The 115,343-nt window shown below is 60.0% G+C and carries 96 protein-coding genes, 4 tRNA genes and 1 riboswitch (2 of these 101 only partly in view); of the genes, 75 read left to right on the forward strand and 25 right to left on the reverse strand.

The window, feature by feature from the left end:
* Positions 1–234, forward strand: the 3' portion of a protein-coding gene (locus SJY21_RS14185) for an MATE family efflux transporter (RefSeq protein WP_377512050.1). 1,083 nt of this gene lie to the left of the window's left edge; 234 of the gene's 1,317 nt are visible here — the last part of the coding sequence; its start codon lies off the left edge, out of view; it ends in the stop codon at positions 232–234.
* On the opposite strand, the gene arsC is transcribed toward SJY21_RS14185, so the two are convergent.
* From arsC to SJY21_RS14200, 3 genes are read right to left on the reverse strand one after another with little or no spacing between them, the layout of a single operon-like run.
* The gene (gene arsC / locus SJY21_RS14190; RefSeq protein ID WP_377512053.1) at positions 231–557 is read right to left on the reverse strand and encodes an arsenate reductase (glutaredoxin); all 327 of its coding nucleotides are present in this window, start codon (positions 555–557) and stop codon (positions 231–233) included. The genes SJY21_RS14185 and arsC overlap by 4 nt on opposite strands.
* Entirely contained in the window at positions 554–1,597 is a 1,044-nt protein-coding gene (locus tag SJY21_RS14195; protein WP_377512056.1) for a quinone-dependent dihydroorotate dehydrogenase, read from the reverse strand. The genes arsC and SJY21_RS14195 overlap by 4 nt, the downstream gene beginning before the upstream one ends.
* Positions 1,594–1,926: a DUF952 domain-containing protein gene (locus SJY21_RS14200; protein WP_377512059.1), complete on the reverse strand. Its 333-nt coding sequence runs from the start codon at positions 1,924–1,926 to the stop codon at positions 1,594–1,596. Before SJY21_RS14200 ends, SJY21_RS14195 begins: the two co-directional genes overlap by 4 nt.
* 143 nt (positions 1,927–2,069) lie before the next feature.
* On the opposite strand from SJY21_RS14200, the gene SJY21_RS14205 reads away from it, so the two are divergent.
* Positions 2,070–3,626, forward strand: coding sequence for a bifunctional metallophosphatase/5'-nucleotidase (locus SJY21_RS14205; protein ID WP_377512062.1), 1,557 nt, complete (start codon positions 2,070–2,072; stop codon positions 3,624–3,626).
* 72 nt (positions 3,627–3,698) lie between these two features.
* Here SJY21_RS14205 and SJY21_RS14210 read toward each other — a convergent pair whose 3' ends face one another.
* The gene (locus tag SJY21_RS14210) at positions 3,699–4,055 is read right to left on the reverse strand and encodes a hypothetical protein (protein WP_377512065.1); all 357 of its coding nucleotides are present in this window, start codon (positions 4,053–4,055) and stop codon (positions 3,699–3,701) included.
* A gap of 72 nt (positions 4,056–4,127) precedes the next feature.
* Between SJY21_RS14210 and SJY21_RS14215 the strand changes: the two genes are divergently transcribed.
* From SJY21_RS14215 to SJY21_RS14250, 8 genes are all read left to right on the forward strand, one after another.
* Positions 4,128–4,793: an SOS response-associated peptidase gene (locus SJY21_RS14215; RefSeq protein ID WP_377512067.1), complete on the forward strand. Its 666-nt coding sequence runs from the start codon at positions 4,128–4,130 to the stop codon at positions 4,791–4,793.
* Positions 4,794–4,917: 124 nt separating this feature from the next.
* Positions 4,918–6,009, forward strand: a complete 1,092-nt coding sequence (locus SJY21_RS14220; protein ID WP_377512070.1) for a LacI family DNA-binding transcriptional regulator — start codon at positions 4,918–4,920, stop codon at positions 6,007–6,009.
* The gene (locus SJY21_RS14225; RefSeq protein ID WP_377512073.1) at positions 6,006–7,271 is read left to right on the forward strand and encodes an extracellular solute-binding protein; all 1,266 of its coding nucleotides are present in this window, start codon (positions 6,006–6,008) and stop codon (positions 7,269–7,271) included. The genes SJY21_RS14220 and SJY21_RS14225 overlap by 4 nt, the downstream gene beginning before the upstream one ends.
* Positions 7,272–7,369: 98 nt before the next feature.
* The gene (locus SJY21_RS14230) at positions 7,370–8,440 is read left to right on the forward strand and encodes a carbohydrate ABC transporter permease (protein ID WP_377512076.1); all 1,071 of its coding nucleotides are present in this window, start codon (positions 7,370–7,372) and stop codon (positions 8,438–8,440) included.
* A gap of 1 nt (position 8,441) precedes the next feature.
* Positions 8,442–9,320 carry a carbohydrate ABC transporter permease gene (locus tag SJY21_RS14235; protein WP_377512079.1) on the forward strand — a complete coding sequence of 293 codons (879 nt, stop codon included), beginning with the start codon at positions 8,442–8,444 and terminating at the stop codon, positions 9,318–9,320.
* Between the two features lie 3 nt (positions 9,321–9,323).
* Positions 9,324–10,316: a levansucrase gene (locus SJY21_RS14240; protein WP_377512082.1), complete on the forward strand. Its 993-nt coding sequence runs from the start codon at positions 9,324–9,326 to the stop codon at positions 10,314–10,316.
* A gap of 6 nt (positions 10,317–10,322) precedes the next feature.
* Entirely contained in the window at positions 10,323–11,393 is a 1,071-nt protein-coding gene (locus SJY21_RS14245; RefSeq protein WP_377512085.1) for an ABC transporter ATP-binding protein, read from the forward strand.
* A complete protein-coding gene (locus SJY21_RS14250; RefSeq protein ID WP_377512088.1) occupies positions 11,390–12,442 on the forward strand; it encodes an NAD(P)-dependent oxidoreductase in 1,053 nt (350 codons plus the stop codon). Before SJY21_RS14245 ends, SJY21_RS14250 begins: the two co-directional genes overlap by 4 nt.
* Before the next feature lie 3 nt (positions 12,443–12,445).
* On the opposite strand, the gene SJY21_RS14255 is transcribed toward SJY21_RS14250, so the two are convergent.
* Positions 12,446–14,530 carry a DEAD/DEAH box helicase gene (locus tag SJY21_RS14255; RefSeq protein ID WP_377512091.1) on the reverse strand — a complete coding sequence of 695 codons (2,085 nt, stop codon included), beginning with the start codon at positions 14,528–14,530 and terminating at the stop codon, positions 12,446–12,448.
* 92 nt (positions 14,531–14,622) lie between these two features.
* Entirely contained in the window at positions 14,623–17,058 is a 2,436-nt protein-coding gene (locus SJY21_RS14260; protein WP_377512094.1) for an FAD-dependent oxidoreductase, read from the reverse strand.
* A gap of 179 nt (positions 17,059–17,237) precedes the next feature.
* Between SJY21_RS14260 and SJY21_RS14265 the strand changes: the two genes are divergently transcribed.
* A complete protein-coding gene (locus SJY21_RS14265; RefSeq protein WP_377512097.1) occupies positions 17,238–18,761 on the forward strand; it encodes a trimethylamine methyltransferase family protein in 1,524 nt (507 codons plus the stop codon).
* Here SJY21_RS14265 and SJY21_RS14270 read toward each other — a convergent pair.
* Positions 18,758–19,723, reverse strand: coding sequence for a LysR family transcriptional regulator (locus tag SJY21_RS14270; protein ID WP_377512100.1), 966 nt, complete (start codon positions 19,721–19,723; stop codon positions 18,758–18,760). The two genes, SJY21_RS14265 and SJY21_RS14270, sit on opposite strands and share 4 nt — an antisense overlap.
* Positions 19,724–19,883: 160 nt before the next feature.
* Between SJY21_RS14270 and SJY21_RS14275 the strand changes: the two genes are divergently transcribed.
* Positions 19,884–21,212, forward strand: coding sequence for an NAD(P)-dependent oxidoreductase (locus SJY21_RS14275; protein ID WP_377513256.1), 1,329 nt, complete (start codon positions 19,884–19,886; stop codon positions 21,210–21,212).
* 84 nt (positions 21,213–21,296) lie between these two features.
* Positions 21,297–22,601, forward strand: a complete 1,305-nt coding sequence (gene preA, locus SJY21_RS14280; protein ID WP_377512102.1) for an NAD-dependent dihydropyrimidine dehydrogenase subunit PreA — start codon at positions 21,297–21,299, stop codon at positions 22,599–22,601.
* On the opposite strand, the gene SJY21_RS14285 is transcribed toward preA, so the two are convergent.
* Positions 22,602–23,204: a TetR family transcriptional regulator C-terminal domain-containing protein gene (locus SJY21_RS14285; protein WP_377512104.1), complete on the reverse strand. Its 603-nt coding sequence runs from the start codon at positions 23,202–23,204 to the stop codon at positions 22,602–22,604.
* 159 nt (positions 23,205–23,363) lie between these two features.
* Here SJY21_RS14285 and SJY21_RS14290 point away from each other — a divergent pair, with 159 nt between their 5' ends.
* The 6 genes from SJY21_RS14290 (at position 23,364) to SJY21_RS14315 (ending at position 30,277) form a co-directional block, all read left to right on the forward strand.
* Positions 23,364–24,614 carry a Zn-dependent hydrolase gene (locus SJY21_RS14290; protein ID WP_377512107.1) on the forward strand — a complete coding sequence of 417 codons (1,251 nt, stop codon included), beginning with the start codon at positions 23,364–23,366 and terminating at the stop codon, positions 24,612–24,614.
* Positions 24,615–25,143: 529 nt separating this feature from the next.
* Entirely contained in the window at positions 25,144–26,598 is a 1,455-nt protein-coding gene (gene hydA, locus SJY21_RS14295) for a dihydropyrimidinase (RefSeq protein ID WP_377512110.1), read from the forward strand.
* Between the two features lie 102 nt (positions 26,599–26,700).
* Positions 26,701–27,474, forward strand: a complete 774-nt coding sequence (locus SJY21_RS14300) for an ABC transporter ATP-binding protein (RefSeq protein ID WP_377512113.1) — start codon at positions 26,701–26,703, stop codon at positions 27,472–27,474.
* Positions 27,461–28,396, forward strand: a complete 936-nt coding sequence (locus SJY21_RS14305; RefSeq protein WP_377512116.1) for an ABC transporter permease — start codon at positions 27,461–27,463, stop codon at positions 28,394–28,396. Before SJY21_RS14300 ends, SJY21_RS14305 begins: the two co-directional genes overlap by 14 nt.
* Positions 28,396–29,235, forward strand: coding sequence for an ABC transporter permease (locus SJY21_RS14310; protein ID WP_377512119.1), 840 nt, complete (start codon positions 28,396–28,398; stop codon positions 29,233–29,235). The genes SJY21_RS14305 and SJY21_RS14310 overlap by 1 nt, the downstream gene beginning before the upstream one ends.
* A 46-nt stretch (positions 29,236–29,281) precedes the next feature.
* The gene (locus SJY21_RS14315; RefSeq protein WP_377512122.1) at positions 29,282–30,277 is read left to right on the forward strand and encodes an ABC transporter substrate-binding protein; all 996 of its coding nucleotides are present in this window, start codon (positions 29,282–29,284) and stop codon (positions 30,275–30,277) included.
* A gap of 82 nt (positions 30,278–30,359) precedes the next feature.
* Here the strand turns inward: SJY21_RS14315 and SJY21_RS14320 are convergent, their stop codons facing one another.
* Positions 30,360–31,055 (reverse strand): helix-turn-helix domain-containing protein, encoded by a 696-nt coding sequence (locus SJY21_RS14320; RefSeq protein ID WP_377512125.1) that lies wholly within the window; start codon positions 31,053–31,055, stop codon positions 30,360–30,362.
* Positions 31,056–31,286: 231 nt separating this feature from the next.
* Here SJY21_RS14320 and SJY21_RS14325 point away from each other — a divergent pair, with 231 nt between their 5' ends.
* From SJY21_RS14325 to SJY21_RS14400, 16 genes are all read left to right on the forward strand, one after another.
* Positions 31,287–32,723 (forward strand): MFS transporter, encoded by a 1,437-nt coding sequence (locus SJY21_RS14325; protein ID WP_377512127.1) that lies wholly within the window; start codon positions 31,287–31,289, stop codon positions 32,721–32,723.
* A 58-nt stretch (positions 32,724–32,781) separates the two neighbouring features.
* Positions 32,782–34,398, forward strand: a complete 1,617-nt coding sequence (locus SJY21_RS14330; RefSeq protein ID WP_377512130.1) for an MFS transporter — start codon at positions 32,782–32,784, stop codon at positions 34,396–34,398.
* 63 nt (positions 34,399–34,461) lie between these two features.
* Positions 34,462–38,193: a nitrate reductase subunit alpha gene (locus SJY21_RS14335; RefSeq protein ID WP_377512133.1), complete on the forward strand. Its 3,732-nt coding sequence runs from the start codon at positions 34,462–34,464 to the stop codon at positions 38,191–38,193.
* Positions 38,190–39,713, forward strand: coding sequence for a nitrate reductase subunit beta (narH, locus tag SJY21_RS14340; RefSeq protein WP_377512136.1), 1,524 nt, complete (start codon positions 38,190–38,192; stop codon positions 39,711–39,713). Before SJY21_RS14335 ends, narH begins: the two co-directional genes overlap by 4 nt.
* Positions 39,713–40,417: a nitrate reductase molybdenum cofactor assembly chaperone gene (gene narJ / locus SJY21_RS14345; RefSeq protein ID WP_377512139.1), complete on the forward strand. Its 705-nt coding sequence runs from the start codon at positions 39,713–39,715 to the stop codon at positions 40,415–40,417. The genes narH and narJ overlap by 1 nt, the downstream gene beginning before the upstream one ends.
* Before the next feature lie 12 nt (positions 40,418–40,429).
* Positions 40,430–41,173 carry a respiratory nitrate reductase subunit gamma gene (gene narI, locus SJY21_RS14350; protein ID WP_377512142.1) on the forward strand — a complete coding sequence of 248 codons (744 nt, stop codon included), beginning with the start codon at positions 40,430–40,432 and terminating at the stop codon, positions 41,171–41,173.
* Positions 41,174–41,178: 5 nt separating this feature from the next.
* Positions 41,179–41,991 carry a peptidylprolyl isomerase gene (locus SJY21_RS14355; protein ID WP_377512145.1) on the forward strand — a complete coding sequence of 271 codons (813 nt, stop codon included), beginning with the start codon at positions 41,179–41,181 and terminating at the stop codon, positions 41,989–41,991.
* Between the two features lie 5 nt (positions 41,992–41,996).
* Entirely contained in the window at positions 41,997–42,548 is a 552-nt protein-coding gene (locus tag SJY21_RS14360) for a hemerythrin domain-containing protein (RefSeq protein ID WP_377512148.1), read from the forward strand.
* Entirely contained in the window at positions 42,542–43,174 is a 633-nt protein-coding gene (locus tag SJY21_RS14365; protein WP_377512150.1) for a carbonic anhydrase, read from the forward strand. Before SJY21_RS14360 ends, SJY21_RS14365 begins: the two co-directional genes overlap by 7 nt.
* Positions 43,171–43,689 (forward strand): DUF2478 domain-containing protein, encoded by a 519-nt coding sequence (locus tag SJY21_RS14370; RefSeq protein ID WP_377512152.1) that lies wholly within the window; start codon positions 43,171–43,173, stop codon positions 43,687–43,689. The genes SJY21_RS14365 and SJY21_RS14370 overlap by 4 nt, the downstream gene beginning before the upstream one ends.
* 145 nt (positions 43,690–43,834) lie before the next feature.
* A complete protein-coding gene (locus SJY21_RS14375) occupies positions 43,835–45,037 on the forward strand; it encodes an aromatic ring-hydroxylating dioxygenase subunit alpha (protein WP_377512155.1) in 1,203 nt (400 codons plus the stop codon).
* Position 45,038: 1 nt separating this feature from the next.
* Positions 45,039–45,908, forward strand: coding sequence for an ABC transporter permease (locus SJY21_RS14380; RefSeq protein ID WP_377512157.1), 870 nt, complete (start codon positions 45,039–45,041; stop codon positions 45,906–45,908).
* Positions 45,905–46,729, forward strand: a complete 825-nt coding sequence (locus tag SJY21_RS14385) for an ABC transporter permease (RefSeq protein ID WP_377512160.1) — start codon at positions 45,905–45,907, stop codon at positions 46,727–46,729. The genes SJY21_RS14380 and SJY21_RS14385 overlap by 4 nt, the downstream gene beginning before the upstream one ends.
* A gap of 2 nt (positions 46,730–46,731) precedes the next feature.
* The gene (locus SJY21_RS14390; protein ID WP_377512163.1) at positions 46,732–47,829 is read left to right on the forward strand and encodes an ABC transporter ATP-binding protein; all 1,098 of its coding nucleotides are present in this window, start codon (positions 46,732–46,734) and stop codon (positions 47,827–47,829) included.
* Positions 47,830–47,845: 16 nt separating this feature from the next.
* Positions 47,846–49,063, forward strand: coding sequence for an aromatic ring-hydroxylating dioxygenase subunit alpha (locus tag SJY21_RS14395; protein WP_377512166.1), 1,218 nt, complete (start codon positions 47,846–47,848; stop codon positions 49,061–49,063).
* 9 nt (positions 49,064–49,072) lie between these two features.
* Positions 49,073–49,855, forward strand: a complete 783-nt coding sequence (locus SJY21_RS14400; RefSeq protein WP_377512169.1) for a methyltransferase domain-containing protein — start codon at positions 49,073–49,075, stop codon at positions 49,853–49,855.
* 54 nt (positions 49,856–49,909) lie between these two features.
* Here SJY21_RS14400 and SJY21_RS14405 read toward each other — a convergent pair whose 3' ends face one another.
* Positions 49,910–50,974 (reverse strand): extracellular solute-binding protein, encoded by a 1,065-nt coding sequence (locus SJY21_RS14405; RefSeq protein ID WP_377512171.1) that lies wholly within the window; start codon positions 50,972–50,974, stop codon positions 49,910–49,912.
* Between the two features lie 148 nt (positions 50,975–51,122).
* On the opposite strand from SJY21_RS14405, the gene SJY21_RS14410 reads away from it, so the two are divergent.
* Positions 51,123–53,159, forward strand: coding sequence for an FAD-dependent oxidoreductase (locus tag SJY21_RS14410; protein WP_377512174.1), 2,037 nt, complete (start codon positions 51,123–51,125; stop codon positions 53,157–53,159).
* Here the strand turns inward: SJY21_RS14410 and SJY21_RS14415 are convergent.
* Genes SJY21_RS14415 through SJY21_RS14430 form a run of 4 tightly spaced genes read right to left on the reverse strand, consistent with a single transcriptional unit; the run spans position 53,156 to position 58,968 of the window.
* Positions 53,156–54,550: an aminotransferase gene (locus SJY21_RS14415; RefSeq protein WP_377512177.1), complete on the reverse strand. Its 1,395-nt coding sequence runs from the start codon at positions 54,548–54,550 to the stop codon at positions 53,156–53,158. The two genes, SJY21_RS14410 and SJY21_RS14415, sit on opposite strands and share 4 nt — an antisense overlap.
* A 13-nt stretch (positions 54,551–54,563) precedes the next feature.
* A complete protein-coding gene (locus SJY21_RS14420) occupies positions 54,564–55,763 on the reverse strand; it encodes an aminomethyltransferase family protein (RefSeq protein ID WP_377512180.1) in 1,200 nt (399 codons plus the stop codon).
* A complete protein-coding gene (locus SJY21_RS14425; protein WP_377512183.1) occupies positions 55,763–57,319 on the reverse strand; it encodes a phytoene desaturase family protein in 1,557 nt (518 codons plus the stop codon). The genes SJY21_RS14420 and SJY21_RS14425 overlap by 1 nt, the downstream gene beginning before the upstream one ends.
* Before the next feature lie 11 nt (positions 57,320–57,330).
* A complete protein-coding gene (locus tag SJY21_RS14430; protein ID WP_377512186.1) occupies positions 57,331–58,968 on the reverse strand; it encodes a phytoene desaturase family protein in 1,638 nt (545 codons plus the stop codon).
* Between the two features lie 142 nt (positions 58,969–59,110).
* Between SJY21_RS14430 and SJY21_RS14435 the strand changes: the two genes are divergently transcribed.
* The 7 genes from SJY21_RS14435 to SJY21_RS14465 all read left to right on the forward strand — a co-directional run bounded on the left by SJY21_RS14435 (position 59,111) and on the right by SJY21_RS14465 (position 66,897).
* Positions 59,111–59,767, forward strand: a complete 657-nt coding sequence (locus tag SJY21_RS14435) for a TetR family transcriptional regulator C-terminal domain-containing protein (RefSeq protein WP_377512189.1) — start codon at positions 59,111–59,113, stop codon at positions 59,765–59,767.
* Positions 59,768–59,869: 102 nt separating this feature from the next.
* Positions 59,870–59,943: transfer RNA gene (locus SJY21_RS14440), tRNA-Gly, on the forward strand.
* A gap of 98 nt (positions 59,944–60,041) precedes the next feature.
* Positions 60,042–61,835, forward strand: a complete 1,794-nt coding sequence (locus SJY21_RS14445; protein WP_377512192.1) for an ABC transporter transmembrane domain-containing protein — start codon at positions 60,042–60,044, stop codon at positions 61,833–61,835.
* A 104-nt stretch (positions 61,836–61,939) separates the two neighbouring features.
* Positions 61,940–63,832, forward strand: a complete 1,893-nt coding sequence (locus tag SJY21_RS14450; RefSeq protein WP_377512195.1) for an acyl-CoA synthetase — start codon at positions 61,940–61,942, stop codon at positions 63,830–63,832.
* A gap of 51 nt (positions 63,833–63,883) precedes the next feature.
* A complete protein-coding gene (locus tag SJY21_RS14455) occupies positions 63,884–64,303 on the forward strand; it encodes a thiol-disulfide oxidoreductase DCC family protein (protein ID WP_377512198.1) in 420 nt (139 codons plus the stop codon).
* A complete protein-coding gene (locus SJY21_RS14460; protein WP_377512201.1) occupies positions 64,300–65,910 on the forward strand; it encodes a DUF4166 domain-containing protein in 1,611 nt (536 codons plus the stop codon). The genes SJY21_RS14455 and SJY21_RS14460 overlap by 4 nt, the downstream gene beginning before the upstream one ends.
* 57 nt (positions 65,911–65,967) lie before the next feature.
* A complete protein-coding gene (locus tag SJY21_RS14465; RefSeq protein WP_377512204.1) occupies positions 65,968–66,897 on the forward strand; it encodes an endonuclease/exonuclease/phosphatase family protein in 930 nt (309 codons plus the stop codon).
* An 8-nt stretch (positions 66,898–66,905) separates the two neighbouring features.
* Here the strand turns inward: SJY21_RS14465 and aroQ are convergent, their stop codons facing one another.
* From aroQ to SJY21_RS14490, 5 genes are all read right to left on the reverse strand, one after another.
* The gene (aroQ, locus tag SJY21_RS14470) at positions 66,906–67,352 is read right to left on the reverse strand and encodes a type II 3-dehydroquinate dehydratase (RefSeq protein ID WP_377512207.1); all 447 of its coding nucleotides are present in this window, start codon (positions 67,350–67,352) and stop codon (positions 66,906–66,908) included.
* Between the two features lie 203 nt (positions 67,353–67,555).
* On the reverse strand, positions 67,556–68,587 hold the full coding sequence (locus SJY21_RS14475) for an XcyI family restriction endonuclease (RefSeq protein ID WP_377512210.1): 1,032 nt from the start codon (positions 68,585–68,587) through the stop codon (positions 67,556–67,558).
* Positions 68,580–68,984, reverse strand: coding sequence for a DNA cytosine methyltransferase (locus SJY21_RS14480; RefSeq protein ID WP_377512213.1), 405 nt, complete (start codon positions 68,982–68,984; stop codon positions 68,580–68,582). Before SJY21_RS14480 ends, SJY21_RS14475 begins: the two co-directional genes overlap by 8 nt.
* Positions 68,974–69,714 carry a DNA cytosine methyltransferase gene (locus tag SJY21_RS14485; protein ID WP_377512216.1) on the reverse strand — a complete coding sequence of 247 codons (741 nt, stop codon included), beginning with the start codon at positions 69,712–69,714 and terminating at the stop codon, positions 68,974–68,976. The genes SJY21_RS14480 and SJY21_RS14485 overlap by 11 nt, the downstream gene beginning before the upstream one ends.
* A 142-nt stretch (positions 69,715–69,856) precedes the next feature.
* Positions 69,857–69,931 (reverse strand) — tRNA-Thr (locus SJY21_RS14490).
* An 86-nt stretch (positions 69,932–70,017) separates the two neighbouring features.
* Between SJY21_RS14490 and SJY21_RS14495 the strand changes: the two genes are divergently transcribed.
* The 23 genes from SJY21_RS14495 to SJY21_RS14605 all read left to right on the forward strand — a co-directional run bounded on the left by SJY21_RS14495 (position 70,018) and on the right by SJY21_RS14605 (position 95,135).
* On the forward strand, positions 70,018–70,170 hold the full coding sequence (locus SJY21_RS14495; protein ID WP_377512218.1) for a hypothetical protein: 153 nt from the start codon (positions 70,018–70,020) through the stop codon (positions 70,168–70,170).
* 6 nt (positions 70,171–70,176) lie between these two features.
* Positions 70,177–71,448 (forward strand): UDP-N-acetylglucosamine 1-carboxyvinyltransferase, encoded by a 1,272-nt coding sequence (gene murA, locus SJY21_RS14500; RefSeq protein ID WP_377512221.1) that lies wholly within the window; start codon positions 70,177–70,179, stop codon positions 71,446–71,448.
* Complete coding sequence (locus SJY21_RS14505; protein ID WP_377512224.1) at positions 71,445–71,921, forward strand: DUF2948 family protein; 477 nt, start codon at positions 71,445–71,447, stop codon at positions 71,919–71,921. Before murA ends, SJY21_RS14505 begins: the two co-directional genes overlap by 4 nt.
* Positions 71,922–71,934: 13 nt before the next feature.
* Entirely contained in the window at positions 71,935–72,711 is a 777-nt protein-coding gene (locus SJY21_RS14510; RefSeq protein WP_377512226.1) for a hypothetical protein, read from the forward strand.
* Between the two features lie 56 nt (positions 72,712–72,767).
* On the forward strand, positions 72,768–74,072 hold the full coding sequence (gene hisD / locus SJY21_RS14515; RefSeq protein ID WP_377512228.1) for a histidinol dehydrogenase: 1,305 nt from the start codon (positions 72,768–72,770) through the stop codon (positions 74,070–74,072).
* Between the two features lie 3 nt (positions 74,073–74,075).
* Positions 74,076–74,555: a UPF0262 family protein gene (locus tag SJY21_RS14520; RefSeq protein ID WP_377512231.1), complete on the forward strand. Its 480-nt coding sequence runs from the start codon at positions 74,076–74,078 to the stop codon at positions 74,553–74,555.
* Between the two features lie 4 nt (positions 74,556–74,559).
* A complete protein-coding gene (locus SJY21_RS14525; protein ID WP_377512234.1) occupies positions 74,560–75,039 on the forward strand; it encodes a low molecular weight phosphatase family protein in 480 nt (159 codons plus the stop codon).
* A complete protein-coding gene (locus tag SJY21_RS14530) occupies positions 75,036–75,911 on the forward strand; it encodes a carbon-nitrogen hydrolase family protein (RefSeq protein ID WP_377512237.1) in 876 nt (291 codons plus the stop codon). Before SJY21_RS14525 ends, SJY21_RS14530 begins: the two co-directional genes overlap by 4 nt.
* 82 nt (positions 75,912–75,993) lie before the next feature.
* Complete coding sequence (gene infA, locus SJY21_RS14535; RefSeq protein WP_008186030.1) at positions 75,994–76,212, forward strand: translation initiation factor IF-1; 219 nt, start codon at positions 75,994–75,996, stop codon at positions 76,210–76,212.
* Between the two features lie 27 nt (positions 76,213–76,239).
* Positions 76,240–76,818, forward strand: coding sequence for a Maf family protein (locus SJY21_RS14540; RefSeq protein ID WP_377512240.1), 579 nt, complete (start codon positions 76,240–76,242; stop codon positions 76,816–76,818).
* Positions 76,815–77,852 carry a ribonuclease E/G gene (locus tag SJY21_RS14545; protein WP_377512243.1) on the forward strand — a complete coding sequence of 346 codons (1,038 nt, stop codon included), beginning with the start codon at positions 76,815–76,817 and terminating at the stop codon, positions 77,850–77,852. The genes SJY21_RS14540 and SJY21_RS14545 overlap by 4 nt, the downstream gene beginning before the upstream one ends.
* Positions 77,853–77,865: 13 nt before the next feature.
* Positions 77,866–79,062 (forward strand): cytochrome P450, encoded by a 1,197-nt coding sequence (locus SJY21_RS14550; protein WP_377512246.1) that lies wholly within the window; start codon positions 77,866–77,868, stop codon positions 79,060–79,062.
* Positions 79,063–79,076: 14 nt separating this feature from the next.
* On the forward strand, positions 79,077–79,271 hold the full coding sequence (locus SJY21_RS14555; RefSeq protein ID WP_377512249.1) for a DNA gyrase inhibitor YacG: 195 nt from the start codon (positions 79,077–79,079) through the stop codon (positions 79,269–79,271).
* A gap of 80 nt (positions 79,272–79,351) precedes the next feature.
* A tRNA-Phe gene (locus tag SJY21_RS14560) sits at positions 79,352–79,426 on the forward strand.
* A gap of 125 nt (positions 79,427–79,551) precedes the next feature.
* Entirely contained in the window at positions 79,552–83,121 is a 3,570-nt protein-coding gene (locus SJY21_RS14565) for a hydantoinase B/oxoprolinase family protein (protein ID WP_377512252.1), read from the forward strand.
* Between the two features lie 10 nt (positions 83,122–83,131).
* Entirely contained in the window at positions 83,132–84,583 is a 1,452-nt protein-coding gene (gene xylB, locus SJY21_RS14570; protein WP_377512255.1) for a xylulokinase, read from the forward strand.
* Between the two features lie 79 nt (positions 84,584–84,662).
* Positions 84,663–85,886, forward strand: coding sequence for a 5-aminolevulinate synthase (hemA, locus tag SJY21_RS14575; RefSeq protein ID WP_377512258.1), 1,224 nt, complete (start codon positions 84,663–84,665; stop codon positions 85,884–85,886).
* Positions 85,887–85,930: 44 nt separating this feature from the next.
* A riboswitch (glycine riboswitch) is annotated at positions 85,931–86,016 on the forward strand.
* Positions 86,017–86,155: 139 nt separating this feature from the next.
* Positions 86,156–87,286 (forward strand): glycine cleavage system aminomethyltransferase GcvT, encoded by a 1,131-nt coding sequence (gcvT, locus tag SJY21_RS14580; protein ID WP_377512261.1) that lies wholly within the window; start codon positions 86,156–86,158, stop codon positions 87,284–87,286.
* A 15-nt stretch (positions 87,287–87,301) separates the two neighbouring features.
* Positions 87,302–87,661 carry a glycine cleavage system protein GcvH gene (gene gcvH, locus SJY21_RS14585; RefSeq protein ID WP_377512264.1) on the forward strand — a complete coding sequence of 120 codons (360 nt, stop codon included), beginning with the start codon at positions 87,302–87,304 and terminating at the stop codon, positions 87,659–87,661.
* A gap of 85 nt (positions 87,662–87,746) precedes the next feature.
* Positions 87,747–90,596, forward strand: a complete 2,850-nt coding sequence (gcvP, locus tag SJY21_RS14590; RefSeq protein ID WP_377512267.1) for an aminomethyl-transferring glycine dehydrogenase — start codon at positions 87,747–87,749, stop codon at positions 90,594–90,596.
* A 112-nt stretch (positions 90,597–90,708) separates the two neighbouring features.
* On the forward strand, positions 90,709–93,435 hold the full coding sequence (locus SJY21_RS14595) for a calcium-binding protein (protein WP_377512270.1): 2,727 nt from the start codon (positions 90,709–90,711) through the stop codon (positions 93,433–93,435).
* Positions 93,436–93,502: 67 nt separating this feature from the next.
* On the forward strand, positions 93,503–94,363 hold the full coding sequence (locus SJY21_RS14600; RefSeq protein WP_377512273.1) for a hydroxymethylglutaryl-CoA lyase: 861 nt from the start codon (positions 93,503–93,505) through the stop codon (positions 94,361–94,363).
* Positions 94,353–95,135 carry a crotonase/enoyl-CoA hydratase family protein gene (locus SJY21_RS14605; protein ID WP_377512276.1) on the forward strand — a complete coding sequence of 261 codons (783 nt, stop codon included), beginning with the start codon at positions 94,353–94,355 and terminating at the stop codon, positions 95,133–95,135. The genes SJY21_RS14600 and SJY21_RS14605 overlap by 11 nt, the downstream gene beginning before the upstream one ends.
* Before the next feature lie 11 nt (positions 95,136–95,146).
* Here the strand turns inward: SJY21_RS14605 and SJY21_RS14610 are convergent, their stop codons facing one another.
* From SJY21_RS14610 to SJY21_RS14620, 3 genes are read right to left on the reverse strand one after another with little or no spacing between them, the layout of a single operon-like run.
* Positions 95,147–98,398 carry an error-prone DNA polymerase gene (locus tag SJY21_RS14610; protein ID WP_377512278.1) on the reverse strand — a complete coding sequence of 1,084 codons (3,252 nt, stop codon included), beginning with the start codon at positions 98,396–98,398 and terminating at the stop codon, positions 95,147–95,149.
* Entirely contained in the window at positions 98,395–99,852 is a 1,458-nt protein-coding gene (locus SJY21_RS14615; protein WP_377512281.1) for a Y-family DNA polymerase, read from the reverse strand. The genes SJY21_RS14610 and SJY21_RS14615 overlap by 4 nt, the downstream gene beginning before the upstream one ends.
* Positions 99,803–100,381: an ImuA family protein gene (locus SJY21_RS14620; RefSeq protein ID WP_377512284.1), complete on the reverse strand. Its 579-nt coding sequence runs from the start codon at positions 100,379–100,381 to the stop codon at positions 99,803–99,805. Before SJY21_RS14620 ends, SJY21_RS14615 begins: the two co-directional genes overlap by 50 nt.
* A gap of 71 nt (positions 100,382–100,452) precedes the next feature.
* Here SJY21_RS14620 and SJY21_RS14625 point away from each other — a divergent pair, with 71 nt between their 5' ends.
* The 8 genes from SJY21_RS14625 (at position 100,453) to SJY21_RS14660 (ending at position 111,015) form a co-directional block, all read left to right on the forward strand.
* Positions 100,453–101,976: a LuxR C-terminal-related transcriptional regulator gene (locus SJY21_RS14625; protein ID WP_377512287.1), complete on the forward strand. Its 1,524-nt coding sequence runs from the start codon at positions 100,453–100,455 to the stop codon at positions 101,974–101,976.
* A gap of 103 nt (positions 101,977–102,079) precedes the next feature.
* Complete coding sequence (locus SJY21_RS14630; RefSeq protein ID WP_377512290.1) at positions 102,080–103,102, forward strand: ABC transporter permease; 1,023 nt, start codon at positions 102,080–102,082, stop codon at positions 103,100–103,102.
* On the forward strand, positions 103,099–103,977 hold the full coding sequence (locus SJY21_RS14635; RefSeq protein ID WP_377512293.1) for an ABC transporter permease: 879 nt from the start codon (positions 103,099–103,101) through the stop codon (positions 103,975–103,977). Before SJY21_RS14630 ends, SJY21_RS14635 begins: the two co-directional genes overlap by 4 nt.
* Positions 103,974–105,683, forward strand: coding sequence for a dipeptide ABC transporter ATP-binding protein (locus tag SJY21_RS14640; RefSeq protein ID WP_377512296.1), 1,710 nt, complete (start codon positions 103,974–103,976; stop codon positions 105,681–105,683). The genes SJY21_RS14635 and SJY21_RS14640 overlap by 4 nt, the downstream gene beginning before the upstream one ends.
* Before the next feature lie 3 nt (positions 105,684–105,686).
* The gene (locus SJY21_RS14645) at positions 105,687–107,231 is read left to right on the forward strand and encodes a hydantoinase/oxoprolinase N-terminal domain-containing protein (protein WP_377512299.1); all 1,545 of its coding nucleotides are present in this window, start codon (positions 105,687–105,689) and stop codon (positions 107,229–107,231) included.
* A complete protein-coding gene (locus tag SJY21_RS14650) occupies positions 107,224–108,327 on the forward strand; it encodes a DUF917 domain-containing protein (RefSeq protein ID WP_377512302.1) in 1,104 nt (367 codons plus the stop codon). Before SJY21_RS14645 ends, SJY21_RS14650 begins: the two co-directional genes overlap by 8 nt.
* Positions 108,324–109,409 carry a DUF917 domain-containing protein gene (locus SJY21_RS14655; RefSeq protein ID WP_377512305.1) on the forward strand — a complete coding sequence of 362 codons (1,086 nt, stop codon included), beginning with the start codon at positions 108,324–108,326 and terminating at the stop codon, positions 109,407–109,409. Before SJY21_RS14650 ends, SJY21_RS14655 begins: the two co-directional genes overlap by 4 nt.
* Positions 109,410–109,446: 37 nt before the next feature.
* Positions 109,447–111,015, forward strand: a complete 1,569-nt coding sequence (locus SJY21_RS14660; protein WP_377512308.1) for an ABC transporter substrate-binding protein — start codon at positions 109,447–109,449, stop codon at positions 111,013–111,015.
* A 48-nt stretch (positions 111,016–111,063) separates the two neighbouring features.
* Here SJY21_RS14660 and SJY21_RS14665 read toward each other — a convergent pair whose 3' ends face one another.
* The gene (locus tag SJY21_RS14665; protein ID WP_377512311.1) at positions 111,064–112,491 is read right to left on the reverse strand and encodes a S1C family serine protease; all 1,428 of its coding nucleotides are present in this window, start codon (positions 112,489–112,491) and stop codon (positions 111,064–111,066) included.
* A gap of 99 nt (positions 112,492–112,590) precedes the next feature.
* Between SJY21_RS14665 and SJY21_RS14670 the strand changes: the two genes are divergently transcribed.
* Positions 112,591–113,445 (forward strand): fumarylacetoacetate hydrolase family protein, encoded by an 855-nt coding sequence (locus tag SJY21_RS14670; RefSeq protein ID WP_377512314.1) that lies wholly within the window; start codon positions 112,591–112,593, stop codon positions 113,443–113,445.
* 36 nt (positions 113,446–113,481) lie between these two features.
* On the opposite strand, the gene SJY21_RS14675 is transcribed toward SJY21_RS14670, so the two are convergent.
* Positions 113,482–113,556, reverse strand: a tRNA-Glu gene (locus SJY21_RS14675).
* Between the two features lie 97 nt (positions 113,557–113,653).
* Positions 113,654–115,343: the 3' portion of a single-stranded-DNA-specific exonuclease RecJ gene (gene recJ / locus SJY21_RS14680; protein ID WP_377512317.1), read on the reverse strand. 74 nt of this gene lie beyond the right edge of the window; 1,690 of the gene's 1,764 nt are visible here — the last part of the coding sequence; its start codon lies off the right edge, out of view; the stop codon is at positions 113,654–113,656.

Consider the following 115,343-nt stretch of genomic DNA (forward strand, 5'->3'; position numbering starts at 1 on the left):
ATCCTTGGGGCGGCGGCGTGGATGCTCGACGGGATATTCATCGGCGCGACCCGCACGGCCGACATGCGCAACATGATGGCCGTATCGGCGGCGATCTATTTCGCCGCTGTTCTGGTGTTGATGCCCGTCATGGGCAATCACGGGCTTTGGGTCGGGTTTCTGGTCAGTTTCGTCGCGCGGGGGCTGACGCTGGGCTGGCGCTATCGGGCGCTTGAAGCATCTGTCGGGCGCTAAAGGATCGTCAGCACGTTTTCCGGCGGACGGCCCAAAGCAGCCCTTCCGTTGGCCAGCAGAATCGGGCGCTCGATCAGGATCGGATGCGCCGCCATCGCGGCCAGAAGGGCGGCATCATCTGCGTCTTTCAGCCCCAGTTCCTTATACACCGCTTCGCCCTTGCGGATCATCGCGCGTGGGCCGCCCAAAAGGGTGGCAACCTGTGTCAGTTCCGACAAGGTGGGCGCATCCTGCAAATATAGCCGCACATCGGGGTCTTGCGCGGCCAGCAGTGCCAAAGTCTGGCGCGATTTGCTGCACCGCGGGTTGTGCCAGAGGATCATAGCCATGCTCCCTTGTCCGTCCCCACTGCATCTGCGACATTTGCAAACCCGTCGCGCGCCAACAGGTCATCCAATCCCTGCGCGATATCATTGGCAAGGCTGATGCCACCATAAACCAGCGCCGTATAAAGCTGCACCGCAGATGCACCCGCACGGATTTTCGCATAGGCCTGCGCGGCGCTGCCAACCCCGCCAACCCCGATCAGGGGCAGGGTGGTCAGTGTCGAAAGCTGCGCCAGCACCTGCGTGGATTTTACAAACAACGGCTGGCCCGACAGCCCGCCCGCCTGATCGCGATGTGCGCTGGCAAGGCCGTCCCGCGACAAGGTGGTGTTGGTGGCAATGATGGCCGACAGGCCCGATGCGTTCGCCACTTCGGCAACTTCGGCCAGTTCATCGCCGTTCAGATCCGGCGCGATTTTCAGGAAGACCGGCACGCCCGCCGCATTGGCCGCCATCACCCCGTCCAGCAGGGCGGCGAGCGCGGCCTTGCCCTGCAAATCACGCAGCTTTTCGGTGTTGGGGCTGGATACATTCACAGTTGCGAAATCAACATGCGGGCCACAATGGGCCAGCACACGGGCGAAATCCGCCGCGCGGTCGGCGCTGTCCTTGTTCGCCCCGAGGTTCAGGCCGATCACGGCAGTGGCAGGGCGTTGCGCCAATCGCTGCGCAATCGGTTCCATCCCCGCGTTGTTGAACCCGAAACGGTTGATCGCCGCGCGGTCCTCGGTCAGGCGAAACAGGCGCGGTTTCGGGTTGCCTTCCTGCGGGCGCGGGGTGGCGGCACCGACCTCGAGGAACCCGAAACCGGTGCGGGCAAGGGCGTGCAGGGCAGTGGCGTTCTTGTCGAAACCGGCGGCAAGGCCCACGGGATTGGGCAGGGTCAGCCCGGCCAGTTCGGTGGCAAGGCGCTTTGACGTCACAGGCCCGCCGCGCGGTCCCAATCCGGAGTTCAGCGCGCGCAGCGCCAGCCCATGCGCGCGTTCGGGATCAAAGCTGCGCAGGGCGCGCAGCCCGATGTTTTCCAGAACCCTCATCCGAAATCTAACTGATGCTTGCCATCCACCAATGGCATCGGGCGCGCCCAGACCACTTCGGCCAGAGCAATGGGCCGAAAGATATGCGGGAACAGGGCGCCGCCGCGCGACACCTCCCATTTCAAGGCATCACCGAAATGATCTGCGTCCAATGCGGCCAGCACCAATCCATCCTGCCCCGCGAAATGCTTGTCCGCGGTTTCCTGCGCCTGTTGCGCGGTCGAGGTGTGAATATAGCCATCGGCCAGATCAATCGGCGCGCCGGTAAAGGTGCCCGACGCCTGCCATGCGGCCCATTGATCGGCCGTCAGAATTTTATAAATCAACATGGCAATCACATGCCGCCAACGCGCGCGCGGGTCAAGGTTGCAAAGCTGTAACAAAGCGACGTTACGCCATCCTCGTGCGAAGGCTTTGACTCTGCCCTGCGTTCTGGCCAAGCTACCGACATATCAATAAGGGGGTTCCACCTATGCTTGCTCGTATTTTCACATCCACCTGTGCTTTGGCGCTCACGGCGGGGGCGGCATCTGCCGACTACTCGCTGACGATTCTGCACACCAACGACTTTCACGCGCGCTTCGAGCCGATCAGCAAATACGATTCCGGCTGTTCCGCCGAGGACAATGAAGCCGGCGAATGTTTCGGCGGCACGGCGCGTCTGGTCACGGCCGTGGCCGAGGCCCGCGCGCGCACAAACAACGCGATTCTTGTGGATGGCGGCGACCAGTTTCAGGGCACGCTGTTCTATACCTATTACAAGGGCGCGATGGCGGCCGAATTCATGAACCAGCTTGGCTATGACGCGATGACCGTGGGCAACCACGAATTCGACGATGGCCCCGAAGTGCTGCGCGGCTTCATTGATACGGTCGATTTTCCGGTGCTGATGTCCAACGCCGACTTTTCCGGCGAGGAACTGCTGGCTGACACGCTGCTGAAATCCACCGTCATCGAACGGGGCGGTGAACAGATCGGGCTGATCGGCCTGACACCGCAAAACACCGATGAACTGGCCAGCCCCGGCCCCAACGTGATCTTTACCGATCCCAGCGGGGCCGTGCAGGCCGAGGTCGACAAACTGACCGAGGCAGGCGTGAACAAGATCATCGTGCTGTCCCACTCGGGCTATGGAGTTGACCAAACGGTTGCGGCCAACACCACTGGAGTTGACGTTATTGTCGGCGGGCATACCAACACCCTGCTGGGCGATATGGACGGCGCGGCTGGTGCCTATCCCACGATGGTCGGTGATACCGCGATCGTGCAGGCCTATGCCTACGGCAAGTTCCTTGGCGAGTTGAACGTCACTTTTGACGATGATGGTGTCATCACCGAAGCCAGCGGCCAGCCGCTGCTGATCGACGGCACCGTTGCCGAGGACGAGGCGGCAGTTGCACGCATCGCCGAACTGGCCGTGCCGCTGGACGAAATCCGCAACAAGGTTGTGGCGCAGGCCGGCGAAGCCATCGAAGGTGACCGCTCTGTGTGCCGCGCAATGGAATGCCCGATGGGCAACCTTGTGGCCGATGCCATGCTGGCCCGTGTGGCAGATCAGGGCATTCAGATCGCTTTTGCCAACTCGGGCGGTTTGCGCGCCAGCATCGACGCAGGCGAGGTGACGATGGGCGAAGTGCTGACCGTGCTGCCGTTCCAGAACACCCTGTCCACGTTCTTTATCAGCGGGCAGGACTTGCTGGATGCATTGGAAAACGGCGCCAGCCAGCACGAAGAAGGGTCGGGCCGCTTTCCGCAGGTGGCGGGCATGACCTTTGCGGTTGACCTGTCGATGGATCCGGGCAGCCGGATCAGCGATGTCATGGTTGGCGGTGCGCCGGTTGACCCTGCAGCGACTTATGGCGTTGTGTCCAACAACTTTGTGCGCAACGGCGGTGACGGCTATTCCATGTTCGTGGATGCCGACAACGTCTATGACTTTGGCCCTGATGTGGCGGACGTCGTTGCCGAATACATGGCCGCGCAGGGCGACTACATGCCTTATACCGATGGCCGTATCACGATGAAATAAAGGTCACAGTGACCGGTGAAAGGGCGTGCCAATGGCGCGCCCTTTTTCGTTGCGACTATGGTTTTGCAGCGCTTAGCGGTCTGTGCACCGCTGCAATTGGGTCACGCCCGTTGCGGTGCTGTCATACGTCAACCCGCCCTCGGTCAGTGTCAGCGTGACGCGGCGGTCCTCGGCGGGTTCGCCCTCGGCATTGCAGGAGGCAAGATCAAGGATGATCCCGACACCGTCTGTCAGCACCCCGGATATCGCGCATTTCGTTTCGCCGATCCCGATTTTGTCCGCCATCAGATCAACCTGCAATTCCTGACCCGCACAGGTGGTTCCAAGGGCATATGCCCCAAGAAAACTGGCGTCATAGATGTCTTGCGCGCCCTGGGCATGGGCAACACTGGCGCTAAGGCTAAGGGCGGCAATCAGGGGTGCTTTCATTGCGTTCTCCGGCGGTTTGGCTTTTGATACTAAGGGCCGCAATCGGGCGCAAATGCAAGTGGGAGGGCGAACATGTGCGGAAGAATGGCGACGACGCTGCCTCATGATGCGATGGCACAGATGTTCGCGGCAACCCCCGCCAACGATCTGCCGCCGGTGCCCAATTACAATGTCTGCCCCACGGTGCAGGTCGCAACCGTCACCGCCGACGAGGGGCTGCGCAGGTTGCGCCCCATGCGCTGGGGGTTCATCCCCCATTGGTATAAGAAACCCAATGACGGTCCGCTGTTGATCAACGCACGCGCCGAAACCATTGCCGAAAAGCCGGCCTTTCGCAGCGCTGCGCGCGAACGGCGCTGCCTGATCCCCGTCAGCGGCTTTTATGAATGGACCAAGACGCCCGATGACGCGCGCCTGCCGTGGTATATCACCCGCGCGGATGGTGCGCCGCTGGTCTTTGCGGGTGTCTGGCAGGACTGGGACAAGGGCGATGAACCGCTGACGACCTGCGCGATCGTGACAACGGGCGCGAATGAAACTATGGGGCAGGTGCATCACCGTATGCCGGTGATCCTGTCGCCTGATGACTGGCCTTTGTGGCTGGGCGAGGCAGGCAAGGGCGCGGCCAGGCTGATGGTGGCGGCGCCAGAAAATGCGCTTGTTTTTCATCGGGTTGATCCAGCGGTGAACTCCAACCGCGCCACCGGCCCCGACCTGATCGCGCCGATTTCCCACTAAGATGCTGCAATGCAGCGGAAAATCAGGTTTGACGATTCGGGAATGGCGAGATATGACACCGATGTCATGACACCGATGTCACAACCCCGCTACAAGGGGCAACCGGGGTCATAAGGGGGGATCGATGGCCACGATATATGATGTTGCCAAGGTGGCGAATGTGTCGCCCAAAACTGTCAGCCGCGTGCTGAATGGCGATGCCCCTGTCGGGGAAAAAACCCGCAAGGCCGTGCAGGCCGCGATCAAGCAACTTGGCTACGTGCCCTCGATTGCCGCGCGTGCGATGCGATCCAACAAATCGGGTCTTGTGGGGCTGATCACGGGTGCGATTTCGCTGTCACCGCAACAGACGGATACGGCGGGCTTGCCCGACTTGTTCATCGTTCAGGGTATCCAGAAGGCGCTTGAGGCAAGTGGCAAAACCTTGTTGATTTCCGATACAGGCGGGCGGATGGACCGGGTGCCGGGCCTGATGCGCACCTTCGAGGAACACCGCGTAGAGGGCATCATCTACGTGGCCGAGCACCACAAGAAGGTCGCGCTGCCACCGATGATGACCGACACAAAGCTGGTGCTGGCCAACTGCTATGATGACCGCGGCACGCCTGCCGTTTTGCCCAATGACTACGAAGGTCAAAAGATGCTGGTGCAGGCGCTGATCGCCAAGGGGCACCACCGTATCGCCTATATCAGCCTGAACGAAACCCTTGATGCAACGCGTTTGCGCACCGCCGGATATTGCGATGCCTTGCAAGATGCCGGGCTTGGGGTTGATCCGGCGCTGATCATTCCCGCCGATCTTGACAGCAGCGACATCGACGCCGAAGTGCAGTTGCTGTGGGACGCGATTGACCGGGTTTTGAAACTGGCCGATCGCCCCACGGTAATTTGTTTTGGCAATGACCGGATGGCGATGCGCGCCTACGGTATCTTGCGTTCGCGCGGGATATCCCTGCCCGACGAGCTTTCGGTGGCAGGCTATGACAACCATCGCCTGATCACGGAATCCCTTTATCCAACACTTACCTCTGTCGAGCTGCCCTATGCAGCCATGGGGGTGCGCGCGGCGCAGATTCTTGCGGCGCTTATCCGGGGCGAGGATGCCCCGTCAAACGAACCGCTGCTTGTCAGTGGTCCGCTGCACTGGGGCAACTCGGTGCTGACACGACCAACTCCAATTACGCAACTTTCATCACTCGGGAGGAATACGAGATGAAATATAATCCAATGATCGCAGCCGCAGTCGCGGCAACACTTGGCTGGGCAGGCGCTGCCGCAGCCCAGACCGAACTGACCATGTGGTACCATGGCGGTGGCAACCAGGTTGAAAGCGATATTATCAACCAGATCGTCGCTGATTTTAACGAAGCCAACGCTGATTATAACGTCACGCTCGAGTCCTTTCCACAGGGCAGCTACAACGATTCCATCGTTGCCGCCGCGCTCGCCGGAAACCTGCCTGACATCATCGACGTTGATGGCCCCGTCATGCCCAATTGGGCGTGGGCCGGATACATGCAGCCACTCAACATCGACGAAAGCGTGATTGCCGACTTCCTGCCCGGCACGATTGGCCGCTGGGACGGAGAGCTGTATTCGGTTGGTCTTTGGGATGCGGCTGTGTCGCTTTATGCACGCCAGTCCACGCTGGACGAACTTGGCCTGCGCACACCGACCCTTGATAATCCATGGTCGGGCGATGAATTCATGGCAGCCCTTGAAGCTGCCAAGGCATCGGGTCTTTGCGAATACGCATTCGACCCCGGCATGGCGTGGACAGGCGAATGGTATCCTTATGCCTTCAGCCCGTTCCTGCAGTCCTTTGGCGGCGACATCGTTGACCGTTCGACATACATGACAGCCGAAGGCGCCCTGAACGGCGATGAAGCCATCGCATTCGGCGAATGGTGGCAAAGCCTGTTCACCGAAGGTTACGCACCCGGCACGAGCCAGGACCCTGCCGACCGTGATACCGGTTTCATCGATGGCAAATATTGCTTCCAGTGGAACGGTAACTGGGCGGCTGTCGCAACCATGGACGGTGGCGTCGATGACGTTCTGTTCCTGCCCGCACCCGACTTTGGCAACGGATCCACAATCGGTGCCGGTTCCTGGCAGTTCGGTGTGTCCGGCACATCCGAAAACGCCGAAGGTGCAAATGCGTTTATCGAATTCGCGTTGCAGGACAAGTATCTGGCGGCCTTCTCGGATGGCATTGGCCTGATCCCGTCCACAACAGGCGCAGCTGCGATGACAACCAACTACGCCGAAGGTGGCCCGCTGAACGTCTACTTCGCGCTGAGCGCGGAACAGGCGCTCGTGCGGCCGGTTTCGCCCGGTTACGTGGTTGCGGCCAAGGTGTTTGAAAAGGCACTGGCCGATATCGCCAATGGCGCAGACGTAGCTGACACGCTGGACGCGGCCGTCGATGAAATCGACACCGACATCGAACGCAACAGCGGTTACGGCCACAACTAGGCCTCTCCCACGGCGTCCCGGTTCATGGCCGGGGCGCCGACTTCTTGACCAAGACCAAACCTGGTTTCACGGAATTCGCTGGCGAAGGGCTGCACCCGATGGCTTCCAAACTCACCACATCGAACAAGGCAGGCTGGGCCTTTGCGTTACCGGGGTTCGCCCTGATCGCGACCTTTATCGTCATGCCGTTCTTCTTTGCCTTTGGGTTGTCGCTGACCAACCAGCGCCTGATTTCGCCCAACCCGACTGAATATGTCGGCCTTGCCAATTACCGGAACCTGCTGTCGATCACGGTGATCACCATTGAACCAGAACGCGACGGCGCGGGCACGATCCTGCGCGATAGCGATGGCCAGATTGAATACCCGCGCGTGCGCACAATCACCCGCAACAACCCCGAAGCGCCGCAGTATCAAGGGATGCGCGAATGGTTCCGCTGGCACAGCGGTGACAACGCCAAAGTGGTGATCGCCAAGGACGTGGTGTTCTGGATCGCCCTGACGAATACGCTGATGTTTGTGCTGGTGGTGGCACCGGTGCAGGGCGGCCTTGCACTGGGCCTTGCCCTGCTGATCAACCAGCGCCTGCGCGGCATCAACATCTACCGCGCGATCTATTTCATGCCCGTTGTGGTTTCCATCGTCGTTGTCTCACTGCTGTGGCGGTTCATTTACGATGGCAACGACGGCTTGTTGAACAATCTTTTAAGCGGGATCACCTTTGGCGCTTTTGAAGGGCGCGACTGGCTGGGTTCACCCGATACCGCACTTGGTGCGATCATGGCGATGTCGATCTGGCAGGCCGTCGGGTTTCACATGGTGATCTGGCTGTCAGGGCTGCAGACTATCAGCCCGACCCTTTACGAGGCCGCCGAGATTGAAGGGTCAAGCAAATGGCAGACCTTCCGCTATGTCACTTGGCCCGGGCTGCGCAACACCGCCGTGCTGGTGCTGATCGTGATCACCATGCAGGCCTTTGCCCTGTTCGCGCAGATCGACGTGATGACCAACGGTGGACCGCTTGATAGCACGCAAACGGTCGTCTTTCAGGCCGTCGAACGCGGCTATGGCAAGCAGGACATTTCCGGCGGGTCCACCATTAGCGTGATCCTGTTCCTGATCGTTCTGACAATTTCGCTGATCCAGCGATACCTCACGAGGGAGCGGTAAAATGGCGACCGTCAATGCAGACAATCGCGGCTTGCGACTGGCCGTGCGCTATGGGGTTCTGACCCTGATCGCGCTGATCTTTATCTTCCCGCTGGTGTTCATGGTGGTGTCGAGCCTCAAGCCCGATTTCCAGCTATTGTCCGACACCGGCAGCCTGCGCGCTTTCCTGCCCGTGGGGGATGTCAGTTTTAACAACTACGCGGCGGCCTTTGATCGCGCGCCGGTGGCCTTGTTCGTGTTCAACTCGGTTTTCGTGACGGGGGCAACGGTGCTGCTGTCGCTGTTCTTGTGTTCGCTCTGTGCGTTTTCATTCGTGTTTCTGGAGTGGAAAGGGCGCGGCGTGCTGCTGTCGATCATCCTTGCTACGCTGATCATCCCGTTTGAAACCATCGCCATTCCGCTGTTGCTGATCGTGTCCAAACTGCCCTGGATCGGGCTTGAGGGGTTCGAGATCGGCTGGCTTAACTCTTACCGCGTGCAGATCATTCCGTGGATCGCCGACGGGCTGACGATCTTTTTGTTCGTGCAATATTTCCGCGATCTGCCAAACGAATTGATCGAGGCAAGCCGCGTCGAAGGTGCAAGCTGGTGGCAGATTTATCGCCGCGTTGTCATGCCCCTTGCCGGCCCTGTGCTGGCGACGGCGGCGATCCTCAAGTTTCTGGTGATGTATAACCAATACCTCTGGCCCCTGATCGTGGTGCAACAAGAAGAGTTCCGCCCGGTCATGGTTGGCCTCGGCTACTACTTCCAACTTAACCCTGCTTGGGGTGAAATCATGGCCTATCTGACCGTCATCACGGTGCCGGTTCTGGCCTTCTATCTGATACTGCAACGCGCGTTTATCGCGTCGATTGCCTCAACCGGCGTGAAAGGCTGAACGATGGTCCTCGCACTTGATAAACACTTTGTCTGGGACAGCTGGTATGTCCGCGATGACGACCTGTGGCATGGATATTTCCTCAAGGCGCCGCGCGCGATTGGCGATCCAGACCTGCGCCACTTCAACGTCAGCTATGGTCATGCGACCAGCACCGACCTGACAAACTGGACCCATCTGGGTGAATGCTTCCGCCCGTCAGAAGGACCCGCGTGGGATGATTATACCACTTGGACCGGATCGGTTGTGCGTGGCGATGATGACCAGTGGCACCTTTATTATACAGGCGCATGCAAGGCCGAAGATGGCATGTATCAGCGCATCGGCCACGCGGTGTCCCACGATCTGCACAACTGGAAGCGGGTCGGCAATGGCCTGATCCTCGATCTTGAGGGGCCGAACGCACACCATTACGAAGTGCGCATGGAAGACAGCCTGTGGCACGACCGTGCCATGCGCGACCCTTGGGTCATGCGCGACCCTGACGGCGATGGCTGGCTGATGTTTTTCACTGCCCGCACTGCCGGGATCGAAGAACCCAACGCAGGTGGTAATATCGGCTTTGCGACCTCGCCCGACGGTTTCGAGTGGACGCTGCGACCCCCTGTTTTCACTGGTGGATATGGCCAGCTTGAAGTGCCTCAGGTGTTCGAAGTGGATGGCCAATGGTATTGCCTGTTCTGCACCGCAGCCGAGCATTTCTCGAAAGATCAGGCCGCTGCGACCACGGGCGGACCTGTTACTGGTAACCACTACCTGATCGGCGACAGCCCGCGCGGCCCTTGGCGGATCGCACCTGAATTCCTTGACGGGGCATTGCCGCCACGCCGCTATGCCGCGCGGATCGTGGATACGGGCGATGGCCTTGTGATCCTTGGATTTGCGGACCGCCCCGACGGCGGTGACTTTGTCGGCCACGTGATGGACCCCGAACCAATCATCATCGATGACAATGGCTTGCTGCACGTGCAGGCCCTTTCCAAAGCAGCGGAGTAGCGAATAATGGCAACGGTAAAACTACGTGACCTTCGCAAAAGCTATGGCAAGGTCGAAGTCATCAAAGGCGTCGATATTGATGTGGCTGACGGTGAATTTGTCGTCTTTGTCGGCCCCTCGGGCTGCGGCAAATCCACGCTTTTGCGGATGATCGCCGGGCTTGAGGATATCACCAGCGGCACGCTGGAAATTGATGGCAAGGTCGTCAACGATATTGAACCCAAAGATCGCGGCATCGCCATGGTGTTCCAGACCTATGCGATTTTCCCGCATATGACCGTGCGCGAAAACGTGGCCTTTGGCCTGACAGTCAACAAGATCGACAAGGAAACCAAAGACGCCAAAGTCGCCGAAGCCGCACGCATTTTGCAGATGGAACATCTGATGGACCGCCGCCCTTCGGAACTGTCAGGCGGGCAGCGCCAGCGCGTCGCCATTGGCCGCGCAATTGTGCGTGATCCGTCGGTGTTCCTGTTTGACGAACCCCTGTCCAACCTTGATGCGGCCCTGCGCATGGACATGCGGATGGAGATCGGCAAGCTGCACCAGGACCTTGGTGCATCCATGATTTACGTCACCCACGATCAGGTTGAAGCCATGACACTGGCCGACAAGATCGTCGTGCTGAAGGACGGATTGGTGATGCAGGTCGGCGCGCCGATGGAGCTTTATCACGAGCCGGCGAACCTGTTTGTTGCGGGCTTCCTTGGCGCGCCGTCGATGAATTTCATGGTCGTTGATGTCTTGGACGTCGATGCGCAGACGGTCACGATTTCCAGCCCGTCGTTGGAAACGATTTCCGTGCCGCGGCGGGGGCGTGATTTTACCAAGGGCGACAAGGCGACACTGGGCATTCGCCCGCAGTATCTGGTGCCAGTGAACGGTGATACGGGGATGTTGCACGGGCAGGTTGCCATTACCGAACGTCTGGGCGCAGAAACTGTTGTCGACATTACTCTGCGCGAAGGGTCCAAGATCATTGCGGCCATCGGCGAGGACCGGGTGATGGAAAACGGCGCCGAAATCAGCCTGAATTTTGATCCCGCGCAGGCGCATCTTTTCAACGAAATGGAATGACCCGCCCCGTTGTGATCCTTGATGCCCATTGGCGTCAGGTTGGCGAGCTGTTCAGCGACAGCGATCTGCGCCGTCTGCATGATATGGCCGAGGTAATCTGGGGCAGGGACGAACCCATTCCTGCGGATGTCCTGCGCGATGGTCTGGCGCGCGCGCATGTGCTGATCGCGGCAAGCCCCTGCGTTGATCAGGCGACACTTGATGCGGCGCCCCACCTGCGCATGGTGATCGAGGTGTCGGGCGCGTTTCCCGACACAATCGACTATGCCGCCTGTGCCGCGCGCGGGGTCGAGGTGCTGTCCTGTGCCCCCGGTTTCCGCCAGTCGGTCGCGGAAATGACCTTGGCGATGGTGCTGGCGGGTGCGCGCGGCTTGGTTGCCGAACACGAAGGGTTTCGCACTGGCCGCGAAAGCTGGCTGGCGGACAATGACGCGACCGATTTCACCCTGTTTGGCGCAAGTGTCGGCTTTGTCGGGTACGGGTCAATCGCCCGTCTTACCCATGATCTGATGCGCCCATTCGCGCCCCAAGTGACCGCATGCGATCCGTGGTTGCCGGCAGATATTGCCAATGCGGCGGGGGTCGACCTTGTGTCGCTGGATGATTTGATGGCGCACAGCCGCTGCGTGATCGTTGCCGCGGCACCCAGCCATGAAAACAAAGGGCTGATCGGCGCGTCCGAAATCGCCCGGATGCCCAAGGGTGCGCTGTTGGTTCTGATCAGTCGCGCGCATCTGGTGGATTTCGACGCGGTGCTGGCGGCCACGCAGGGGGGGCATATCCGTGCCGCGATTGATGTCTTTCCAAGCGAACCTGTGGCGGCTGACCACCCGATGCGCGACAACCCCAACCTGATCCTGTCGCCCCATCGGGCAGCGGCGGTGGCGGGTGGGCGCCAGTTGATCGGGCAGTTGATCCTGTCAGACCTTGCGGCGTTGATTGATGGCAAGCCCCCCGCCGCATTGCAGCGCGCGAAGGGCAGCAATGTCACCGCCCTTGCAGGCGTTGGTGACGCAACCCAAGTCGCCGATATGGCCAGCCAGCGCTAGGCGTTATTTCCCGCGTTTGGGGTAGGCACCGCCGCCTTTGGGCGCACCCTTGCCCTTTGCAGCGCGCGGCTTGCCGGGTTTTCCGCCCTTGGGCTTGCTGCCCGGCGGCGTAAAGCGCTTGGATGGATCGCTTGCGCCTTCAAAGCTGCGTTTGGCGGGGGCAGCATCAGCACGCGGCGCGCCCTTCGCGGCTGGTTTGCCACCGAATTTCCCCTCGGATTTACTGCCGAACTTACCCTTAGGCTTGCCCTCGTAGCTCCCCTTTGGCTTGCCCGAAGGCTTTCCGGATTTCCCGTCATAGTCGCGCTTGGGTTTATCACCGGGTTTGCCACGCGGTTTATCGGCAGGCTTGCCCGCACCCGCAGGCTTGTCACCTTTGGGTTTCCAATCGGCCAAGGCATCGCCGTGGTCTTTCTTGGGCGCGCGCGCGGGCTTGGCGCGCGGTGCGGCGTCCGTATCACGCGGCTTGTAGGCTGGCTTGCCGCCACCCTTGCGCGGTGGTGGGCCGGACAGCACCGGTGCTTTGTCAAGCTGCGTGATCAACGTGCCCGCCTCAAGCTCCATACCGTTGCCGACACGGGCCAGAAACCCGTCAACGCTGGTTTTCAAGATTTCAACGTAGGACTGGTCTTGCTGGATGCGGATCGCGCCGATGTCGTCCTTGCTGATCCCGCCGGCCTTGCACAGCAGCGGCAACAGCCAGCGCGCTTCGGCGTTCTTGTCGCGGCCCACATTGACCGAGAACCAGACCGAGGGGCCAAATTCCGAACGCGGGCGCGGCTTGGCGGCGTCTTCGACATTGCCCAGTTCTTCGGGGGCGGATTGGCGTTCACGGTGCAGGCGCAGGAAGGCGGCGGCCAGCTGGGACGCGCTGAACTCGGAGGCCAGTTTGGCCACAAATTCCTGATCGTCCTCGCCCACGGGCTCATCCCATGGTGTGTTGACCAACAGGCGTTCTTCGTCGCGTGCCAGCACTTCGGCAGCCGAAGGCGGTGCACCCCATTCGGCCGTGAGTTTCGCGAACCGTAGCAGGCGTTCAGCCTTGCCGCGCATTTTGACGGGCACAATCAGCGCCGAGGTGCCTTTGGCTCCCGCGCGCCCCGTGCGGCCCGACCGGTGCAACAAGGTGTCGGAATTGTTGGGCAGTTCGGCATGGACCACCAGTTCCAGACCCGGCAGGTCAATCCCGCGCGCCGCAACATCAGTGGCCACACACACCCGCGCGCGCCCGTCGCGCATGGCTTGCAGGGCGTGGGTGCGTTCATTCTGGGTCAACTCGCCCGACAGGGCCACAACGCTGAACCCGCGATTTGAAAAGCGGCTGGTCAGACGGGCGACCATGGCGCGGGTATTGCAAAAGACGATGGCGTTGCGCGCATCGTAATAGCGCAACACGTTGATGATGGCGTTTTCAGCATCACGCGGGGCCACGGGCATGGCCTTGTATTCGATATCGGCGTGCTGGCTGGTTTCGCTGACGGTCGTGACACGCACAGCGTCGCGCTGGAAACTTTTTGCCAGTTTGGCGATGGCGGCAGGCACTGTGGCGGAAAACATCAGGGTGCGGCGGGTCTCGGGCAATTCGCTGAGGATAAACTCAAGGTCCTCGCGGAATCCCAGATCAAGCATTTCATCCGCTTCGTCCAGGACCACCGCGCGCAGTGACCCCATGTCGATCGAGCCGCGCTTGATATGGTCGACCAAACGGCCCGGCGTGGCGACAACAACATGCGCGCCGCGTTCAAGGGCGCGCCGTTCGTCGCGCATATCCATGCCACCAACACACGAGGCAATCACAGCGCCCGCTGCGCGATAAAGCCACTGGAATTCCCGTTTTACCTGCAAGGCCAGTTCGCGCGTGGGGGCGATGACCAGCGCAAGCGGTGCGCCCGCGGCGTCAAATGTATCGCCATCCCCAAGCAGCGTTGGTGCAATCGCAAGGCCAAAGCCCACGGTTTTACCCGATCCGGTTTGGGCGGACACCAGCAAATCGGCCGCACCCAGTTCGGGCGCAGTCACCGCCTCTTGGACGGGGGTCAGGGTGTGGTAGCCTTGGGTCTCGAGGGCGGCGGCGATGGTCTGTTTCACGGGCGGCTTCTTTCAGGATCAAAGGCCTGCCAATAAGGGCCGCGCGCGCGAATGTATATGGGCAATTGCGCATAACTGCCCTGCATTTCGGGTTAACCGCGCACGCGGGCCATGTGCGGATCATATTGTGCCGGATCGACAATCACCGCCGGCACCATCTGCCCCAGACGGTCAATGTCAAAGGTAGCGCCGACCTGCGCAAGGCCGGCATCGACAAAGGCGTAGGCAAGGTTCTTTTGCACCCGATGGCCATAGCCACCCGATGTCACCGTGCCAATAACCCCCTCCCCATGCATGACCGACGCGCCACCATGCGCAGGGGCGCTGTCATCAGTAAGGTGCAGCGTGACAAGCTGTTTGGTAGGCTCGGCGGCGACACGTTTTTCCAATGCGGCCTTGCCGATAAAATCAGGTTTGACCATATCAACGAAGCGTGACAGGCCCGTTTCAAACGGATCAAATTCGGTCAGGATGTCCGCTTTCCAGTGCAAATAGCCTTTTTCAAGCCGCATTGATTCCACTGCATGCGCCCCGAACAGGCGCAGCCCTTGGGCCAGCCCCGCGTCGCGCAATGCAAGATAGGCCGCATAAAGCGATGCATTGGGAACGTGGATTTCATAGGCAAGTTCACCCGAAAAGCTGACCGACATGACGGTTGCAGGGGCGTATCCGATGAAACATTCGCGCACCGACAGCCACGGGAAACCGGCCGCCGACCAATCAGCGCGGCTGACCGCCTGCATCACTGCACGCGCCTTTGGTCCTGCCAGCACAAGGATTGTTTGATCATTGGTCAGCGAGGCGATCTGCACGTCCTCATCCGCGCCAACATGGCTTTGCAACCAGTCCATATCGTGGAACTCTGACGCTGCGGCAGAACCATACCAAATCCGTTCGGGACCACGATCCGAGGCGGGGAGATTGGCCACGGTCGCCTCGCCCTTCAGCATACCGTGGTGGTTCAAAAGATACCCAAGCCCCACACGGCCCGGTTTGGCGGTGACGCGGCCACAGAACATCCGGTCAAGGAAAGTGCGCGCATCCGAACCCGTGATTTCAAACCGGTTGAACCCGTTCACTTCGCACAGGCCAACGGCGTCTTGCACGGCGGCGACCTCGGCGGCGACCACCGGAAAGCTTTCATCAAAATGGAAGCCGTGGGTGACGTGAAAATCAGGGGTCGGTTTGAAAAACTCGGCCCGCTCCCAACCGTTCACGACCGTGAATTCGGCGCCTTCAGCGGCCAGAACAGGGGTCAGCGCGGTTGTCTTGGCCATCCGGCCTGCGGGGCGGTGCTCATTCGGGAAATGGAAGCGGAACTCGTTCTGGTAGTCCTCGATCGCCTTGAGCGCGGTCAGCTCGACATTCGTGTGGCCGGTAAAGCGGCGCGGATCAATGCACCACGTGTCATAGCAGGCCTCGCCATGCACGATCTGCTGGGCCAGCATCCAGCCATGCCCACCGCCTTCGCCAAGTCCGGCGCGCAAGCCGATGATACAGAACGCATTGCGTTTGCCGGGGACAGGGCCGACCAGCGGCGCACCGTCAATCGTATAGGTGATCGGGCCGTTGACGATGGTCTTGATCCCGACCTCGGTCAGGGCGGGCATGCGTTCAAACGCCCCTTCCAGAACATCTGTGATCCGGTCCAGATCATCGGGGCACAAGGCGTTGACGAAATGCGGGTCGATCCCGTCCATGCCCCATGTTTTGCAGTCTTGTTCATAAAAGCCGACCAACAGGCCGTTCTTTTCCTGACGGCAGTAGTAATCGCTGATCGGGCAGCGCAGCAACGGCATCCGGTGGCCTGCCTCGGCAATTGCCGGAATGTCCTCGGTCACGAAATACTGATGTTCCATCGACGTGACAGGGTGATGCACACCCATCATCGCGCCAACCTCGTTCACGCGGTAGCCGCAGGCGTTCACGACGATTTCGCAGGTGATATCGCCCTGATCGGTGTGGACGGTCCAGCTGTCGTCCTTGTGCTGCGTCAGGCCCGTCACGGGGGTGTTGCGGTAAACTTCGGCCCCGGCCTTGCGTGCGCGGCGTGCCAGCGCCTGACACAAGGACGCCGGATCAATATCGCCGTCATTGCCATCCCACAGGCCGCCGACCAGATTATCGGTCGAAATCAGCGGATGGCGGCGGGCGCATTCCTTGGCGTCGATCACTTCAAATGCGACACCCATGCCGCGCGCCATCGAGGCAAAGTGGCGATAGCCGTCCATCTGCGCCTGCGTATTGGCAAGGCGAATGCCGCCATCACCGTGGTTATATTGCACAGGATAATCCGCATCGTCGCGCAACTCTTTGTAAAGGTTTATGGAATGGGTTTTCAGGCCAACCATCGTCTGGTTCATGCCAAAGTTCGTCACCTGCGCCGCCGAATGCCATGTTGTGCCTGATGTGAGTTCGTTGCGTTCAAGCAAGACCACATCGCTCCACCCCTCTTGGGTGAGGTGATAAAGCGTGGAACATCCGGCGATGCCCCCACCAATAACAACGACGCGGGTGTGCGATTTCATGATGTTCCCTTTCAATCCTGCGCGATACTGCCTGAAAAAGCGGCCCTGTGGTCAATGACAACTGCATTATCCGGCCAATTGAAATACAACTTCCATGAAATCGGGAATTGTATGAAAGGCATTGCAATGGAAACAACCGCGCCGTTCCCATTGTGGCAGGACGAAAACAGGGGCCAGGGATGCAAACGCAGGACAAGCCGCGCCGCAAGGGCCGTAAGGCCAAAGTGACGGCACGCGCCGCCCCGCCCACCACCAACCCCGCGCCGCCCGGCCAGATTGGTGGTGCCTATCGCCCGCTTGGCGACGCCGACCTGCAACAGATTTTTGCCACCGCCCTGCGCCTGCTGGCCGAACTGGGGATGGGCGAAGTGCCCGACAGGCTTTGGGCCGATCTGACCGCAGCCGGGGCAGTTGATCTGGGCAACGCGCGCCTTGGCTTTCCCGAAATGCTGGTCAAACGGGCCATCAGCCACGCGGCCAAGACATTCACCCTGCACGGGCGCGATCCGGCCCGCGACATTCACGTTGGCGGCGACCGCGTCTATTTCGGAACGGGCGGCGCGGCGGTCAACACGCTTGATCTGGAAAGCGGCCTATACCGCCCCTCGACCTTGCAGGACCTGCACGATTTCACGCGCCTTCAGGACACGCTTGATAATGTGGCGTGGTTCACGCGCTGCTGCATCGCCACCGATGTCCCTGATACCTATGATCTAGACGTCAACACGGCCTACGCCCTGATGCGCAACACGACCAAACCTGTGGCCACGGCCTTTACGCTGGCGCAACATGTTGCACCGATCGTAAAGATGTTTGATATCGCGGGCGGCGGAGCAGGGAGTTTTGCCAAACGCCCCTTTGTGAAGGCACACATCAGCCCCGTGATTTCGCCCATGCGATTTGGCGAGGACGCGGTAGATGTGGTTTATGAATGCATCGCCCACAACATCCCGATGTCCTGCATCACGGCCGCGCAGGCGGGCGCGACGGCCCCGGCGACCTTGGCAGGTTTTCTTGCGCAGTCCTTGGCCGAAACGCTGGCCAGCCTTGTGATGGTCAACGTGATTTCACCGGGATTTCCGATGGTGTTTTCCAACTGGCCGCTGGTGATTGACCTGCGCAGCGGGGCATTTGCGGGCGGGGGCGGTGAAACGACCCTGCTCAACGCCGCCTCGGCGCAGCTGTCCAACTGGTTGGGGCTGCCTTCGGGTGTGGCCTGTTCAATGACCGACGCCAAGGCGATTGACGCGCAATACGGCGTCGAAAAGGGCATGACCAGCCTTGCCGCCGCCCTTGCGGGGGGCAATCTGATCTATGAAAGCTCGGGGATGACGGCGGCCCTTTTGGGCGCAAGTTTCGAGGCCTTCATTCTGGAAGACGAGATGCACGCCATGACGTACCGCGCCCTGCGCGGGGTCGAGGTAACGACTGAAAACCTTGGCTTTGACACGATCTGTGCGGCGGTGCTGGGCGAAGGGCATTTTCTGGGGTCAAACGCGACATATCAGGCGATGGAGCGCGATTATCACTACCCCAAACTCGCCGACCGTGCGCAGCCGCGCGCCTGGGCCGAGGACGGCGCTTTGGATGCTTGGGTGCGTGCGAAGAAACGTGCGCGTGCGGTGCTGGCAACCCACCACCCGATCTATCTGACACCCGCGCAAGATGGCGAAATCCGCGCGGCGTTCAACATTATCGGCTAGTCCGTGATCAACCGATACCCGTCAACCAGCCAAGGATGCGCCTCGGTCACGGGACCGATGGATTGGGTGGCCAACTGGCTGCGCAGGGCCGTGCCGATGGTCTGGGCGATATCGGTCAGATGCGGCGCAGCGACGAACATCGAAATTGTGCGCGCAAAGCCCTTGCGTGGAAATGCGATCAACCGCACGCGCCCGTGAAACTGCTTGCTGCGGGCAAAGTTGCTGGGGGTCGTGATTGCCCAGCCGCTGTTTTGCGCAACCAGCGCCAGAATCGACGCGGTGCTGTCAAACTCGAACTGGTTGGGCAGTTTGATGCCAAGGCGGGTCAGTTGTGCCTCGATCTGCCCGCCCATGATCTGCCCACGCATATACCGCAGGAAGGGCAGGCCGGAACGTCCCGTGATCAGATCCTCGCCGTTGCCTGCAAAAGCGGCCGGCACAGCCAGAACGAACGGATCGCGCAATACAGGGTACTCGGCCACATCCGGCAGGGGGGATTGGGGCTGCGTTGCGACCGCGATATCAAGCTCGCGATTGCGCAACAGGCTAAGGATGTCATGGCTTGTGCGGGTGTAATGGGTGAACCGGCAGTTGGGTAGCGTTTGCGTCAGCAGCCGCGTCACCGCGGGCCCCACATCATCTTCAAAGTCGTCGATCATCGCGAAACGCAAGTGCCGCAGCGCATCGGGAACGATCGACTCCAGATCGCCCCTGGCCTGATCAAGCAGCTTCAACACCTCCTCGACGTGACGCAAATAGATCGCGCCCTGCGGGGTCAAAACCATCGGGCGGCAGGTGTGATCCATCAATCCCGCGCCAAGGTGCTTTTCCAGCGATTGCAACTGATGTGACACGGTGCTGACCGATTGCTGTGTTTGTGCCGCCGCCGCCTGCACCGATCCCGATTGCGCAATCGCACGAAACGTCGAAAGCCACTTGAGGGAGGGATGCGCGCCGGTCATGGACCAACTTATGAACGGGGCGTGCCACTTGAACAGCGAAAACCGCTGGCGCACGCCAGCAATCCCGAAAACTGTCTATTTTGCGCCGCACAAAATTTTACCTTTTGATAAAATTTCGTTCTGTGGCACCATCAAGGTGAATCTGATGGACGGAGCTGACATGAACAGTGCATTTACCCCCGGCGTCGTGCCCGCGCGTTTGAACGCAGAGGAACTGGCACAGAACTTTGACGATCTTCACGCGCCGCTGCGCGCCCACGAGGCCGCGGTCGCTGCAGATCGCTGCTATTTTTGCCATGATGCGCCCTGCGTCACGGCCTGTCCGACCGATATTGATATCCCGCTGTTCATTCGACAGATCAGCACCGGCACCCCCGAAGCGGCGGCCAAGACGATCTTTGACATGAACATTCTGGGCGGCATGTGCGCGCGGGTGTGCCCGACCGAAGACCTGTGCGAGCAGGCCTGCGTGCGTGAAATGGCCGAAGGAAAACCGGTTGAAATCGGGCGGCTCCAGCGGTTCGCAACCGATACGTTGATGGACAGGAACAGCCACCCTTATGCCCGCGCCAAGGCGACGGGCAAACGTGTCGCCGTGGTCGGTGCCGGGCCCGCCGGTCTTGCGAATGCGCACCGTCTGGCGATGCTTGGCCACGAGGTCGTGATTTATGACGCACGACCCAAGGCGGGCGGTCTGAATGAATACGGGATCGCTGCATATAAATCGACGGATGATTTCGCGGCCAGGGAAGTTGACTGGCTGATGTCCATCGGCGGTATCACACTGGAAACGGGTCAGGCGCTTGGTGACGGGTTGAGCCTTGACGGGCTGGCAGACGAATTTGACGCCGTGTTCCTTGCGGTCGGTCTGGGTGGCGTCAATGCCTTGGGGATCACAGGGGATGACAAAGACGGTGTTGCGGATGCCGTCAGTTTCATCGCCGACCTGCGACAGGCCAGCGATCTGGCCAAACTGCCCGTCGGGCGCAATGTGGTCGTCATTGGTGGCGGGATGACAGCCGTTGATGCGGCCGTGCAGTCGAAACTGCTGGGTGCGGACAACGTGACGATCGCCTATCGCCGTGGCCGCGACGCCATGAGTGCCAGCCGCTACGAGCAAGACCTTGCAGCGTCCCACGGCGTGAAACTGCTGTTCAATGTGCAGCCCAAGGTGGTTCACGGCAACGGTGCAGTTGCCGAGATCGAGCTGGAATACACGGCGACCGACAAAGGTAAATTGACGGGCACCGGAGAGGTGATCCGCCTGCCCGCCGATCAGGTTTACCGCGCGATCGGGCAGACACTTGTTACTGACGCGGGCCTGAAACTGGACGGGCGCAAGATTGCCGTCACAGGCGCGGGCCGCACCAGCCGCGCAGGCGTTTGGGCTGGCGGCGATTGCGCCGCGGGCGGGGATGACCTGACCGTTACTGCGGTCGCCCAAGGCCGCGACGCGGCGATGGATATTCATGACGTGCTGATGCGCTGAACCTCACGCTCCGGACACGATCCGGGGCCTCGTCTTTCACGAGATCCCGGTCAGGCCCGGGATACGGACAAAAGGAAATCGACAATGGCTGATCTGACAACTGATTTTCTGGGTATAAAAAGCCCCAACCCGTTCTGGCTGGCCTCGGCCCCGCCGACGGACAAGGAATACAACGTGCGCCGCGCCTTCGAGGCAGGCTGGGGCGGCGTTGTCTGGAAAACCCTGGGCGCCGAAGGACCGCCGGTCGTTAATGTCAACGGCCCGCGCTATGGTGTAGTTTATGGCGCAGACCGGCGGGTGCTGGGCCTGAACAACATCGAACTGATCACGGATCGCGACCTTTTCACCAACCTTGAGGAAATAAAGCGGGTCAAGGCCGACTACCCCGATCGCGCCATTGTGGTGTCGATCATGGTGCCCTGCGAAGAACAGGCGTGGAAAGATATCCTGCCGCTGGTCGAAGACACTGGCGCAGACGGGATCGAGCTGAACTTTGGCTGCCCGCATGGGATGTCCGAACGGGGCATGGGCGCGGCTGTCGGACAGGTGCCCGAATACATCGAAATGGTCACCCGCTGGTGCAAGCAGTATTACTCCAAGCCCGTGATCGTGAAACTGACGCCCAACATCACCGACGTGCGTAAACCAGCGGCGGCGGCGAAACGGGGTGGGGCCGATGCGGTCAGCCTGATCAACACGATCAATTCGATCACATCCGTGAACCTTGATACGATGTCACCCGAACCCAGCATCGACGGCAAGGGCACGCACGGCGGCTATTGCGGCCCGGCCGTGAAACCCATCGCCATGTCCATGGTCAGCGAAATCGCCCGTGCCGAAGAAACCGCCGGCCTGCCGATATCGGGCATTGGCGGCATCACCACTTGGCGCGATGCGGCAGAGTATATCACCCTTGGCTGCGGCAATGTGCAGGTCTGCACGGCGGCGATGACCTATGGCTTCAAGATCGTGCAGGAAATGATCAGCGGCCTGTCACAGTGGATGGATGAAAAGGGCCACACAAGCATCGCCGATTTCATGGGCGCGGCTGTCCCCAACACCACCGATTGGCAATACCTGAACCTGAATTATGTCGCCAAGGCCAGGATTGATCAGGACGCCTGCATTGCTTGCGGGCGCTGCTATGCAGCCTGCGAGGATACATCCCACCAAGCCATTTCGATGTCGCCCGACCGTGTGTTCGAGGTGATCGACGCGGAATGCGTGGCTTGCAACCTTTGCGTCGATGTCTGCCCCGTCGAAGACTGCATCACCCTTGAACCGCTGGCCCCCGGCACGGTCGATCCGCGCACGGGCAAGGTCGTGGAAAAGGACTATGCCAACTGGACAACACACCCGAATAATCCGGGCGCTGTGGCGGCCGAATAGCTAGACCGACAGCAGACGGCGCAGGGTGTCTTCGATGTGATGCTCTGCGCCGATCAACGGATCGGTGTCGCCCATGATCGCACGCACCTGCACGTCAAAGTCGGCGTAATGCTGGGTCATTGACCAGATCGAAAACACCAGATGATAGGGATCGACCGGGCGGATGCGCCCCATGTCTATCCAGCCCTCTATGACATGCGCCAGTTCGGTGACGGCGCGGCGCAATTCGCCGTGCAACACATCGCTGATCTGCGGCGCGCCCTGCAGGATTTCGTTGGCAAATAGACGACTTTCGCGCGGGAAGTTCTGGCTCATCTTCAGCTTGAGCTTTGCGTAGTTCAGAATTTCCCCGACCGGATCACCAGCCGGATCAATTGCGTAAACTGGCTCCATCCAGTTCTCAAGAAGCTGGGCCAAAAGTGTCTTGTAGATCGCGTCTTTGGACGAAAAATAGTAAAGCAGGTTCGGCTTGGACAGGCCTGCGACCTCGGCGATCATATCCAGCGTTGATCCGCGAAATCCGTATTGCGAAAACACCTGTAACCCGGCCGCAAGAATCGTGGCCTGGTTCTTTTTCTGGATGCGTGTTTCGGACTTCGACATCTTAGGCATCCACTTTGCTGGCTACATCAAGGCACGCTGCCCAATCATTTGGCGTGTCTAGCGACACAAAGTCCAATGGTTAAGCACAAACCTTGACTCGTCCTAGACCTCTGTTAGCGTTCCTTTGACCAGTTGGTCAAATATACGGGGGCAAATCAAATGGCGGTGATCGGTGCAAATCTGAAAATCAACAGTGACCGGTTGTGGGACAGTCTGATGGAGATGGCCAAGATCGGCCCCGGCGTCGCAGGTGGCAACAACCGCCAGACCGTGACGGATGAAGACAGCGAAGGGCGCCACCTGTTTCAGGATTGGTGCAAGGCTGCGGGCTGCACGATGGGCCTTGACCAGATGGGCAATATGTTCGCGCGCCGCGAAGGGACCGACCCTGACGCCCTGCCGGTCTATGTCGGTTCGCACCTTGATACGCAGCCCACGGGCGGGAAATACGATGGCGTGCTGGGGGTGCTTGGTGGCCTCGAAATCATTCGCACGCTGAATGATCTGGGGATCAAAACAAAGCACCCGATCGTCGTGACAAACTGGACCAACGAGGAAGGCACGCGCTTTGCCCCTGCGATGCTGGCGTCCGGTGTGTTCGCGGGCATGCACACGCAGGATTGGGCTTATGGGCGCACCGATGCCGAAGGCAAAACATTCGGCGATGAACTGGCCCGCATTGGTTGGCGCGGTGACGAAGACGTCGGCGCGCGCACGATGCATGCCTTCTTTGAGCTGCACATCGAACAGGGGCCAATTCTGGAGGCCGAGGGCAAGGATATCGGCGTTGTCACCCACGGGCAGGGGCTATCGTGGACGCAAGTCACCGTCACGGGCAAGGAAAGCCACACCGGATCAACGCCGATGCCGATGCGCAAAAACGCAGGGCTGGCGATGGCGCGTATCCTTGAAAAGGTCGAGGAAATCGCCCTGTCCCACGCCCCCCACGCGGTTGGCGCGGCAGGCCACATCGACGTCTATCCCAATTCGCGCAACGTGATCCCCGGCAAGGTGGTGTTCACCGTCGATCTGCGCTCGCCCGACCTCGCGGTGATCGAAGACATGGAAGCACGGTTGCATTCCGAGGCGCAAAAAATCGTCGATGATATGGGGATGACGGTAGAATTTGAAAAGGTCGGCGGGTTTGACCCTGTGACGTTTGACGCAGGCTGCGTGACGGCGGTGCGCAACGCCGCCGAACGGCTGGGATATTCGCACCGCGATCTGATATCCGGCGCGGGCCACGACGCCTGCTGGATCAACCGCACCGCCCCCACCGCGATGGTGATGTGCCCCTGCGTGGACGGGTTGTCGCACAACGAGGCCGAGGAGATTTCCCGCGAATGGGCGGCCGCGGGGGCGGACGTGCTACTGCACGCGGTTGTTGAAACGGCGGGGATCGTGGAGTGAATCAAGGCCTTCATCATACGGTCTTGAATAGACTTAGCGGTCTTTTCGACAACGACTTGATCCAGAATAATCTACGTGGATTGTACGTGGAAACGATGGTTGCGGAATTACTTGGTGAAGGTTGGAAACTGGCCGGATACGATTGGGCGGCTTGGGATATCGTACATGATGACGGAACGCGGCTTGAAGTAAAACAGTCTGCAGCAAAGCAGACTTGGGCATCACCCGCCAATTCAAAGGGGTCCGCCTCGTTTAGCATCAAGAAGCCAAAGCAGATGTTGCACGGGGCGGAAGTTACGAATGTGACGGAGCGGCTAGCAAATATATATGTCTTTGGTTGGCACGGAGTGACGACCGAAGACGCGAACCAAAGGGACGCAGACCAATGGTCATTCTTCGTTCTCCCGACGAGCGCGTTGCCTGATCAAGGGTCCATTGGCCTGAACCCTCTAAGGAAACTGGCAATGCCCGTGAGCGCGGATGCTCTTCGTGCAAGCGTTGAGCAGATAAGATTGCAAGGAGACCTAACATGACCACAGTTATCAAAAACGGCACGATCGTCACCGCTGATCTGACTTACAAGGCCGATGTCCTGATCGACCACGGCAAGATCATCGAGATCGGGCCGAACCTGAAAGGTGACGACCAGCTGGACGCCACGGAGTGCTATGTCATGCCCGGCGGGATTGATCCGCATACCCATCTGGAAATGCCATTCATGGGCACCTATTCCACCGATGATTTCGAGAGCGGCACCCGCGCCGCTTTGGCCGGTGGCACGACGATGGTTGTCGACTTTGCGCTGCCCAATCAGGGCGAGGGGCTGCACGAGGCCCTGAAGCGCTGGGACAACAAATCATCCCGCGCCAATTGCGATTACAGCTTCCACATGGCGGTGACGTGGTGGGGTGAAAAGGTCTTTGAGGACATGGAAACCGTCATCAAGGACCGCGGCATCAACACCTTCAAGCACTTCATGGCCTATAAGGGCGCTTTGATGGTGAATGACGACGAAATGTATGCGTCTTTCCAACGGCTTGCCGAACTTGGTGGGATCGCGATGGTGCACGCGGAAAACGGTGATGTGGTGGCCGAACTGTCCGCCAAACTGCTGGCCGAGGGCAACACCGGACCCGAGGCGCACGCCTATTCCCGCCCGCCGCAGGTCGAGGGTGAGGCGACAAACCGCGCGATCATGATTGCCGATATGGCGGGCGTGCCGCTTTATGTGGTGCACACGTCTTGCGAGGATTCCCACGAGGCGATCCGCCGTGCCCGCCAACAAGGTAAACGCGTTTGGGGCGAGCCGTTGATCCAGCACCTGACGCTGGACGAAAGCGAATACTTCAACAAGGATTGGGACCACGCCGCACGGCGCGTTATGTCCCCGCCGTTCCGCAATAAGAAACATCAGGACAGCCTTTGGGCGGGTATCCAGTCGGGGTCGTTGTCCGTGGTCGCGACGGATCACTGCGCCTTCACGACCGATCAGAAACGCCACGGCGTGGGTGATTTCACGAAAATCCCCAACGGCACCGGCGGGCTGGAGGACCGTATGCCGATGCTTTGGACCCACGGCGTTGAAACGGGGCGGCTGACGCCGAATGAATTTGTCGCGCTGACCTCCACCAACATCGCGAAAATCCTGAACTGCTATCCGCGCAAAGGGGCCGTGCTGGTCGGGGCGGACGCCGATCTTGTGGTCTGGGATCCGAAAAAATCCAAGACGATCACCGCCAAGACCCAACAATCCGCCATTGACTACAACGTGTTCGAGGGCAAAAAAGTAACGGGCCTGCCACGCTTTACCCTGACGCGCGGCCATGTCGCCGTGCATGACGGAGAAATCCGCACGCAGGAAGGCCACGGCAAGTTCGTCAAACGCGAAGGCAACACCGCCACCAACAAGGCGCTGTCGTCATGGAAAGAACTGACCGCGCCACGGCCGGTGAAACGGTCGGGTATTCCGGTGACGGGGGTTTGATTCAGTGAGAAAAACGTATCGCGCCCCGGACCTGATCCGGGGCCTCTATGAACTTGGCGGCGAGGCCCCGGATCAGGTCCGGGGCGTGGTGCAAACCCCGCGATGACAGTCATTTCCGCACAAAACCTCGACCTGACGTTCCAGACAAACGATGGTCCCGTCCATGCCCTCAAGGATGTTAACCTCGAGATCAACAAGGGCGATTTCGTCAGCTTTATTGGCCCTTCGGGCTGTGGCAAGACCACGTTCCTGCGCTGTATTGCCGGTCTGGAAATGCCAACAGCGGGCGAGATTTCGGTGAACGGCATGACGCCGGATGCGGCACGCCGTGCGCGCGCCTATGGCTATGTGTTTCAGGCGGCGGGGCTTTATCCGTGGCGCACGATTGGCGGAAATATCCGCCTTCCGCTTGAAATCATGGGGTTTTCCAAGGCCGAACAGGCCGAAAGGGTCGCCCGCGTGTTGGAACTGGTTGAACTGGCGGGATTTGAACAAAAGTTCCCGTGGCAACTGTCTGGCGGCATGCAACAGCGCGCTTCGATCGCACGCGCACTGGCGTTTGATGCGGATATCCTGCTGATGGACGAACCCTTTGGCGCGCTGGACGAAATCGTGCGCGACCATCTGAATGAACAGCTTTTGCAGCTTTGGGCGCGCACGCAAAAAACGATTGCCTTTGTGACCCATTCGATCCCCGAAGCGGTTTATTTAAGCACCAAGATCGTCGTGATGTCGCCCAGACCGGGGCGGATTTCCGATGTGATCGACAGCCCACTGCCACGCGACCGCCCGCTTGATATTCGCGATTCGGCTGAATTTATCGACGTGGCGCACCGTGTCCGCGAAGGCTTGCGCGCAGGCCATGGCGATGACTAAAGGCGGCACGTTCCTTCCGGTTCTTACGGTCGTTGCCGCGATCCTGTTGTTCTGGACGCTGGCCGTCATTCCGATGAACGCACACCTGACGGCTGATCAGGCGGCGCGCGACGACATGGTGATCACGCCGGAATCCGCAGCCGACAGGCAGGACTATCTGGGGCTGACGCTGGCCCTGAAAAATCCCGCGATTATTCCGCTGACTTTCGTGCAGGTGCGCCCGCGTTTGCCGTCCCCGCACCAGATAGCAGCCGAGTTGTATAACACTGTTTTCACACAGAAAATAACCTCTCGGCGCAGCCTTGTCTATCACGGTTGGGTTACGCTATCGGCCACATTGCTGGGCTTTGTGATTGGCACGGCCCTTGGCGTTTTGCTGGCGATCGGGATTGTTCATAACAAGACGATGGATAAGTCCGTAATGCCTTGGGCCATCGTGTCACAGACAATCCCGATCCTTGCGCTGGCGCCGATGATCATCGTGATTTTGGGCTCAATCGGGATACAGGGGCTTTTGCCCAAATCGGTGATTTCCGCCTACCTGAGCTTTTTTCCGGTCGTTGTGGGGATGGTCAAGGGGCTGCGCAGCCCTGACGCGATGCAGCTTGATCTGCTGCACACCTATAATGCGAGCGACGGTCAAGGGTTCTGGAAGCTGCGGCTTCCCGCATCGATTCCCTATCTTTTTGCTTCGCTCAAGATTGGCATATCAGCAGCTTTGGTTGGTGCGATCGTCGGGGAATTGCCGACAGGGGCAAAGGCCGGTTTTGGTGCGCGCATGTTGGTGGGCGATCAGTATGGCCAGCCGTTGGTCACTTGGGCGGCGCTGTTTGCCGCCGCGATCACCGCCGCCGGATTGCTGGCGATCCTTGGCCTGATTGAACGGCGCACCCTGCGTCAGATGGGCATGGGGGCGGCGTGATGGCTTATGCGATTGCCCTTGTGATCTGGGTCGGCGGCTGGTGGCTGAACACCCGGCTGTCCAATTCGCCCGCCGCCGATACCCGCGCCGTCAGCCTGATCATTCCAACGATTTTCGGTGTGACAATCGTGCTGATGTGGGAAGTGCTGGTGCAGATGCTGGGCATCAGCGCGGTTATTTTGCCCGCACCCTCTGCCATTGCCGCGCAGTTCGCCAACTCATTGCCGCTGCTATGGGCCGACTTTCAGCAGACCATCATCAAGGGTGCCCTGACCGGCTATCTGATCGGGGCGGGGGCCGCTTTTGTGGTTGCGATCCTCGCCGACAGATCGGCCTTTTTGACCAAGGGCATCTTGCCGGTCGGCGCATTTCTGGCCGCCTTGCCGATTGTCGGAACCGCGCCGATTTTCGTGAAATGGCTGGGAAGCGATTGGCAGTCAAAGGCGGCCGTTGTCAGTGTGATGGTGTTCTTTCCGATTCTTGTGAACACGGTTGCGGGGCTGCGCGACAGTTCGGCCATCCAACGCGACCTTATGCGCACCTATGGCGCGGGGTATTGGGCCACCCTGGTCAAGTTGCGCATCCCCGTCGCGATGCCGTTCATTTTCAATGGATTGAAAATTGCGACGACTCTGGCGTTAATCGGTGCCATTGTTGCTGAATTCTTTGGCTCGCCGACTTTGGGCATGGGCTTTCGCATTTCAACCTCGGTCGGACGTCTGGCGATGGATATGGTCTGGGCCGAAATCATTGTTGCGGCCCTTGTCGGCACAGCATTCTACGGGGCCATGGCGTTCATCGAAAAACGGGTGACGTTCTGGCACCCCTCACAAAGATAACAAGGCGGAATAGCCAAATCATTCAACTGACTAGGAGGTCAACACGATGAAAAATCTTATGATAGCAGCCGCGCTCGCAACGGGTATTGGCGCAACTGCGGCCTATGCCGAAGGGCATGCAGGCAGCGTGACGCTGCAATTGCAGTGGGTCACACAATCGCAGTTTGCAGGCTACTACGTGGCCTTGGACAAAGGTTTCTACGAGGAAGAGGGCCTGGATGTCACGATCCTGTCGGGTGGTCCCGATATTGCGCCACCTCAGGTTCTGGCAGGTGGCGGCGCCGATGTGATGCTGAACTGGATGCCCTCGGCCTTGGCGGCACGGGAACGCGGCTTGCCCGTGGTCAACATTGCCCAGCCCTTCAAGACATCGGGCCTGATGCTGACCTGCTGGAAAGACACAGGTATCACATCGGTCGAGGATTTCCGCGGCAAGACCATCGGCGTGTGGTTCTTTGGCAATGAATACCCGTTCCTGAGCTGGATGAGCCAGGTCGGCATTTCGACCGAGGGTGGCGAAGATGGTGTCACCGTCCTCAAGCAGGGGTTCAACGTTGATCCGCTGTTGAACCGCGAGGCTGATTGTATTTCGACCATGACCTATAACGAATATGGTCAGGTGCTGGATGCGGGCGTTGATCCCGATGAATTGGTGACCTTCATGTATGAAGATCAAGGCGTCGCCACACTCGAGGACGGCATGTATGTCCTTGAGGAAAACCTTGATGATCCGGTCTTTGTCGACAACATGGTGCGTTTCGTGCGCGCGTCGATGCGCGGCTGGAAATACGCCGAGGAAAACGTGGCCGAAGCGGCGGGTATCGTCGTGGACAACGATGAAACCGGTGCCCAGTCACTGGAAGCCCAAGAGCGCATGATGACCGAAATCGCCAAACTGACGGCGGGCTCGAACGGCACACTTGATCCGGCTGACTACGAGCGCACCGTTGCGACCCTGCTTGGCGGTGGCTCGGACCCTGTGATCACGGCCGCACCCGAAGGGGCGTGGACCCATGTGATCACCGATCAAGCCCTGCAATAAGCGCTTGCAACGCTCTGCGGTTGCCCCTCCTGCGGGTGGGGCAACGGCGCCTTCGCTACAGTTTGCGCGGCCGATGCCCCGCCTAGGCGCGGCGGTCGTCGATAAGCGGGCTGGGTTTGGCAAAACCGGTCAGGTCGTCGGGATCGGTCAGGGTGATCCGGTTGCCATTGACCTGCACGCCATATGCTTCCAACGCCTTGAAGGCACGGCTGAGGTTTTCCGGCGTCATCCCAAGGGTCGAGGCCAAGCGCCGCTTTTCCATCCGCAAGGTAAAGAAATCCGCGCCTTCGCGGCCGCGTTCGCGCAGCAGGTAATTGGCCAGCCGTTCCAGCGAGGTGCGTAGTTTCAGGTCTTTGGTGTTCTTGACGACGGCACGGTAACACTGGGCCAGTTCCGTGACGATGGCGCGGGCAAACATGTGGTCGATGTCAAAGATTGCGCGCACATCTTCCGAGGGCAGCAGGACAATGCGGCTTTTTTCCAGTGTGCGGGCCGACATCAGGTAAGGCGCGTCCTTGACGCTGGCCGCCAGAATGAACGTCGAGACGGGCCGCACGGTCGCCATGCTGGTTTCGCGTCCGTTCCAGCTGGAAAACAGATCGACCGACCCTGTCAGCACCACATGAAGAAAGTCGGGTGTGTCACCTTCCTGGATCAGGTCAATGCGTGGCGGAAAATTCTGGACATAGGCCCCACGCATCAACGACTTGAAGTTCGCACGCTCCATCTCGCGAAACAGGTCCAGATTGCGGATATCTTCGCGATACGACTCAGGCATGGGGCAGGGGCTTTCGGGTTGCGGGCATCACCGGAAAAGACGGGACCAGTTGATAATTGTCAAGCAGTCAATTGACGTTTCGCAGCGACACCCTTGATCAGATGAATCCGGCAAGCTGACATTCTTCACGGGGTCATTTATTTCCACCGCTTTCGGTCCGTTTTTTGATCCAGATCAAGCGCCACCCGCCCGCAAAGGCGCACATCCCCCCCAACCCATAAGGGCAGAGGTATGTCTGCCAAGGACGGAGGGACCGGTATGGAACTGCAAAACAAGGCCACGGCGCTGTGGTCAAACTTCCTAAACGTAAAGATGGTGCAGATCAGGACATTCCACATGACGTGGTTCGCCTTTTTCGCATGTTTCTTTGCATGGTTCGGTATTGCCCCGCTGATGAGCGTGGTGCGCGACGAACTGGGCCTGACACCAAACCAGATCGGCTGGGCCATCATCGGGTCGGTGTCGATGACAATTTTCGCCCGCCTGTTTATCGGCTGGCTCTGTGACCGGATCGGGCCACGGAAATCCTATACATGGTTGCTGATCGTCGGGTCGCTGCCCGTTATGGGGATCGGCCTTGCGCAGTCGTTTGAAACCTTCCTGCTGTTCCGAGTGTTGATCGGCGGGATCGGGGCATCATTCGTGATTACCCAATACCACACATCGGTGATGTTCGCGCCCAACGTGGTCGGGCAGGCCAACGCCACATCGGCTGGCTGGGGCAACCTTGGCGGCGGTGTGACGCAGTTCGTTATGCCGTTGCTGTTCTCGGTCATGGTCGTTGGTTTCGGCTTTTCCGAAGCCGTGGGCTGGCGTCTGTCCATGGTCGTGGTCGGGATCATCATCTTCCTGATCGGGATCGCCTATTACTTCCTGACCCAGGATGCACCGGACGGCAATTTCGATGACCTGCGCGCGCAGGGTAAGATGGAAGAGAAAAAGAAAGTCACCGGCAACTACATGAACGCCCTCAAAGACCCGCGCGTCTGGGTGCTGTTCGTGATCTACGGGGCTTGCTTTGGCATCGAACTGACGGTGAACAACGTCGCTGCCCTTTATTTCATGGACTACTTTGACCTGTCGCTGGTTGCTGCCGGTTTCGTCGCCGCTTCGTTCGGTCTGATGAACCTGTTTGCGCGCACGCTGGGCGGTATCTTTGGCGACAACTTCGGATCACTTTGGGGCCTGAAAGGGCGCGCATTCTGGTTGTTTATCTGCCTGTTCTTTGAAGGTTGTGCGCTGATGGTATTCAGCCAGATGCATGTGCTGTTCCTGGCCCTGCCTGCGCTGATCGTCTTTTCGCTGTTCACGCAGATGGCCGAAGGTGCCACCTATTCCGTCGTGCCCTTCATCAACAAAAAGGCGCTGGGTGCTGTGGCCGGCGTGGTCGGGGCAGGCGGGAACGCCGGTGCGGTTCTGGCAGGCTTCCTGTTCAAGAACGTGATCGACTGGTCGCAAGCCTTCTTCATTCTGGGCATCGTGGTGACATGTGCTTCGTTCCTGGCCTTCGCTGTGCGCTTTTCCAGCAAGCAGGAAGACGAAGAACGCGCCAACTTTGCCGCCGCCAACATCGAAACGCTGAAGGCCAAGGCCGCCCGCGCCAACGCGGCACTGGACGAAGGCCTTGAGGCCATCGCCAGCAAGGGCGGCACCAAGCCAGCACAATAACAATCAAATCAGGCGGGCCACCAACGGCCCGCCGCAACCTCACCCGAGGAGAATTCAAGTGGGACAAGACCTAAGAAACTGGAACATCGAGGACGAGGGCTATTGGGCCTCGACCGGCAAGGCGATCGCCACGCGCAACCTGTGGATTTCGATCCCGTCGTTGCTGTGCGGCTTTGCCGTCTGGCTTTACTGGGGGATCATCACAGTTCAGATGATCAACCTCGGCTTTGCCTTTGATCAATCGCAGCTCTTTACGCTGGGGGCCATCGCGGGCCTGACGGGCGCGACGCTGCGCATCCCTTCAACCTTTTTCATCCGCATCGCGGGCGGCAAGAACACAATCGTGTTCACGACCGCCCTGCTGATGATCCCTGCCATTGGCGCGGGTCTGGCGCTGCAAGACCCTGACACACCCCTGTGGTATTTCCAGATCCTTGCGTTCCTGTCGGGGATCGGTGGCGGGAACTTCTCGTCGTCGATGTCCAACATCTCGTTCTTTTATCCCAAGAAGAAGCTGGGCTATGCGCTGGGCATGAACGCCGGTCTGGGCAACTTTGGTGTGACCACCATGCAAATCCTGATCCCGCTGGCCATGACAATGGGCCTGTTCGGTGGGGAAAGCCGCACGCTGGTGAACACATCGGGCACGCTGATCGGGAAAATCCCTGCCGGTACCGAAACCTATATCCAGAACGCTGGCCTGATCTGGCTGGTGTTCCTTGTGCCGCTGGCGATCATCGGCTGGTTGGGGATGAACAACATCCGTGACGAACACGTGTCACCCGACATTCCCAACCCGCTGGGCGGTTTCGCCATCATCACCGGTATGCTGGTGCTTGGTCTGGGCGCATCCGCGTTCGGTATCTGGCTGCTGTTGCCGCAAACCGAAGGTGGCTTGCCCACATCCGGTCTGGGTATTTCCAAGTGGATCGTGCTGCCGATCGTGATCGCGCTGACCGTGTTCCTGCTGAAAATGATCCCCGGCGCCGTCGGGCAGAACCTGACACGCCAATACAAGATTTTCGGCAACAAGCACACATGGGCGATGACCGTGATCTACACCATGACCTTCGGCAGCTTCATCGGCTTTTCGGCCGCGCTGGCGCTGACAATCAAGGTTGTGTTCGGCTTTAGCCACATCGAAGTGGACGGCATCCTGACCCACGACACCGTGAACCCCAACGGCCCCTCGGCCCTGATGTTCGCATGGATGGGGCCATTCATCGGCGCGCTGATCCGCCCGATTGGCGGCATCTGGGCTGACAAGGCCGGCGGCGCGAAAGTGACGCAGATCATCTCGGTTGTGATGGTGGCCTGTGCGCTGGGCGTGGCCTACTTCATTCAGGCGGCCTATGCCTCGGCCACACCAGAACAGTATTTCTACCCATTCCTGGGTCTGTTCCTGATCTTGTTCGCGGCAACCGGCATCGGCAACGGATCGACCTTCCGCACAATTGGCGTTGTCTTCAACAAGGAGCAGGCCGGCCCTGCACTGGGTTGGACGGCTGCTGTCGCCGCCTACGGCGCCTTCATCATCCCCCAAGTGTTCGGGGAACAGCTGAAGGCCGGCACACCTGAACTGGCGCTTTACGGCTTCGCGATCTTCTACGCGGTCTGCATCGTCATCAATTACTGGTTCTACCTGCGGCCCAACGCCTACGTAAAGAACCCCTAAAACCCATGTCTGCCTGCCCCGGCATCAGGTCGGGGCAGGTCCACCCCCACAGGAGACTGCAAAATGAGCCACCTGCTCGACAGATTGAACTTCCTCCAGTCAAGCACGCTGGAAACATTTTCAGATGGGCACGGCAAAGTGACCCGCGAAGGCCGCGATTGGGAAGACACCTATCGCAACCGCTGGCGCCACGACAAAGTCGTCCGCTCGACCCATGGTGTGAACTGCACCGGGTCTTGTAGCTGGAAGATTTACGTCAAGTCCGGCATCGTTACCTGGGAAACCCAGCAAACGGATTATCCGCGCACGCGGCCCGATCTGCCCAACCACGAACCACGCGGCTGTGCCCGTGGCGCGTCATACAGCTGGTATCTTTATTCTGCCAACCGCGTCAAAAACCCGCTGGTGCGGGGCCGGTTGATGAAGGTCTGGCGCAAGATGCGCGAAACCATGGACCCGATCGAGGCCTGGACGAAACTGCAGGCCGATCCGGTTCTGCGTGCATCCTATGTTGAAACCCGCGGCAAGGGCGGCTTTGTGCGCGCCACGTGGGACGAAGCCACCGAAATCACCGCCGCCGCCAACGCCTATACGGCGAAAACATACGGCCCCGACCGCGTGTTCGGCTTTTCGCCGATCCCCGCGATGTCGATGGTCAGCTACGCCGCCGGTTCGCGCTATCTGTCGCTGATGGGCGGCGTGTGCATGTCGTTCTACGACTGGTATTGCGATCTGCCGCCTGCGTCACCGATGACATGGGGCGAACAGACCGATGTGCCGGAAAGTGCGGACTGGTATAACGCCGGTTACCTGCTGCTGTGGGGCTCGAACGTGCCGCAGACCCGCACGCCGGATGCGCATTTCTATACCGAAGCACGCTACAAAGGCACCAAATCCGCCGTCATCTGCCCCGATTACTCCGAGGCCGCGAAGTTTGGCGATGTCTGGTTGAATGCCAAGCAAGGCACGGACGCCGCACTGGCGATGGCCTTTGGCCACGTGATCTTGCGGGACTTCCATCTTGATCGCCAGACGCCGTATTTCGAGGACTACGTGCGCAAGTATTCCGACTTCCCGATGCTGGTCCAGCTTGAGGAAAAGGATGGCCGCATGGTGGCGGGCCGGTTCCTGCGCGCCGACGATCTGGCTGGGAAACTTGGCGAAAAGAACAACCCCGAATGGAAAACCGTGGCTTATGACGAAAAGTCGGACAGTCTGGTGTCGCCCAACGGGTCGGTTGGCTATCGTTGGGGCGAAGACGGTGAATGGAACCTTGAAGAAAAGGCCAACGCCGCCGAAACCAAACTCAAGCTCAGCCTGGTCCTGGAAGAAGATCACGACGATGTCGTCGGCGTTGATTTCCCCTACTTTGGCGGTGAAACCTTTGGCCAGTTTGAAACGGACGCCGATCACCCCGATGTGCTGACGCGCAACATTCCGGTCAAGATGATCAAGGGGCCAAAGGGCAAGAAGATCGCCGTGGCCACTGTGTTCGACCTGTTCTGCGCCAACTACGGCCTTGATCGCGGCTTGGGCGGTGATTGGGTCACATCCGATTTCGCCGACGACATGCCCGGCACACCCGCATGGGCGGAAAAGATCACCGGCGTGCCCGCCGACAAGATCATCCATGTCGCGCGCGAATTTGCCGACAACGCCGAAAAGACCAACGGCAAGTCGATGGTCATCATCGGTGCGGCGATGAACCACTGGTATCACATGGATATGAACTATCGCGGCGTGATCAACATGCTGGTCATGTGTGGCTGCGTGGGGCAATCGGGCGGCGGCTGGGCGCACTATGTGGGCCAGGAAAAACTGCGCCCGCAAACCGGCTGGCAACCGCTGGCCTTTGCGCTGGACTGGAACCGCCCGCCACGGCACATGAACTCCACCTCGGCGTGGTATGCGCACACCGATCAGTGGCGGTATGAAACCCTTGAATCCAAGGAAATCCTGTCACCCACAGCCCCCGCAGGGGACTGGGACATCAACCTGATTGATTACAACATCCGTGCCGAACGCATGGGCTGGCTGCCTTCGGCGCCGCAGTTGAAAACCAATCCGCTTGAGGTTGCCAAATCAGCCAAAGCCGCAGGCAAGGAGATCCCAGCCTATGTGGCCGAGCACCTGAAATCGGGCGATCTGGAAATGTCCTGCGAAGACCCGGATGCGCCCGAAAACTGGCCCCGCAACCTGTTTGTGTGGCGCTCCAACCTGTTGGGATCATCAGGCAAGGGCCATGAATACTTCCTCAAGCACCTGCTGGGCACCGATCACGGCGTGATGGGCAAGGACTTGGGCGAAGATGGCGGGCAACTTCCCAAGGAAGCGAAATGGCACGACGAAGCGCCGCGCGGCAAACTGGACCTGCTGGTCACGATCGACTTCCGCATGTCCACCACCTGCGTCTATTCCGACATCGTTCTGCCAACGGCCAGCTGGTATGAAAAGGACGATATGAACACGTCCGATATGCACCCGTTCATTCACCCGCTTCAGGCGGCGGTGGACCCCGCATATGAATCCAAATCGGACTGGGAAATCTTCAAGGCGATTGCCAAGAAGTTTCAGGAATTCACCCCCGGTTATCTGGGCGTGGAAACGGATATCGTCCAACTGCCGATCCTGCACGATACCCCTGCGGAAATTGCGCAGGATCAGGTGCTGGACTGGAAGAAAGGCGAATGCGATCTGATCCCCGGCAAGACCGCGCCCGCCTATGTGGCGGTCGAACGGGATTACACGGCGATCTATGACCGCTTTACCGCGCTTGGGCCATTGATGGACAAGCTGGGCAATGGCGGCAAAGGCATCGGCTGGAATACCCAGACCGAAATCGACAACCTGTCGGACCTGAACGGCGTGCAACTGGACGGTTCTGCCGCCGGACGCCCCAAGATCGACACGGCGATTGACGCCTGCGAAGTCATCCTGATGCTGGCGCCGGAAACCAACGGTGAAGTGGCCGTCAAGGCATGGGAAGCCCTTGAAAAGGCGACAGGGCGCGAACATGCGCACTTGGCCGAAGGGGAACACCACAACAAGATACGGTTCCATGATATCGCGGCACAACCTCGCAAGATCATCTCCTCGCCGACATGGTCGGGGATCGAAAGCGAAAAGGTCAGCTATAACGCCGGCTATACCAACGTTCACGAACTGATCCCGTGGCGCACCCTGACGGGCCGCCAGCAGCTTTATCAGGATCACCTGTGGATGCGGGCATTCGGTGAAGGCTTTATGTCCTATCGCCCTCCTGTTGATCTGAAAACGATCACGGCGGACGTGCTGGATGCGGGCGACACTTTGGTGCTGAACTTTATCACGCCCCACCAGAAATGGGGGATCCACTCGACCTATACCGACAACCTGTTGATGCTGACGCTGAACAGGGGCGGGCCGGTGGTCTGGATTTCCGAAGTCGATGCCAAATCGGCGGGGATCGTCGATAACGACTGGATCGAGGTCTATAACATCAACGGGGCGCTGACGGCGCGTGCCGTGGTGTCCCAGCGGATCAAGGAAGGTACGACCTTCATGTATCACGCACAGGAAAAGATCGTGAATACGCCCGGCTCCGAAAAGACCGGTAATCGCGGCGGTATCCACAATTCGGTCACCCGCGCCACGCTGAAGCCAACCCATATGATCGGCGGCTATGCCCACCAGTCCTACGGCTTCAACTACTACGGCACGGTCGGGTCCAACCGCGACGAATTTGTCGTGATCCGCAAAATGAAAAAGGTCGACTGGCTCGACGATGAAGCAACTCCTGTGGAGGCAGCCCAATGAGAATTCGCGCACAAATCGGCATGGTGCTGAACCTTGATAAATGCATCGGGTGTCACACCTGCAGCGTTACCTGCAAAAACGTCTGGACCAGCCGTGACGGCGTTGAATACGCATGGTTCAACAACGTCGAAACCAAACCGGGCCTTGGCTATCCCACCGACTGGGAAAATCAGGCGCGCTGGAATGGCGGCTGGGAACGCTCCAAGGCGGGCAAACTGCGCCCCAAACAGGGTGGCAAATGGCGGATTTTGGCCAATATCTTTGCCAACCCCGATCTGCCGGAAATCGACGACTATTATGAACCGTTCGATTTCGACTATGACCACCTGAAAAGCGCGCCCGAAGGCAAAGCATTCCCCACGGCGCGCCCCCGTTCCAAGATCACCGGCGAGCGGATGCAGAAGATCGAAAAGGGGCCCAACTGGGAAGAAATCCTTGGCGGCGAATTTGAAAAGCGGTCAGAGGATTACAACTTCGAGGGCATCCAGAAACAGATGTATGGCGAATACGAGAATACATTCATGATGTATTTGCCGCGTCTGTGCGAACACTGCCTGAACCCCGCCTGTGCCGCGTCCTGCCCGTCAGGTGCGATCTACAAGCGCGAGGAAGACGGTATCGTGCTGATTGATCAGGAAAAATGCCGCGGCTGGCGCATGTGTGTGTCGGGCTGTCCCTACAAGAAAATCTACTACAACTGGGAAAGCGGCAAATCGGAAAAATGCACCCTGTGCTACCCACGCATTGAATCGGGCAACCCCACGGTCTGTTCGGAAACCTGCGTGGGCCGCATCCGCTATCTGGGTGTGATGCTTTATGACGCCGACAAGATCGAAGAGGCGGCCAATGTGTCCGACGAGCAGGATCTTTATGACGCGCAACTGGGTGTCTTCCTTGACCCAAGCGACCCCGAGGTGATCAAAGCCGCCCGCGCGGATGGTATCCCCGAGGACTGGATCAAATCGGCGCAGGAAAGCCCGATCTGGAAGATGGCGATGGACTGGAAAGTGGCCTTCCCGCTGCACCCCGAATATCGCACCTTGCCGATGGTCTGGTATATCCCGCCGCTGTCACCAATCCAGAACGCCGCCGAAGCCGGCGCGATCAGTTCCAAGAACGGTATGCCAGACGTCAAGAACCTGCGCATTCCGGTCAAATACCTCGCCAATATGCTGACAGCGGGCGACGAAGCCCCCGTTGTCACGGCGCTGGAACGGATGCTGGCGATGCGTTCTTACATGCGCTCAAAGACCATCGAGGGTGTGAACGACGAAGGGATTGCCGATAGCGTTGGCCTGACCGGTCGCCAGATCGAGGACATGTATAAGATCATGGCCCTTGCCGACTACGAAGATCGCTTTGTGATCCCCACAACCCACCGCGAACAGGTCGAAGAAGCCTATGACCTTAAGGGTGGCTGCGGCTTTACCGATACCAACGGTTGCGGTGGCGGATCATCAAAGGGTTCGCTGTTTGGCGGCTCCAAGAAACCCCTGAAAATGCCGATGGAGGCGAAGTAATGGACCGCACATTCAAAGCGATCTCGCTGATCCTGAGTTACCCGACGATCGAATTGCAGCAGGCCATGCCGGAAATCGGGGGCGTTCTTGCCGCCGACACACGGCTGACGGCTGCGGCGCGTCGGGACCTGCGCCCGCTGGTGGAGGAGCTTGGCGGGCGCGACATCTACGAGCTGCAAGAACAGTATGTGATGCTGTTTGACCGCTCGCGCACATTGTCGCTGAACCTGTTTGAACACGTGCACGGCGAAAGCCGTGATCGTGGCGGCGCAATGGTGTCACTGGTGGAAACCTACCGCGATGGCGGGTTTGAACCGGTGACCTCCGAACTGCCGGATCACCTTCCGGTCCTGCTCGAATTCCTGGCCACGCGTTCCCAAACTGAGGGTCAGGAAACGCTGGCGGACGCGGCCCATATATTCGAGGCTTTGACGGTGCGTCTTGCGCGTCGTGAAAGCCCGTATGGTGCCGTGTTCGCCGCACTTTCACAGCTTGCCGCCGTGCAGGCCGACACCGAGGCCGTGGCCGAAATGCTGGCCCAGCCCGAGGTTGATCCAACCGACCTTGAGGCGCTCGACGAGGTCTGGGAGGAAAGCGAAGTGCTGTTCGGTCCCGACCCGAACGCAGGCTGCCCGCAGGTGCGCGACATGCTTGCGAATATGGACACCCCCATCAATCCCGACCCGCGCGTTGCGGCCGAATAGGAGGCACCCAGAATGTTTGGTAATCTCGATATCAATTTCATCATCTTTGGCATCATGCCCTATGCGGCCCTGACGATTCTGGTCGTGGGCTCCATCGCCCGTTACGATCGTGATCAATACACGTGGAAATCCTCTTCCAGTCAGTTGCTGCGCCGCAAGCAATTGATCTGGGGGTCGATCCTGTTTCACGTCGGGATCATCACGATCTTCTTTGGTCACCTTGTCGGGTTGTTCACACCGGTCTGGGTGCTGGACGCCTTGGGCGTGCCTTATGCGCTCAAGCAGTGGATGGCCGTTATCATCGGTGGCCCTGCCGGTGTCGCTGCGCTGATCGGGGGCACGATGTTGCTGCATCGCCGCCTGACCGATGCGCGTATCCGCGCCCATTCAAGCTGGTCGGACATCATCGTCATGGTGCTGATCTGGCTGCAACTGCTGATTGGCCTGCTGACCATCACCCAGACCCTGCAACACATGGACGGATCGGAAATGGTGCGCTTCATGAGCTGGTCGCAAAGCATCGTGACATGGAACATCAACGCATGGGTCACGGTTGTTGACGTGCACTGGCTTTACAAGTTGCATATCTTCCTTGGTCTGCTGATCACGGCCTACTTCCCGTTCACGCGCCTTGTGCACATGATTTCGGGCTTTGCCGCACCGTTCCGGTTCCTGCTGCGTCCGGGTTATCAGATCGTGCGCTCGCGCCGTCAGAAACCACTTGCTGACCGCAAGTCCACGACACCGGCGGAGTAGGGGATATGAACGCAGCACTTTTCCCCGATCTGGTCGTCAATGGCGAAGCGGTGCCACATGCCGTTGTCGCCGCCGAGACACAAAATCAGGACGCGCCTGCGGGCAAACCCGGCATCGCGTGGCGCAAGGCCGCCAATGCGGTGGCGATCCGCACGCTTCTTTTGCAAGAAGCCAAGGCCCGCGATCTGGATGCGACACCCGAAGAAGTCGCACCGGGCCGCTTTGAAACCGACGAGGAGGCCCTGATCAGGGGCCTTCTTGACGCCGCCGTTGATGTGGCAACCCCGTCCGAGGCCGCGATCAAGGCCGAGTGGGACAAAGACCCGTCGCGCTTTCGCTCGCATCCCCTGTGGGAGGTGTCACATATCCTGTGTGCATGCGATCCGCGTGATCAGGACGCAACCGCCAAGGCATTGACCCGCGCAAACGGCCTGCTGAAGATCGTGCAGGGCGCGGATGCCAAGGGCTTTGCCGCCTTGGCTGCGCGCGAAAGCGATTGCGGCTCGAAATCGTCCGGCGGTGCGCTGGGCCAGCTTGGGCCGGGCGACACCGTGCCCGAATTCGAGGCTGCACTGCGCGATCTGGCCGAGGGCGCGATGACACAAGCGCCAGTGCTGACGCGCCACGGCTATCACCTCATCCGCATGGATGCGGTCGCAAAAGGCCAAGTGCTGCCCTTTGCTGCCGTGCGCGACAAGATCGCGGCGGCGCTGGAAAAGGCCGCATGGGTGCGCCAGTCGCGCGCCTTTATCGCAACCTTGGTCGCCACGGCAGACATCAAAGGGGCCGAATTGGGGACGGTCATACCACAAGGATAAAACCTATGGGCCGCAGAGACATCCGTCTGTTAGCGCACGCGAAAATGGCACTGCCGGAACTGCCCGGCTTTGCCAATCCGCTTGATTTCATCGCCGAAGACCATCTGGCCGAACGCGAAATCTGTGCGCTGATTGACAGTGTGGCGGCCAGCGATGTCCCGGACGCGCAAACCTGTGAACGCATCATCACCTTTTTGAAATACCAACTTCCGGCGCATCTTGAGGATGAAGAACGCGATCTTTTCCCCATGCTGCGCCGCAGGTGCGATGCCGAAGATGAAATCGACAAGGCGCTCGACAAGCTGGAAAACGATCACGAACATGCCGCTGATGACACGCCCGCCGTGATCGCGCTTTTGGCGGGGCAGGCGATAGACGCGGCGGGGCGCACACGCCTGACCGACTATGCCCGCAACGCACGCCGCCACCTGATTTTTGAAAATGCGATCATCCTGCCGCTGGCACGGCTACGCCTGCGCACATCCGATCTGAACCGGATGCGGGCAAATATGCTGAAACGGCGTGGTCTTGACCGCCTGTTGGGGGCGCCATGCTGAACGACCTTTTGAAACGCAATGTGCAGTGGTCGCAAGATCGCGCAGCACAGGAACCGGACTATTTTTCCCGTCTCGCGACCCAGCAATCGCCAGAATTTTTCTGGATCGGCTGTTCGGACAGCCGCGTGCCTGCCAATGTCGTTGCCGGCCTTGATCCGGGCGAGGTGTTCGTGCACCGCAATGTGGCCAATGTGATCCACTCGACCGATCTGAACATGCTGTCCGCGCTTGAATTTGCGGTCGAGGCACTGGGCATCCGCGAGGTGATCGTCTGTGGCCATTATGGCTGCGGCGGCGTCAAGGCCGCGAGCGAGGATTTCGCCAACGGTCTTGCCGATCACTGGCTGGAACCGATCCGCCGCCTTGCGCGCGCATACGCCGTCGATCTGTCCCAGGCCAAAGATTCCGAAGCGCGACGCGACCGCCTGTGCGAACTCAATGTGATCGAAGGCGTGCGCCGCGTGGCTGAAACGCCAATCCTGCAACGGGCGTGGCAGAACAACCGCGCGGTGCGCATTCACGGGCTGATTTATGGGCTGAAGGACGGGAGGTTGCGCGATCTGGATTGTACGGTCGGGCCGGGTCATTTTCAAAACGACACACTTGGCGATAGGAACACAGGATGAAAATTGCTTATACGATGGCCGCCGGGCGCGGGGATACCGACATGTTGCTGTCCCGCGTGGCGGGCGTGCTGGCAGACCGTGGCTATGCAACCCTTGGCACTGTGCAGATCAATACGGAACGCGGGTTGGGTCCGTGCGATATGGATATCTGGGTTCTGCCCGACGGCCCGACCCTGCGGATTTCCCAAGACCTTGGGCAGGCATCAAGCGGTTGCCGGCTTGACCCGTCCGCCCTTGAAACAGCCGTTGGCCTGACCGCTTCGCGGTTGCGTGCAGGGGCCGACATTCTGATCATCAACAAGTTTGGCAAACACGAAGCGGAAGGGCGCGGGTTCCGCGATTTGATCGCTGACGCCGTTGAACTGGATATTCCTGTGCTTGTTGGGGTCAATGCGTTGAACCTTGACGCGTTCATGGAATTTGTCGGCCATGGGGCAAAACAGCTTCACCCGTCCGAGCGCGCAATTCAGGAATGGGTCTGGGACGTTTGCGCAGCCCACCAAGGTGCAGCCTAGGCGTCACTTGAATATCCGGACATCTGTTTTTTTGTGCATAAGGTCCGGGCGCGCCAAAAAGCGGCCTGTGTGCAAAATTTGTTTGAGTGCTCAAATATAAATTGCTAGCCTGCCCCATGTTCACGCGCGCAAGGGGAGCACCGAAATGACCGCAACACAAACCGGCCCGCCAAAGGGTTGGGACCGGACCGGCCTGCCGGCGTGGAGCTTTTTCAGCAAAGAAATGCTGGACCTGGAAAAAGACGTTCTTTTTCGCGGGCATTGGCAGGCAGTTTGCCACACCAATGATATTGCGAATGCGGGCGATTTCGTGACGCTTGATCTTGTTGGTGAAAGGGCTTTGGTGCTGCGCGGGCAAGACGGCGAAGTGCGGGCGTTTCACAATCTTTGCAGGCATCGCGGATCGCGTGTCGTTGCCGAAGATCGCGGCACGTGCAAATCGGCCATCATTTGTCCGTTTCACGGCTGGGCCTACAATCTGGATGGCACCCTGCGCGGCGCGGCGCAGCCTGCGTCACTGCCCGAACTTGATCTGGTCAAGATGGGCCTCAAACCGTTGGAAATGGATATCTGGCAGGGGTTTGTGTTTGTTCGCTTCAAACCCGGCCCCCAGCCCAAAGTATCCAAGATCATGGCGCGCTTTGCACCGGAACTGGCGCAATACGATCTGGCCGGCATGGTGCCCGATGGAAACGGATTCTGGACCACCGAGGTCGAGGCAAACTGGAAGTGCGTGCGCGATGTCGACAACGAGGGTTATCACGTTCCCATGGCCCATCCCGGTCTGGCCGATCTTTTTGGCGACAACTATTATGATGAGCCGTTCCGGGATGGGGCATCGCGTTCGTTTTCAAAGTTCCGCGAAAGCAACGGGCGGCTTTGGTCGGTGCGCAACTACCTGAAAATCATGGAGCCACCACAAGGTCTTGATGACGAACACAGGCAAGCCTGGCTTTACCTCGGGATGTTTCCCAACGTGGTTTTCGGGATCTATCCCGACAGCGTGATCTTTTATCAGGAGTTTCCCCTGGCGAACGGAAAGACGATCCAGCGCGGTGCCACCTATCGCTACAGGGACGAGGACCGCAGGATGCGTCTGGCACGCTATCTGAGCATGCGGATTGACCGGCTGACCAGCAAGGAAGACGAACAGCTTATAGAATGGACGTGGGAGGCCGCGTTTTCTTCTGGATATGACGGCGTGATGTTGTCAGATTTGGAGTATGGCGTGAAAACCTATCATGATGCCTTGCGAAAGTTATTCCCTGTGCTGTCCGAAGATGAGCCACCAGCCGGAACCTTGGCCACGCGCAATGACGCGTTGTTGTCGCAACTTCAGGTAACCTGACATGGCGCGGGGCCTTAGCCGCGAAGACAAGCAGGGATTGACCCTGATCGGATTACCCTTTGGCTATGCGCTGGTGATGTTGGCCGCGCCATTGGCGATGGTCGTGACATTCAGTTTCTGGACCCAGAACTATCTGGACATTGACCGCACGTTGACGATCGCCAACTATCGCGAGGTTTTTGGCCAACCGATCTATCAGACCCTTCTTTGGCGGTCGTTGCGCATCTCGCTGATCGTTACGATCGTCACGGTGCTGCTTGCCTTTCCGATTGCCTACTACCTGTCGTTTCATGTCAAACGGAACAAGGCGCTGTGGCTTTTTCTGATCACAGTGCCGTTCTGGACAAGCTATCTGCTGCGGGTGTTCTTGTGGAAAGTGATCCTGGGTTACAACGGGGTCCTGAACACCGCCCTGCTGCAAACCGGTATCATCGATGAACCGCTGACGTTCATTTTGTATAATGCCAACGCTGTCGTGCTGACACTTGCCCATGCTTGGGCCCCGTTTGCGATCCTGCCCATTTTCGTTGCCCTGGAAAAGATTGACCGGTCCTTGCTCGAGGCCGCCGAGGATCTGGGCGATGGTCCGTTACGGCGCTTTTGGCGTGTGACGTTTCCCCTGGCCATTCCCGGTGTTGTTGCGGCAACCCTGATCGTATTGATCCCGACTGTTGGTGACTTCATCACCCCGAAACTGGTGGGTGGCACGGACGGGTTGATGGTTGCCAACATGATCCAGATTCAGTTTGGCAAGGCCAACAATGCCCCGCTTGGTGCCGCGCTGGCGGTGACGTCAATGGTTGTCGTTGCCGTCATCAGCATCGGAATATATCTGGCCGGCCGTAAAATCGGCGGGAAGGTGTCGCGATGAAACGTGGCATGACCCCGAAATGGCTAGCGATCTATGCGGTGGCCTATATGGTGTTCCTTTATGCGCCGGTGATCTTGCTGCCGTTGTTTGCATTCAATGACGCCACGGTCATCGCCTTTCCGTTAAGCGGTTTCACGACCAAATGGTTTGGCGTGCTTTGGTCCACGGATGCCTTGCATAGTGCTGTGCGCAATTCCGCGGTCGTTGCGGTGCTGACGGCCGTGATTGCCACGTTTTTGGGCGCGTGTGCGGCGCGCGCAACATCGCGCTACAGGTTTCCCGCGCAAAAAGGGATTACCGGCTTTATCATGCTGCCGCTGGTCTTGCCCGAAATCATCGTTGCCGTTGCGCTGATCGTGATGCTGATGCAACTGGGTATGTCGCTGTCGCTTTGGACGGTTGTGGCAGGGCACGTTCTGATCTGCACGCCTTTCTCGATCGCGATCCTCAGCTCGGCATTTGCGGGTCTGGATCAAAGCCTTGAAGAAGCATCCTTTGATCTGGGAGAAAGCCGCTGGGGCACATTCCGGCGCGTGACTTTACCGCTGGTCATGCCCGGCGTGATTTCCAGCCTGCTGATCTGTTTCACGATTTCGCTGGATGAATTCATCATCGCATTCTTCCTGACGGGAACCGATGCAACCTTGCCAGTCTATATCTGGAGCCAGCTGCGGTTCCCGACCAAGCTCCCTTCGGTCATGGCGCTGGGCACGATCCTGCTTGTGGTGTCGATTGGCTTGCTGGTCCTCGCAGAATGGATCCGGCGCAGGGCAGCGCGGCGGCAGGGGCTGGACGCGACTTTATCGCAAGGGATAATCTAGGAATGTCAAAGACAACGTCGATCATCGACCTGCACGATGTGCGCAAGAGCTTTGGCGCGTTCGAAGCCCTGAAAGGGATCAACGCCACCATTCGCGAAGGCGAGTTCTTTTCGCTTTTGGGACCATCCGGGTGTGGCAAGACCACCCTTTTGCGTTTGATCGCCGGGTTTGAAACGCCAACGGCGGGCGACATCACGATTGACGGGAAATCAATGGACGGAATCGCGGCAAACGCGCGCCCGACAAACATGGTATTCCAAAGCTATGCCATTTTTCCGCATTTGAATGTGGCGGACAATGTCGGCTACGGCCTGAGGACAAAACGGATGCCAAAGGCTGACATCAAGCGTGAAGTGGACAAGGCGTTGGCCATGGTTGATCTGGCCGGATACGGGAACCGCGCCGCGCACGAGTTGTCGGGCGGGCAGCGCCAACGCGTCGCACTGGCCCGCGCTTTGGTGATGCGCCCCAAGGTTATCTTGCTGGATGAACCGCTTTCCGCGCTCGACAAGAAGCTGCGTGAACAGATGCAGTTTGAATTGCGCGAGCTGCAAAAAACGCTTGGAATCACCTTTATCCTCGTGACCCATGATCAGGAAGAAGCACTGATTATGTCCGACCGGATTGCAGTGATGTTCGAGGGCGAGATTGCGCAGCTGGCGACCCCCGAGGAACTGTATCGCAGGCCCGCCACGCAACGGGTTGCGTCGTTTATCGGGGTGATGAACTTTCTGGCAGCACGGCTCGTCACATCCAGCGATCAAGGCCTGACGCTTGAAATCGCGGCCTTGGGCCATGTTACGCTGCCGCATGCGGCCGTGCCAAACGGCATGAACCCCACACAGATCGCCAAAGTGGGCATTCGCCCCGAAATGCTGACGTTGCTGTTTGACCCAGCGGACAAAGCCGAAAACGAAGTGGGCGCCGTCGTTGCAAGCAGCGACTACTACGGGGACATGACCTATTACAGCGTGTTGCTGCCCCAACAGGACACCCCCGTCACCATATCAATGCGCAATACCGCAGGGCGTTCGATCGCGGCGCCGGGCAGTGCTGTGCGAGTCGGGTGGGGCGCTGAATCTGTCGTCTTGTTTGAATGAAGCGAAAGGGCATGTCGTGAAGGATCAGGAATCGCAGGTTGCGGACATAGGATCGCTTATCGCTGCCCAGAAAGCGGGCTATGCACTGGCGCAACCGTTCTACCTGTCCGATGCGATCTTTGCGCAGGATGTCGACAGGGTCTTTTATCAGGAATGGCAGTTAGCCGGACATGTCAGCGAAATCCCCGATGCGGGTGATTACATCCTTTTTGAAATGATGCGGGAAAGCGTGATTGTTGTGCGCGGAGATGACGGCAAAGTGCGCGCACTTGCCAATGTGTGTCGCCACCGCGGCTCGCGCGTCTGTATCGAACCGCGTGGTAATACCAAACGGTTCACCTGCCCGTATCATGCCTGGGCGTTCAACCTTGATGGCAGCCTGTTCAACGCTCGGATGCTGGGCCAAGACCATGACCGCAGCAAGCTGGGTCTGAAATCCGTTGCCGTCGAGGTGTTCCATGGCCTGATCTACGTATCCTTGTCGGACGCGCCCGCAAGCTTTGATCACTTGCGCGTGGACCTTGATCCTGTGCTTGCGCCCTTTGGCCTTGCCCGAACCAGGATCGCACATCGCGAAAGCTATCCGGTGCAAGCCAACTGGAAGCTTTTGGTGGAAAACTATAACGAATGCTATCACTGCACTGCCGCGCACCCCGAATTTGCGCGGTCTCATGCCACGCATATGGCGGCTGAACGTGTTGCGCCCTTGAACGAACAAATGCTGGCGCGTTCAAAGGCGGCGGGTGTTCCAACCGACTTTGTTGACTGCATCGGATCGCTGCGCCCCACCGGGTCGCCGGATTATGCTTACAATCGCTATTCGTTGTTTGATGGCTATTTCACGGGGAGCGAAGACGGCGCGCCACTGGCCCCTTTGCTGGGCGACATTACGGCCTACGACAGTGGTGCGTCGGATGTCTATGTTGGCATCCTCAACCCGATGCTGATCTATTGCGACCACGCCCTGATTTATCGGTTTGTGCCCGTGGACAAAGACACATCCATTCAGGAAATTATCTGGCTGGTGCACGAAGATGCCCAAGAGGGGCGCGACTATGATCTGACACGCCTGAAATGGCTGTGGGATGTGACGACCATCGCCGACAAGCAGATCATCGAGAAAAATCAGGCAGGCGTGAACTCCCGCTTTTATGAACCCGGCCCGTTCGTCGAGATGGAAGCCTACACGCAGCGTTTCATCGCGGCTTATCTGGCAACCTTGACCACCAACTAGGGGCAACACATGACCGATGCAGAAGATCTTTATGATCAGCACCACATTGCCTTTCTCGAAACCATTTGGGGCGAGGGGTATTTGTCGCCCGGCGGCCCCGCCGAGGTGTCGCGCGTTTTGGATGGTCTGAATCTGCGCGGCAAGCGCGTGCTTGATATCGGCTGTGGATCGGGGGCGATTACCCTGTCACTTGCGGTGGATCATGGCGCGGCACAGGTTGTCGGAGTCGATGTCGAAAGTCCGGTGTGTGCGGCCGCACGGGAACGGATCAATGCGGCCGGGGCCACGGACCGCGTGACCATTCAACAGGTTGCGCCGGGCCCCTTTGCCTTTGATGATCAGACGTTTGATGTGGTTTTTTCCAAGGATTCCATCATTCACATTCCCGACAAGGATTTTCTGGCGCACGAAGTGTTTCGGGTGCTGCGCCCGAACGGTTGGTTTGCCGCCTCGGACTGGCTGATCAGCCATGACGGCGCGCCCAGTCCTGAAATGGCCGCCTATATCAAACTTGAAGCACTTGAATTCGCCATGGCCTCGCCCGCGCGGTATCGGGCTGCGTTGACGGGCGCGGGCTTTGGGCAGGTCAGCTTGCGCAACCGGAACGACTGGTATGCGGACATTGGAAGCGCTGAACTGGCGTGGCTGACGGGGCCAAAGCGTGCCGAGCTAAGCAACACGTTCGGTCGCGATTTCATTGACCATAGTATTGCGACGTGGACGGCAATGGTGCGTGTGTTGAAATCGGGCGAGCATTGTCCGCATCATATCCGCGCGCAACGACCCGGCTGAACGCACTGCGCCCCGCTGATTTCAGCAGGGCGCAGGATTGTCTGATGGTGCGGTTTAGAAACCCGCTTTGATCAGCTCGAATTCCGCGATCATCCGTTCGCGCAGCGCTGGTGGAACGGGGGCTTGCCACAGCGTGTTGGCCCTGTGCGCATCCGTGCTGTCCAGTCCGACATAGGCAAGGTCTTCATTGCTCATCGCGGCCATCGCGACGGCGTTGCCGTGGCCGTAACCCCATGCATTGACAAGGTAATCCGCCGTGGCAGGTTCCAGCCATGCGTTGATGAAATCATAGAACTTGTCCTCTGACCCCGGCGCATCCGCCAGACGCGAATAACCGCACACCCAGCTGGACGATCCTTCGTCCATGTCGCGGGTCATGCCGATTGGATGGCCTTCATAGCTCATGGTCGAAAAGGTTTCGTTCCACGCCCAGGCAAACAGCACTTCACCACTTTGCATCAACTGCGCCAGTGACGCGCCGTCTGCCCAATATGCGCGGACATTGGGGTGCACCTGACGCAGAAACGCGGATGCCGCCTCGAATTGTTCGTCAGTGGCGGTGGTCCAGTCCTTGACGCCTGTGGCTAGAAACGCAAGCGCGTAGGCATCATCAACATTGTCCCCGATCGAAATGCGGCCCGCATACATCGGGTCGGCAAAGACCTGAAGCGTGCTAAGGTCATCCGCGGTCAGTTCGTCGGTATTGTAAACGACGGCCGTGTTGCCCCAATCGACAGGGACGAAGTAGTATTCGCCGTCCTTTTGAAAGGCTTCGATATCGCGGAACGATGCCTCAAGCTCGTCCCAGCGGGGAATGCGGCTGGTATCAAGTGGGGCCAAAAGCCCGGCCTCGATCCATTTGGGCACAGATTGCGAGCAGGGATGGGCGGCGTCGGCACGAAAGCCGGAGCGAAGTTTCTGAAAGGCTTCTTCCTCGTCGCCGAAAAACGCGAAGGTCGGGCCTTCGCCGTGTTGTTCGATGTAGGCGGTGAAAAATTCGGGGTCTTCGTAGCCCGCCCAGTCAAAAACCGTCAGCTCTGCGTCATCCGCCAAGGCAGCGACACCCGTTACCATCAAGGCTGTTGCGGCGATTGATGCCGTTCTGGCAAAGTAAGTCATCAGATATCTCCCCGTTCCTATTTTTGCTGGCCTCGTCCACCAGAATTAAGAACACGACCTGACGAAAGTTTAGCGGCAACCGGTGTTGACACAAGGTTTAATTGAGCGCTCAAATAAGTTTAAGAAATAGAAAGCAATACAAGCCCCGATGCGTGATCCCAGGCATGATATCTTGTTCGAGCCGCTGCGGATTGGCCCCGTCACAGCCAAAAACCGATTCTATCAGGTGCCCCATTGCACGGGTATGGGCTGGCGGCGTCCCAATGCGCTGGCGGCCATGCGCGGTGTCAAGGCCGAGGGTGGCTGGGGGGTCGTCAACACGGAATACTGTTCGGTGCATCCCACTTCCGACAACGCGGCATTTCCCAATGCCACGCTTTGGGATGATGACGATGTGCGCGCCAATGCGGCGATGGTCGATGCGGTTCACGCGCATGGGGCGCTTGCGGGTGTTGAACTGTGGCTGGCAGGCGGGATGGTCACAAACCTGTCCACACGTTTGCCTGCATTGGGGTTGCGCAACAGACCCCAAACCGACAACAACGAACTAAACCAGGGCCAATCGCGCAAGATCGACAAGTCCGACATTCGCGACATTCGCAAATGGCATCGCGATGCGGCCTTGCGGGCCGTGCAAGCAGGTTTTGATATCGTTTATGTCTATGCCACCCACGGCTATCTCTTGTCCGAATTTCTGGACGCCGACACAAACACCCGCACCGACGAATATGGCGGGAGTTTGGAAAACAGGGTGCGGCTGATCCGCGAACTGATCGAAGACACCCGCGAGGCCGTGGCCGGCCGTGCCGCTGTCGCCACGCGGTTTACCGTCGACCTGACCACACCGGAGTCTTACGATGCCTTCGGCTTGCTGGCCGATCTGCCTGACCTTTGGGATTTGACTGTCGGGAATTATGACATCGAAATGGGCCATTCGCGCTTTGTGAAAGAAGGGGCGCTGGTTGCGGACGTGGCGCGTGCCAAAACGATGACGTCCAAACCGGTGGTTGCCGTGGGGCGCTTTACATCGCCTGACACCATGGCGCAGGTGATCCGTTCGGGCGGGCAAGACATGATCGGCGCGGCGCGCCCCTCGATCGCTGATCCGTTCATGCCCAACAAGATCGACGCAGGCGCCAGTGATGACATCCGCGAATGTATCGGCTGTAACATCTGCTATGCGTCAGACAGCCAGCATGTCCCGACCCGCTGCACGCAAAACCCGACAATGGGCGAAGAATGGCGGTTGGGCTGGCACCCCGAACATATCCCCACCGACCCTGAACCTGCATCGGTGCTGGTTGTGGGTGCGGGCCCCGCGGGCTTGGAAGCGGCGCGCGTTCTTGGGCTGCGTGGCCACAGCGTGATGCTGGCCGAAGCCACCCGCGATCTGGGCGGGCGCGTCACCCGCGAAGCAAAACTGCCCGGCCTGTCCGAATGGGCGCGTGTGTGCGACTGGCGGGTCGGACAGATTGCCAAGCTGGATAACGTCACAGTGTATCGTGAAAGCCCGATGAACGCTTTGGATGTGCTGGACCTTGGCGTTGACCATGTGCTGGTCGCGACGGGTGCTCGGTGGACAACAGACGGGATCGGGCGTCACAGCGCCGTGGGTTTTGACGAAGCGGATCACGCCATGCTGCTCAGCGCGGAAACCGTTCTGAACGGTGATGAAACGCCAGCTGGTCACATCGTGATTTATGACGATGACCATTACTATCTGGGGCCGGTCATTGCGCTTGAACTTGTCAAACGCGGCAACCGCGTCACGCTTGTCACGCCACAGGGGCGCGCCTGCGCCTTCGGAGAATTGACGCAAGAGCAAGCCCAGACAATCGCCGCACTGCTGGAGGCCGGAGTCACCCTTCAAACGAACCAGGCAGTAAACGTTGTGCAGCAGGGGTTTGCGACTTTGACCTGCGTCTTTTCTGGTCAGGAAACGCAGCTTACATGCGATGCGGTCCTGCCCCTGACCCGGCGCATGCCGGTTACGGACCTTTACGAAACGTTACTGGCTCACCCCGATGCGCAGCGCCTTGGCTCCATCACGCGGATCGGTGACGCCGAAGCACCGTCAATCATCGCAGCGGCGGTTTATTCCGGCCACCGCGCGGCGATGGACCTTGGTAAGCCGGTTGATCTGGCCGCACGCTATGGCAAACGCGAACACCCGCGCGTGGGCTAACCTGCGCTGGCTGCGACATCGGCTGACACTTTTTCCAAGGCCTGTTCAAGAATATCGAACATTTCGTCAATCTGATCCTTGGTGATCACAAGCGGCGGCGAAAACACGGCCATATTGATCAGCGGGCGCACCATCAGGCCAAGCTCCTCGCAGGCTGCATCAATTTGCGCGCCCAATGTGCGCTCGGCCTCGAGGTTCTTCGCCTTGCCCTCGATGCAGCCCAGCAACCCCATGCCACGTGCATCGCCCACGATGGCAAAGCGGGCCAGCGCGGCAAGACGCGCCTGAAAATATGGTGAAACCTCACGCACGTGTTCCAGAAGGTTTTCGCGTTCGAATATCTCGATGTTCTTGAGGGCTGCCGCGCAAGACACCGGATGTGCGGAATAGGTATAGCCGTTGGTGAACGCGGATGCTTCGTCCAAACCGCTCATCTGCTCCATGACCCGATCGGAAATGATGCAGGCCCCCAGCGGCAGGTAGCCCGAAGTCAGCCCTTTGGCAGAGGTGATCATGTCGGGAACGATCCCGAACACCGCCTCGGACGAAAACCAGTGTCCCAGACGCCCGAAGCCGGTCACGACTTCGTCCGAAATGTAGAGGATGTCATGCGCACGGCAGATGTCCCATGTGCGTTTGTGATAGCCGTCCGGCGGAACAATGACACCGCCCGAACTCAGGATCGGTTCGGCGATGAATGCGCCAATCTTGTCGGCCCCAAGGGTGGCGATTGCCGCCTCAAGGTCGGCGACCTTTGCATCGCACCATTGCGCGACACTTGTCCCCTCGGGCCTGCGATAGGGGTTCACGTCTGGCAAGAAGTGCACCAGCCGCGTATCGAAATCAAAGTGGCTTTTGTCGCGTTCCTTGCCGGTGACCGAATGTGCCAGATAGGTCGAGCCGTGATAGCCCTTTTCGCGTGCAAGAATCATCTTCTTCTTGGGCAGTCCGCGCCGGTTGTTGAAATACTGCATGGTCCGCAGGGCCGTATCGACAGCCGTGGATCCGCCGGTTGTGAAAAAGACGTTGTTCAAATCGCCCGGTGCCATTTCGGCCAGTTTCTTGGCCAGGACAGCCGAAGGTTCGGTCGCATTGGTAAACGGCGAGGTATAGGAGAGCTTGATCACCTGATCGGCAATTGCATCGGCCATTTCGCGACGACCATAGCCGATCTGGCTGCACCACATGCCGCCCGGCCCGTCGATGTAGCGTTTGCCTTGCGCATCCCAGAAATAGATACCTTCGGCTGAATCGACGATCATGTTGTCATAGCCGCGCCAGTCATCCATCGCCGCCCAGGGGTGAATCTGGTGCTTTCGGTCCCACTTTGCCAACGTCTCGGTCGAGGGGGTGTTTGCCCGGTTATGCAGTGTTTGGCTTGCCTTGGTCATGTCTCGCTCCGGATTAATAGGGGCGCGGGGGCGTGGCCCGCGCACGCGCATTCGCGAAAAAAGGTGCGTCCTTGATCGTGACGGGAACCAGTCGTTTATCCCATTTGCCTTCTTCGTTGACGTAGATTTCGGCCCAGATGTCATCGACGACTTCGGACCCGTAAGGGGCTTTCAGTTCAGCGAGCGCAATGTTGCTTTTCATGGTCGGCGACCACACACCCGACGTCACAAAGCCGATTTCTTTCCTTTTCTTGTGGTATAGCAACGCGCCATTCGCGGGTTTGAATCCCGCGATGTCAATCTTGACCAGCGCATAGCGACCACCAAAGTCGCGTTGCCGCAAGAGGGCGCGGCGGCCATTGAAGTGCCCTTTGTCAAAATGCACCATCTTGGCGAAACCCAGTTCAATCGGTGTGCGGCCACGATGCAGGCGCATGACCGCGTGAACCGGTTGGAAATCAACACCTGCCGCGACAAATCCCGCCTCGATCCGGCACATGTTCAGCGCCTCGAACCCGATCGCGCGAAGACCCCAATGATCACCTGCGTCCCACAACCTGTCCCAAAGCGCGGCAGCTTTTGACCAGGGCACCCAAATCTCGTAGCCCAGATCGCCGGTAAACCCTGTGCGCGAAACCCAGATATCGGGCGCGACCTCGCGCCAATCAAACGGCTTCATCGTTTCGATGTTGGAAAAGCCTGCATCGTTCAGGACCGACCAGGATGTCGGACCTTGCAAGGACAGGGCGGCAATCGCATCGCTTTCATCAACAACCTGCGCGTCATAGCCCCAGGCCGCATCCAACAGCCATGTGAACATCGGTTCCTGACAGCACAGCCGGAAATCCGTATCGCTGAACCGGAACAGGGTGCCATCGTCGATCAGCATGCCTTCCTCGTCGCACCACATGACATAGCCGACGCGCCCATCGCCGATTTTCGCAACATCGCGCGTGACCAGCCGGTTCAACATGGCCAGCGCATCGGGTCCGCTGATGCGGTACTTGTGCATGGGCGATATATCGAACAGTGTCGCCTGATTGCGGATCGCGAAGTATTCAAATTCGACCGTGTCGAGAACAAGTGGCGAGATATATCCCGCCCAACCCGTCCATGATTTTGCACGGCTCAACGCGTTCATTCGCCCAAAGAACGGCGTTTCGATCAGCCCCATCTGGACATGTTTGGCTGCGGATGTCTTGCGCTTTGCCATTAACCCAATACCCCGTCCGAGATCACTTGCATGGCGGCGTTTCGGCCAGCCGCCCCCATTACATCACCGCCCGGATGCGCCGATGCCCCGCACAGATAAAGCCCACCCACACCAAAGGCATAGCGCGACAGAAGGTTTGCAGGGCGCACCGTCAGCAGTTGATCAAGCCCCATTTCGGCGTGGTGCCAATGCCCGCCCGGCGCACCGGTCATGTTTTCGATATCAACTGGCGTCAGCACCTGGTTGTGCGAAATCAGCCCGCCAATGCCCGGCGCATACCGGTCAAGCGTTGCGACAACGCGATCCAACAACTGCGCGCGGGCCTTTTTCGTCCACCCGCCTTCAAGCGCGTAGGGCACATAGCTGACCACCGCGGAAAGGACGTGTGTTCCGTCGGGTGCGACGTCTGGATCGGTCAGGCTGGGGATGACGGCCTCGATCAAGGGTGCGGGCGACATCGCACCGTATTTTGCGGGGTTGAACGCCCTCTCAACGTCCTGCGCCGAAGGTGCAATCAACAGGCGGCCCCCCGTCTGCCCTGCGTTCAGGCCGGTGAACACAGGTGCGGACCGCAAGACAAGGTTGACCTTGGCAGTTGTGCCCTTGTTGCGCAGGTTGCGCATCCGGCGGGCGGCTTCGACGTCGAAATTGGCGACACCGGCAATTTGCAGTGTTTGCATCGCACCCGCGCTGGAAAGAACTGCATTGGCATGCAGGGTGGTGCCATCAGACAGCAAAACGCCCTGCACCCGATCATGCGCGATCACGAGGCGTTCAATCTGCGCGCCTGTGCGAATGTCCACACCGCGGCTGCGCGCCGCGGTTTCAAAGGCCCGGGCCACGGCGCCCATCCCCCCCAACGGCAGGGCCACATCTGCGCCATTCCCCAGACGATACATCAGCGAAAAGACGGTGCCGGGTGAACGCGGACCGGCGTAGGCTCCGCGCACCGCATCTGCCGTCAAGGCACCGGCAAGCGGGCTGTCCGGTATCTCGTCAAGGACCAGATCAAAGGCATTGGACAGGATCACGCGCAAGAACTCGCGCATGTCCTTTTTCCCAAGACGCTTGAGACCCCAGCCAAGTTTTCCCAGTTTGGCCAGTTCGGCGAAAGTCGTTGCGTCCAGAATGCCACCCGACAGGGCAGGGGGCGGACCATCCGCGAGCTGACCCAACACAGCAGCGAATTTCCCAAGGCGCGCATAAAGCGCGGCAAAGGCCTGCGCATCTGGGTGCGCGCGGCCATCGGCGAAAACGGCTGTGCCGTCTTTGATCACCACATGATCGCCGTCCGGCGCAAGCGCCACGGTGGGCAACGCACGGGTCTTGAGGTCAAGACCCAGGTCTTTGGCAACCCGCGGGTTCAGGTTATACAAAAGATGCGCGATTTCAGGCACCTGTGCACCGCCAAGGTCGGCCGATTTCGACATGCCGCCAATCCGGCCGTCGCGTTCCAGAACACAGACGGACTTGCCTTTGGCGGCCAGCGTCGCCGCGGCGGTCAGGCCATTGTGGCCCGCCCCGATGACGATGGCATCATAGCGATGGTCTGACATGCGGCCCTCCTTCACGCAGCAAAGCTGGGCATGGATTTCGCCTTGCCGATGTCGCGCAGGATTTCGCGCGCCGCATTCGCCCCCGGTGCGGCCATGACACCGCCACCCGGATGGGTTGATGACCCGACGATATACATGCCGCGAATGGGCGTGTCGTATTGCGCGTATCCGGGCACGGGCCGGTTAAAAAGCAACTGGTCGAACGTCAGTTCCCCTTGAAAGATATTGCCCTCGGTCAGACCGACTTCACGTTCGATGTCCCACGGTGTGCGGATCTCGGCGTGCACGACGCGTTGACGAATATCGGGGCAGGCCACCTCCAGCTTGTCATAGACACAATCGGCAAAGGCCGTGCGCGCCGCATCGGTCCAGTTTTCTGCGGCGCGCAGGCCGTCGACCTCAAGGTCATAGGGGGCGTATTGCACAAAGACCGTCATCATGTGCTTGCCCGGCGGTGCCATTGTCGGGTCGATCTGACTGGGGATCAGCATGTCAAAGTAAGGGTCAGACGACCACCGCCCGTCTTTCCAGTCATCATAGGCGCGTTCCAGTTCGTTCAGGGACGTCGAACAATGCATGTCCCCGCGCAGGAAACTGGCCCCTTTTGGGGCAGCAGGAAACGACGGCAATTGATCAAGCGCGATGTTCAGTTTGGCTGACGATCCGCGGATCTTGAAACGTTTGACCGCCTTGGTGAAATCTTCGGGCAGATCGGCTTGGTCGGTATGGTGCAGAAACGTGCGTTTCACATCCATGTTGGATGCCACGATCGGCGCGCGGTATTCATCGCCGTTTTCCAAAGCAACGCCGGTGATCTTCCCGTTCTTGACAACGAAGCGATCAACACCAGCGCCCATGACGATTTCCCCGCCCGCCTCGGCGAAGGCGGCGCCAAGCGCGTTTGATATCGCGCCCATCCCGCCACGTGCAAAGCCCCAGGCACCAATCGCGCCGTCCACATCGCCCATATAGTGATGCAGCAAGACATAGGCGGTTCCGGGCGAATAAACGCCAAGGCCCGTGCCGATGATGCCCGATCCGGCAAGATGGGCCTTGATCAGGTCATTTTCGAAATACTCGTCCAGAAAATCGCCAATCGACATGGTCCAAAAGCGCAGGGTTTCACCCAGTTCCCTTGCGCCCAGTCCGTGGGCCTTTTTGACCAGAAACAACAGCTCGGACAGGTCGCGTGGCCTTAGCGATGTCGGGTCGGGCGCGTTGCGCAAAAGGAATGGCCGGATAAATCTGCACTGGCGGATCACGGCCTGACTAAACCGGTCATAGGCATCGGCATCTCGCGGATTGTGGCGCGCCAATTCGCGGCGCAGCGCGTCATGGTCCGACAGATAGGCAAAGTAATCGCCATCCGGCGTAAACGTCGCGCCGCCCTCATAGGGGATCACTTGCAGGCCAAAGCGCGGCAATTCCAGGTCGCGCACGATTTCACGGCGCAGCAGGGAACAAACGTAAGAGCAGTTGGAATAGGTCCATCCGTCAACTAGCGACCGGCTGACGGCTGCCCCGCCGATCCAATCATTCTTTTCGACGACGAGGGTCTTCAGGCCCGCCTTGGCCAGGTAGCATGCCGTCGTCAGCCCGTTGTGCCCCGCACCTGCGACGATGGCATCATATCTTTCGTGCTTTCCCAACTCTGCCCCCGATGGTTTCGCGCCAGTCTAACGTGACCGCGAAGAACGGTAAAGTTTTTTGAGCGCTCAAACAAACTTTTTTCGGCTGACAGGCAAGGGCGAGTATGGGACAACGTGCCCGAACCAACAGAAAGACGACACGGTGACGGTCAAATCATCTGCACAGCGCCCGCGCAAGGAACGCAAAGAAAATGCGGATATGCGCCGCACGCAGTTGCTCGAGGCGACACGGCGGTCGATCGTGGCGAATGGGTTGGCCAGAACCACCTTGGCAACTGTCGCAAACGAGGCGGGGTTGTCGCAGGGCGTTGCAGTTTTTTATTTCAAGTCCAAGACCGGGCTTTTGACCGAAACGCTGCGCGACCAGTACCAACGCTATGACCAGAACTGGAAAAAGGCGCTGGCGGATGCCGCGGACGATCCGTTGGAACAGGTCATTGCGATGATCAAGGCCGATTTTTCGCCCGACATCTGCAATCCCGACAGTCTTGCCTTGTGGTTCGCCTTTTGGGGCGAAGAAAAATTCACGCCGCAATACGCTGAAATTTCGAGCGAATTTGACAAGGCGCATCGGGATGTCATGCACAGCCTTTGCACAGTGCTGGCGTCCAAAGAAACGGGTCTGGATGGTGACGATGTCTCGGACTGGATCGAAAACGTGTCGGACGGATATTGGCAAAAACTGCACTTGCAACCCGATACCACCACGCCGCAACTGGCGACCGCTGCGACCCTGCGATTGTTTTCCCGACTATTGCCAAGTCACGCAACGCGAATTGCGCAACTCTCGGCCCTGTAAAGGGGCGAAAGTGCCAATGACATATGCAGATGCAGCGCGTCAAAACGTGGCAAAGGTCGCCTTGACGCCCTTTGGCCGGTGAACTAAGCATCCACCTGTTGAGCGGGCGTTGTGTAGTGGTAAGACCTTAGCCTTCCAAGCTAATGACGCGGGTTCGATTCCCGCCGCCCGCTCCAGACTTTCCTTTCATTGCTGACAAATGGGTCTTCGCGCGGCTTGTGATCGATTGTCGGGGCAGGTAAGCAACGCCAACTTCAAAAAATCAGGTGGCACCATGGCCCGAGCCCCGCTCACAACCGACGAAGACCGCGCAAAATCCAAGGAAATTGGCGCGTTGCGCGGGCTTTGGCCCTTCGTTGCGCCGCACAAGGCGATGATGGCGCTGGCACTGGTCGCGCTGGTGATCACGGCGATGATTTCACTTGTGATGCCCTTGGCCGTGCGCCGTGTGGTTGACAACTTCGAGGTCGCGGCAAGCACGATCCTGGACCAGTATTTCGCTGCGGCCCTTGTGATCACTGCCCTTTTGGCCGTGGGCACCGCTCTGCGCTATTATCTGGTGACGCGCCTTGGTGAACGGGTCGTGGCGGACATTCGCAAAGCTGTCTTTGACCGTATGGTGATGATGAGTCCGGCATTCTACGAAAAGATCATGACCGGTGAAGTCCTGAGCCGGATCACGACCGATACCACGCTGATCCTTTCGGTGATCGGGTCGTCTGTGTCGGTCGCCCTGCGCAATGTGCTGATCTTTATCGGCGGGTTCGGCCTGATGCTATTTACATCGCCGAAACTGGCGGGGCTGGTGCTGCTGATCGTGCCTGCGGTGATTATCCCGATCGTCGTGTTGGGGCGCCGGTTGCGCACGCTGGGTCGTGAAAACCAGGATTGGATCGCCGCATCTTCGGGCAGTGCCTCGGAAATTCTGCTGTCCGTGCAAACCGTGCAGGCCTTTACCCACGAACGCCAGAGCCGTGACAAATTCGATGATGTGACCGAAAAAAGCTTTGTGTCGGCCCGCAAGCGGATCAGCACCCGTGCCGTCATGACAGCAATCGTGATCTTCCTTATTTTTTCGGGTGTTGTCGGGGTCTTGTGGATCGGTGCACGCGATGTGCGTGACGATATCATGACCATCGGCGAACTGGTCCAGTTCGTGATCTACGCGATCATGGTTGCGGGGGCTGTGGGTGCGCTGACCGAAATCTGGAGCGAGTTGCAGCGCGCCGCCGGGGCCACCGAACGGCTTGTCGAATTGCTCAATGCCTATGACAGCGTGTCCGACCCTGTCAGCCGCAAAGACACGCCCGACACCCGTCGCGGCGAAATCGCCTTTGAGGATGTGACGTTCCATTACCCGTCGCGCCCCGAAACATCCGCGCTTGATCATGTGTCACTGACCGTGGCACCCGGTGAAACCATCGCGCTTGTTGGTCCCTCCGGTGCCGGCAAAACCACGATCATTCAACTTCTGTTGCGGTTTTACGATCCCGCGAGCGGTGCGGTGCGCCTTGATGGTGTGGATCTGCGCGAGATGGAACGCGCCGATTTCCGTCGCCACATGGCGCTTGTGCCGCAAGACCCTGTGATCTTTGCCGATACCGCCCGCGAGAACATCCGCTTTGGCCGCCCCGATGCAACGGATGCGCAGGTCGAGGGTGCCGCCCGCGCCGCCGCCGCCTATGATTTCCTGATGGCCCTGCCTGACGGCTTTGACAGCTATGTCGGGGAACGCGGCGTGATGTTGTCGGGTGGGCAAAAGCAGCGGATCGCCATTGCCCGTGCAATTTTGCGCGATGCGCCTGTGCTGTTGCTGGACGAAGCCACCAGCGCCCTTGACGCCGAAAGCGAACGCGCCGTGCAACAGGCCGTCGACAAGCTGTCAAGGGATCGCACGACCATCATCGTTGCGCACCGTCTTGCCACTGTGAAAAAGGCGGATCGCATCGTCGTGATGGAAGACGGCCGCATCGTTGCCACCGGCACCCATGATGAACTGGTTGCCCAAGGTGGGCTTTATGCCCGTCTGGCCCGCCTGCAATTCACCGATGGATTGGCCGCCGAGTAGCTGTTTCGCTGCGTCAGTCTTGCCTAAAGCGACATTTGCCCACATCTTGAACCCAGGGAATGCACCGGCGTTAGATCGGGCACACAACAGGGGAGGAGACGACCATGACCTATGCGTCCGTGGCCGATAGAGATGCAATTGTGGCGGAATCCGCATGGGATGACCGCCCTGTGCCGGTCACCCTGCATCAAATGCTGGAAAAGACCGCGACAACACATGCTTCGCGTAATGCGCTGACCTATCAGCTGTTGTCGGACCCCAAGGCCAAGGCCGAAACGTTGTCCTGGACACAACTGCTGGAAAAAACCAACCAGACAGCCAACTTGTTTCGCGAGTTGGGCGTTGGCGAAAACGATGTGGTCGCGTTCCTGTTGCCAAATGCCACGGAAACAGCGCTGACCTATCTGGGTGGCGCGATTGCGGGGATTGTCAATCCGATCAACCCGCTGCTCGATGCCAACCAGATCGCGTCGATCCTGCGGGAAACAAATGCCAAGGTTCTTGTGACCCTGCGCGCCTTCCCCAAGACGGACGTGGCACAAAAGGCGGCCGAGGCCGTGCACCTTGCACCGAATGTGCACACGATCCTCGAGGTCGATTTGCACCGCTACCTGACGGGTATCAAGAAACTGATCGTGCCACTGATCCGCCCCAAGGTCGATATCCAGCATCGCGCCAAGGTGCTGAACTTTAACGCTGAAATTGCCAAGCAGCCGACAGTCTTGAAGTTTGCCGACAGCAAAGGCGACCGCGTGGCGGCCTATTTCCACACTGGCGGCACAACCGGCATGCCCAAGGTCGCACAGCACAAATACAGCGGCATCGTTTACAACGGCTGGCTGGGCAATCGCCTGCTGTTTACCGAAAAGGACACGATGATTTGTCCGCTGCCCCTATTCCACGTCTTTGCGACGATTGTGGTGATGGGTGCGTCCCTGTCATCGGGCGCGCATGTGGTATTCCCGACCCCGCAAGGCTATCGCGGCGAGGGCGTGTTCGACAATTTCTGGAAACTGATCGAACGCTACAAGGTGACATTCATGATCACCGTGCCCACGGCCATGTCCGCGCTGATGCAGCGCCCCGTGGATGCTGATATTTCGTCGCTCCAGATGGCGTTTTCCGGGTCTGCCCCGCTGCCCATCGAACTCTATAAAAAGTTTGAAAAGGCCGCGGGTGTCACGATTTGCGAAGGCTATGGGCTGACCGAGGCGACCTGCCTTGTGTCGATCAACCCGCCTGATGGCGAAAAGAAGGTCGGGTCGGTCGGTTTGCCCTTCCCCTATACCGACATCAAGATCATGTCGGTTGATACCCACGAAGAATGTCCCCCCGATGAAGTTGGCGAAATCTGCGTCTCCAACCCCGGGGTTGTCATGGGTGAAACCTATACCGAGGCCGACAAGAACGCCGATCTTTACTACGCCGGCCCCAAATCCAATGCGCAATTCCTGCGCACGGGCGATCTGGGTCGCGTCGATAGTGACGGTTATCTGTGGATCACGGGCCGCGCCAAGGATCTGATCATTCGCGGTGGCCACAACATCGACCCCGCCGAAATCGAGGAAGCCCTGGCCGGACACCACGATGTCGCCTTTGCCGGTGCCATCGGCCAACCCGATGCCCACGCAGGCGAGGTGCCATGCGCCTATGTCGAACTGGTTGCCGGTGCGACTGTCACCGAAGACGAGTTGATGAAATACGCCAAGGACAACATCAGCGAACGCGCCGCCCATCCCAAGCATTTGCAGATCATGGATGAATTGCCGAAAACCGCAGTGGGCAAGATTTTCAAGCCCGACCTGCGCAAGATGGCGATCACCCGTATCTATGACGCCGCGCTGTCCAATGCTGACGTCGCCGCCGAAGTGGCCGAAGTCGTCGAGGACAAGAAACGCGGTCTGGTCGCGCGATTGAACAAGACGGGCACCGTCACGGATGAAAATGTCCTGCGTGCGCTGGGCGCATTCACCCGCCCGTGGGAATGGGCTGACTAACTGCGCGCATCTGTCGCTTGCGGCGCGCACTTGGCGCTCTAGGGTTGGGTCATGACGCAGCCTGAACTCATGCACAAAGGGCCGGTTGCCGTGATGGACGGCAATTGCGCCCTGTGTGCCTTTGGGGCGCGAATGATCCACCGGCTTGATAAGACTGGCGAGGTGCGCATTTGCCCGATCCAGACCGACCTTGGGCGGGATTTGCTGGCGCGCCACGGCCTTGCGCCCGATGATCCGGATTCGTGGCTGCTGATTGATGGGGATCGCGTGCTGCAGGACTTTGATGCGATGATTTATCTGGGCGAACGCATGGGTGGCTGGGGGCGGCTGATGTCGGTCTTGCGGATCCTGCCACGCCCCTTGCGTGACTGGCTTTATCGCCGCATTGCGCGCAATCGTTATGCTGTGTTCGGCCACGCGGACTTGTGTGCGCTGCCTGATCCGGCCCTGCGCGCAAGGTTAATCGGATGAAGATCACCGTCATCGGTGGCTACGGCGTTTTTGGCGGGCGCCTGGTGCAGCTTTTGTGCCGTGACGGGCACAAGGTGACGGTTGCGGGGCGTGATCTGGCGCGTGCGCAGCGTTATGCGTCTGACTGGGGCGCGCGGGCCTTGGCGTTGGATCGGGGTGGTGATCTGTCCGCGCTGACCGGCGCAGAAGTTGTCGTTGATGCTGCCGGTCCGTTTCACACCTACGGTGACGATCCCTATCGCCTTGCGCGGTTCTGCATTGATGCCGGGGTCAACTACCTTGATCTGTCCGACAATGCGGCATTTTGCGCAGGCATTTCCGCCCTAGATGCCCATGCCCGCGCCGCTGGTGTCTTCGCCCTGTCCGGCGTGTCGAGCGTGCCCGCCCTTTCGTCGGCGGCTGTCACTGCGCTGGCGCAGGACATGGACACGATCGACACGATCAACAGCGCAATCCTGCCCGGAAATCGCGCCCCGCGCGGGCAGTCCGTGGTGGAGAGTATTCTGTCACAAACGGGCCTGTCGTTTCGCCAAACGGTCGATGGCCAGCAAGCGTCGATCCGCTCGTGGTCCGCGCCGCGTGCATTCACGCTCCCTTCGGGCGAAGTGCGCAAGGCTTGGGTGATCGAGGTGCCGGACCAGTCGCTGTTCCCCGCACATTTCAACGCCCGCACGGTCAGCTTTCGCGCAGGGCTGGAATTGGGTGTCATGAACCGCGGTTTGGCGGTTTTATCGTGGCTGCGCGGGCGTTTGCGCGTTGGGATGCCACGCTGGCTGGTGGGGTTGGCAATGATAGGTGCGCGGCTGCTTGCGCCGTTTGGCACTGATCGCGGCGGTATGGTTGTCGCGGTGATCGGGCGCAAGGATGGCGCGTGGCAACGTGCCGTTTGGCGGCTTGGCGTTGATCAGGGCGAGGGGCCGTTCATCCCTGCCGTGCCCGCGCGTGCATTGCTGCGAAACACGTCACAGATCGCTCATGGGGCCCGACCAGCGGTGGGTGAGCTGACCTTGACAGACGCCGCGGCAGCGATGGCCGACCTTGCCGTCACGACGACCCGCGACATCGCGCCAATCACGCCGTTGTTCCCCGCAACGCTGGGTGCGGCTTTCGCGACCCTCGCGCCTGAAATCCGCGCCACCCATGACACGCCCGCGCCGCGCATCTGGCAGGGCCGCGCTAAAGTCACGCGCGGGGCAGGGGTGCTTGCGCGGCTGACGGCATTTTTGTTCCGCTTTCCGCCCGCGCAAGATGACACTCCCGTGCAGGTAATAAAAACACCCCACAAGGGGGGCGAGGTCTGGCAACGCGCGTTTGGCACCTCCACGTTTCACTCGACCCTGCGCGCGACGTCGCAAGGCATCACTGAAAGGTTCGGGGCTTTCACGTTCCTGCTGGACCTGCATGTCGCCGCTGAGAGATTGCACTACCCGATCCGGAAAGGCTGGTGCCTTGGTGTGCCCATCCCGCGCTTTGCCCTACCCAGAAGCGAGGCAAGCGAACGGGTCGAAAACGGGCGGTTTCACTTTGATGTGCGCCTGTCCATGCCCGTGACGGGTCGGATGATCGTGCACTACCAAGGCTGGCTTACGGGGGCCACGGACGCATAAGCGGATAACAGAGCAAGCCGCCTGTATCGTTTGGAACAGTCGGGTCTTTGTGCAACGATGACACAAAGGAGAGCCGATTTGCTTTTGCGCCTGATCAAGACTTTGTTCGCCCTGCTGTTTGTCGCGCTTGCCGTGGTGGGCTGCCAGATCGTGCGTAACACCGACAACGAACCCTTGCCACCTGCCACCGCTGATGCCCTGCGCGTGGCGACCTATAACGTGCACTACATTGTCATGCGGCAGGACACGGGCCCCTGGTCGGTGGGCGATTGGGACCGGCGCAAAGGGCCGCTTGATCTGGCGTTCAAGGCGGTCAATGCCGATGTGATTGCATTTCAGGAAATGGAAAGCTTTGGCGGCCGCTCGCAAACCGATGTGAACCTGACGCTGGACTGGCTGTTGGAAAACAACGCCGGATACGGCGCCGCGGCCACGGGCGATCCGGCGGTGTTTCCGTCAACCCAGCCGATCCTTTACCGCAGGGACCGGCTGGAATTGCTTGATCAGGGCTGGTTCTTCTTTTCGCCGACCCCCGATGTGATTTATGCGCGCACCTTCAACGGGTCATACCCCGCGTTTGCGTCTTGGGCTGTGTTTCGTAATCGTCGGGATGGTCGCGAGTTTCGCGTGATCAACGTGCACACCGATTACGGCAGTCGCAGCAACCGGCTGTTGTCAGCGCAACTGGTTGCCACGCGGGCGCGCCCCTGGATTGCAGCCGGTGAAACGGTGTTTGTCGTGGGCGATCTGAATGCGCGGCACGGCGATCAGACGCTGCGCTATATCGAAGATGCAGGCGTGACCTTTGCACCTGTGGCCGGGGCAACCTACCATTTCAATCGCGGGCTGAACCTGTTCGGCGCGATTGATCATATCGGCTATACCGGCACGGCCCGACCCGTGGGCGAACCTGTTGTTCTGCGCGACAAATTTGCGGGCGAATGGCCAACCGACCACTATCCGGTGATCGTGGATTTTGCGCATTGACGCGCGGTTTACGCGCTGTCGCCAACCAGTTGCCCCATCCGCTGCATCGCCAGCGCGTAGCCTTGCACGCCAAAGCCCGCGATCACCGCATCGGCCCGCAGGCTGACATAGGACTGGTGGCGAAAGCTTTCGCGTCTGTGAATTTGGCTGATATGCACTTCGATTACCGGCCCGTCAAAGGCGTTCAGCGCATCCAGCACGGCGACAGAGGTGTGGGTCAGCGCAGCGGGGTTGATGATGATCCCGGCGGCCTGTTCGCGGGCCTCCTGAACCCAGTCAATGATCTGACCTTCGTGGTTTGACTGCAAGAGCCTGGCCGCCAGCCCGCCCCCCTTGGCCACCTCGGCGCACCGCGCTTCCACGTCCGCAAGCGTGTCATGACCATAAATTTCAGGCTCGCGCTGCCCAAGCAGGTTCAGGTTCGGGCCATTCAGGATATAGATCGTCTTGGTCATGTCAGTGCCTTTGTGGTGCCAAGGTCGCAAGTATGCCTTGGGCGTTGATCTAACAGCAAAAGCGGAAAAAACAACAGCTTGCGGTTTTGCACGGGACAGGGGGATGGTGCTGTGAGAGAGGATTGAACTCTCGACCGCGTCAAAAAAAAACTAGTCACGAACTATTTGCGCTCTTGCGCTAGAACTGCTTGGTTTCGCACTCGCTATGAATATCCTTTGGTCAACCCGATGCACGCGCGCATAATGTTCATAAGCAGCGTGCCCTGTGACTTTCGGTTCTGAATAACATCTGTCATGAGGAAAGTACGAACACCCTTCATACCGCGTAGGCGTTGATCTACTTCTTCCGTGATGCAGGTTGCCACAAGAATGGTTTCCGCCTCAGATGACTCCGCTCGGATGTTTTCAAACGATTTCATCATTGCTCCCAATCTTTCGAGCGCGCCAGCGGGGTCAATTCCAGCCTTGATTTCGACCCCTCCAACGATTTTTGAGTCCGGCGCGATCAAGGTAATGTCAGGCTCGCTTCTAAAACGAAACACTGCGCCATTTGTGGTCATTCCGGACTGCAGTTCCGTTGTATGTTCATCAAGCCATTTGGCATTCAGGTCTTTTCCAAGAATGTCAGTCCCAGTCTTGAGCGTTACCTTTGCAATCTCGCCATGCGACAAGAGTTCCTTGAGGAACAATGTGCGTATGATACGCTCTCCTTCCGAGCCAATTTTGTTGCGCCAACTACCGTCGATAGTTGTGCCCGCCGTCGCATACATTAGTCCCTTCAACTTCTCAGCTTCGGGGAGCGCAATAGAGTATATTGCCGTCAAGTTTTCGTTGATTACGCGCGCGAGCTTGTTAGCCTGCTCTGTGGTGCAATCTGACTTTCCAGTTTCCAAGCGTTCAACGGATGTAACGCCGGAAAGCGTTTTCAGTCCTTTTTGCGAGAATGCCGAGATACAGCGATAATACGTCAGGTAGCGGCTGTTTGAAAGAAGGACGTTCGGATGACACAGGTGTTGTGATAGACTCATCCGTTGTTCTTCAAGGCTTTTTTGGATGTCCCCATTGACTCCAAACTCTGCGCTCTTGCGCCAGTTCAGCGTGTTTTCAATGGCGGCCAAGTTATTCGTAACAAACTCAAATAGACCAACGTAGTTGTTCTTCTCTAAGCTATTGGCAAAAAATGTAGCCCGAAGTTGATACTGTTCAGATATTACTTGTGTTGGGACTTTAGGCATCCTTGTTCAGAAGCTCCAGAATGGACTTCGCAACTGCTTCCGCCAAACGTGGAGGCACCGCGTTCCCTACCTGACCAAACTGGGTCATCGTCGTTTTGCGTTTGCTGCTGTAACTGTCCAGTCTAACACCCAGAAAAACCCAGTTTTTGGGAAACGACTGGAGTGTTGCCAATTCCCTAACCGTAAGCATGCGGTCTTCAGTAGGGTGAATAAAGTCTCGGTAGCCACTTCGCGTTACCGTGGGGCTGACTTTGTCGGGTGAAAGTCGGCGGTATGTTGAGCCGAAGGTCTTGTCTATCTCTGATAGCTTCCTGCCGACCGGCACTTTGCGGATTTTTTCCAACGTGCTGGGGGCGTGAGCGGTTGCGATGTGATTTGGTAACCTTTTAGTAGCCATGCTTTTCAATCCTGCCCTTAATTGTCTTAGAAACTCTTAGCGCTGTCTTAGAGGGAGCGTCAGCTTTAGGAAGGTCTTCAAGGGCTTGGCCAACCGTTACATGGGGTTCAAGTTTCCGTTCGTGGTCAACGTTGCGCGCGCCATGTGTCGGCTCTGGAAACCTATACGCAGTCTCAAGACGTGATCCGACAATAAAAACACGTTCTCTGTTTTGAGGCACGCCATAGTCAGCAGAGTTTAGTACCAAATGCTGCACCGAATACTTTTCGCCAGAATCCAGTGGCTCCGCAAACATCTGCTCAACTTTTCGCAAGACGGTTCCTGCCTGCCAACTCACCATCCCTTTAACGTTCTCTAGGACAAAGGTTTTTGGCTTAAGTTCTCGCACAAGCTCGATGAACTTAAACACCAGCATACCGCGTTCGTCGTTAAGGCCTTCACGGCGCCCCGCCAAGCTAAAGGACTGACAAGGAGGTCCTCCAAAGATACAATCGATCTGCCCAACTTTCAGGCTGGATAGTTCGCAAATTTCCGCCGCGGAAATTTCGTTTATGTCTCGGTTAGCGACCATTGTTTGTGGCAAGTTGTTGCGTAAGGTATCGCAGCAAGACGGATCAATCTCGATAGCAAGTTTGACATCGAACCCAGCGGCAAAAAAACCTGCGTCCATCCCTCCGGCACCGGAAAAGAAGGAAATAGCGGTGGGTTTTTCTTTGTTCACTTGGGTCATACCACATTTTGGATCGAGGTTATTACTTGTGACTAAATGCACATAAAACGCAATAGAATACAACGCGTCGTCGCGTCATTGGTAATGCGATGTATTTCGTGCTGTATCACCAAAGACGGTAGCTTTACCTACCAAATTTGGATGGTGCTGTGAGAGAGGATTGAACTCTCGACCTCACCCTTACCAAGGGTGTGCTCTACCACTGAGCTACCACAGCATCCGTGGCGCGGGAATTAGCGGTTATGTGCAAATGGTGCAAGCCCTCTCTGGACGCTTTTTGCCCTTGTTGGTAACAGGGCGGGTATGGAGCAGAAATCCGGCCAGAAACCCAAGCGCACCGAGGCCCAAATCCGTGAAGAACGGCTCAAGGCAGCGCTGAAGGCAAACATGGGGCGTCGCAAGGCGCAGGCACGGGCACGCGCCGACAATGGCGCGGATAACAAAGAGAAAGAGTAGGCAGGTATGGATTCAATTATCGTCAAGGGCGGCAAGCCGCTAAGTGGGCAAATCCACATTGCGGGGGCGAAAAACGCCGCACTTGCCCTGATGCCTGCAACGTTGTTGTCCGAAGAACCCCTGACGCTGACCAACGCGCCGCGCCTGTCCGACATCAAGACGATGACCGAACTGCTGCAATCGCTGGGCGCGGAAATCACCTCGATGCAGGACGGCAAGGTGCAGGCCATGTCGACCCACGGCACGATCAACACCACCGCCGATTATGACATCGTGCGCAAGATGCGTGCGTCCAATCTGGTGCTGGGGCCGCTCTTGGCGCGCGAAGGCCATGCCGTCGTGTCCCTGCCCGGTGGCTGCGCGATTGGTGCCCGTCCGATGGACATTCACACCGACGGCCTTGAGAAGATGGGTGCGTCGATTGATCTGAAAGACGGTTATCTGCATGCCAAGGCAGCGGGTGGCAAGTTGAAGGGCGCGGTCATCGACTTTCCCTTTGCCAGTGTTGGCGCCACTGAAAACATCATGATGGCCGCGACCCTCGCCAAAGGCACGACCGTGATCAACAACGCCGCCCGCGAGCCGGAAATCGTTGATCTGGCCACTTGCCTGCGCCGCATGGGCGCACAGATTGATGGCGATGGCACAGCGACGATCACCATTCAGGGCGTTGACCGGCTTGGTGGCGCGACCCACCCAGTTGTCACCGACCGGATCGAGCTTGGCACCTATATGCTGGCCCCCGTGATTGCGGGTGGCGAAGTCGAATGCATCGGTGGCCGCATGGATCTGGTCGCCGCTTTCGCTGAAAAGCTTGACGCTTCGGGTGTGAGTGTGACTGAAACCGCCAACGGGCTAAAAGTGGCGCGCAAGAATGGCCGCCCCACGGCCGTGGATGTCACGACAGAACCTTTCCCCGGTTTCCCGACTGACTTGCAGGCGCAAATGATGGCGATGCTTTGCGTGGCAGAGGGGAAATCGGTGCTGGAAGAAAAGATTTTCGAGAACCGCTTTATGCATGCCCCAGAACTGGTGCGTATGGGGGCCGAGATCGAAGTGCATGGCGGCACCGCCACCGTGACGGGTGTGGAACGCATGAAAGGTGCGCCAGTCATGGCAACTGATTTGCGCGCCTCCGTGTCGCTGATCCTTGCGGGGCTGGCGGCCGAAGGGGAAACGCAGGTCAACCGCGTCTATCACCTTGATCGCGGCTACGAACACGTCGAGGACAAGCTGGGTGCGGTCGGCGCTGATATCAAACGGGTCCCCGGATCGTGAGCGCAGACGCCACATTCGAAGACGGCGGCGAAAGCCCGCTGCGCCTGCGGGCGTTGGACGTTGATGACCTGACCGTGATTTCGTCACTGGTCCAAGACGCCGTGTTCCCCGCAAGCGAAATGAAATGGGACAGGGGCAAGCGCCGCTTTGCGTTGTTGATCAACCGCTTCCGCTGGGAAGACGCCGACAAGGCCGCCGCACGTAACCGCCCCGTGGAACGTGTGCAATCGGTGCTGGTGATCGAAGATACGATGAAAGTGCAGACCCAAGGTGTCAGCCGTGACCCTGATACGGTCATGTCGCTGTTGTCGCTGTCATTCAAGGCGGGCGCGGATGGCACCGGCCGTTTGATCCTGACCCTTGCCGGTGACGGCGCGATTGCGGTGGATGTCGAAGCCCTTGAAGTGGTGCTGCGCGATGTGACGCGCCCTTACGCCGCGCCCTCGCACAAAGCGCCCAGCCATGAAACTTAGATAGGTCCGCACCATGAAAACCCCCGCGATCATTGCTGCCAGCTTTGTTGCAGCCGCTGTCGTCGCATTCTTTTTGTTTTTTGGCTACTCGGCTGCGGTGCCGTTCCAACCCGGCTCTGGTGAGTTTACCGTCGAAGATGTCGAGGGTATGCTTCTGGACGGCGTAACAAGCGAAGTGCAACGCGACCTTTACCGTCTTATCGCGGCGGACTATCCGGCCGAATATGCAGCCTTCCTTGCGGAAATGACCACGCTGGCCAACAGCGGCATTCCCAATCTGGAACAGGCAGCCTTTGAAAAGTCGCGCAATTTCACCACCGAATTGCGCATGGACAACGCGCATTACCTCTCCAGCGCCCCATTGGAAAATCTGCGCGCGATCAACCGCGCAACCCTGACCGTGCTGGAAAGCCTTGCGGATCACCCGCCCCTGTGCGCCAAGTTTGCTGTCAGTGGCGGCGCGAACCTGACCATGGCCGAGGTCGAACAGATGGACCTTGATCTGGTCGCCGCGATCGGCAACGAGAACTTTCGCGCGATGGCTGCGGGACGCGATACGCCGGTCACGCATGGTGCGGTGCAAGACAGTGACATCGCCGCGATCGTCGATGGTTGGACGAATGACCCGGCGACCACGCCCGAAATGGAAGCCGCATTGCTGGGTGGCAATATGTCCCATCCGGCATTTTGTGCGGCCAATACCACGTTTCAGGCCTACGTGGCTGAAGCAACGGGCGAAGCAGCGGAGCGCGCCATCGTTTTCATGACAACGGCCGTGGCAACCCAGTAAACCCTTTCATTGATGCGCCCGCGCCCTGCGGCTATGTCAGACCAAAGGAGTCGCAGATGCCGCAGTTTTTCGCCACCACAGACCCAGATTTCGAGGCGCGTTTCACGGCCCTTTTAGGGGCCAAACGCGAAGATAGCCCCGATGTGGACGACACGGTGGCGGCGATCATCGCGGATGTGCGCGCGCGCGGTGACGCGGCCGTCATTGACCTCACGGCGCAGTTTGACCGTTTGCAATTGACGCCTGACACCCTGCGCTTTAGCGAGACCGAAATCGAGGCCGAATGCGCCAAGGTGTCGGCCGACGACCGCGCCGCACTTGAACTGGCTGCCGAGCGCATCCGCACCTATCACGCCCGCCAGATGCCCGAGGATGCCAGCTGGACCGATGACACCGGCGCGACCCTTGGCTGGCGCTGGACGCCTGTGTCAGCGGCAGGCCTGTATGTGCCGGGTGGGTTGGCCAGCTATCCGTCCTCGGTGCTGATGAACGCCATACCTGCCAAGGTCGCAGGCGTTGGACGTTTGGCCATTACCGTGCCAACGCCGGACGGGGTGTGTAACCCGTTGGTCTTAATGGCTGCGCGGATTGCAGGCGTTGACGAAATCTACCGGATCGGTGGGGCGCAGGCGATTGCCGCGCTGGCCTATGGCACGGACACGATCGCCCCCGTCGATAAGATCACTGGCCCCGGCAATGCCTTTGTCGCCGCCGCCAAACGGCGTGTGTTCGGCAAGGTCGGGATCGACATGATCGCGGGGCCGTCGGAAATTCTGGTGATCGCGGATCGGGACAACAACCCTGACTGGATCGCGCTTGACTTGCTAAGCCAAGCCGAACACGACGAAAGCGCCCAAAGCATCCTGATCACCGATGATGCGGCGTTTGGCCAGCAGGTGGCGCAGGCCGTGGAAAAGCGCCTTGAAACGCTGGAACGCCGCGCAATTGCGCAGGCCAGCTGGCGCGACTTTGGCGCGGTGATCACAGTGCATGATATGGAGGAGGCCGCCGCGTTGTCCGACCGCATCGCGCCAGAACATCTTGAACTTTGCGTCGCTGACCCAGATGCGTTGGCCGACAAAGTCACCCACGCGGGTGCGATCTTTCTTGGCGGCTGGACGCCCGAAGCCATCGGCGATTACATTGGCGGGCCGAACCACGTGTTACCCACGGCCCGTTCGGCGCGGTTTTCATCGGGGTTGTCGGTCATGGATTTCATAAAGCGCACGACACTCGCACGGATGACACCCGGCGCATTGCGCGCGATTGGCCCCGCCGCCGAACGGCTTGCCATTTCCGAGAGTTTGGAGGCGCACGGGCTGTCGGTGCGCGCCCGTCTTGATCAGTTGAACGAAGGTTGAACGATGTCGAAAATTACCAAGATTGATCTGGACGACAGCGCCCTGCCGGCCCCCACCGCCGAGATCGAACAGGAACGCAAGGTTGCGATGTTCGACCTGCTTGAAGACAACTCGTTTGTCCTGCCGCGGCGCGAGGACCGTTCGCCACCCCCCGGTCCCTACCACCTTGGGCTGTCGATCCGCGAGCGGCGGCTGGTGTTTGATGTGACAACCGAAGACCACCAGCCTGCGGGCGCGTTTCACCTGTCGCTTGGCCCGTTCCGGCAGGTTGTGAAGGATTACTTCCAGATTTGCGAAAGCTACTTTTCGGCCGTGAAAACAGCGGCCCCCAGCCAGATCGAAACGATTGATATGGCGCGGCGCGGCATCCACAACGAAGGCGCGCGCATCCTGCAAGAACGCCTTGAAGGCAAGGCCGAGGTCGATACCGACACCGCCCGCCGCCTGTTCACCCTCATCTGTGTGTTGCATTTCGGCGGATAGCGCAGTGGCAACGCCCATCACCCAAGGCGATCTGCCCCATTCGGTCCTGTTCTGCTGCGACCATAACTCGGTGCGCTCGCCCATGGCCGAAGGGATCATGAAAAAGCTATATGGGACAAAGTGTTACATTCAGTCCGTTGGCGTCAAAAATGACATGGAGATCGACGGCTTCGCCGTTGCCGTCTGCGCTGAAATCGGGGTGGAACTGGCGCGACACCGCTCGCGTTCGTTCGACGAAATGGAAGACTGGGGCGATGATCTGTCGTCATTTGATCTGGTGCTTGCCCTGTCTCCTGCCAGCCAGCGCCGCGCGCTTGAACTGACGCGGTTTTATCATCTTGACGTGGAATACTGGCCAATCCTTGACCCGACTGGTCTGACGGACAACCGTGACGACAAGCTTGTCAAATATCGCCAGACCCGCGACCAGATCACCGATCATTTGATCGCGCGTTTTGGTCCACCGCCGGAACCGGACGCATGAAAATCGCCGCAGCCGCCTATGCCATGGAGTGGCACGCCGATTGGGACAGTCTGGCGGCCAAGCTGGATACATGGGTGCGTGACGCCACCACCAAGGGCGCAGACCTGCTGGTTTTCCCCGAATACGCTGGTGTCGAGGCGGCCCTGATCGGTACGCCCCAGGATTGCAGCCCGCTGGAATGGGTGGCCCGTCTGCGTGACCGCCGTGACGACTGGATCGCGTTGCATGTGGATTTGGCCCAACGCTACGGTGTGCACATCCTTGCAGGCAGCATGCCTTGGGCAGGTGGCGACAAGACCTATAATGCAGCCTTGCTGTGTTCCCCCAGCGGTCAGGCGACAGCGCAGAAAAAGCTGATCCTGACCCCTTATGAACGCGACGAAATGGGCCTGAGCGCTGGCAATGACCTGCGCCTGTTCGACACAGCCTTGGGCAAGATCGGTGTTCTGATCTGTTACGACAGCGAATTTCCGCTGCTGGCCCGTGCCTTGGCCAAGGCAGGCGCGGATATGATCCTTGTGCCCTCCAATGCCGATTTCCCCGCAGGCCAGACCCGCGTGCGCCAGTCCTGCCGCGCCCGCGCGATTGAACAGCAATGCCTGATTGTGCAAGCGCCATTGATCGGCGATGTGCCCGATTGCGCCATAGCCGACACGCAAACGGGCCGCGCCGGGTTCTTTGGCCCGCCTGATCACGGGCTGCCAGCAAGCGGCATTATTGCCCAAGGCGACACCGACGTTGCGGGCTGGACCATTGCCGATGTCGATCCACACGCCATCGCCGCCCCACGCCAATCCGGTCAGGTCGGCAACTTTGCCCATTGGGCGGAACAGGATCACCGTATCAAAAGCATCACCGTCACGCTGCTTTGACAGTTTAGCACTTGAAACTATGCGCCTTTGGGCGCATCTAAGCGCCGTTCGCACCAATGCGGACCTTTTTGATGGAGATCACATGGCCAAGGAAGAACTGCTCGAATTTCCCGGTGTCGTTAAGGAACTCCTGCCGAACGCGACATTCCTGGTCGAGCTGGAAAACGGCCATACGATCATCGCGCACACGGCAGGCAAGATGCGCAAGAACCGCATCCGCGTTCTGGCTGGCGACAAAGTTCAGGTGGAAATGACCCCCTATGATTTGACCAAGGGTCGGATCAACTACCGTTTCAAATAAGCCGCGCCGGTCATGACTGACCCGCGCATGAAACTCATTCTCGGATCGGGAAGCCCGCGCCGCCTTGAACTGCTGTCGCAGATCGGCGTGGTGCCCCATGCCGTGCGCCCCCCCGATATTGATGAAACGCCTGTTAAGGGCGAAATTCCGCGCGCTTACGTGACCCGCATGGCCCGTGAAAAGGCGGCGGCGAGCCTGTGCGCTGACGACGAAGTTGTTCTGTGCGCTGACACCACTGTCGCCATGGGCCGCCGCATTCTGGGCAAGCCTGCCAACGGAGGCGAGGCGGCAGCGTTTCTTTATGCCCTTTCGGGGCGCCGTCACCGCGTGATCACCGCCGTGGCCGTGCGGCGCGGCGATGATATCCGCACCCGCGATGTGGTCACGACGGTGCAGTTCAAGCGCCTCTCGGACGCCGAAGTGAACGCCTATCTGGCCAGCGATGACTGGCAGGGCAAAGCCGGCGGCTATGCCATCCAGGGCCCCGCCGGCGCGTTCATTCCGTGGATCAACGGATTCTTCACCGGCGTTGTCGGCCTGCCACTGGCCGAAACGGCCGGCTTGCTGACGGCCGTGGGCTACCCCCTATACGGAGGCGCGCTATGAAAGGCCGCATGATCGTTCTGGACCATCTGGGCGAGGTCGAGGCCGCCGCGCTACTGGTCGAAGGCAAGCTGCACGACATCCTGATTGATCACGCCGATGCCCCGCGGCCCGGCGCAATTTACCGCGCGATTTGCGACCGTCCGATCAAGGGGCAGGGGGGTATGATGCTGCGCCTTCCCGAAGGCGGCACAGCCTTTTTGCGCGCGGCAAAGGGAAAGGCGCCGGGACAGGCATTGCTGGTGCAGGTCACGGGCTACGCCGAGGATCGCAAGGCCGTGCCCGTCACACAAAAGGTGCTGTTCAAAAGCCGCTATGCGATTGTGACCCCCGGCGCGCCCGGTCTGAACATCAGCCGGTCCATCAAGGACGAAGATACCCGCGATGAACTGCTGGCGATTGCCCATGCGGCGGACCTGCCCGAAGGCTACGGGTTGATCCTGCGTTCGTCCTGCGCTGGCGCGGACCCCGTTGAAATCGCGGAAGATATTGATGCTATGGCCGCGATGGCCGACACCGTCATGGCCGAAACAGACGGCAAAACCGCCGAGGCCCTGACCGAGGGCGACAGCCCGCATGCCCTTGCATGGCGCGAATGGGTGGACCCCGCGCAAGTGATCACAGATGCGGGCGGATTCGCGCGCGAAGGCGTGCTTGACCAGCTTGCTGCCCTAGGCGGGTTTCACAAGCTGGGCGAGGGGGGCATGTATGTCGAACCCACCCGCGCATTGGTCGCCGTGGATGTGAATACCGGCAATGACACATCGCCCGCCGCCGCGCTCAAGGTGAACCTTGCCGCAGCCCGCGCCCTGCCATTGGCCCTGCGCCTGCGTGGGTTGGCAGGGCAGATCGCGGTTGATTTCGCGCCCATGTCCAAGGCCCACCGCAAGCAGATCGAACAGGCGCTGCGGGCAGCCTTTCGCGGCGATCCGGTTGATACAGCCCTTGTGGGCTGGACTCCGCTGGGTCACTTTGAACTGCAACGCAAACGCGAACGCCTGCCGCTTGCGCCTGTTTTGGGCGCGCTGATCAGCTAGGGAAGGGGGGCAATTGAAGCTACCTTTTACGCCCGCCCCGATCGGCCCCGCGCGCGCCGCGCAGTTTCCCGTCGGGGCGGCAGTCACGCTGGCTGAACTTCACGCCGATCCATATCCCGCATATGCCCGCCTGCGCGCCGCTGAACCGGTGTCATGGATACCCGCTGCGGGCATGTGGATGATCACGCGGGCCGACTTGGCGCGCGCGGTGCTGCTGGACGATGCCGCCTTTACTGTCGGCTTTGACGGATCAACGGTTTACGACATCCTTGGCCTGCACATGATGACGCTGGACGGCCCCGCCGCCCGCACAGAAAAAGTGCCGTTCCGCGCATCATTCACCGGATCCCACGTGCGCGCCACCCTTGCACCCGCGATGGTCGCGCGCGTGACCCAACTGATCGACGGATTTCGCGCGACGGGAAGGGCGGACCTGCGCCATGATTTCGCCGCACGCCTGCCGATCCTTGTGATGCTTGACCTGTTCGGCCTTGATGATGCCCTTGAACCGGACCTGCGCCGCTGGTTCAAGGCGCTGGAGGCAGGCATCGGCAACATCGCCCAAGACAGCGATATCCGTGCGCGCGGGCAACAGGCCGCGGATGAATTTCGCACCATGATCATTGCCGCACTCGCCCGTCCCAAAGCGGCCCTTCTTGCCGATCTGGCCCAAAGCGACCTGACCAATGACCAGATCGCGCGCAACGCGTCGCTCGTGTTCTTTGGCGGGATTTCCACCGTTGAAGCACTGATTCTGAATGCCCTGCATGCCCTTGCCACGGTCGACGCATTGCTTGACCAGCTGGGCGATAATCCCGCCCTCCTTGATCCACTGATCGAGGAAACAGTGCGCTTTTATGGACCCGTCCAATCGTCGCATCGGCATGTGACCCGGTCAACGCAGATCGGCGGGATCATTCTGCCCCAGGGTGAAACGGTGTCGGTCGTGCAGGCGGCCTGCAATCGTGACCCTGCCGTTTTTGCGGACCCTGATCGGTTTGATCTGTCCCGCCCGGCCACGCCGCGCCATATCGGCTTTGCCACGGGGCCGCATCTATGTCTGGGGCAACACCTTGCCCGTGCACAGGCGCGTGTGGCATTGGAGGGGTTGGTGGGTGCATTGGCGCAACTGGCGCTGTCTGTCGACGCGCCGCAGGGCGCTGAATTTCGCCAGCCCAGAACCGCAACCGCCCGATGGGCCAAGCAATAAGACAGGAGCCCCGCATGGCCTGCCCGATTTGTGACAAACCGACCGATGCAAAATACCGTCCCTTCTGTTCCAAACGCTGCGCAGATGTGGATTTGGCCAAGTGGCTGGGCGGGGGCTATGCGATCCCCTCGACCGATCCCGAAGACGTTGAAAAAGCGCTTGATGAAGTGCTGCGCCAGGCCGATCAATCCCCCGACAAGCCGCACTAGGCGTTTTCCCACAAATCCCTCTGGACACCTTTGAACGCCTCGCCTAAACAGCCGACACCCACAACTTAGGTTGTCCCGGTGCCCGGGTAGCTCAGGGGTAGAGCAGTGGATTGAAAATCCTCGTGTCGGTGGTTCGATTCCGCCCCTGGGCACCATTTGGCTTTTGGACATTTTGGTGAATTTCCATGCCGGTGCGTCACATCGTATGGGTGGCGGGCTATTGCCTGCTTTACATCCCGTGCCCTGCCGTTGAAAAACTGGCGCAAGGGGGATGGTGCAGATGTGGCAGTTTTGGGTTGATCGCGGCGGGACGTTTACCGATATCGTCGGCAAGGCACCCGATGGCCAGTTGCATACCCACAAATTGCTGTCGGAAAACCCCGAAAGCTATGCTGATGCGGCCGTCCACGGCATTCGTGCGCTACTGGGTCTGGGCGCACAGGATCCCATCCCGCCGCACCGGATTGACGCCGTCAAGATGGGCACGACCGTGGCCACGAACGCCTTGCTGGAACGCAAGGGCGCGCGCACGTTGCTGCTGATCACCAAGGGCATGCGCGACCTGTTGCGGATCGGCTACCAGAACCGGCCACGGCTGTTTGATCTCCATATCGTGCTGCCGGAACTGCTTTATGATGATGTGGTCGAGGTGGATGAACGACTGGATGCAAATGGCAAGGTCGTCACGCCGCTTGATGCAGACGCGGCCCGCGCGGCGCTGCAAGCCGCCCGTGAAGCGGGATACCGGTCTGTGGCGATCGCATTGATGCACAGCTACCGGTTCAACGAACACGAGGTCGCGCTGGGCGATATCGCCCGCGACATCGGGTTTTCGCAGGTGTCCCTTAGCCATCAGACAAGTCCGCTGATCAAGATCGTCGCGCGCGGCGATACGGCTGTGGTTGATGCCTATCTGTCGCCCCTCTTGCGGCGCTATGTGTCCCAGGTCGCCGATGCCCTGGGCGCGAAAACGGGCGGGTGCGAGCGGTTGATGTTCATGCGCTCGAACGGCGGGCTGACGGATGCCACCCTGTTTGAAGGGCGCGATGCGATCCTTTCGGGGCCGGCGGGTGGTGTTGTCGGCATGGTGCGCACGGCGGTAAACTGCGGGTTTGACCGGTTGATCGGCTTTGACATGGGCGGGACATCAACAGATGTCTGCCATTACGCGGGTGAATTCGAGCGCAGCTTTGAAACCGAAGTCGCTGGCGTGCGGATGCGCGCGCCGATGATGGCGATCCATACGGTCGCGGCGGGGGGCGGATCAATCCTGTCCTATCGCGATGGGCGCATGCAGGTCGGCCCGGAAAGTGCAGGGGCCAACCCCGGCCCGGCGGCCTATCGCCGTGGCGGGCCGCTGACAGTGACCGATTGCAACGTGCTGCTGGGCAAGTTGCACCCCGATCTGTTTCCGCCCGTTTTTGGCCCCAACGCCGATCAGCCGCTTGATGTAGCGGTGGTGCGCGCAAAATTCGCCGATATGGCCACGCAGATCGGTGGCGAGATGGGCGTCGAGGACATCGCCGAAGGCTTCTTGCGTATCGCCGTCGAAAACATGGCCAATGCGATCAAGAAAATCAGCGTGCAGCGCGGCTATGACGTGACCAAATACACGATGAACTGTTTTGGCGGGGCAGGCGGGCAACACGCCTGTCTGGTCGCTGATGCGCTGGGGATGGAAAGCGTGTTCATCCATCCCTTTGCCGGTGTTCTGTCGGCTTTTGGCATGGGGCTGGCCGATGTGCGCGCCATGCGCGAGGCGCAGTTTGGCAAGGGGTTTGATGCGCTGTCGGCAGCGGCTGACACACTGTCCGACCTTGCAGCAGACGCCCGCGCCGAAGTGGCAGGGCAGGGCATAGCCGCGGCGCAAATCAGCACAATCGAAATGGCCCACATCCGCCCGGATGGAGCGCAACAGACTTTGGCCGTGCCGTTTGGCGCGGCTGACGACATGGCCGCCGCCTTTGCAACCGCCCACCAGCAACGGTTCGGCTTTGTGCCCCAGGGCGCGCGCCTGATCATCGACATGCTAACGGCCGAGGCGATCGGGGCCACCGGCGAACCGGTGAACCTGCCCGACCCCACAGGCACACCCGGCCCCGGGCAAACCCGCGCGATGTGGTCGCAAGGGGTGCGGCGTGACGTGCCCGTGGTTGACCGTGCGACACTGCGTTCGGGCGAAACCGTTGACGGCCCTGCCATCATCACCGAACCCACAGGCACGAATATCCTAGAACAGGGTTGGCAGGCGGAATGCTTGTCGGGCGGTAATCTGATCTTGCGCCGCGTCGCACCGCTGCCGCGGGAAATGGCAATCGGCACCCGCGTCGATCCGGTCATGCTTGAGGTGTTCAACAACCTCTTTATGTCTATCGCCGAGCAGATGGGCGCGACGCTGGCCAACACCGCCTATTCGGTGAACATCAAGGAACGCTACGACTTTTCCTGCGCGATTTTTGACGAAGCCGGTGATCTGGTCGCCAACGCGCCGCATGTGCCGGTGCACCTTGGGTCGATGTCGGAATCCGTGCGCACGGTGTTGCGCCAGAATGCGGGCAAAATCCGCCCCGGTGACGTGTTCATGATGAACAATCCGTTCAACGGCGGCACCCATCTGCCCGATGTCACCGTGATCACGCCCGTGTTCGACGGCGACCGCATTGCCTATACGGTCGCCAGCCGTGGCCATCACGCCGATATCGGCGGCAAGACCCCCGGATCAGCCCCGCCCGACAGCCGCACGATTGACGAGGAAGGCGTGTTGATCGACAATTTCCTGCTGGTGGCGCAGGGGCAGTTGCGCGACACGCAAACGCGGGAATTGCTCGCGTCCGGCCCCTATCCCTGCCGCAACGTCGATCAGAACATGGCCGATCTGGCCGCACAGATTGCCGCCAACGCCACCGGCGTGGCCGAGTTGCAAAAGATCACGCGCCAGTTCGGATTGGACACCGTTCACGCCTATATGACGCATGTGCAGGACAACGCCGAAGAAAGCGTGCGCTGTGTGCTGGATGTGCTGCGCAATTGCAAGTTCACCTATCCGCTGGACAGCGGTGATCAGATCAAGGTGGCGATCAGTGTGGATCACAAGGCGCGCACGGCCACCCTTGATTTTACCGGAACGTCGCCACAGAACCCGTTGAATTATAACGCTCCTTTGGCGATCTGTCGCGCTGTTGTCCTTTATGTGTTCCGCACGTTGGTGGGCAGCAACATCCCGATGAACGAAGGCTGCCTGAAGCCCCTGAACCTGATCGTGCCCGAGGGGACGATGATCAACCCCGCCCATCCCGCCGCTGTGATTTCCGGCAATACCGAGGTGTCACAGGCCATTGCCGATACGCTGTTTGGGGCGTTGGGTGTGATTGCGGGCAGTCAGGGGACAATGAACAATTTCGTCTACGGCAACGATGTCTATCAGAATTACGAAACGATTTGCGGCGGCACTGGCGCGGGTGACGGGTTCGATGGCACCAGTGCGGTGCACAGCCACATGACCAACACCCGCATGACCGACCCCGAAGTTCTGGAAACGCGATTCCCTGTGCGGGTTGATGAGTTTTCGATCCGCCATGGGTCCGGTGGCGCGGGCCGCTATAGGGGCGGCGACGGCATCGTGCGCCGTTTGCGTTTCCTTGAACCGATGACCGTGACGGTGCTGACATCGCACCGGATCGTGCCGCCCCATGGCACTGACGGCGGTGGCGCGGGTGCCGTGGGTGAAAACCGCGTTGCACGGGCCAACGGGCGGATCGACCGCCTGAAGGGCAATGACGAAACACAGGTTGCCGGGGGGGATGTATTTGTGATGAAAACGCCGGGTGGCGGGGGCTATGGCGCCCCATGAAAGGACCGATATGACATACTTGGGTATTGATCTGGGGACATCGGGCCTGCGCGCCTTGCTGATTAGCGGCGATGGCACTCCGATTGGCACAAGCGAGCATCACTACAATGTCAGCCATCCGCATTCGGGCTGGTCCGAACAGGATCCGGCACAGTGGATTGCCGCACTTGAGGCCGCGATGGCCGATTTGCGCGCGGCCCATCCGGCGTTTGCCGACCTGCGTGGCATTGGTGTGGCGGGGCATATGCATGGCGCGACCCTGCTGGATGAAACGGGCGATGTCTTGCGCCCCTGCATCTTGTGGAACGACACCCGCTCGCACCTTGAAGCCGCGGAACTTGACCAGATCGCGGGCGTGCGTGACCTGTCGGGCAATATCGTCTTTCCGGGGTTCACTGCCCCAAAACTTAGCTGGGTGGCTAAGCATGAGCCGGAAATTTTTGCACGTGTTGCCAAGGTGTTATTGCCCGCAGCTTATCTGAACTTCTATCTGACGGGCGCTTACGTCGCCGATATGTCCGACTCTGCCGGCACTGCGTGGCTTGACGTTGGTGCGCGCGATTGGTCGGCTGACCTGCTGGCCGCAGGCGGAATGCGCCGCGACCAGATGCCCGACCTTGTGGAAGGCAGTGCACACGCGGGCGAACTGCGCGCCGATCTGGCGGCCAGGTGGGGGCTGAACGGCCCAGTCACTATCGCGGGCGGTGCGGGTGACAATGCCGCCGCTGCCTGCGGGATCGGGGCCGTGGCCGAAGGGCAAGGTTTTGTGTCGCTCGGCACGTCGGGCGTGGTTCTGGCCGCGCGCGACGGCTACAAACCCGCGCCCGAAACTGCGCTGCACACCTTTTGTCATGCGATCCCGAACCGCTGGTATCAGATGGGCGTGATGCTCTCGGCGACTGACAGCCTGAACTGGCTGGGCCGGATCACTGGCACCGCACCGCGCGATCTGACAGCGCCCTTGGGCGAGACCCTGCAAGCGCCCACAGACCTGCGATTCCTGCCCTATCTGTCGGGCGAGCGCACACCGCACAATGATGCCGACATTCGCGGCAGTTTCACGGGGATAGGGGCTGATACCACCCGCGATGATCTGACCCGCGCGGTGCTGGAAGGGGTGGCATTTGGTCTGCGTGACAGTTTCGATGCCCTGCGCGCCACGGGTGCCACCCTTGACCAGCTGATCGCCATCGGCGGCGGCACCGGGTCGCGCTATTGGCTGAAACTGATCGCCACCGTATTGGGTGTGCCGCTATCGCTGCCAAAGGGCGGCGAATTCGGCGCGGCTTTGGGTGCCGCGCGGTTGGGTATGGCGGCGGCCACGGGTGCGGATGCGGAAACGCTGATGACCCCGCCGGACTTGGGCGACACCATCATGCCAGACACAGCGCTGCGGGCTGATTTTGATGCCGCCTACGCCAAATTCCGCGCGGCCTATGCGGGGATCAAGGCCGTGCAATAATCGGGCTGTTCTTTGACCTGTGTCAAAGTCGCGACTGCCCCGTCCTGTAGAACCTACCCAAGCTGCAGGAGAATACCCCATGGATTACCAGTCGTTTTTTGGCGACGCGCTGACCGCATTGCGCGCTGAGGGCAACTACCGCGTCTTTGCCGATCTTGCGCGGGAGCGGGGTGCGTTTCCGCGGGCGGCCAATCATCTGGGTGATGCGGTGCGCCCTGTCACGATCTGGTGTTCCAACGATTATCTGGGCATGGGGCAGCACCCCAAGGTGCTGGACGCGATGCATGACGCGCTTGATAAAGTCGGTGCAGGCGCTGGCGGGACGCGCAACATCTCTGGCACGACCCACCATCACGTATTGCTGGAACGCGAGTTGGCCGACCTGCACGGCAAGGAAGACGCGTTGCTGTTCACTTCGGGCTATGTCTCGAACTGGGCGGCCCTTGGCACTTTGGCGTCGAAAATCCCGAACTGCCTTGTGCTGTCGGACGCGCTGAACCACGCCAGCATGATCGAAGGCATCCGCCATTCAAAGGCCGAACGTCAGATCTGGAAACACAACGATCTGGCCGACTTGGAGGCGAAACTTGCCGCGCAGCCGCTGGACCGCCCAAAACTGATCGCCTTTGAATCCGTCTATTCGATGGATGGTGACATCGCCCCGATCCGCGAGATCTGCGATCTGGCCGACAAATACAACGCGATGACCTATCTGGACGAGGTGCACGCCGTGGGCATGTATGGCCCGCGCGGCGGCGGCATTGCCGAACGCGAAGGGCTGATGGACCGGATCACCGTGATCGAAGGGACGCTGGGCAAGGCCTTTGGCGTGGTCGGCGGTTATATCGCGGGCAGTGCCGCGGTCTGCGATTTTGTGCGCTCGTTCGCGAGCGGGTTCATCTTTACGACTGCCCTGCCACCGGCCGTGGCGGCGGGCGCATGTGCCTCGATCCGCCACCTCAAGCAATCCAATATCGAACGCGAAGGCCAGCAGGCCCGTGTGGCACAGGTCCGCGCCCGCCTTGAAGCGGCGGGAATTCCGCATATCGACAACCCCAGCCACATCATTCCGGTGATGGTGGGCGATCCGGTGAAATGCAAATATCTGTCAGATGTGCTGATGGACCGGTTCGGCATCTACATCCAGCCGATCAACTATCCGACCGTGCCCAAAGGCACCGAACGGCTGCGCATCACCCCGTCGCCCGTGCATAGCCAGGCCGATATCGACGCCCTGGTCGGCGCGCTGGAACAGCTCTGGGCACAGTGCCAACTGGCGCGTTTGCCAATGGCGGCGCAGTAGGCATCAAAGTCCTTTACGACTCGGCATAAAGCGGCCTATTAATTCCCATCACAGTGGGAGAACTGGTTCGCCAGTGCCGAAGGAGCAACCGCCCCGGTAAACTCTCAGGCCCAAGGACCGCTGTGTTGACTGAACTCTGGAGAGTGGTGCGGATGCACCCGCCGAAGGGATAACGATCTCAGGCGCACGGACAGAGGGGGCATCGGACGCGCAGCAGCGCGCAATCGGTGCCGCAGGGGTTTCCCGACGGTCAATGACAGGGGAACGGGATGAGCGATCTGAAACGCACGGGGCTATACGATCTGCATGTGGAACTGGGCGGCAAGATGGTGCCGTTCGCGGGCTATGACATGCCTGTGCAATACCCGATGGGGGTGCTGGGCGAACACCTGCACACCCGCGAAAGGGCCGGGCTGTTTGATGTCAGCCACATGGGGCAAATCCTGCTGACGCCGAAATCCGGCGATGTGAAGGACGCGATGCTGGCGCTGGAAGGGTTGGTGCCCGTGTCTTTGGTTGCATTGGCCGAGGGGCGACAGCGCTATGGGATTTTCACCAATGACGCGGGCGGGATTAGCGACGATCTGATGATCGCCAACCGCAGCGATCACCTGTTTTTGGTGGTGAACGCCGCCTGCAAAGACGCCGACGAGGCGCACCTGCGCGCCCATCTTTCTGATGTTTGCGAGATCACAGCCGTGACCGATCGCGCCCTGCTGGCGCTGCAAGGGCCGCTGGCCGAGGACGCGCTGGCGACCATCGCGCCGGACGTGCGCGCGATGAAGTTCATGGATGTTTTGACTGTCGAAACCGACTTTGGCGAACTCTGGATTTCACGTTCGGGCTATAGCGGCGAGGACGGGTTCGAGGTGTCCGTGCCCAACGCCAGTGCGGTTGATTTTGCCCGTGCCTTGCTGGCCATTGACGGTGTCGCACCGATTGGTCTGGGCGCGCGCGACAGCCTGCGCCTTGAGGCGGGGTTGTGTCTTTATGGCTCTGATCTGGACGACACCACCAGCCCCGTCGAGGGCAACATTGCATGGGCGATCCAGAAGGTGCGTCGCGCCGGTGGGGACCGCGCAGGCGGGTTTCCCGGCGCGGATCGCATTCTGAGCGAACTGGAAAACGGCCCCGCACGGCTGCGCGTCGGGTTGCTGCCCGAAGGGCGCGCGCCGATGCGCGCTGGCACGCAGGTTTTTGCGCAGGCCGCGGGTGGCGAGGCAATCGGCACCGTCACATCCGGCGCGTTCGGCCCCAGTATCGGCGCGCCCCTATCCATGGGCTATGTCGCGACGGACCACAGCGCCACGGGCACCGCCCTCTGGGGCGAAGTCCGTGGCAAGCGCCTGCCGGTCACGATTGCGGACATGCCGTTCCGCCCATCCACATACAAAAGATAACCAACGGAGAACAAAATGAAATTTACCGAAGAACACGAATGGCTGCGCGTCGAAGATGATCTGATCGTCGTCGGCATCACCGAACACGCCGCCGAGCAACTGGGTGATGTGGTATTTGTCGAAATGCCCGAAGAAGGCATCGAAGTGGCCAAGGATGACGAGGTTGTCGTGATCGAGAGCGTCAAGGCCGCGTCCGATATTCTGGCCCCCTTGGACGGTGAAATCGTCGAGGTGAACAGCCCGCTCGCCGATGATCCGGGCAAGGTCAACGAAGACCCGACCGGGGATGCCTGGTTCTTCAAGATGAAGGTCGAGGACATGTCGGTGCTGGACGATCTGATGGACGAAGCCGCCTATCAGAAGTTCATCGGCTAGCCTGCGTGGTTTACGCCAGCGTGTCTGGCGCAAGCTGTTTTGGAAGAAAAAAGCTGGAATTCAGTCGCCCAGAGAAGGAGCGGTCATGTCGTTTACGCCCACGGATTATCTGCCTTACGATTTCGCCAATCGCCGTCACATCGGCCCAAGCCCCGCCGAAATGGCGCAGATGCTTGAGGTGATCGGTGTCGACAGCCTGGAGCAGTTGATCGACGAAACCGTGCCAAAGGCGATCCGGCAGGCCAAGCCGCTGGATTTCGGCAAACCCAAGTCCGAGCGGGAATTGCTGCATCACATGCGCGGGGTCGCGGGCAAGAACAAGGTGTTCACCAGCCTGATCGGGCAGGGGTATTACGGCACTGTCACGCCCCCCGCGATCCAGCGTAACATTCTGGAAAATCCGGCATGGTATACCGCCTATACCCCCTATCAGCCCGAGATTTCGCAGGGGCGGCTTGAGGCGCTGATCAATTTCCAGACGATGATCATTGATCTGACGGGGCTGGATATTGCCAATGCATCCCTGCTCGATGAATCCACCGCCTGCGCCGAAGCCATGGTCATGGCGCAGCGCGTTGCCAAATCCAAGGCAGGCGCATTCTTTGTTGATCATCACTGCCATCCGCAAAACATCGCTGTGATGCAGACCCGCGCCGCGCCATTGGGGATCGAAGTGATTGTCGGTGATCCGGCGGATATGGATGCCAGCGCCGTCTTTGGCGCGGTGTTCCAGTATCCCGGCACCTACGGCGATGTGCATGATTTCAGCGATCCGATTGCGGCACTGCACGAGGCCAAGGCCATCGGGATTGTCTGTGCTGATCCGCTGGCGCTAACCCTGTTGAAAGAACCCGGCGCGATGGGGGCTGATATTGCCGTAGGCAGCACCCAGCGGTTTGGCGTGCCTGTGGGTTACGGCGGCCCGCACGCGGCGTATTTTGCCTGCAAGGATGCCTATAAACGCAACATGCCCGGCCGGATTGTCGGCGTGTCCATCGACAGCCACGGCCATCAGGCCTACCGCTTGTCCCTGCAAACCCGCGAGCAGCATATCCGCCGCGAAAAGGCCACCAGCAACGTTTGCACCGCGCAGGCTTTGCTGGCGGTCATGGCGTCGTTTTACGGAGTGTTCCACGGGCCGGAAGGGCTCAAGGCCATCGCCCAGCGGATTCACCGCAAGACCGTGCGACTGGCCAAGGGGCTGGAAGAAGCGGGGTTTGACATCGGGACCGATGCGTTCTTTGACACGATCACAGTCAAGGTCGGCAAGGATCAGGCCAAGATCATGCAGGCCGCAGTGGATCGCCAGATCAACCTGCGCCGCGTTGGCGATGACCGGATCGGCATTTCGCTGGATGAAACGACGCGGCCAAAACGGGTCGAGAAGGTATGGGAAGCCTTCGGGATTGATCGCAAGGATCGCAATTTTGACCCCGAATACCGCGTGCCGGACGCATTGCACCGCACATCCGATTACCTGACCCATCCGGTGTTTCACATGAACCGCGCGGAAACGGAAATGATGCGCTACATGCGCCGCCTGGCCGACCGTGATCTGGCCCTTGATCGCGCGATGATCCCGCTTGGGTCCTGCACGATGAAGCTGAATGCCGCCGTGGAAATGATGCCCGTCAGCTGGCGCGAATTTTCGCTGGTGCATCCTTTCGCGCCCAAGGACCAGACCGAAGGCTATCAGGAACTGATCACCGATCTGAGCGCCAAGCTGTGCGAGATCACTGGCTATGACGCCATGTCGATGCAGCCCAATTCCGGCGCGCAGGGTGAATATGCGGGGCTGTTGACGATTGCCGCCTATCACCGCGCCAATGGCGATGACCAGCGCAAGATCTGCCTGATCCCCGTCAATGCCCACGGCACCAATCCGGCGTCAGCGCAGATGTGCGGGATGGATGTGGTCGTCGTCAAGTGCACCGACCGCGGCGATATCGACACCGAGGATTTCCGCGCCAAGGCGGCTGCGGCAGGCGATACGCTGGCCGCCTGCATGATCACCTATCCTTCAACGCACGGCGTGTTCGAGGAAACCGTGCGCGAAGTTTGTGACATCACCCACGAATTCGGCGGGCAGGTCTATCTGGACGGGGCCAATCTGAACGCGATGGTTGGTCTGTCCAAACCCGGCGAGATCGGCAGTGATGTCAGCCACCTGAACCTGCACAAGACGTTCTGCATCCCGCACGGTGGCGGTGGCCCCGGCATGGGGCCGATCGGCGTCAAGGCGCATCTGGCCAAACACCTGCCCGGCCATCCGCAAACGGGCGGCGCACAGGGGCCGGTCAGTGCCGCGCCTTATGGTTCGCCCTCGATCCTACCGATTTCTTGGGCCTATATTCTGCTGATGGGCGGGGCCGGTCTGACACAGGCGACGCGCGTCGCGATCCTGAATGCCAACTACATCGCCAAGCGGCTGGAGGGGGCATATGACGTGCTTTATAAAGGGTCCAAGGGCCATGTGGCGCACGAGTGCATCCTTGATACGCGCCCCTATGCCGATAGCGCCCATGTGACAGTGGATGATATCGCCAAACGGCTGGTCGATTGCGGGTTTCACGCGCCAACGATGTCGTGGCCCGTGGCTGGCACGTTGATGGTGGAACCCACCGAAAGCGAAACCAAGGCCGAACTTGACCGGTTTTGCGATGCGATGCTGGCGATCCGCGCCGAGATTGCCAAGATCGAGGCAGGCGACTGGCCGCAAGACAACAACCCCCTGAAACACGCCCCACATACCGTGCAGGATCTGGTCAGCGACTGGGATCGCCCCTACACCCGCGAAGAGGCGTGCTTTCCGCCGGGGTCGTTCCGCGTGGACAAATACTGGGCGCCCGTGGGCCGCGTGGATAACGTCTACGGCGACCGGCATCTGGTCTGCACCTGCCCGCCGCTGGAAGATTATCTGGACGCAGCGGAATAAGACACGCGGACGCCGGGGCGGTTGACCCGGCGTCCGCACCACGCCTATGCTTGCGGTTATCCCGTTATTTTACGGGGGACGACCCGAATTTGATTTGAAAAGCGAGTATATCATGGCCACGATTTCCACGCCCGGTAACGGCGTCATTTACCCCGGAACCACGCCCAGCGTTGTTGTGACGACCGTCACTACCAGCAATGCCACGACCTATGCGTGGGAAAACATCGACATGGCGATCACGCTTGTCGGGTCATTCAGCTATCCCGGCGGGGTGGTGACGGGTGACGTGGCGCAGATCAAGATCGACTACGACCTTGATGGCACCGACGATATCGTCGTGGCTTTTTCCAGCCTGCAAAGCATCCTTGGCGATCTGACCAGTGGCAACGCCGTCACATTCTTTAACGCGATGTTCGGGCAGGCTGATACCGGCACGCTGGGTGGTGACTATGGCAGTATCACCATCAACACGTTTTTCGGGACATTTCTGGACGGCTACTTTTCGGTCGATAACGACCTGGGCGCAGATGACAATTTGACCCTCACAGGGTTCGGGAATGTCATCGGTGATTTCCGCCGGGCGACCACCGATACAACCGGCGGCAACGACACGCTGACCGTGGACCGCCTGCAGGACGGCGCAATCCGCGTTGTCGGTGACTTTCAGGGATTGACGTCGATGGCGGATGGGGACCAGCTGTTCGGGGGTGACGATGTCATTTCGGATGTTGGCAACACCGCGTTCACCGGCGCCACGACCTTTGTCGGTGATTTGGGGTGGATACTGTCATATGCGATCGAGTTCTTTGGCGGTGACGACCTGATGACAGCCGCCGACCGTGACACGACGATCATCGGCGATGTGGAGCAGAACAACGAAGACGGCTCGATCGTGCATGGCGGGGCCGATACGATCTATGGTGGGGCTGGCAATGACTCGCTGGTCGGTGATGTCAAAAGCTTGGGCGCAAGCGGTTCGGGGAACGCGCATTTGAATGCCGGCGCTGACACGATTGATGGCGGCGCGGGCGACGACAAAATCTTTGGCGATTACCAGTATTTTGATCTGGCGACTGTCAGCGGAGGTGGTGACAATCTGCTGGGCGGATTGGGCAATGACACCATTTATGGCCAGTCCGGCAACGACACGATCACCGGCGGCGATGATGATGACCTGATGTTTGGCGGGGTCGGCGATGACACGATGTATGGTGGTAACGGCGTAGATACGGTCAGTTTCGCCGACAGTCTGTTCGGGATCACCCTTGCGCTGGCCGAAAGCGGTCTGGGCGCCACGGCCACGGGCCAGGGCACCGATCAGGTCTTTGATACGGAAAACATCATCGGCAGCGCGGCCAACGACACATTGACCGGCAACAGCGAAGCCAACACGCTTGAAGGTGGCGACGGCGACGATGTGCTGGACGGCGGCGCAGACAATGATGTGGCCTCGTACGCGGGCGCAAGCGCGGGGGTCACCGTATCGCTGCTGACCCAAGGCGTGCTGCAAAACACTGTCGGTGCAGGAAGTGACACGCTGATTTCCATCGCCGGGCTGATCGGCAGCGACCATGACGACCACCTGACCGGCAGCAACAGTGCCAACCTGATCGAAGGCGGCGGCGGGCACGATTCCATCTTTGGAGGATCGGGCGGCGATGTGCTGCGCGGCGGCGATGGGAACGACTATTTCCTTGGCGGCGGTGGTGTTGACAGCTTTTCCGGCGGGGAGGGCGTCGATAAGATTGACTACGTCAACAACACCGCCGATTGCGTGATTGATTTTGCGGGTGGCACGGCGACCTTTAGCCTTGGGCTTGTTGAAACATTCGAGGAAATCGAACAATTCGAGATGGGGTCCGGCAACGACCGCTTTATCCTCGATGATGCCATGAACGGGGCTTCAGGGCTGTCGCTCGACGGTGGGAGCGGTGTCGATACCTTGGAAATCATGCCAACGGGTAATGAAGGCAGTTACGACCTATCCGGCGCGGGCGACTTCACCAGCATCGAAAACTTTGACGGGTCCGGTGACGATGAAATCGTTTACGGCGCCAATGCCGCAAACAACAATATTCAGGGGCGTGGCGGCGCCGATGAAATCTACGGGGTCGGCAGCACCAACATCCTGTCCGGTGGCGGCGGCACCGATACCGTTTACGGCGGCAACGGCGTGGATACGATCCGCGGAGAAGGGGACGCCGACATTATCGCAGGCAACGGCGGCAATGACGATATTTCCGCAGGCACCGGCAACGACAGCGTTACCGGCGACGGCGGCGCCGACACGATCCGCGGGCAGGGCAACGATGACACCCTGTCAGGCGGGGCCGGCGCGGATACCATCTACGGTGGGTCGGGCGCGGATGAAATCTTTGGCGGCAATGCCAATGACAACCTGCTGGGTCAGGGTAATAACGACACGATCCACGGGGATGGCGGCGACGATACCCTAAGTGGTGCATCTGGTGCGGATCACCTTTTTGGCGGTGACGGGGCTGATGACCTCAAGGGGGGCGCAGGCGTTGACCGGCTTGATGGGGGCGCGGGCGATGACGTGATGAGCGGCGGAACCCAGGCCGATGTGTTTGTCTTTGGCGCGGGCTACGATGCCGACCGGATCAACGGGTTCGAACAGGGCAGCGACACCATCGAAATCTCGAGCGCGCTTTATGGTGGTGGCCTGACCGAACAGCAGATCCTTGATACATATGGCACGTTGAATGGCACCAGCACGCTTTACACGCTCGACTTTGGCACAGGCGATGTGCTGGAAATCCAGAACGGCGGCGGCATCAACGAAGCGACGCTGGCGGCGGACCTTATGATCATCGCCTAAGGGTGCCTTGCGCCTTGGCCACTTGCGTGGTGCAATGCCATGAACGGCCAGCCAAAGGCACAAGGCAATGACTGTCACCATCTTCGAGATGTCGCCCCGCGACGGCCTTCAAAACGAAGGGCGCACCATCGCGACAGCCGACAAGATCAAGCTGGTGAACCTGCTGTCGGGTTGTGGTTTCACCAAGATTGAAGTGGCAAGCTTTGTCAGCCCCAAATGGGTGCCGCAGATGGCAGACGGGGCGCAGGTTCTGGCAGGGATTACGCGGCGGCAAGGTGTGTCCTACACGGCGCTTGCCCCCAACATGCGCGGGTTGGAGGCTGCTATTGCCGCAAACACGGACGAGGTCGCGATTTTTGCCTCGGCCTCGGAAGGGTTCAGCCAGCACAACATCAACTGTTCCATCGCTGAAAGCCTTGCGCGGTTCACGCCGATGTTGCCTGTCGTGCGCGACCATGACCTGCCGCTGCGCGCCTATGTGTCCTGCGTCACCGACTGCCCATATGACGGGCCGACCCCGCCTGCGCAGGTTGCTGATGTCGCAGCGAAACTGCACGCGATGGGCGCCTACGAAATCAGTCTTGGCGATACCATCGGCATGGGCACGCCCGAAACGATCTCTGCGATGCTGCGCGCCGTGAGTGACGTGGTGCCAGCCGCTGCCCTTGCGGGTCACTACCACGACACACAAGGTCGCGCGCTTGATAATATCGCCGCGAGCCTTGATTTCGGGCTGCGCACGTTTGATGCCTCGGTCGCGGGCTTGGGCGGATGCCCCTATGCCCCCGGATCGCGTGGCAATGTCGCGACCGAAGACGTGGTGGAATTGCTGGAACGGCTTGGCTACGTTACGGGAATTGACCGCGCAGCCCTTGCCAAGGCCGCACGTTTCGCGCGGTCCCTGGTGGAGCAAACCGATGCCCTATGACACCTTGCGTATTCAGACCGACCCGCGCGGAGTGACCCGCGTGCAGTTGAACCTGCCCGATACGCGCAACGCCTTGTCGGGACAGATGATCGCCGAACTGACTGATTTTGCGCGCGGGATCACTGCGGGCGGCACCACGCGGGTCGTGGTCCTTGGCGGGGCTGGCAAGGTGTTTTGTGCGGGCGGTGATCTGAACTGGATGAAGGCGCAGATCGACGCTGACCGCGCCACCCGCATGGCCGCTGCGCGCGAACTGGCGATGATGCTGCGCGCGCTGAACGAACTGCCAGTGCCGCTGATCGGCAAACTTCACGGCGGAGCCTATGGTGGCGGCATCGGTTTGGCCTGCGTCTGCGATGTGGCCGTTGCCGACGACCGGACAACATTTGGCCTGACCGAAACCCGGCTTGGGCTGATCCCCGCCACGATCGGTCCCTACGTTCTGGCGCGTTTGGGCGAAGGTAAGGCGCGCCGCGTGTTCATGTCTGCGCGGGTGTTTGACGCCGCCGAGGCCGCAGCGCTGGGCGTGATCGCGCGCGCGGTTCCGCAGGCTGATCTTGACGCCGCCATCGCGGCCGAAATCGCCCCCTATCTGCACACTGGCCCCCATGCTGTTGCCGCGTCCAAGGCATTGGCGCGTGCACTTGGTCCAGTGATTGATGATGCGGTGATCGAGGCCACGATCACACGTCTTGCCGATACGTGGGAAGGTGATGAAGCCGCCCTTGGGATCGCCGCATTCCTGCAAAAGCAACCACCTGATTGGGGGTAGCGCAAGCCGCCCTAGTGGAAATCCCTGCTGGGAAACAGCCGCTTGGCCTGATCGCGCGGGTGCATGGCGCGGGGTTGTGCGCGGGGCGGGCGGGGCGCATCATCGGCCTGCGGCTGGGTGATCCCCACGGCATCGTCCATCGGGTGGCCAAGCGCGCTCAGGTGATGGGACACATCCTCGACGGTTTGCGCGATGATATGCACAACAATCCCTTCGCGCTGCACATATCCGGTCACGCGCAACAAACGCCCGCCCATGACGGCGCGGCGGAACTGTTTATAGATCGTCGGCCAGACCACCACGTTGGACACGCCGGTTTCATCTTCCAGCGTCAAAAATACCACGCCGGACGCGGTGCCGGGGCGTTGGCGGGTGATCACAAGACCGCAGACAGTAATCCGCCCCAAAGGCACGTCGGGCAGTTCCGCGTGCGGTGTCAGACCGGCGATGTCAGGGCGCAGCAGTTCCATCGGGTGCGCCTTGAGCGACAGGCGCATCGCCACGTAATCTTCGACGACTTCTTCGCCCAGATGCATCACCGGCAGGGTGACGGCGGGTTCATGAATGCCCTCGCCCTCGATCGGGTCATTGAACAGCGGCAGGGGCGCGCTGCCCTTGATCGCCTTGACGGCCCAAAGCGCGTCGCGCCGCCCCAGCCCCAAACCCGCATAGGCATCGGCTTCGGCCAGCCGTTCCAGCACGGGCGGCGCAATGCCCGCGCGCAGCCACAATGCTTCGGGATCGGGATAGCCATTGCCGCGCGCCGCGACGATCCAGGCCGCGTCACTCTCGCGAAAGCCCTTGATCTGGCGAAAACCCAACCGCAAGGCCAGCGACCCATCCGCGCGCCGTTCCAGCGTGTTGTCCCAATCGCTTGTGTTCACGCAGATCGGGCGGACTTCGATCTGGTGTTCGCGGGCATCGCGCACGATCTGGGCGGGGGCATAAAACCCCATTGGCTGTGCATTCAGCAGCGCGCAGGCAAAGGCGGTAGGGTGGTGCCGTTTCAGCCATGCCGACACATAGGCCAGCATCGCAAAGGCCGCCGCATGGCTTTCGGGAAAGCCGTATTCGCCAAAGCCTTCGATCTGGGAAAAGCAGCTTTCGGCAAACTCGGGCGTGTAGTCGCGCGCCAACATGCCGGCGATGAATTTGTCGCGCAGTTGTCCGATCGTGCCCATCCGCCGGAAGGTCGCCATTGACCGGCGCAGCTTGTCGGCCTCGGAGGGGGAAAACCCGGCGGCGACAACGGCGATCTGCATGGCCTGTTCCTGAAACAGCGGCACGCCCAGCGTTTTGCCCAGCACCTTTTCCAGCGCGCGCGAGGGAAAGCTGACAGGTTCTTTCCCCTGCCTGCGATTGATATAGGGGTGGACCATGCCGCCCTGAATCGGGCCGGGACGCACGATGGCGACCTCGATCACCAGATCATAAAATTCGCGGGGTTTCATGCGCGGCAGAAAATTCATCTGCGCGCGGCTTTCGACCTGAAACACCCCGATGGCATCGGCCACGCACAGCATATCAAACGTTGGCGCATCGGCCTGCGGCACGTTTGCAATCGTCAGGCGCGGGCCGCCGTGCTGCGCGATCAGGTCGAAACTTTTGCGAATGCAGGTCAGCATCCCCAGCGACAGGATATCAACCTTGAGGATCCCCAGCGCGTCGATATCATCCTTGTCCCATTCGATCAGGGTGCGGTCATCCATCGCGGCGTTTTCAATCGGGCACAGTTCGTCCAGCCGCCCCTTGGTGATGATAAAACCGCCCACATGCTGGCTCAGGTGGCGGGGAAAACCGATGATCTCGCCGATCAGTTTGATGGTCTGGGCCAGGCGCGGATCGCTTGTATCAAGGCCCAGTTCCTTGACCCGTTCGGGGTCTGTCCCCTTGTCGGCCATGCCCCAGATTTGCCCCGACAGGCTGGCGGTGACATCCTGGGACAGGCCCATCGCCTTGCCGACCTCGCGGATTGCGGCGCGGGTGCGAAAGTGGATCACCGTGGCACACAGACCCGCGCGATGGCGGCCGTATTTGGCATAGATATGCTGGATCACCTCCTCGCGCCGTTCATGTTCAAAATCAACGTCGATATCGGGCGGCTCGCCACGGTGTTCGGACACGAACCGTTCCACGACCATCGTGATGGTTTCGGGGCTGACATCGGTGATCCCCAGCAGATAACACAGGATCGAATTGGCCGCCGATCCGCGCCCCTGACACAAAATCCCCTGCGCGCGGGCAAATTGCACGATGTCATGGACGGTCAAAAAATAGGCCGGAAAATCAAGGGTTTTGACAAGGTCCAATTCCTTGTCCATCTGCGCAATCGCGGATGCGGGCGCACCATCGGGATAGCGGGTTTGCAGCCCTTCGCGCGCCAATCGTTCAAGCCTGTCTTGCGGCGCTTCATCCCCCGCGATTTCATCGGGGTATTCATAGCTGAGTTCGGACAGGCAAAAGCTGCAACGCGCGGCAATGTCCACAGTGCGGCGCAGGGCAGCGGGGTGGCGGGCAAACAGGCGCGCCATATCCGCCTCGCCTTTCAGGCGGCGTTCACTGTTGGGCAGGGCGCGGGTGCCGATATGATCAATCGTCGTGCCTTCGCGCAGGCAGGTCAGAACATCGGCCAACTGGCGGCGCGATCCGTGGTGCATCAGCACATCGCCCACGGCCACCATCGGCGCGGCCGTGCGATGGGCAAGGGCGGCGCAGGCGTCAAAATAGCGCTGGTCGCTGCCGTCATAGCGCGGCGCCGCGCCAAGAAAAACATGGGCGGGAAAGGCTTTCTTGAGGGCGAGAATATCGGCGCGGCTGTCGTGCAGCGCCCCTTGCGGCAGGGCGATCAGGGTCATGCCCGCGCAGCCCTGCTGTAAATCGGGCAGGTCAAGATAGCAGTCGCCCTTGGGCGCGCGCCGCTTGCCAAGGGTCAACAGCCGTGTGAGGCGCGCATAGCCCGCACGGTCATGGGGCAGGGCAATCCAGTGGGTGCTGGTGTCGCGCAAAGCCAGCCGCGCGCCGATGATCAGCTTGGGCAACCTTGCCCCATCCCCGTGTTCGCGGCGCAATTCCCGCAAGGCCGAAAACGCCCGCACCACACCCGCCAGTGAATTGCGATCCGTGATGGCCAATGCCTTGAGCCCAAGGGCAGCGGCGCGGGTAATCAGTTCTTCGGGGTGGGATGCACCGCGCAGAAACGTGAAATTGGACGTTGTGCACAACTCGGCGTAGCCGGGCGCAAGCGACGGGTTTTGCACAGTCATGCGAATTCCCCCTGCACAAACCAGCCCGGATTCTGCGGCGTATAAAACAGCCAAAGCCTGCGCCCCTCGCGGGTTTCGATCCGCCAGTAATCACGCACCCCGCTGCGCCAGTTGTCATCGGGCAGCCACCATTCAGGGGCGATGCGTTCCGGCCCCGTGGCGCGCCCTGTGGTCAGGGACATCCGCCGCCAGCGAAACTGCCGGGGCGGGCGCGATGATGTGCCGGCGATGGGTTCAGGCGCGAACAGGCGCAACGGGCGCGGTGTCATCGTGACCCACGGCCCTTCGGGCGCGCAATACGCGGCGATCCCGATGCGAAAACTGCGTTCGGGAATGTGGCTGTCGGCAGGCAAGAACCGCTGGATATTGTCCAACCCGATCCGGTTGCCGATCCGCGTGACCAGATCGTCCAGACCATCGCTGCGCACAGTGCTGTCATAGCTGATCTGGGTCTTGGCCAAAGGCTCGACCTGGGTGGCTTCAAGGCGCATCTGGTCAATGCCAAACCCGGCCTCGACCGTGCCAACCCCGCGCGCAAACAGCGGCAAAATCCGCGCCGCATCGCGCATTGGCGCGGCAAGACGCAGTTCCACCTGCTGTGCGCCCTGATCCACGCGGCGCAGGGTCAGTTGCAACTGGCGCGCGCCCATGTCCTGATCTTTCAGTTTGTCACACAGGCGTTCCAGCAATCGCTGCGTGCCCGCCATCACATCGTCGCTCAGGCCGATTGGCTCGGGCAGGGTGATGCGCACGCCGTAATGGGGCGCCTCGGACAAGGGCGCGATCACCTCGTCCTGCGCGCCCATCGCCTGATCAAGGCGCAGCACCACATCTGCCCCGAAACGGCGCGCCATCGTGGCGCGGGGCAGGGCCATCAGATCAGCAATGGATCGCAGCCCAAGCCGTTGCAGCGCCGTGGCCGATTTGTCTTCCAACCGCAGGGCGGCAATCGGCAGCGCACTGATGTCCTCGCCCGCGCCACCGTAATGGGCCAGCGCCCAGGCCGCGCCGCGCGTATCGGCCGCCGCCACCCGCCCGCCAAGCCCGGCGCGGGCAAACCTGTGGCGCATATCGTTCAGCATCAAAGCTTCGCCGCCAAACAAATGCGCCGATCCGGTGATATTGAGCATCAACCCGTCCGCACCGTCCACCCCCACCCACGGGCAGTAGCGCTTGCTCCACCGTGCCAGTGTTTGCAGAAAACGGGCGTCGGCGGGGGCATTGGCGGGGCGGCTTTGCAGATCGGGGCAATAGGCGCGGGCATCCGAATAGCCCATGCCACGATGCAGCCCGCGCGCTTCGGCGGCCTTATTAAGACAATAAATGCGGTTGGTGTTCTGCGCGTGATGGGTGATCACAAAGGGGCGGTCATCGGCGCCATCGGCCACGCGGGCGCGCAACGCCCTATCGCTGGGGAGCCTCGGAAACCACACTGACACGACGCGTTTGCGCATCCCACTTCACAGCCCACGCTTTTAATGTTCCTGATTTGTTCTTTATAATTTCCCAGCGCTGCAGAGTCGAGTCCGCATGGGCGGTTGCGTCAAAAACAGGGGTGCAGCGCCAGCGGGTCTGGGCGGCATTGCTGCCCATCCCTTCGGGCAGGATACACAGGCCCGTGGTCTTGCCCTCGGCTGCGGCCAGTTGCAGGCGGCGTCCTTCGGTCAGGCCAATCGGCTGGCTGACCTCCATCACCACCAAGGCCACGCGCCCCGAACGCAAGGCCTCCTCGGCGCTGGCCAGCAGGTCGATGTGGCCGGGGGCCTGCGCGACCAACAGCTTTTGCGGATCAAGATAGGGCGCGAACCCCATCGGGTTGATGTGTTCGCCCTGCCAGCCTTCACGAATCCACAACACCGCCTTGCCACTTTGCCCGCAAAGATTTGCGGCCAATGCAAAGGCAAACGCCGTGGCTGACGGTCCCCAAACCTCGTGGGTGCGGGCATTGTCGGGCGGAAAGTGGGAATCGAAATCGCGGGTCATCCCGGCAGTATAGGCAAGAAAACACGGGGCGCACAGTTGAACCGCTGCATCAGCGATGGCACCATTCGCCCATGGTTCAGGATGAACACCCCCAGTATGTTCTTGAGATTGCCAGCGCCTATGCGCGTGGCGATCTGGCGCTGGGCGACACCCTTTTCGAGAGGGCAGGCGGGGACCAGTTCGCGTTTCAGAACGGCTTTGATGCACTTGGGCTTGTCCTTGCGGCCATGCCCGAGGACCACTGGCGCCAGAGCGAGGCCGCCTTTTGTGGCTGGGCCGTCTATCTGTGCAAGTTCGGGCAGGCGGCCCGCGCGTCCGCCCATATCCATGACCCTGAACTGGCTTTTGAAAAGACAGTGCGCTTTACGATCGTCGAACTGCTGGTCACGATCCATCTGGGCGATCCAGTGCGCATCGCCGACATCGAACGCTGGACCTATCTGGAACGCCGGTTGCCGATTTCCGATCCGCTGGCCAGCGGGCTTTATTGCAACGCGATGCTGGTCATTCTTGTGCGGGTCGGCCGCCTGCGCGAGGCGCGCGCATTCGGGCTGCGCGCCATTGCCGCCTTTCGCGCCGCCAACCACGCCCACCTTGAACACTTCATCCACCTGCACCTTGCCGATCTGTCAATCAACGAGGGCAATCTGCGCGAAGGGCGCCGCCATCTGATTTCGGCCAAGACCTGTCTGGACACATGGGGCGAAACCTATGGCAACGAAGCCCAGCTCAGCGATATCATCGCGCTTGTTCTTGACTACGAAACCGGCAATTTCGCGCATATTCCTGCCTTGGGTGCGGCGTTGCGGGATTCCCTGGTGGCAGGTGACAGCTGGGCGGAAATCTTTAACCAGCTCGGGCGGATCACGGTCCTGTCGCTTTATTTCACGGCAGGGCGTGACGCGGCATTGCAGGAACTTGCTACATTTCAGGCAGGCTATGCACAGCGCCACGGGCGGCATTCCGATGTGCTGGCCCTGCTTGAAATCGAGATTGACCGCCTTGATCACAGCCTGGGCGGGGCCGAACACGCCTTGGCGCGGCTGGATGCGAACAACCTGCGCGGGCCGATCGGGTCAATCCTGCTGGGCGGGATCGTTGCGGTCCTTGGGCGGGATGACAAAGGCGTCACGTATGTATCGGGGCCGCGCGCTGGCCTGAACGAAGCCCTTCGCCATGCCGCACGAGCCAGCGGTCAGGTGCGCCGCCGTTTTGTGCAGCAGGCGTTCTTGTTGGCGATCCGCGAAAGCCACGCCGCGCCCTTTGTCGAAAACCGCGATGCCCTGTCGGGTTTGGGCGATCGGCTGACCTCAAGCGGCTTTGCGCGCGGGCATGTGCAGGTCGGGCGCATGGCGCGCAAGGTCTTGCGCACCGCCGAGCAAAGCTATTGGGTGCCCGCCCCCCTTCGCAAATTGGGTATTACCCACCGCCAGTTGCGCGTTTTGACGGCCCTGCAATCGGGCGCGACTAACAAGGAAATCGCCCGTCTGCTGGGGCTAAGCGAGGCTACTGTCAAATTCCATTTGACCAACCTGTATCGCGCGACGGGCACAAGTCGTAGGGGTCAGCTAATTGAATTAGCGACACAAATGTAGATAAATTACAAAAACTATACTTTTAACAACTAAACTATCCCTTTTTTGAATCCGTTGCACGGCGGATCGCGGTCTAGGCTGAACGCGAGGGGATTTACCACCAATGCTGCTTTATTTGATCCGTCGGGGCGCATCGCTGTTTTTCGTTCTGTTCGGTTTGGCCATCCTGATTTTCGTCATCGCCCGCATCGTGCCGGGTGATCCGGCGCGCATCGCGCTTGGCCCCTTGGCGACGGCCGAACAGGTTACTGAATTGCGCCTAGAAATGGGGCTGGACCAGCCGTTTATCGTGCAGCTTGGCACCTATCTGTCCGGCCTTGCGCAGGGTGATCTTGGCAAATCGCTTTTGACCTCGCGCCCCGTGATGGATGATATCATGGCTGCACTGCCGGCCACGTTTGAGCTGGTGCTGTTCACGCTGATCTTGCAGATCATCATTTCCATCCCGCTGGGCATACTGGCCGCGGTCTATCGCAATACATGGGTCGATAACGTGATTCGCGTGATTTCGCTGCTGGGGGTCGTGACGCCGGGTTTCGTGTTGGCAATCTTGTTGCAACTGAGTGCGGCGATGTATTTCGGGTTCTTCCCGATCACGGGCCGGCTGGACCCGGCGATTGTTTTTGACGCCGATATCACGGGCCTGTTGCTGGTGGACGGGCTGATCAAGGGCCGGTTTGATGTGGTGGGCGATGCCCTGCGCCACCTGTTCCTGCCCGCGATTGCGCTGGCCGCAGGCGGGATCGGGCAGGTCGTGCGCATCACCCGTTCGGCCATGATCGAAGTCGCCAGCCGCGATTTCATCGAAGCCTCGCGCGCCTATGGCATCCCTGAACAGGTGGTGCGGTTTCGCTATATGTTGCGGGTGGCCGCGGTCGCGCCCCTGACGATCCTGGGGTTGGAATTTGCCTCGCTGATCGGCAATGCCTTTATCGTCGAGTTCGTCTTTTCATGGCCCGGGATTGCCAGCTATGGCGTGCGCACGATCCTGCAAAAAGATCTGAACGCCGTGATCGGTGTGGTGCTGGTGTCGGGCGTGTTCTTTGTCGTCGCCAACCTGACCATCGACATCATTCTGGGTATTCTTGATCCCCGTCACCGTCTGCGCGAGGGGAGAAGCAAATGAGCGCCCCTGACATGATCGACACGCAGCGCGTTCTGACATCGCGCCAGATGGCGCTTTACCGCTTTACCCGCAACCCGGCGGCACTGGTGGGGGCGGTGATCGTGATCAGCGTTGTGATCGCCGCAATATTCGCGCCACTGCTGGCCCCTTCACCGGAAAGCGCCGGATCTTTTGTTGATTTCCGCAACCGCCACGCCGCCCCGTCATGGGAACACTGGATGGGCACCGACAATGTCGGGCGCGATGTGTTCAGTCGCGTCCTCTATGGCTTTCGCGTGTCGCTGGGTCTGGTCGTCGGCGTGCTGGGCGTCGCGGTACCGTTTGGCGTGATCCTTGGGCTGGTCGCGGGTTATTTTGGTGGCTGGACCGAAACGATCATCATGCGCTTTACCGATATCATGCTGGCCCTGCCGCCCTTGGCTATGGCGCTGGCAATCACGGCTGTGCTGTCGCCCAATCTGGTGAACGCGATGATCGCGATCACCTTGCTGTGGTGGACATGGCACACGCGGCTGATTTACCGCATCGTCAAGGCGCAGATGAACGAAGATTACGTCGAAGCCGCGCAGATCGCCGGTGCCACACATGTCCACATTCTGTTTCGCGAACTGCTGCCCAACTGCATCTCGGCGATTGCGGTGAAAATCTCGCTTGATGCGGGCTTTGTGATCCTGTTTGGCGCGTCGCTGTCATTCCTTGGGCTGGGCATCCAGCCACCCACACCGGACCTTGGCACGATGGTCGCCACAGGGGCGGAATACATGCCCGAAATGTGGTGGCAGGCAGTCATGCCGGGCCTTGCCATTCTTTATGCGATCCTTGGGTTCAACCTGTTGGGCGACGGCTTGCGCGATATGCTGGATGTCGAACTATGAGCGCCCGCCCGATCCTTGAAATCGACAATCTGTCGATCGGCTTTCGTGCTTACGGGCAGTATCGCCGTGTGTTGCGCGATGTGTCGATGACCGTAGGCGCGGGCGAGCGCGTGTCGCTGATCGGGCAGTCGGGATCTGGCAAGACCGTGACCATGCGCACGATCATCGGCACGCTGCCCATGCCCCCCGGCGTGGTCGAGGCAGGGTCAATCCGCTATGACGGGCGATCCTTGCTGGACCTCAACAAGATCGAACGCAACAAGCTGAAAGGCACGGGTATTTCCATCGTGCTGCAAGACCCGATGCTGTCGTTCAATCCGGTGCTGACAATTGGTCGCCAGATGGATGACATCGTGCGCTATGCGGACAGCCGCCTTGGCCAGACCCGCAGCGCCACCGCGCGCCGCGATCACATCGTTGACACGCTGGCCAAGGTGCAACTGTCCGAAGGCACGCGCATTCTGGACAGCTATCCAATCATGCTGTCGGGCGGGATGCGCCAGCGTGTGCTGATCGGCATGGCCCTGCTGAACAAGCCACGCCTGCTGATAGCCGATGAACCGGGCACTGCGCTGGATGTCACCACGCAGGATGAAATTCTGGCATTGCTGAACACGCTTGTCGCCAAGGAAGGGCTGTCGCTGCTGCTGATCACCCACAACCTTGGGGTGGTGCGGGAAATGGCGGATCGGGTCTATGTGATGGACAAGGGCCAAATCGTCGAGGAAGGCACGCGCGATGCGATTTTCACCGCCCCGCAGCACGATTACACCAAACGGCTGATGGCCGCCGTGCCGCCGCTTTATGGGCCTGACGTGGTGACGATTGAAAACCGCCACACCGAAACGCAGCCCGCGATTGCGATTGATGCGGTGTCCAAGGATTTCGTTGGCCGATCCGGCCTGTTCCACCAGAAACGCACCCTGCATCGCGCGGTTGATAACGTCTCCATCGACGTGCAACCCGGTGATATTTTCGGGCTGGCGGGCGAAAGCGGATCGGGCAAGACGACACTGGCGAAAATGACCTTGGGGCTGATTGACCCCAGCGCCGGGAAAATTCGCGTCGACGGGCGCAATATCGCGCAGATGGCCGGCACCGCCGATTTTCGCAAGCTGATCCAGATCGTCTATCAGAACCCCGGATCATCCCTGAACCCCCGCCGCACCATCACCGACCAGATCGCGGTGCCGCTGAAATTCACAGGGCACGAAACCACAAGGATCAAGACCCGCGTGGGCGAACTGCTGGAAATGGTCGATCTGCCTGCGGATATGGCGAATATGTATCCGCACGAACTGTCAGGCGGCCAGAAACAGCGGGTGGCAATTGCCCGTGCGCTGTCGGTGAACCCGCGCATTCTGGTGCTCGACGAACCGACATCGGCGCTGGATGTGCTGGTGCAATCGACGGTTATCGACCTGCTGCACCGCCTGCGCGACGAATTCGATCTGACCTATCTGTTCATCAGTCACGACCTGTCGCTGATGCGCAATTTCTGTAACCGCGTAGCCGTGATGCTGCGTGGCCAGATCGTCGAAGAAGGGCCGGTGGCCGAGGTGTTCGACACTCCCCGCCACGCCTATACCCGCGCGCTTTTGTCAGCCATTCCGGTCACGACCGATGCCGCCCAAGCGCAAAAACCAGTTGTTAGCAAAGAAGAACGCGCGGCGGTCCTGAACCCGTCGACCGCAATCGGAGGATAGACCATGATACGAATTGGCGTTGATGTCGGCGGCACGAATACCGACGCCGTCCTGATGGACGGGGACAAGATCCTTGCCGGTGTGAAATCGCCCACCACCGAGGACGTGATGGGTGGCGTCGCCGAAAGCATCACCAAGGTGCTGGATCAATCCGGCGTGCCTGCCGATCAGGTCGCCGCCGTGATGATCGGCACGACCCATTTCGTGAACGCCGTTGTTGAACGCCGCCACATGGTGCGCACCGCTGCCGTGCGTCTGTGCCTGCCCGCCGCGCAGTGCCTGCCGCCGATGGTCGATTGGCCCGATGATATCCGCGAGGCCGTGGGCGGCAAATACTGGCTTGCCAAGGGCGGCCACGAATTTGACGGGCGCGAAATCAACGCGCTGGATATGACCGAGCTTGATGGCATTGCCGCCGAAATCGGCGCAGCGGGCATCGACACAATCGCCATTTCGTCGATCTTTTCGCCGGTCAATGACGCGATGGAACGGCAGGCGATGGAAGCGCTGCAAAAGCGGCTGCCGGATGCGAATTTCACCCTGTCGTCGGAAATTGGCCGTCTTGGTATTCTGGAACGCGAGAACGCGGCGATCATGAACGCATCGCTGCGCGCCCTGTCCGCCAAAACCGTGCAGGCCTTTACCAAGGCGCTGGCGCAAGTCGGGCTGACCTGTCCCTATTACATCACCCAGAACGATGGCACACTGATGAACCGCGATTTCGTGCAGGCCTATCCGGTGCTGACGTTTGCCAGCGGGCCGACCAATTCGATGCGCGGGGCGTCGTTCCTGTCCGGTGAATCAGACGCGATTGTCGTTGATATCGGCGGCACGACCACCGATGTGGGGGCCTTGGTCAAAGGCTTCCCGCGTCAGGCCAGCACGACTGTCGATGTCGGTGGTGTGCGCACCAATTTCCGTATGCCCGATGTCTATTCTATCGCCCTTGGTGGCGGCACGATTGTCGCAGGCGAAGGGGACGCGATGACCGTTGGGCCGCGTTCAACCGGCTATCGCATCCTGCAAGACGCGCTGGTATTTGGCGGCGAAACCCTGACGGCCACGGATGTCGTCGCCGGGCTGGGACTTGCCGATGTGGGCGATGCGTCCAAGGTGGCGGGCGTCGACAAGACGCGCCTTGAAACCGCCAAGACCATGATCGACGAAATGGTTCACAACGCCGTTGAACGCATGCGCGTCTCGCCCGATCCGATCCCGATTCTGGCGGTCGGTGGCGGGTCGATCCTGATGCCTGACACGATGGGTGAACTGAGGGTGGTCCGCCCGAACCACTATTCCGTTGCCAATGCAGTTGGCGCGGCAATCGGACAGATTTCAGGCGAGGTGGATCGCATCTTTTCGCTGGCGTCCACCACCCGCGAAGCGGCCTTGGCCGAAGCGCGCACCGAAGCAACAAACAAGGCCATCGCCGCAGGTGCGCACCCTGACAGCATCGAACTGCTGGATCAGGAAGACGTGCCACTTGCCTATCTTCCGGGCGGGGCGACCCGTATCCGGCTCAAGGTCGTGGGGTCGATGAATGGCTGACACGATGAAAGAGGTGACGCTTGCGGATCTGGACGCGCTGGAAATCGGCGCGGCGATCCTTGGCACAGGTGGGGGCGGCAACCCCTATATCGGCAAGCTGCGCGTGCGCGAGGAGTTACGCAAAGGACGCAAGATTCCCGTGATTCCGCTGGCCGAACTGCCCGACGATGCGCTGGTCGTGTCGCTTGGCGGGATTGGCGCGCCGGTTGTCGGTGTGGAAAAGATCGAACAGGGCGAAGAATGCCTGCGCGCACTGCGCGCCGTTGAACAGGAGGTCGGGCGCAAGGTTGATGCACTGATTTCCGCTGAAATCGGCGGGGCCAATGCGATGGAACCGATGTTGACGGCCGCGCAGGCCGGTCTGCCGGTTGTTGACGGCGATGGCATGGGGCGCGCGTTCCCCGAAATGCAGATGATCACGTGGTCGATCTATGGCCAGCGATCCGCCCCTGCGGCGATGGCCGATGAAAAGGGCAATGTTGTGGTGTTCCGCGAAACGCCCAGCGACAAGTGGCTTGAAGATCTGGCGCGCGCCAGCGTGGTTGTTATGGGCGCAGCGGCCGGACTGGCGCAGGCCCCGATGCGCGGCGAATTTGTCAAACGCGCCGCCATTCCGGGCACGGTGACACAGGCGCGCAACCTTGGACGTGCGGTGCTGGATGCCAACCGCGACCACCGCGATCCGGTGCAGGCAGTCATTGATCACGAAGGCGGTCGCCTGCTGATGACGGCCAAGATCTCTGATCTGGAACGCCACCTCAAGGGCGGCTTTGCGGTCGGGCATCTGAAGCTGGAAGGCTTTGGTGATTTTCAGGGCGACAGCGGTAAGATCAACCTGCAAAACGAATTCCTGATTTTTGCGCGCAATGGCGTGGTCGAGGTGTGCGTGCCTGATCTGATCGTTGTTCTGGATGCCGACACGGGCCACCCGATCACCACCGAAATGCTGCGCTATGGCCAGCGGATCGCGGTGCTGGGGCTGCCCTGTCACGGGTTGTTGCGCACACCCGAAGCCCTTGCCGTCGTCGGGCCCGCCGCCTTTGGCTATCCGGACGTCACCTTTGCGCCGATGGAAACCAAGGAGGGGACAGGATGAAACCGCTCAAACAAATCACGCTGGATGACATGGGCCATATCGCCCTTGGCGGTGCATTTCTGGGCACCGGCGGCGGTGGCGATCCCTATATCGGCAAGTTGATGGCCGAACAGGCAATCAGGGCAACCGGCCCCGTGCAGGTGATCGACGTTGATGATCTGGCTGATGATGCGCTGGTCGTGCCTGTTGCGATGATGGGCGCCCCAACGGTCATGTTGGAAAAGCTGCCCCGCGGCGACGAGGCAATATCAGCCCTTCGTGCGCTCGAGGCTGTTTTGGGCCGCAAGGCCGATGCGATCTTCACGATCGAGGCGGGAGGGCTGAATTCGACCATCCCGATCGCCGTGGCGGCGACCGCCGGCCTGCCCATCGTCGATGGCGATGGCATGGGTCGTGCGTTTCCCGAATTGCAGATGGTGTCGATGACGATGGCGGGTGTGTCGGCCTGCCCGATGACGATGGCCGACGAAAAGGGCAATGCGATCACGCTCAACACCGTCGATAACCTGTCGACTGAAAAATTCGCGCGCTCCATCACCGTGGAAATGGGCGGCGCGGGGCTGATCGCGCTTTATCCGATGACAGGGGTCGAGGCAAAGAAGGCAACCCTGCGCGGGTCCATGTCACTGATCCACGACATCGGCAAGATCGTGCAAGAAGAACAGGCCGCCAACCGCAACTGCGCACAGCGCCTTGGGCGCGAATTGAAAGGTATCCGCCTGTTTGAAGGGCGCGTGATGGACGTTGACCGGCGCACCACCGGCGGGTTCGCGCGTGGCACGGCGATCATCCAAGGTCTGGACAGCTTCGAGGGCCGTGAAATCCGCCTGCATTTCCAGAACGAGTTTCTGGTCGCCGAAACCGATGACGGCACCGCGCTGGCAACGACACCCGATCTGATCTGCCTGCTGGACCTTGAAACCGGTGTGCCGATCACAACCGAAACGATGGGCTATGGCTTTCGGGTCATTGTCTTTGGTCTGCCCTGCGATCCCGCCTGGCGATCTGACCACGGCCTGCAACTCGTGGGCCCGCGCTATTTTGGCTACGAGCATGACTATGTTCCAATAGAAGACCTTTGAAGGTCCGCAAATGATGAAACCAACAAGGAGAAATGTAATGAAACCCCTTCGTTCCCTACTGCTGGCCGCGACGGCCACGGGTGCGCTGCTGTCGGCGGCCCCCGCCTTTGCCCAGAATGTCGTGACCGTCAATACGGTGCAGATTTTCGGCACGGTCGATCCGGCCAAGATCAACGATTACACCGAATACATGGCTGGCGTGAACATGTATGAAGCGCTGACCACACTTGATGGTGACGGTGCGATCCAGCCGCTGCTGGCCGAAAGCTGGGAGGTGTCGGATGACACGCTCACATGGACATTCACCCTCAAGGAAGGCGCGCTGTTTCAGGACGGCACCCCCGTCGAGGCCAAGGATGTTGTCTGGTCCATCGAACGCCTGATGGCGATCAACGAAGGGCCGTCATACCTCTTTAGCCCGATCCTGTCCGAAGGCGCGGTGACGGAAATCGACAGCCGCACAGTGCAAATCGTGCTTGATGATATCTATACGCCTTTCCTGACGACCACGCCGATCCTGTTCATCGTGAACGCGGATCTGGCCCTTGAAAATGCGACAGATGCCGACCCTTGGGCGCAAGACTACCTTGCCAATAATTCGGCAGGGGCCGGGGCGTTCATGCTTGATAGCTGGAACCGCGGCGCATCCATGACCATGAAACGGTTTGCCGATTATCACCTTGGCTGGGACGATCAGGCCATCGACGAGGTCCGCTTTGTCGTCACCAACGAAGAAGCAACCGTCAAGGCTCTGGCGCAGGCCGGTGAACTGTCGCTGTCCTCGGACGGGCAGGCGCAGGAAACCTATGCCGCAATTGGCGCATTGGACGACTACCGGATCGTTGAATACCCCACGGCGACGAACTTTTACTTCAAGCTGAACAACCAGCGTCCGCCGACCGATGATCTTGATATCCGCCGCGCACTGGCTTTGGCCACGGATTACGACACGATCCGCGAATTCCTGCTGCCCGGTGAACCGCTTGCCGGTCCGATGCCGCCGGTCTTTGCCGATGCCTTCCCCGATGACGTGCTGCCGCCAGAATTTGATCTGGATGCCGCGCGTGCCTTGGTCGAAGGATCGTCTTACGGCGGGCAGGGGCCAATCGACATCGAAATGATGTATGTCGCGGGCCTCGCCTTCGAGGAAGAAATCGCGCTGCTGCAAAAGTCGATCCTCGATACGATCGGGTTCAACACCATTCTGAAGCCCGAACCGTGGAACCGGATGACGGAACTTGCCGGCAACGTGGAAACCACCCCGCACATGACGCAGGTGTTTTACGGGGCCACCTATCCGTCGCCCGACAGCTACTTCTTCAACCAGTTCCACTCCAGCGCGGCTGGCACGTGGCAGTCGATGGACTGGCTGCTGGATGATGATGTTGACGCGATGATCGACGAAGCCCGCGCCACCGTCGATGTGGATGCGCAAAACGCGATCTACGCCGATTTGCAGCGCAAGCTGGTGGATGAACAGGTTGCCGTATTTGTGCTGACCCAGCGGTCACAACAAGCCCAGCACAACTGCCTTGACGGGTTTACATGGGTGCCGATGCAAAGCTTCGAATTCAACTTCCACACCATGAAATGGATCTGCGACTAGGCAGACCGACCGCGGCGACGCCCAAGCAATCCGGCGTCGCCGCCACACCTAATACGTGCAGGTGATCAGACCGGTATAGGCGGCCGCACTTTCGGCAATGTCTTCGGGTGCCAAAGGATCATCAGCTAGCCCAAGCAGTGGTTCGATACCGTGCTGGAACAAGAACAGCTTGGCCAATTCACCACGGATCGCAAAGTTCACGTTCTGTGGAATATCGCCGACCTCGTCCGCGACAACCTGCGCATCAAGTTTGGACACGACGACCCCCACAACTTCACCGTCAGCGGCAATGACCGGACCGCCGGAATTGCCCGGCTGCACCGGCGCAGTGATTTGCATGCCGCCGACTGCGCCGCCAAACCCCATCTGCGACGAAACGGCACCGCGCGTGACATTCAGCCCTGTCAGAATGTCGCTTAACGGATATCCAACCACAGTCACGTCCGAGTTCAGTCGGGCAGGCGTGGGTGAAAACCGCGCAACCGCCTGAGGATCAAGCGATCCAACCGCGATGATTGCAAGGTCAAACTCCTCGGACGCCGCAACGACTGATGCGGGCCGCCCGTCATAGGCCAGTGTGCGGCAACCTGCGACGACGTGCTCGTTCGTCAGCACATGGCCTTGGCCGCTGACGACGAATCCCGTGCCGGTCGATCCGCTGGAACTGGGCGCAGCTGGCGCTTCGGGTTGATCCGCAGGCGGCACGCCCTCGGCCAATAATGCAGTGGCCTGACGGATCACGCGGTCAAGTTTGCCATCAGGCGTGATTGTTACGGGGTCGGCCCACCCAACCGAAATGCTTGCGGCAACGGCGTTCAGGATAGGCACATCGCGCCGTTCGGCCGATAGCATGACAGTATGCCAGGCGCCGTCAATGTAGTTGGAGCGCGTGTAAAGAATGCCGCCTCCCGCCGTTTCAGCGCTGGTTATGACAAAGTCCTGACGGCGCACCGTATAGGGCGAAGCCGCGCGGACATGGCTGTCATAGGTGTAGTCATGCAAACGCTGCACCGTGTCGCGGGTGTGAATACCGGTCGAATAGGCAAGGCTGCTGTTGGCGTGGCGCCAGTTCACGAAATACACGCTTGAAGGTTCAGACACGGCGGCGCGATAGGGGTAAAGCATCGACATCTCTAGCCCGTCGAAGTGGCGGATTGCCCAGCCATCACGTTCAAAGATATCCATAAACCGAAATGCGAGTGCCGCCATGTGCCAGTCCTCGGCCCCCGTGCCAAATTCTGCACGGGCATAGGCGTTCAGCGCAGTTTGACTCAGCCGCCCCCAATCCCCATCAAGTAACCCGTTGTAGTGCCCCTCAAAGGCAAGGGCCGTTTGCAAGAACCGCTTGTCTGCATAAGTCAGACCGTCCGCGCGAAAGTCGCGAAACAGGTCGTCGTAGTTCTGGGCAATCGCAGGGGCCGCAAACACCAGCAACCACAACCCCGTCAGAAAAAAGCGAAAGAAGCTACGCATCATATCTCACCACTTGGCGTCCGCACTTGCATCTGTTCAAGAGATTGGAAATCATCGGGTTTGTCCAGTCGGGGCAACTGCAAACAATGAAAGGGCCATGCGATGAAATTGGTGCGATACGGGAAGGTTGGTGCGGAAAAGCCCGGGATGCTGGACGCCGGGGGCTGCATTCGCGATCTCTCGGATATGGTGCCTGACATTTCCGGCCAGGTCCTGACCCGCGCTGGCATTGACCGGTTGCGCGCGCTTGATCCTGCGACCCTGCCGCTTGTGCAGGGAACACCGCAGGACGATATCCGCCTTGGTGCATGTGTTGGCAATGTCGGGAAATTCGTCTGCATCGGCTTGAACTATGCAGATCACGCTGCCGAAGCGGGCCTTGATATCCCACCTGAACCGGTCATTTTCAGCAAGTGGACCTCGTGCATCGTTGGACCGGACGACGATGTGATTCTACCTCGCGGCGCGCAAAAGACCGATTGGGAGGTCGAACTGGCCATCGTGATCGGTGATGGCGGCAGCTACATTGCAGAACGCGATGCGCTGGCGCATGTGGCCGGGTTTTGCATCGTCAACGATGTTTCGGAACGGGAATACCAGATCGAACGTGCCGGCACGTGGGACAAGGGAAAGGGCTGTGATACCTTCGGGCCGATCGGCCCGTGGCTCGTGACCCCTGACGAGGTTGGCGATCATGAAAACCTTGGCATGTGGCTCGAGGTTGACGGGCAGCGCTATCAAAACGGCAATACGTCAACGATGGTCTATGGAGTGGCGCAGCTTGTGGCCTATTGCAGCCAATTCATGTCGTTGCAACCCGGTGACATTATTTCAACCGGAACGCCGCCCGGTGTGGGTATGGGGCAAAAGCCGCCCGTCTATCTGCGCGGTGGCGAAACGATGCGGCTTGGCATCGAAAAACTGGGCACGCAATGCCAACGCGTGCGCAAATCCTGAGGTCGCATCAGTTTGGCAAAGGATCGGGAAACACCATGGCAGTCCCTAGGGGAATCGAACCCCTCTTTCCAGGTTGAAAACCTGGCGTCCTAACCGATAGACGAAGGGACCGCACTTGGTGAGCCGCTTTTAGGGAAACCGTTTGCCAAGGGCAAGGGGGTTTTTCGCGGAAAATTGCGAATTTTTTGGGCCTGAATTTCAAGGGTTTTCAGGCGGGTGCCGCGTCTTCAAGGCGCAGTTGCACCGATTGACGCCCCTGCCATGTGTTCACTTCAAGGCGCCCCGCCAGATGGAATCGGGCACCTCCGTGATTGGCCAGCATGATCCCCAGCGGACCATCCATCGCGCCAAAGGAAATGGCATCAATGCGCGCGCCAAGCCCGTCACCGAACGTCAACTTCAGATGGTCCGCACCAACCCGTTTCGTGAACAGGATCTGACAATCAGGAAAGGCAAAGCGCGGGGCAGGGGCACCAGCGCCGAACGGTCCTGCCTGTTCGATCTGTTCAATCAGTTCCACGCTTGCCGCACCGGGCATCAAGACCCCGTCAAGGCGCAGATCAGCAGGTCCGATGTCACCTGCGCCCTGCTTGGCCAACAGCTCTGACAGCCGCGCCATTGCCGGTTCCAGCTTGTCACGCGCCACCGACAGGCCCGCCGCCATCTTGTGCCCGCCGCCTTTTATCAACAACCCCTCTGACGCCAGTCTCTGGATCGCGGCACCCAGATCAATCCCGCTCACGGACCGACCTGATCCTTTGCCCTCGTCGCCATCCAGCCCGATCACAACAGCAGGGCGGTTCGTGGCTTCTTTCAGCCGTGACGCCACAATCCCGACGACACCCGGATGCCAGCCTTCGCCTGCGGCCCAAACCAAGGGCGCATCAAAACCGCGCGCCTCGGCCTGTTCCAAGGCCATCTCGCGTACGCTGCTTTCGATCTCGCGGCGTTCCGTGTTCAGCTGATCCAGCCGTTCGGCCATCGCCTGCGCCGCGCGCGGGTCGGTGCAAGCCAGCAGACGCGCGCCAAGATCAGCCTTGCCGATGCGCCCGCCCGCATTTACGCGCGGCCCCAGCAGAAACCCCAGATGATAGGACGAGGGCGCACTGTCCATCCGCGCCACATCCGACAGGGCGACAAGGCCAACCCGCTTGCGGCGCGCCATGACGGCAAGCCCTTGGCGCACCAGCGCACGGTTCACGCCGATCAACGGGGCCACATCGGCCACCGTCCCCAACGCCACCAGATCAAGCAGGGCAATCAGATCAGGGCCTTGTTTGCCCGCTTCGCGCAGTCGCCTGTTCACCTCGACCAACATCAGGAACACGACACCAGCGGCACACAAATGCGCCAATGCGCCGTCCTCGTCCTGGCGGTTCGGGTTCACGACGGCAACGCAGTCGGGCAAGGTTTCGCCGCCAAGGTGGTGATCCAAGACGATCACGTCTGCCCCGATGGCCGCGGCAATCGGCCCGTGCGAAAGGGTGCCGCAATCCACGCAAACAATCAGATCATGGTCGGCCGCCAGCATCGCCATGGCGTCGTCATTGGGGCCGTATCCTTCATCAATCCGGTCGGGAATATACAAGGTCGCATCGCAACCCATATCGCGCAGCCAAGAAATCAGCAGCGCAGCAGAGGTGCCGCCATCGACATCATAATCGGCAAAAATCGCAATGCGCTGGCCCGCGTCCAGGGCCGCCAGAAACCGTGCGGCGGCATCGTCCATATCGCGCAAAGACCGCGGGTCGGGCAGCAGGTCACGCAGTTTCGGCGCAAGAAACGCCGCTGCATCTGCACTTTCCACACCGCGCCGTGCTAAAGTGTGACACAGGGGTAGGGGCAGTCCAGTGTCTTGCGCCATCGCCTCGGCGGCGCGGTCTTGCTCAACGCTTGGT

The organism is Octadecabacter sp. R77987, from assembly GCF_042466115.1.
In the GTDB taxonomy this organism is placed as follows: Bacteria; Pseudomonadota; Alphaproteobacteria; order Rhodobacterales; family Rhodobacteraceae; genus SW4.

What these genes read in the sequence shown, in the direction of transcription:
- arsC (WP_377512053.1), bottom strand. Translation starts at nt 557, where the DNA reads ATGATCCTCTGGCACAACCCGCGGTGCAGCAAATCGCGCCAGACTTTG.
- SJY21_RS14195 (WP_377512056.1), bottom strand. Translation starts at nt 1,597, where the DNA reads ATGAGGGTTCTGGAAAACATCGGGCTGCGCGCCCTGCGCAGCTTTGAT.
- SJY21_RS14200 (WP_377512059.1), bottom strand. Translation starts at nt 1,926, where the DNA reads ATGTTGATTTATAAAATTCTGACGGCCGATCAATGGGCCGCATGGCAG.
- SJY21_RS14205 (WP_377512062.1), top strand. Translation starts at nt 2,070, where the DNA reads ATGCTTGCTCGTATTTTCACATCCACCTGTGCTTTGGCGCTCACGGCG.
- SJY21_RS14210 (WP_377512065.1), bottom strand. Translation starts at nt 4,055, where the DNA reads ATGAAAGCACCCCTGATTGCCGCCCTTAGCCTTAGCGCCAGTGTTGCC.
- SJY21_RS14215 (WP_377512067.1), top strand. Translation starts at nt 4,128, where the DNA reads ATGTGCGGAAGAATGGCGACGACGCTGCCTCATGATGCGATGGCACAG.
- SJY21_RS14220 (WP_377512070.1), top strand. Translation starts at nt 4,918, where the DNA reads ATGGCCACGATATATGATGTTGCCAAGGTGGCGAATGTGTCGCCCAAA.
- SJY21_RS14225 (WP_377512073.1), top strand. Translation starts at nt 6,006, where the DNA reads ATGAAATATAATCCAATGATCGCAGCCGCAGTCGCGGCAACACTTGGC.
- SJY21_RS14230 (WP_377512076.1), top strand. Translation starts at nt 7,370, where the DNA reads ATGGCTTCCAAACTCACCACATCGAACAAGGCAGGCTGGGCCTTTGCG.
- SJY21_RS14235 (WP_377512079.1), top strand. Translation starts at nt 8,442, where the DNA reads ATGGCGACCGTCAATGCAGACAATCGCGGCTTGCGACTGGCCGTGCGC.
- SJY21_RS14240 (WP_377512082.1), top strand. Translation starts at nt 9,324, where the DNA reads ATGGTCCTCGCACTTGATAAACACTTTGTCTGGGACAGCTGGTATGTC.
- SJY21_RS14245 (WP_377512085.1), top strand. Translation starts at nt 10,323, where the DNA reads ATGGCAACGGTAAAACTACGTGACCTTCGCAAAAGCTATGGCAAGGTC.
- SJY21_RS14250 (WP_377512088.1), top strand. Translation starts at nt 11,390, where the DNA reads ATGACCCGCCCCGTTGTGATCCTTGATGCCCATTGGCGTCAGGTTGGC.
- SJY21_RS14260 (WP_377512094.1), bottom strand. Translation starts at nt 17,058, where the DNA reads ATGAAATCGCACACCCGCGTCGTTGTTATTGGTGGGGGCATCGCCGGA.
- SJY21_RS14265 (WP_377512097.1), top strand. Translation starts at nt 17,238, where the DNA reads ATGCAAACGCAGGACAAGCCGCGCCGCAAGGGCCGTAAGGCCAAAGTG.
- SJY21_RS14270 (WP_377512100.1), bottom strand. Translation starts at nt 19,723, where the DNA reads ATGACCGGCGCGCATCCCTCCCTCAAGTGGCTTTCGACGTTTCGTGCG.
- SJY21_RS14275 (WP_377513256.1), top strand. Translation starts at nt 19,884, where the DNA reads ATGAACAGTGCATTTACCCCCGGCGTCGTGCCCGCGCGTTTGAACGCA.
- preA (WP_377512102.1), top strand. Translation starts at nt 21,297, where the DNA reads ATGGCTGATCTGACAACTGATTTTCTGGGTATAAAAAGCCCCAACCCG.
- SJY21_RS14285 (WP_377512104.1), bottom strand. Translation starts at nt 23,204, where the DNA reads ATGTCGAAGTCCGAAACACGCATCCAGAAAAAGAACCAGGCCACGATT.
- SJY21_RS14290 (WP_377512107.1), top strand. Translation starts at nt 23,364, where the DNA reads ATGGCGGTGATCGGTGCAAATCTGAAAATCAACAGTGACCGGTTGTGG.
- hydA (WP_377512110.1), top strand. Translation starts at nt 25,144, where the DNA reads ATGACCACAGTTATCAAAAACGGCACGATCGTCACCGCTGATCTGACT.
- SJY21_RS14300 (WP_377512113.1), top strand. Translation starts at nt 26,701, where the DNA reads ATGACAGTCATTTCCGCACAAAACCTCGACCTGACGTTCCAGACAAAC.
- SJY21_RS14305 (WP_377512116.1), top strand. Translation starts at nt 27,461, where the DNA reads ATGGCGATGACTAAAGGCGGCACGTTCCTTCCGGTTCTTACGGTCGTT.
- SJY21_RS14310 (WP_377512119.1), top strand. Translation starts at nt 28,396, where the DNA reads ATGGCTTATGCGATTGCCCTTGTGATCTGGGTCGGCGGCTGGTGGCTG.
- SJY21_RS14315 (WP_377512122.1), top strand. Translation starts at nt 29,282, where the DNA reads ATGAAAAATCTTATGATAGCAGCCGCGCTCGCAACGGGTATTGGCGCA.
- SJY21_RS14320 (WP_377512125.1), bottom strand. Translation starts at nt 31,055, where the DNA reads ATGCCTGAGTCGTATCGCGAAGATATCCGCAATCTGGACCTGTTTCGC.
- SJY21_RS14325 (WP_377512127.1), top strand. Translation starts at nt 31,287, where the DNA reads ATGTCTGCCAAGGACGGAGGGACCGGTATGGAACTGCAAAACAAGGCC.
- SJY21_RS14335 (WP_377512133.1), top strand. Translation starts at nt 34,462, where the DNA reads ATGAGCCACCTGCTCGACAGATTGAACTTCCTCCAGTCAAGCACGCTG.
- narH (WP_377512136.1), top strand. Translation starts at nt 38,190, where the DNA reads ATGAGAATTCGCGCACAAATCGGCATGGTGCTGAACCTTGATAAATGC.
- narJ (WP_377512139.1), top strand. Translation starts at nt 39,713, where the DNA reads ATGGACCGCACATTCAAAGCGATCTCGCTGATCCTGAGTTACCCGACG.
- narI (WP_377512142.1), top strand. Translation starts at nt 40,430, where the DNA reads ATGTTTGGTAATCTCGATATCAATTTCATCATCTTTGGCATCATGCCC.
- SJY21_RS14355 (WP_377512145.1), top strand. Translation starts at nt 41,179, where the DNA reads ATGAACGCAGCACTTTTCCCCGATCTGGTCGTCAATGGCGAAGCGGTG.
- SJY21_RS14360 (WP_377512148.1), top strand. Translation starts at nt 41,997, where the DNA reads ATGGGCCGCAGAGACATCCGTCTGTTAGCGCACGCGAAAATGGCACTG.
- SJY21_RS14365 (WP_377512150.1), top strand. Translation starts at nt 42,542, where the DNA reads ATGCTGAACGACCTTTTGAAACGCAATGTGCAGTGGTCGCAAGATCGC.
- SJY21_RS14370 (WP_377512152.1), top strand. Translation starts at nt 43,171, where the DNA reads ATGAAAATTGCTTATACGATGGCCGCCGGGCGCGGGGATACCGACATG.
- SJY21_RS14375 (WP_377512155.1), top strand. Translation starts at nt 43,835, where the DNA reads ATGACCGCAACACAAACCGGCCCGCCAAAGGGTTGGGACCGGACCGGC.
- SJY21_RS14380 (WP_377512157.1), top strand. Translation starts at nt 45,039, where the DNA reads ATGGCGCGGGGCCTTAGCCGCGAAGACAAGCAGGGATTGACCCTGATC.
- SJY21_RS14385 (WP_377512160.1), top strand. Translation starts at nt 45,905, where the DNA reads ATGAAACGTGGCATGACCCCGAAATGGCTAGCGATCTATGCGGTGGCC.
- SJY21_RS14390 (WP_377512163.1), top strand. Translation starts at nt 46,732, where the DNA reads ATGTCAAAGACAACGTCGATCATCGACCTGCACGATGTGCGCAAGAGC.
- SJY21_RS14400 (WP_377512169.1), top strand. Translation starts at nt 49,073, where the DNA reads ATGACCGATGCAGAAGATCTTTATGATCAGCACCACATTGCCTTTCTC.
- SJY21_RS14405 (WP_377512171.1), bottom strand. Translation starts at nt 50,974, where the DNA reads ATGACTTACTTTGCCAGAACGGCATCAATCGCCGCAACAGCCTTGATG.
- SJY21_RS14410 (WP_377512174.1), top strand. Translation starts at nt 51,123, where the DNA reads ATGCGTGATCCCAGGCATGATATCTTGTTCGAGCCGCTGCGGATTGGC.
- SJY21_RS14415 (WP_377512177.1), bottom strand. Translation starts at nt 54,550, where the DNA reads ATGACCAAGGCAAGCCAAACACTGCATAACCGGGCAAACACCCCCTCG.
- SJY21_RS14420 (WP_377512180.1), bottom strand. Translation starts at nt 55,763, where the DNA reads ATGGCAAAGCGCAAGACATCCGCAGCCAAACATGTCCAGATGGGGCTG.
- SJY21_RS14425 (WP_377512183.1), bottom strand. Translation starts at nt 57,319, where the DNA reads ATGTCAGACCATCGCTATGATGCCATCGTCATCGGGGCGGGCCACAAT.
- SJY21_RS14445 (WP_377512192.1), top strand. Translation starts at nt 60,042, where the DNA reads ATGGCCCGAGCCCCGCTCACAACCGACGAAGACCGCGCAAAATCCAAG.
- SJY21_RS14450 (WP_377512195.1), top strand. Translation starts at nt 61,940, where the DNA reads ATGACCTATGCGTCCGTGGCCGATAGAGATGCAATTGTGGCGGAATCC.
- SJY21_RS14455 (WP_377512198.1), top strand. Translation starts at nt 63,884, where the DNA reads ATGACGCAGCCTGAACTCATGCACAAAGGGCCGGTTGCCGTGATGGAC.
- SJY21_RS14460 (WP_377512201.1), top strand. Translation starts at nt 64,300, where the DNA reads ATGAAGATCACCGTCATCGGTGGCTACGGCGTTTTTGGCGGGCGCCTG.
- SJY21_RS14465 (WP_377512204.1), top strand. Translation starts at nt 65,968, where the DNA reads ATGACACAAAGGAGAGCCGATTTGCTTTTGCGCCTGATCAAGACTTTG.
- aroQ (WP_377512207.1), bottom strand. Translation starts at nt 67,352, where the DNA reads ATGACCAAGACGATCTATATCCTGAATGGCCCGAACCTGAACCTGCTT.
- SJY21_RS14475 (WP_377512210.1), bottom strand. Translation starts at nt 68,587, where the DNA reads ATGCCTAAAGTCCCAACACAAGTAATATCTGAACAGTATCAACTTCGG.
- SJY21_RS14480 (WP_377512213.1), bottom strand. Translation starts at nt 68,984, where the DNA reads ATGGCTACTAAAAGGTTACCAAATCACATCGCAACCGCTCACGCCCCC.
- SJY21_RS14485 (WP_377512216.1), bottom strand. Translation starts at nt 69,714, where the DNA reads ATGACCCAAGTGAACAAAGAAAAACCCACCGCTATTTCCTTCTTTTCC.
- SJY21_RS14495 (WP_377512218.1), top strand. Translation starts at nt 70,018, where the DNA reads ATGGAGCAGAAATCCGGCCAGAAACCCAAGCGCACCGAGGCCCAAATC.
- murA (WP_377512221.1), top strand. Translation starts at nt 70,177, where the DNA reads ATGGATTCAATTATCGTCAAGGGCGGCAAGCCGCTAAGTGGGCAAATC.
- SJY21_RS14510 (WP_377512226.1), top strand. Translation starts at nt 71,935, where the DNA reads ATGAAAACCCCCGCGATCATTGCTGCCAGCTTTGTTGCAGCCGCTGTC.
- hisD (WP_377512228.1), top strand. Translation starts at nt 72,768, where the DNA reads ATGCCGCAGTTTTTCGCCACCACAGACCCAGATTTCGAGGCGCGTTTC.
- SJY21_RS14520 (WP_377512231.1), top strand. Translation starts at nt 74,076, where the DNA reads ATGTCGAAAATTACCAAGATTGATCTGGACGACAGCGCCCTGCCGGCC.
- SJY21_RS14530 (WP_377512237.1), top strand. Translation starts at nt 75,036, where the DNA reads ATGAAAATCGCCGCAGCCGCCTATGCCATGGAGTGGCACGCCGATTGG.
- infA (WP_008186030.1), top strand. Translation starts at nt 75,994, where the DNA reads ATGGCCAAGGAAGAACTGCTCGAATTTCCCGGTGTCGTTAAGGAACTC.
- SJY21_RS14540 (WP_377512240.1), top strand. Translation starts at nt 76,240, where the DNA reads ATGAAACTCATTCTCGGATCGGGAAGCCCGCGCCGCCTTGAACTGCTG.
- SJY21_RS14545 (WP_377512243.1), top strand. Translation starts at nt 76,815, where the DNA reads ATGAAAGGCCGCATGATCGTTCTGGACCATCTGGGCGAGGTCGAGGCC.
- SJY21_RS14555 (WP_377512249.1), top strand. Translation starts at nt 79,077, where the DNA reads ATGGCCTGCCCGATTTGTGACAAACCGACCGATGCAAAATACCGTCCC.
- SJY21_RS14565 (WP_377512252.1), top strand. Translation starts at nt 79,552, where the DNA reads ATGTGGCAGTTTTGGGTTGATCGCGGCGGGACGTTTACCGATATCGTC.
- xylB (WP_377512255.1), top strand. Translation starts at nt 83,132, where the DNA reads ATGACATACTTGGGTATTGATCTGGGGACATCGGGCCTGCGCGCCTTG.
- hemA (WP_377512258.1), top strand. Translation starts at nt 84,663, where the DNA reads ATGGATTACCAGTCGTTTTTTGGCGACGCGCTGACCGCATTGCGCGCT.
- gcvT (WP_377512261.1), top strand. Translation starts at nt 86,156, where the DNA reads ATGAGCGATCTGAAACGCACGGGGCTATACGATCTGCATGTGGAACTG.
- gcvH (WP_377512264.1), top strand. Translation starts at nt 87,302, where the DNA reads ATGAAATTTACCGAAGAACACGAATGGCTGCGCGTCGAAGATGATCTG.
- gcvP (WP_377512267.1), top strand. Translation starts at nt 87,747, where the DNA reads ATGTCGTTTACGCCCACGGATTATCTGCCTTACGATTTCGCCAATCGC.
- SJY21_RS14595 (WP_377512270.1), top strand. Translation starts at nt 90,709, where the DNA reads ATGGCCACGATTTCCACGCCCGGTAACGGCGTCATTTACCCCGGAACC.
- SJY21_RS14600 (WP_377512273.1), top strand. Translation starts at nt 93,503, where the DNA reads ATGACTGTCACCATCTTCGAGATGTCGCCCCGCGACGGCCTTCAAAAC.
- SJY21_RS14605 (WP_377512276.1), top strand. Translation starts at nt 94,353, where the DNA reads ATGCCCTATGACACCTTGCGTATTCAGACCGACCCGCGCGGAGTGACC.
- SJY21_RS14610 (WP_377512278.1), bottom strand. Translation starts at nt 98,398, where the DNA reads ATGACTGTGCAAAACCCGTCGCTTGCGCCCGGCTACGCCGAGTTGTGC.
- SJY21_RS14615 (WP_377512281.1), bottom strand. Translation starts at nt 99,852, where the DNA reads ATGCGCAAACGCGTCGTGTCAGTGTGGTTTCCGAGGCTCCCCAGCGAT.
- SJY21_RS14620 (WP_377512284.1), bottom strand. Translation starts at nt 100,381, where the DNA reads ATGACCCGCGATTTCGATTCCCACTTTCCGCCCGACAATGCCCGCACC.
- SJY21_RS14625 (WP_377512287.1), top strand. Translation starts at nt 100,453, where the DNA reads ATGGTTCAGGATGAACACCCCCAGTATGTTCTTGAGATTGCCAGCGCC.
- SJY21_RS14630 (WP_377512290.1), top strand. Translation starts at nt 102,080, where the DNA reads ATGCTGCTTTATTTGATCCGTCGGGGCGCATCGCTGTTTTTCGTTCTG.
- SJY21_RS14635 (WP_377512293.1), top strand. Translation starts at nt 103,099, where the DNA reads ATGAGCGCCCCTGACATGATCGACACGCAGCGCGTTCTGACATCGCGC.
- SJY21_RS14640 (WP_377512296.1), top strand. Translation starts at nt 103,974, where the DNA reads ATGAGCGCCCGCCCGATCCTTGAAATCGACAATCTGTCGATCGGCTTT.
- SJY21_RS14645 (WP_377512299.1), top strand. Translation starts at nt 105,687, where the DNA reads ATGATACGAATTGGCGTTGATGTCGGCGGCACGAATACCGACGCCGTC.
- SJY21_RS14650 (WP_377512302.1), top strand. Translation starts at nt 107,224, where the DNA reads ATGGCTGACACGATGAAAGAGGTGACGCTTGCGGATCTGGACGCGCTG.
- SJY21_RS14655 (WP_377512305.1), top strand. Translation starts at nt 108,324, where the DNA reads ATGAAACCGCTCAAACAAATCACGCTGGATGACATGGGCCATATCGCC.
- SJY21_RS14660 (WP_377512308.1), top strand. Translation starts at nt 109,447, where the DNA reads ATGAAACCCCTTCGTTCCCTACTGCTGGCCGCGACGGCCACGGGTGCG.
- SJY21_RS14665 (WP_377512311.1), bottom strand. Translation starts at nt 112,491, where the DNA reads ATGATGCGTAGCTTCTTTCGCTTTTTTCTGACGGGGTTGTGGTTGCTG.
- SJY21_RS14670 (WP_377512314.1), top strand. Translation starts at nt 112,591, where the DNA reads ATGAAATTGGTGCGATACGGGAAGGTTGGTGCGGAAAAGCCCGGGATG.